The organism is Streptomyces sp. D2-8 (assembly GCF_023184515.1).
Classification (GTDB): domain Bacteria; phylum Actinomycetota; class Actinomycetes; order Streptomycetales; family Streptomycetaceae; genus Streptomyces.
This window is the reverse complement of record NZ_JAAHBP010000017.1, coordinates 55,884-171,226: the sequence shown is the minus strand read 5'-3', so window position 1 is coordinate 171,226 and position 115,343 is coordinate 55,884. Positions and strand designations below refer to the sequence as shown.

General features: G+C 70.6%; 98 protein-coding genes, 1 tRNA gene and 1 riboswitch (1 of these 100 only partly in view). Of the genes, 66 read left to right on the top strand and 33 right to left on the bottom strand.

Annotated features, from left to right (window positions below):
- Both yicI and G3I77_RS27020 read right to left on the bottom strand, forming a co-directional pair.
- On the bottom strand, nt 1–339 hold the 5' portion of the coding sequence (yicI, locus tag G3I77_RS27025) for an alpha-xylosidase (RefSeq protein WP_248507914.1). Its footprint begins 1,911 nt before the window's first position; 339 of the gene's 2,250 nt are visible here — the first part of the coding sequence; the start codon lies at nt 337–339; its stop codon lies off the left edge, out of view.
- Nucleotides 340–415: 76 nt separating this feature from the next.
- A complete protein-coding gene (locus G3I77_RS27020) occupies nt 416–1,624 on the bottom strand; it encodes an MFS transporter (RefSeq protein ID WP_248507913.1) in 1,209 nt (402 codons plus the stop codon).
- Nucleotides 1,625–1,870: 246 nt separating this feature from the next.
- Here G3I77_RS27020 and G3I77_RS27015 point away from each other — a divergent pair, with 246 nt between their 5' ends.
- The 15 genes from G3I77_RS27015 to G3I77_RS26945 all read left to right on the top strand — a co-directional run bounded on the left by G3I77_RS27015 (nt 1,871) and on the right by G3I77_RS26945 (nt 20,627).
- Nucleotides 1,871–2,116 (top strand): hypothetical protein, encoded by a 246-nt coding sequence (locus G3I77_RS27015; RefSeq protein ID WP_248507912.1) that lies wholly within the window; start codon nt 1,871–1,873, stop codon nt 2,114–2,116.
- Nucleotides 2,117–2,128: 12 nt separating this feature from the next.
- On the top strand, nt 2,129–2,944 hold the full coding sequence (locus G3I77_RS27010) for a hypothetical protein (protein ID WP_248507911.1): 816 nt from the start codon (nt 2,129–2,131) through the stop codon (nt 2,942–2,944).
- Between the two features lie 353 nt (nt 2,945–3,297).
- Nucleotides 3,298–4,263, top strand: a complete 966-nt coding sequence (locus G3I77_RS27005; RefSeq protein ID WP_248507910.1) for a LysR family transcriptional regulator — start codon at nt 3,298–3,300, stop codon at nt 4,261–4,263.
- A 160-nt stretch (nt 4,264–4,423) separates the two neighbouring features.
- Entirely contained in the window at nt 4,424–5,440 is a 1,017-nt protein-coding gene (locus tag G3I77_RS27000) for a hypothetical protein (protein ID WP_248507962.1), read from the top strand.
- A gap of 303 nt (nt 5,441–5,743) precedes the next feature.
- Entirely contained in the window at nt 5,744–7,936 is a 2,193-nt protein-coding gene (locus G3I77_RS26995) for a bifunctional polysaccharide deacetylase/glycosyltransferase family 2 protein (protein ID WP_248507909.1), read from the top strand.
- Nucleotides 7,933–9,132, top strand: a complete 1,200-nt coding sequence (locus G3I77_RS26990; RefSeq protein WP_248507908.1) for an acyltransferase — start codon at nt 7,933–7,935, stop codon at nt 9,130–9,132. Before G3I77_RS26995 ends, G3I77_RS26990 begins: the two co-directional genes overlap by 4 nt.
- Nucleotides 9,133–9,217: 85 nt before the next feature.
- Complete coding sequence (locus tag G3I77_RS26985) at nt 9,218–10,375, top strand: hypothetical protein (protein ID WP_248507907.1); 1,158 nt, start codon at nt 9,218–9,220, stop codon at nt 10,373–10,375.
- A 158-nt stretch (nt 10,376–10,533) separates the two neighbouring features.
- Nucleotides 10,534–11,919, top strand: coding sequence for a NarK/NasA family nitrate transporter (locus G3I77_RS26980; RefSeq protein ID WP_248507906.1), 1,386 nt, complete (start codon nt 10,534–10,536; stop codon nt 11,917–11,919).
- Between the two features lie 117 nt (nt 11,920–12,036).
- On the top strand, nt 12,037–13,188 hold the full coding sequence (locus G3I77_RS26975; RefSeq protein WP_248507905.1) for a uroporphyrinogen-III synthase: 1,152 nt from the start codon (nt 12,037–12,039) through the stop codon (nt 13,186–13,188).
- Nucleotides 13,189–13,516: 328 nt separating this feature from the next.
- The gene (locus G3I77_RS26970) at nt 13,517–14,110 is read left to right on the top strand and encodes an ABATE domain-containing protein (RefSeq protein WP_248507904.1); all 594 of its coding nucleotides are present in this window, start codon (nt 13,517–13,519) and stop codon (nt 14,108–14,110) included.
- A 352-nt stretch (nt 14,111–14,462) separates the two neighbouring features.
- On the top strand, nt 14,463–14,984 hold the full coding sequence (locus G3I77_RS26965; protein ID WP_010039908.1) for a sigma-70 family RNA polymerase sigma factor: 522 nt from the start codon (nt 14,463–14,465) through the stop codon (nt 14,982–14,984).
- The gene (locus G3I77_RS26960; protein WP_282573987.1) at nt 14,984–15,814 is read left to right on the top strand and encodes an anti-sigma factor; all 831 of its coding nucleotides are present in this window, start codon (nt 14,984–14,986) and stop codon (nt 15,812–15,814) included. Before G3I77_RS26965 ends, G3I77_RS26960 begins: the two co-directional genes overlap by 1 nt.
- Nucleotides 15,815–15,940: 126 nt before the next feature.
- Nucleotides 15,941–18,238: a UvrD-helicase domain-containing protein gene (locus G3I77_RS26955; RefSeq protein ID WP_248507903.1), complete on the top strand. Its 2,298-nt coding sequence runs from the start codon at nt 15,941–15,943 to the stop codon at nt 18,236–18,238.
- 333 nt (nt 18,239–18,571) lie between these two features.
- Nucleotides 18,572–20,005 (top strand): NAD-dependent malic enzyme, encoded by a 1,434-nt coding sequence (locus tag G3I77_RS26950; protein ID WP_248507902.1) that lies wholly within the window; start codon nt 18,572–18,574, stop codon nt 20,003–20,005.
- Nucleotides 20,006–20,345: 340 nt separating this feature from the next.
- Complete coding sequence (locus tag G3I77_RS26945; protein WP_003990598.1) at nt 20,346–20,627, top strand: HU family DNA-binding protein; 282 nt, start codon at nt 20,346–20,348, stop codon at nt 20,625–20,627.
- A 300-nt stretch (nt 20,628–20,927) separates the two neighbouring features.
- Here G3I77_RS26945 and murA read toward each other — a convergent pair whose 3' ends face one another.
- Complete coding sequence (murA, locus tag G3I77_RS26940) at nt 20,928–22,268, bottom strand: UDP-N-acetylglucosamine 1-carboxyvinyltransferase (RefSeq protein ID WP_248507901.1); 1,341 nt, start codon at nt 22,266–22,268, stop codon at nt 20,928–20,930.
- A gap of 252 nt (nt 22,269–22,520) precedes the next feature.
- On the opposite strand from murA, the gene G3I77_RS26935 reads away from it, so the two are divergent.
- From G3I77_RS26935 to G3I77_RS26890, 10 genes are all read left to right on the top strand, one after another.
- Nucleotides 22,521–23,093 (top strand): YqgE/AlgH family protein, encoded by a 573-nt coding sequence (locus tag G3I77_RS26935; protein WP_248507958.1) that lies wholly within the window; start codon nt 22,521–22,523, stop codon nt 23,091–23,093.
- A gap of 29 nt (nt 23,094–23,122) precedes the next feature.
- Nucleotides 23,123–23,404, top strand: a complete 282-nt coding sequence (locus tag G3I77_RS26930) for a DUF3039 domain-containing protein (protein WP_104788937.1) — start codon at nt 23,123–23,125, stop codon at nt 23,402–23,404.
- 211 nt (nt 23,405–23,615) lie between these two features.
- Nucleotides 23,616–24,914 carry an extracellular solute-binding protein gene (locus G3I77_RS26925; RefSeq protein WP_248507900.1) on the top strand — a complete coding sequence of 433 codons (1,299 nt, stop codon included), beginning with the start codon at nt 23,616–23,618 and terminating at the stop codon, nt 24,912–24,914.
- A gap of 416 nt (nt 24,915–25,330) precedes the next feature.
- Nucleotides 25,331–26,182 (top strand): carbohydrate ABC transporter permease, encoded by an 852-nt coding sequence (locus G3I77_RS26920; RefSeq protein WP_248507957.1) that lies wholly within the window; start codon nt 25,331–25,333, stop codon nt 26,180–26,182.
- On the top strand, nt 26,179–27,024 hold the full coding sequence (locus G3I77_RS26915; protein ID WP_248507899.1) for a carbohydrate ABC transporter permease: 846 nt from the start codon (nt 26,179–26,181) through the stop codon (nt 27,022–27,024). The genes G3I77_RS26920 and G3I77_RS26915 overlap by 4 nt, the downstream gene beginning before the upstream one ends.
- 1 nt (nt 27,025) lies before the next feature.
- A complete protein-coding gene (locus G3I77_RS26910; protein ID WP_248507898.1) occupies nt 27,026–28,648 on the top strand; it encodes a beta-N-acetylhexosaminidase in 1,623 nt (540 codons plus the stop codon).
- A gap of 259 nt (nt 28,649–28,907) precedes the next feature.
- Nucleotides 28,908–29,801: a xanthine dehydrogenase family protein subunit M gene (locus G3I77_RS26905; protein ID WP_248507897.1), complete on the top strand. Its 894-nt coding sequence runs from the start codon at nt 28,908–28,910 to the stop codon at nt 29,799–29,801.
- Nucleotides 29,798–32,089 (top strand): 2Fe-2S iron-sulfur cluster-binding protein, encoded by a 2,292-nt coding sequence (locus G3I77_RS26900; RefSeq protein ID WP_248507895.1) that lies wholly within the window; start codon nt 29,798–29,800, stop codon nt 32,087–32,089. Before G3I77_RS26905 ends, G3I77_RS26900 begins: the two co-directional genes overlap by 4 nt.
- Complete coding sequence (locus G3I77_RS26895; protein WP_248507893.1) at nt 32,086–34,395, top strand: molybdopterin cofactor-binding domain-containing protein; 2,310 nt, start codon at nt 32,086–32,088, stop codon at nt 34,393–34,395. The genes G3I77_RS26900 and G3I77_RS26895 overlap by 4 nt, the downstream gene beginning before the upstream one ends.
- 297 nt (nt 34,396–34,692) lie before the next feature.
- Nucleotides 34,693–35,859, top strand: coding sequence for an SUKH-4 family immunity protein (locus G3I77_RS26890; RefSeq protein WP_248507891.1), 1,167 nt, complete (start codon nt 34,693–34,695; stop codon nt 35,857–35,859).
- Nucleotides 35,860–35,870: 11 nt separating this feature from the next.
- Here G3I77_RS26890 and G3I77_RS26885 read toward each other — a convergent pair whose 3' ends face one another.
- Entirely contained in the window at nt 35,871–37,091 is a 1,221-nt protein-coding gene (locus tag G3I77_RS26885) for an LAETG motif-containing sortase-dependent surface protein (protein ID WP_248507889.1), read from the bottom strand.
- A gap of 213 nt (nt 37,092–37,304) precedes the next feature.
- On the opposite strand from G3I77_RS26885, the gene G3I77_RS26880 reads away from it, so the two are divergent.
- The 5 genes from G3I77_RS26880 (at nt 37,305) to G3I77_RS26860 (ending at nt 43,596) form a co-directional block, all read left to right on the top strand.
- Nucleotides 37,305–37,793, top strand: a complete 489-nt coding sequence (locus G3I77_RS26880) for a DUF6083 domain-containing protein (RefSeq protein WP_248507888.1) — start codon at nt 37,305–37,307, stop codon at nt 37,791–37,793.
- A gap of 208 nt (nt 37,794–38,001) precedes the next feature.
- Nucleotides 38,002–39,678 carry an MFS transporter gene (locus tag G3I77_RS26875; protein WP_248507886.1) on the top strand — a complete coding sequence of 559 codons (1,677 nt, stop codon included), beginning with the start codon at nt 38,002–38,004 and terminating at the stop codon, nt 39,676–39,678.
- A 256-nt stretch (nt 39,679–39,934) separates the two neighbouring features.
- Nucleotides 39,935–41,734, top strand: a complete 1,800-nt coding sequence (locus tag G3I77_RS26870; RefSeq protein WP_248507884.1) for a DEAD/DEAH box helicase — start codon at nt 39,935–39,937, stop codon at nt 41,732–41,734.
- A gap of 339 nt (nt 41,735–42,073) precedes the next feature.
- A complete protein-coding gene (locus G3I77_RS26865; RefSeq protein ID WP_248507882.1) occupies nt 42,074–42,715 on the top strand; it encodes an IclR family transcriptional regulator in 642 nt (213 codons plus the stop codon).
- A gap of 89 nt (nt 42,716–42,804) precedes the next feature.
- A complete protein-coding gene (locus tag G3I77_RS26860; RefSeq protein ID WP_248507881.1) occupies nt 42,805–43,596 on the top strand; it encodes a S16 family serine protease in 792 nt (263 codons plus the stop codon).
- A gap of 171 nt (nt 43,597–43,767) precedes the next feature.
- Here the strand turns inward: G3I77_RS26860 and G3I77_RS26855 are convergent, their stop codons facing one another.
- The 6 genes from G3I77_RS26855 to G3I77_RS26830 all read right to left on the bottom strand — a co-directional run bounded on the left by G3I77_RS26855 (nt 43,768) and on the right by G3I77_RS26830 (nt 48,562).
- The gene (locus G3I77_RS26855; protein WP_374386908.1) at nt 43,768–44,355 is read right to left on the bottom strand and encodes an ArsR/SmtB family transcription factor; all 588 of its coding nucleotides are present in this window, start codon (nt 44,353–44,355) and stop codon (nt 43,768–43,770) included.
- Between the two features lie 61 nt (nt 44,356–44,416).
- Nucleotides 44,417–45,379: a glycine betaine ABC transporter substrate-binding protein gene (locus G3I77_RS26850; RefSeq protein WP_248507879.1), complete on the bottom strand. Its 963-nt coding sequence runs from the start codon at nt 45,377–45,379 to the stop codon at nt 44,417–44,419.
- Nucleotides 45,376–46,176 (bottom strand): ABC transporter permease, encoded by an 801-nt coding sequence (locus tag G3I77_RS26845; protein ID WP_248507878.1) that lies wholly within the window; start codon nt 46,174–46,176, stop codon nt 45,376–45,378. Before G3I77_RS26845 ends, G3I77_RS26850 begins: the two co-directional genes overlap by 4 nt.
- Nucleotides 46,173–47,432, bottom strand: coding sequence for a betaine/proline/choline family ABC transporter ATP-binding protein (locus tag G3I77_RS26840; RefSeq protein ID WP_248507877.1), 1,260 nt, complete (start codon nt 47,430–47,432; stop codon nt 46,173–46,175). Before G3I77_RS26840 ends, G3I77_RS26845 begins: the two co-directional genes overlap by 4 nt.
- Nucleotides 47,425–48,072: an ABC transporter permease gene (locus G3I77_RS26835; protein ID WP_248507876.1), complete on the bottom strand. Its 648-nt coding sequence runs from the start codon at nt 48,070–48,072 to the stop codon at nt 47,425–47,427. Before G3I77_RS26835 ends, G3I77_RS26840 begins: the two co-directional genes overlap by 8 nt.
- A 19-nt stretch (nt 48,073–48,091) precedes the next feature.
- Nucleotides 48,092–48,562, bottom strand: coding sequence for an Lrp/AsnC family transcriptional regulator (locus G3I77_RS26830; RefSeq protein WP_248507875.1), 471 nt, complete (start codon nt 48,560–48,562; stop codon nt 48,092–48,094).
- Nucleotides 48,563–48,685: 123 nt separating this feature from the next.
- Here G3I77_RS26830 and hppD point away from each other — a divergent pair, with 123 nt between their 5' ends.
- Nucleotides 48,686–49,831, top strand: a complete 1,146-nt coding sequence (gene hppD / locus G3I77_RS26825) for a 4-hydroxyphenylpyruvate dioxygenase (RefSeq protein ID WP_248507873.1) — start codon at nt 48,686–48,688, stop codon at nt 49,829–49,831.
- A 670-nt stretch (nt 49,832–50,501) separates the two neighbouring features.
- On the opposite strand, the gene G3I77_RS26820 is transcribed toward hppD, so the two are convergent.
- Nucleotides 50,502–51,938, bottom strand: a complete 1,437-nt coding sequence (locus G3I77_RS26820; protein WP_248507871.1) for a tetratricopeptide repeat protein — start codon at nt 51,936–51,938, stop codon at nt 50,502–50,504.
- 92 nt (nt 51,939–52,030) lie between these two features.
- Here G3I77_RS26820 and G3I77_RS26815 point away from each other — a divergent pair, with 92 nt between their 5' ends.
- Nucleotides 52,031–53,446, top strand: a complete 1,416-nt coding sequence (locus tag G3I77_RS26815) for an FAD-binding oxidoreductase (protein WP_248507869.1) — start codon at nt 52,031–52,033, stop codon at nt 53,444–53,446.
- A gap of 11 nt (nt 53,447–53,457) precedes the next feature.
- Here the strand turns inward: G3I77_RS26815 and G3I77_RS26810 are convergent, their stop codons facing one another.
- Entirely contained in the window at nt 53,458–53,868 is a 411-nt protein-coding gene (locus tag G3I77_RS26810) for an SsgA family sporulation/cell division regulator (protein WP_248507867.1), read from the bottom strand.
- 245 nt (nt 53,869–54,113) lie between these two features.
- Between G3I77_RS26810 and G3I77_RS26805 the strand changes: the two genes are divergently transcribed.
- Both G3I77_RS26805 and G3I77_RS26800 read left to right on the top strand, forming a co-directional pair.
- Nucleotides 54,114–55,856, top strand: coding sequence for an RDD family protein (locus tag G3I77_RS26805; protein WP_248507865.1), 1,743 nt, complete (start codon nt 54,114–54,116; stop codon nt 55,854–55,856).
- 60 nt (nt 55,857–55,916) lie between these two features.
- Nucleotides 55,917–56,648: an RDD family protein gene (locus G3I77_RS26800; RefSeq protein WP_248507863.1), complete on the top strand. Its 732-nt coding sequence runs from the start codon at nt 55,917–55,919 to the stop codon at nt 56,646–56,648.
- Nucleotides 56,649–56,693: 45 nt separating this feature from the next.
- Here G3I77_RS26800 and G3I77_RS26795 read toward each other — a convergent pair whose 3' ends face one another.
- Nucleotides 56,694–56,972, bottom strand: a complete 279-nt coding sequence (locus G3I77_RS26795; protein ID WP_248507956.1) for a hypothetical protein — start codon at nt 56,970–56,972, stop codon at nt 56,694–56,696.
- A 416-nt stretch (nt 56,973–57,388) separates the two neighbouring features.
- Between G3I77_RS26795 and G3I77_RS26790 the strand changes: the two genes are divergently transcribed.
- Both G3I77_RS26790 and G3I77_RS26785 read left to right on the top strand, forming a co-directional pair.
- Complete coding sequence (locus G3I77_RS26790) at nt 57,389–59,737, top strand: immune inhibitor A domain-containing protein (RefSeq protein WP_248507861.1); 2,349 nt, start codon at nt 57,389–57,391, stop codon at nt 59,735–59,737.
- A gap of 122 nt (nt 59,738–59,859) precedes the next feature.
- A complete protein-coding gene (locus G3I77_RS26785) occupies nt 59,860–60,204 on the top strand; it encodes a hypothetical protein (protein ID WP_248507859.1) in 345 nt (114 codons plus the stop codon).
- Nucleotides 60,205–60,232: 28 nt separating this feature from the next.
- Here G3I77_RS26785 and G3I77_RS26780 read toward each other — a convergent pair whose 3' ends face one another.
- Together G3I77_RS26780 and G3I77_RS26775 are read right to left on the bottom strand one after the other, a co-directional pair.
- Nucleotides 60,233–60,823, bottom strand: coding sequence for an isochorismatase family protein (locus G3I77_RS26780; RefSeq protein ID WP_248507857.1), 591 nt, complete (start codon nt 60,821–60,823; stop codon nt 60,233–60,235).
- Nucleotides 60,824–61,090: 267 nt separating this feature from the next.
- Nucleotides 61,091–62,437 carry a nicotinate phosphoribosyltransferase gene (locus tag G3I77_RS26775; RefSeq protein WP_248507855.1) on the bottom strand — a complete coding sequence of 449 codons (1,347 nt, stop codon included), beginning with the start codon at nt 62,435–62,437 and terminating at the stop codon, nt 61,091–61,093.
- Nucleotides 62,438–62,544: 107 nt separating this feature from the next.
- Between G3I77_RS26775 and clpS the strand changes: the two genes are divergently transcribed.
- The 7 genes from clpS (at nt 62,545) to G3I77_RS26745 (ending at nt 67,394) form a co-directional block, all read left to right on the top strand.
- Nucleotides 62,545–62,862, top strand: coding sequence for an ATP-dependent Clp protease adapter ClpS (clpS, locus tag G3I77_RS26770; protein WP_031102986.1), 318 nt, complete (start codon nt 62,545–62,547; stop codon nt 62,860–62,862).
- Between the two features lie 32 nt (nt 62,863–62,894).
- A complete protein-coding gene (locus tag G3I77_RS26765) occupies nt 62,895–63,503 on the top strand; it encodes a DUF2017 domain-containing protein (protein ID WP_248507853.1) in 609 nt (202 codons plus the stop codon).
- 364 nt (nt 63,504–63,867) lie between these two features.
- Nucleotides 63,868–65,292: an amino acid permease gene (locus G3I77_RS26760; RefSeq protein WP_248507852.1), complete on the top strand. Its 1,425-nt coding sequence runs from the start codon at nt 63,868–63,870 to the stop codon at nt 65,290–65,292.
- Nucleotides 65,293–65,425: 133 nt separating this feature from the next.
- The gene (locus G3I77_RS26755; RefSeq protein ID WP_031140077.1) at nt 65,426–65,848 is read left to right on the top strand and encodes a Mov34/MPN/PAD-1 family protein; all 423 of its coding nucleotides are present in this window, start codon (nt 65,426–65,428) and stop codon (nt 65,846–65,848) included.
- A 98-nt stretch (nt 65,849–65,946) separates the two neighbouring features.
- Entirely contained in the window at nt 65,947–66,042 is a 96-nt protein-coding gene (locus G3I77_RS41270) for a putative leader peptide (RefSeq protein ID WP_317926516.1), read from the top strand.
- Between the two features lie 116 nt (nt 66,043–66,158).
- Nucleotides 66,159–66,437, top strand: coding sequence for a MoaD/ThiS family protein (locus G3I77_RS26750; RefSeq protein ID WP_248507851.1), 279 nt, complete (start codon nt 66,159–66,161; stop codon nt 66,435–66,437).
- A gap of 6 nt (nt 66,438–66,443) precedes the next feature.
- Nucleotides 66,444–67,394, top strand: coding sequence for a PLP-dependent cysteine synthase family protein (locus G3I77_RS26745; protein ID WP_248507850.1), 951 nt, complete (start codon nt 66,444–66,446; stop codon nt 67,392–67,394).
- A gap of 61 nt (nt 67,395–67,455) precedes the next feature.
- On the opposite strand, the gene G3I77_RS26740 is transcribed toward G3I77_RS26745, so the two are convergent.
- A complete protein-coding gene (locus G3I77_RS26740) occupies nt 67,456–67,905 on the bottom strand; it encodes a type II toxin-antitoxin system PemK/MazF family toxin (RefSeq protein ID WP_248507849.1) in 450 nt (149 codons plus the stop codon).
- Between the two features lie 213 nt (nt 67,906–68,118).
- On the opposite strand from G3I77_RS26740, the gene G3I77_RS26735 reads away from it, so the two are divergent.
- Nucleotides 68,119–68,871, top strand: coding sequence for an MBL fold metallo-hydrolase (locus G3I77_RS26735; protein ID WP_248507848.1), 753 nt, complete (start codon nt 68,119–68,121; stop codon nt 68,869–68,871).
- An 85-nt stretch (nt 68,872–68,956) separates the two neighbouring features.
- On the opposite strand, the gene G3I77_RS26730 is transcribed toward G3I77_RS26735, so the two are convergent.
- The gene (locus G3I77_RS26730) at nt 68,957–70,219 is read right to left on the bottom strand and encodes a PTS transporter subunit EIIC (protein ID WP_248507847.1); all 1,263 of its coding nucleotides are present in this window, start codon (nt 70,217–70,219) and stop codon (nt 68,957–68,959) included.
- A 176-nt stretch (nt 70,220–70,395) separates the two neighbouring features.
- Complete coding sequence (locus G3I77_RS26725; protein WP_248507845.1) at nt 70,396–71,709, bottom strand: PTS transporter subunit EIIC; 1,314 nt, start codon at nt 71,707–71,709, stop codon at nt 70,396–70,398.
- A gap of 162 nt (nt 71,710–71,871) precedes the next feature.
- Between G3I77_RS26725 and G3I77_RS26720 the strand changes: the two genes are divergently transcribed.
- The 4 genes from G3I77_RS26720 to rdgB all read left to right on the top strand — a co-directional run bounded on the left by G3I77_RS26720 (nt 71,872) and on the right by rdgB (nt 74,199).
- Nucleotides 71,872–72,105 carry a glucose PTS transporter subunit EIIB gene (locus G3I77_RS26720; RefSeq protein ID WP_248507843.1) on the top strand — a complete coding sequence of 78 codons (234 nt, stop codon included), beginning with the start codon at nt 71,872–71,874 and terminating at the stop codon, nt 72,103–72,105.
- 108 nt (nt 72,106–72,213) lie between these two features.
- On the top strand, nt 72,214–72,951 hold the full coding sequence (rph, locus tag G3I77_RS26715) for a ribonuclease PH (protein ID WP_248507841.1): 738 nt from the start codon (nt 72,214–72,216) through the stop codon (nt 72,949–72,951).
- Nucleotides 72,952–73,095: 144 nt separating this feature from the next.
- The gene (locus tag G3I77_RS26710; protein ID WP_248507839.1) at nt 73,096–73,494 is read left to right on the top strand and encodes a hypothetical protein; all 399 of its coding nucleotides are present in this window, start codon (nt 73,096–73,098) and stop codon (nt 73,492–73,494) included.
- Between the two features lie 102 nt (nt 73,495–73,596).
- Nucleotides 73,597–74,199 carry an RdgB/HAM1 family non-canonical purine NTP pyrophosphatase gene (rdgB, locus tag G3I77_RS26705; protein ID WP_248507837.1) on the top strand — a complete coding sequence of 201 codons (603 nt, stop codon included), beginning with the start codon at nt 73,597–73,599 and terminating at the stop codon, nt 74,197–74,199.
- 54 nt (nt 74,200–74,253) lie between these two features.
- On the opposite strand, the gene G3I77_RS26700 is transcribed toward rdgB, so the two are convergent.
- The 3 genes from G3I77_RS26700 to bcp all read right to left on the bottom strand — a co-directional run bounded on the left by G3I77_RS26700 (nt 74,254) and on the right by bcp (nt 75,549).
- Nucleotides 74,254–74,337: transfer RNA gene (locus G3I77_RS26700), tRNA-Leu, on the bottom strand.
- The gene (locus G3I77_RS26695) at nt 74,337–74,771 is read right to left on the bottom strand and encodes an HNH endonuclease (RefSeq protein ID WP_374386833.1); all 435 of its coding nucleotides are present in this window, start codon (nt 74,769–74,771) and stop codon (nt 74,337–74,339) included. The genes G3I77_RS26700 and G3I77_RS26695 overlap by 1 nt, the downstream gene beginning before the upstream one ends.
- A gap of 310 nt (nt 74,772–75,081) precedes the next feature.
- On the bottom strand, nt 75,082–75,549 hold the full coding sequence (gene bcp, locus G3I77_RS26690; RefSeq protein ID WP_248507834.1) for a thioredoxin-dependent thiol peroxidase: 468 nt from the start codon (nt 75,547–75,549) through the stop codon (nt 75,082–75,084).
- A 94-nt stretch (nt 75,550–75,643) separates the two neighbouring features.
- Between bcp and G3I77_RS26685 the strand changes: the two genes are divergently transcribed.
- From G3I77_RS26685 to G3I77_RS26675, 3 genes are all read left to right on the top strand, one after another.
- A complete protein-coding gene (locus G3I77_RS26685; RefSeq protein WP_248507954.1) occupies nt 75,644–75,973 on the top strand; it encodes a DUF3618 domain-containing protein in 330 nt (109 codons plus the stop codon).
- Nucleotides 75,974–76,017: 44 nt separating this feature from the next.
- Complete coding sequence (locus G3I77_RS26680) at nt 76,018–76,374, top strand: co-chaperone GroES (RefSeq protein WP_031140106.1); 357 nt, start codon at nt 76,018–76,020, stop codon at nt 76,372–76,374.
- A gap of 55 nt (nt 76,375–76,429) precedes the next feature.
- Nucleotides 76,430–76,499, top strand: a riboswitch (guanidine-III (ykkC-III) riboswitch).
- Between the two features lie 33 nt (nt 76,500–76,532).
- Complete coding sequence (locus G3I77_RS26675; RefSeq protein WP_248507832.1) at nt 76,533–76,853, top strand: multidrug efflux SMR transporter; 321 nt, start codon at nt 76,533–76,535, stop codon at nt 76,851–76,853.
- Nucleotide 76,854: 1 nt separating this feature from the next.
- On the opposite strand, the gene G3I77_RS26670 is transcribed toward G3I77_RS26675, so the two are convergent.
- The gene (locus G3I77_RS26670; RefSeq protein ID WP_248507830.1) at nt 76,855–79,266 is read right to left on the bottom strand and encodes a transglycosylase domain-containing protein; all 2,412 of its coding nucleotides are present in this window, start codon (nt 79,264–79,266) and stop codon (nt 76,855–76,857) included.
- A 641-nt stretch (nt 79,267–79,907) separates the two neighbouring features.
- Between G3I77_RS26670 and G3I77_RS26665 the strand changes: the two genes are divergently transcribed.
- Genes G3I77_RS26665 through G3I77_RS26650 form a run of 4 tightly spaced genes read left to right on the top strand, consistent with a single transcriptional unit; the run spans nt 79,908 to nt 83,269 of the window.
- Nucleotides 79,908–80,708: an ABC-2 family transporter protein gene (locus G3I77_RS26665; RefSeq protein ID WP_248507828.1), complete on the top strand. Its 801-nt coding sequence runs from the start codon at nt 79,908–79,910 to the stop codon at nt 80,706–80,708.
- A complete protein-coding gene (locus G3I77_RS26660) occupies nt 80,701–81,522 on the top strand; it encodes an ABC transporter permease (protein ID WP_248507826.1) in 822 nt (273 codons plus the stop codon). Before G3I77_RS26665 ends, G3I77_RS26660 begins: the two co-directional genes overlap by 8 nt.
- Nucleotide 81,523: 1 nt before the next feature.
- The gene (locus G3I77_RS26655; RefSeq protein ID WP_248507824.1) at nt 81,524–82,510 is read left to right on the top strand and encodes an ATP-binding cassette domain-containing protein; all 987 of its coding nucleotides are present in this window, start codon (nt 81,524–81,526) and stop codon (nt 82,508–82,510) included.
- 33 nt (nt 82,511–82,543) lie between these two features.
- The gene (locus G3I77_RS26650) at nt 82,544–83,269 is read left to right on the top strand and encodes a DUF1707 domain-containing protein (RefSeq protein WP_248507822.1); all 726 of its coding nucleotides are present in this window, start codon (nt 82,544–82,546) and stop codon (nt 83,267–83,269) included.
- 70 nt (nt 83,270–83,339) lie between these two features.
- On the opposite strand, the gene G3I77_RS26645 is transcribed toward G3I77_RS26650, so the two are convergent.
- Nucleotides 83,340–84,674: an SGNH/GDSL hydrolase family protein gene (locus G3I77_RS26645; RefSeq protein WP_248507820.1), complete on the bottom strand. Its 1,335-nt coding sequence runs from the start codon at nt 84,672–84,674 to the stop codon at nt 83,340–83,342.
- Between the two features lie 194 nt (nt 84,675–84,868).
- On the opposite strand from G3I77_RS26645, the gene G3I77_RS26640 reads away from it, so the two are divergent.
- Nucleotides 84,869–86,212, top strand: a complete 1,344-nt coding sequence (locus G3I77_RS26640; RefSeq protein ID WP_282574002.1) for a DUF445 domain-containing protein — start codon at nt 84,869–84,871, stop codon at nt 86,210–86,212.
- 73 nt (nt 86,213–86,285) lie between these two features.
- Nucleotides 86,286–87,815: an MFS transporter gene (locus G3I77_RS26635; RefSeq protein WP_248507816.1), complete on the top strand. Its 1,530-nt coding sequence runs from the start codon at nt 86,286–86,288 to the stop codon at nt 87,813–87,815.
- Between the two features lie 490 nt (nt 87,816–88,305).
- Here G3I77_RS26635 and G3I77_RS26630 read toward each other — a convergent pair whose 3' ends face one another.
- Complete coding sequence (locus G3I77_RS26630) at nt 88,306–89,718, bottom strand: alginate lyase family protein (RefSeq protein WP_248507814.1); 1,413 nt, start codon at nt 89,716–89,718, stop codon at nt 88,306–88,308.
- Between the two features lie 343 nt (nt 89,719–90,061).
- A complete protein-coding gene (locus G3I77_RS26625) occupies nt 90,062–90,364 on the bottom strand; it encodes a hypothetical protein (protein WP_248507812.1) in 303 nt (100 codons plus the stop codon).
- Nucleotides 90,365–90,533: 169 nt separating this feature from the next.
- Between G3I77_RS26625 and G3I77_RS26620 the strand changes: the two genes are divergently transcribed.
- From G3I77_RS26620 to G3I77_RS26585, 8 genes are all read left to right on the top strand, one after another.
- Nucleotides 90,534–90,959 (top strand): Hsp20/alpha crystallin family protein, encoded by a 426-nt coding sequence (locus tag G3I77_RS26620; protein ID WP_248507810.1) that lies wholly within the window; start codon nt 90,534–90,536, stop codon nt 90,957–90,959.
- 99 nt (nt 90,960–91,058) lie between these two features.
- Complete coding sequence (locus tag G3I77_RS26615; protein ID WP_374386821.1) at nt 91,059–91,517, top strand: DUF2267 domain-containing protein; 459 nt, start codon at nt 91,059–91,061, stop codon at nt 91,515–91,517.
- An 86-nt stretch (nt 91,518–91,603) separates the two neighbouring features.
- Nucleotides 91,604–92,407, top strand: coding sequence for an alpha/beta fold hydrolase (locus G3I77_RS26610; protein ID WP_248507808.1), 804 nt, complete (start codon nt 91,604–91,606; stop codon nt 92,405–92,407).
- Nucleotides 92,408–92,811: 404 nt separating this feature from the next.
- Nucleotides 92,812–93,978, top strand: coding sequence for a sugar ABC transporter substrate-binding protein (locus tag G3I77_RS26605; protein ID WP_248507806.1), 1,167 nt, complete (start codon nt 92,812–92,814; stop codon nt 93,976–93,978).
- A gap of 6 nt (nt 93,979–93,984) precedes the next feature.
- On the top strand, nt 93,985–94,956 hold the full coding sequence (locus tag G3I77_RS26600; protein ID WP_248507804.1) for a carbohydrate ABC transporter permease: 972 nt from the start codon (nt 93,985–93,987) through the stop codon (nt 94,954–94,956).
- Complete coding sequence (locus G3I77_RS26595; protein WP_248507802.1) at nt 94,956–95,861, top strand: carbohydrate ABC transporter permease; 906 nt, start codon at nt 94,956–94,958, stop codon at nt 95,859–95,861. Before G3I77_RS26600 ends, G3I77_RS26595 begins: the two co-directional genes overlap by 1 nt.
- A complete protein-coding gene (locus G3I77_RS26590; protein ID WP_248507800.1) occupies nt 95,858–98,515 on the top strand; it encodes a beta-galactosidase in 2,658 nt (885 codons plus the stop codon). Before G3I77_RS26595 ends, G3I77_RS26590 begins: the two co-directional genes overlap by 4 nt.
- A gap of 381 nt (nt 98,516–98,896) precedes the next feature.
- A complete protein-coding gene (locus G3I77_RS26585; RefSeq protein WP_248507798.1) occupies nt 98,897–99,268 on the top strand; it encodes a VOC family protein in 372 nt (123 codons plus the stop codon).
- 1,012 nt (nt 99,269–100,280) lie between these two features.
- On the opposite strand, the gene G3I77_RS26580 is transcribed toward G3I77_RS26585, so the two are convergent.
- The 3 genes from G3I77_RS26580 to G3I77_RS26570 form a co-directional block, all read right to left on the bottom strand.
- A complete protein-coding gene (locus G3I77_RS26580; protein WP_248507796.1) occupies nt 100,281–101,138 on the bottom strand; it encodes a hypothetical protein in 858 nt (285 codons plus the stop codon).
- A gap of 62 nt (nt 101,139–101,200) precedes the next feature.
- Nucleotides 101,201–101,416, bottom strand: coding sequence for a DUF397 domain-containing protein (locus G3I77_RS26575; protein ID WP_248507794.1), 216 nt, complete (start codon nt 101,414–101,416; stop codon nt 101,201–101,203).
- Nucleotides 101,413–102,261 (bottom strand): helix-turn-helix transcriptional regulator, encoded by an 849-nt coding sequence (locus tag G3I77_RS26570; RefSeq protein ID WP_248507793.1) that lies wholly within the window; start codon nt 102,259–102,261, stop codon nt 101,413–101,415. The genes G3I77_RS26575 and G3I77_RS26570 overlap by 4 nt, the downstream gene beginning before the upstream one ends.
- A 198-nt stretch (nt 102,262–102,459) precedes the next feature.
- On the opposite strand from G3I77_RS26570, the gene G3I77_RS26565 reads away from it, so the two are divergent.
- Complete coding sequence (locus tag G3I77_RS26565; RefSeq protein ID WP_248507791.1) at nt 102,460–103,125, top strand: ATP-binding protein; 666 nt, start codon at nt 102,460–102,462, stop codon at nt 103,123–103,125.
- Nucleotides 103,126–103,141: 16 nt separating this feature from the next.
- Here G3I77_RS26565 and drmB read toward each other — a convergent pair whose 3' ends face one another.
- From drmB to G3I77_RS26540, 5 genes are all read right to left on the bottom strand, one after another.
- Nucleotides 103,142–105,004: a DUF1998 domain-containing protein gene (drmB, locus tag G3I77_RS26560; RefSeq protein WP_248507789.1), complete on the bottom strand. Its 1,863-nt coding sequence runs from the start codon at nt 105,002–105,004 to the stop codon at nt 103,142–103,144.
- The gene (locus G3I77_RS26555; protein ID WP_248507787.1) at nt 105,001–108,258 is read right to left on the bottom strand and encodes a helicase-related protein; all 3,258 of its coding nucleotides are present in this window, start codon (nt 108,256–108,258) and stop codon (nt 105,001–105,003) included. Before G3I77_RS26555 ends, drmB begins: the two co-directional genes overlap by 4 nt.
- Complete coding sequence (locus tag G3I77_RS26550) at nt 108,255–110,159, bottom strand: UvrD-helicase domain-containing protein (RefSeq protein WP_248507785.1); 1,905 nt, start codon at nt 110,157–110,159, stop codon at nt 108,255–108,257. The genes G3I77_RS26555 and G3I77_RS26550 overlap by 4 nt, the downstream gene beginning before the upstream one ends.
- Nucleotides 110,156–114,919, bottom strand: a complete 4,764-nt coding sequence (locus G3I77_RS26545) for a DEAD/DEAH box helicase (protein ID WP_374386809.1) — start codon at nt 114,917–114,919, stop codon at nt 110,156–110,158. The genes G3I77_RS26550 and G3I77_RS26545 overlap by 4 nt, the downstream gene beginning before the upstream one ends.
- Nucleotides 114,920–115,068: 149 nt before the next feature.
- Nucleotides 115,069–115,257 (bottom strand): hypothetical protein, encoded by a 189-nt coding sequence (locus G3I77_RS26540; protein WP_248507783.1) that lies wholly within the window; start codon nt 115,255–115,257, stop codon nt 115,069–115,071.
- Between the last annotated feature and the right edge of the window lie 86 nt (nt 115,258–115,343).

The window sequence follows — 115,343 nt, the reverse complement described above, 5'->3', positions numbered from 1 at the left end:
GCGGGCCAGCCGGACCGACAGGTCGCCCGAGGTCAGGGTCGCGTGCTCGTCGTCGTACGCGATCCGTGCGGTGGTGTCCGACGCGGTGAGCTCGAACTCGGGGCCGCGGGGCTCCCCGCCGGTGAAGTGCGTCAGGGTCAGGCCGATGACGTCGGGCATGGGGCTGTGCGCCTTGATCGTGAAGACCGGGCCGGTCATCAGGTCGCCGCGGGAACGGACGGGCCGGGTCGGCGCGAGGATCTCCAGCGCGCCGTCCGACTCGGTGACGTCGAGGACCTGGGCCGGGTGGGCCGCGGTGACGCCCTCGCGCAGCAGCCAGTAGCCGTCGGTGAACTTCATGTGGGGGTCCCTACTCTCCCGGCGCATGACGTCGAAGCGCTTCGACGATTGAACGTATGCGGGGTGCGTGAGGGCGTCAATGGGTTGTGAGGCACTCGGTGAAGCGATTCGAAGCGCTGCGCAGGGACAACGCCAGGGCTACGGTCGCCGCCGTCACCGGGACCGCGTAGCCCGCCGTCGGCGAGAGGTGCTCCACCGTCCAGCCGCCGAGCGCGCTGCCGCAGGCGATGCCGCCGAGCAGACCGGTCACCGCGAGCGTCATGCCCTCGTTCAGTCGGCCCTCGGGGGTGCGCTGCTGGACCAGCGTCATGGTGGTGACCATCGTCGGGGCCGTGGCCATCCCGGCGACCAGCAGCGCGGCCGCCAGGGCGAGGAGCGAACCGGTCAGGGCCGCGGCCAGCAGCGGCAGGGCCAACAGCGCGGCCATCGCGGCCACGCACCAGGGCAGCCGGGCCGCGGCCGGTCCGGCGGGATTCACGGCGCCGTAGAGCAGGCCCGCAGCGCAGGAGCCCGCGGCCTGGAGCGCGAGCACGGCCCCGGCCGCCGACTGCCGCCCCTGCGTGTCGGCGAACGCCAGCGTGACGACCTCCGTCGCGCCGAAGATGCCGCCCATCGCCAGGCAGACCGCGAGCAGCGGGGGGATGCCCGGGGCGCGCAGGGGCGCCCTGCCGGGTATGTGCGCGCGGACCGGGGGCTCCGTCGCACGCCGGGTCGTGAACAGGACCATGCCGGTCAGCAGCAGCACCGCGCCCACGAGGGTGCCCGCCTCGGGGAAGAACGTCCCGCACAGGAAGGCCGCGAGCACCGGGCCCAGCATGAAGCACAGTTCGTCCGCCGCCTGCTCGAAGGAGTTGGCGGTGTGCAGCGCCTTCGCGTCGCCGGCCAGCAGATGCGCCCAGCGGGCCCGGGACATGCCGCCGGTGTTGGGGGTCGTTGCGGTGGCGGCGTAGGAGGCGAACAGGGTCCAGTCCGGGGCGTCGTGGCGCACGCACAGCAGCAGGGAGAGGGAGCCGAGGACGGCGATCACCGTGGCGGGCAGGGCCACGCGGGCCTGGCCGTGCCGGTCGACGAGCCGCGCGGTCCACGGCGCGACCAGCGCGGTCGCCGCGAGTCCCGTCGCCGTGACGGCACCGGCGAGGGCGTACGAGCCCCGGGTCCCGGCGATCATCACGACCGCGCTGACACTGAGCATGCCCATCGGCAGCCGGGCGATGAGGTTCCCGGCGGTGAACGCGCGGGCGCCCGGCAGGCGGAACAGGCGGCGGTACGGGGAGAGTTGCGGCATGCCTCCACCGTCGCCCGGCGGTGATCAAGCGGTCCAACACCTGTTCCGTGCGCAGTCACGCACGTGGGTTGTGAATCCGAGCGAGAAGGCCGAAATGCCTGGCGGAAAACATTCACTCCCTGTTCTTCATACAAGGGTATAGAGATTCCTAATGCTCCTCATGTCGCATGGAAGAGATGCTCATTCGGGAAATCCTTCACTCGTTTGCCGCGCATCCGCTGAAGTGAGTCGACGGTTAGTCGGTACATGACCGAGGCGACCAGGAAAGACGGCTGGGCGGTAACGCTCGGCCCGTACACCTACATTCCCGCTCCAGCGCACTCGTCGGCGACAGTCAACGGGACGCTCACCAGAGGGGGTTGCCCGGTGGCGCTGCAGGTGACCGAGCCGGTTCTGCGCGATTTCATCAACGCCATGAGTACGCTGGAAAAGGATCTTGCCCGGCGGTGGATCAGTGCGACGGGTTGGCCCGCTTTCGCGCTTGCGGAATAGTCGGGTCACGATATGTACGACAAAGTAGAGGGCACCGGCCGGCATCGGGCTCCGGCCCGGGATTTCATCACTCCCCTGACTCCGCCGGACCCGACCTGGGACCCCGCCGAGGAACTGGCGTTCATCCTCGAGGAGGCCCTGGGGGAGCAGGCGGCGAGGATTCCCGCCCCCCGTGACGAGGACCTGGTTCCGGACCCGGACCCGGACCCGGCCTCCGCCCCGGGCACCCATATGCGGCGGCTCCAGGACATCACCGAGGAACTGCCGCCCGTGCGGGACGTCCCCCGGCGGCACCGCAAGGTCCGGGCCCGCAAAGCCCCGGGCGTGCTCCGCACCACCAGCTTCCTCGTCGCCGCCCTGGCGGCCGTCATCGCCACCGCGGTGAGCCTCCTGAGCGGCATGGTCGCCTACGATCCCCTGCGCCTGGTCGCCGCGTCCCCCGCGGGCCTGCGCGTCTGGTGGCCCCTGCTGGTCTACGGGCCCTGGCTGGTGGGCTGCCTGTCCGTACTGCGGGCCGCGCTGCACCAGCGCCGTGCCGTGCACTCCTGGTGCGTGGTCCTGGTCTTCTCCTGTATCGCCGTGCTGCTGTGCGTCGTCCAGGCGCCCCGGACGATCCTCGGCACCGCGGCCGCCGCCCTGCCCGGCCTCGCCGCCCTGGCGTGCTTCCAGCAGGTCGTCCGCCAGATCACCCTGACCAGGCCACCGATGCGGTCGGTGCCTCGGCACCGGGTGGGTCAGGCTTCGCCGACGCCGGGTGCGGAAGGCCCGAAGGGTGCGGGCGTCGGGACGGACGAGAGCGAGACGTCCCGGAAGGGCACCGGCTTCTGAGAGCCGGGCGCCATCGGCCCTTGGTCCTTGGGCCATCGGCCCTTGGCCGCTCGCGCCACCGGGCCTTGGCCGCTCGCGCCACCGGGCCTTGGCTCTCGCGCCACCGGGCCTTGGCTCTCGCGCCACCGGGCCTTGGCTCTCGCGCCACCGGGCCTTGGCTCTCGCGCCACCGGGCCTTGGCCGCTCGCGCCACCGGCCCTGGCTCTCGCAGCCATCGGCCCCTGGCCCCGCGCCCTCGGGCCCTGGCTCTCGCGCCACCGGCCCCTGGCCCCGCGCCCTCGGCCCCCGGCTTTCGCACCACCGGCCCCTCGCCCCCGCCCCACCAGTGCCCCCGCCCGCTGTAAGTTCACCGCATGTCCGCCCACCTCGACCCCCGGCTGCTGCGTGGCTTCGTCACCGTTGCCGAGGAGTTGCACTTCACGCGGGCCGCGGTGCGGCTGCATGTGGCTCAGCAGGCGCTCAGCCGGGACGTGCGGCGGCTGGAGCGGGAGCTGGGGGCCGAGTTGTTCGTGCGGACCACCCGGCAGGTGACGCTCACCCCCGACGGGGAGCGGCTGCTGCCGTATGCCCGCCGGGTGCTGCGGGCACAGGACGAGCTGCTCGCCGCCTTCGACCAGGCCCGGCCGCTGCTGGTCGACCTCAACTCCCCGGGCCTGGTCACACCGCGCCGCGTGCTGCACGAGGCGCGTGAGCTCGCCCCTCGCCATGAGCTGATGGCCCGCTACGAGAGCGGCCTGACCTGGGCTGCCGGTGAACTGCTCGCCGGCCGGCTGGACGCGTCGTTCGGACGATTCGCCGGGCTCGACCCGGCGCTGCGGGCCGGGCTCGACCACCAGCCCGTGCGGTTCGAACCGATGGCGGTCATCCTGCCCGAGGACCACCGGCTGGCCGCGTGGGAAACCGTGCCGCTCGCGGAGCTGGCCGGCGAGAGCGTCTACGCGGGCGCCGGCAATCCGCGTACGCCGGAGTGGACCGGGCTTGCCCGCCTCCTGTTCGAGGGGCGGGGCATCGAAATCGCGCCACCCGCGCCGCTGGCCGTCGGAGACGAGGAGTTCCAGCGGATCATGGCCAGAACGCGCAACCCGGTCCTGGCCGTCGTGGGGTTCCCGGCCCTGCCGTCGATGGTGGTGCGGCCCCTGGTCGACCCGGTCCCGCTGTCCCCCGTCTCCCTGGTGTGGCGCAAGAGTTTGACCCACCCCGGATTCGACGCGCTGCGCCGGGCGGCAGGCCGACTGGCGGCGGCGGAAGGGTGGCTGACCAGGCCCGCAGGTGCCTGGGTTCCGGCCGGCGACGATGTCCTCATGGCGTCTCACGACTGACACGATTCGACACGGCGTGCGCACAGAACCTGCGCGTGCGCTACATTCGACGCCTGAGCACGGTGTGGTAAGAGGGGGCGCTCGGACGGGTGGGGGCCCGGTCCGACGGCGAGTGCTCAGGTCGTCAAGCGCACCTGAACCATCCCGTGGGGGGAAGTGCGTGCGCGTGAAAGAGTGGCGAGAAGACGCCCAACCCGAGTGGCCCGAGGCCGCGACGGCTACCGGGGAACTCCCGTCGGGCGGCAGAGTCCGGGACAGGAGAGCCACGCAGGTCTTCCCCGGCAGAGATGCCCAGGCGACCGGCCACCGGCTGCCCGCCGGGACGGAGATACTGCGCGGCATTCCCCGCCAGAGCGACGGCGAGGCCGACGCGCTCGCCCCGGAATCGGGGACCCGGACCTCGGTCCGCGACCCCTGGCAGGAGCAGGAGGAAGCCGACCCGTCGGGGCACGCCCCCGATGAGGCGCAGACTCACGATCCGCACGAAGTCACCGTCCAGCTCGACGCCGTGCAACTCGGGGACGGGTTCCTGCGACAGATCAAGGAAGGCCCGGGCGCCGAGGCCGCCGACCGGCCCGTCTTCGTCGACGAGTCCGGCCGCCGCAGCCGCCGCTACCGCCGGATCGGCATGGCCATCGCCCTGGCCTGCGGGGTCTACGCCGTCGTCATCGTCGCCACGCTGCTGTCGGGCAACTCCAACGCCCCCTGGCTGCCCGTGCCGACCAAGGAGGACAACCCGCCTGCCGGGCAGGTCGACACCCCGCGGCTGCCCGCCGAGTCGGCACCGACCGGAGACACCGGCGCCACCGCGCCGGGCAGTACACCGTCGACCGGCGAGGCCACGGCACCCGCGCCCGGCCCGAGCGCCGCCGCACCCGATGCCACCGTCGAGCCCGGTCTCCCCGGCACGTCCGCCAAGCCCACGCCGACCGCGACCCGGACCACCCCGGCACCGGGCCCCAAAGCCACCGACCCGGCCCCGACCAAACCGGCGGACCCGCCGAGCACGCCGGTCACCGACCCGACACCGACGGGCGAGCCCACGGCCGCGCCCACCGAGACGACGGGCACCGGCGGCGACGGCGGCACGGTCGCGGAAGGCCCGGCCGAGCCGCAGCCCGTCGCGGCAGGCCCGGCCGAGCCGCAGCCCGTCGCCGAGACGCCTGCCACCGTCTAGACCGCGCCGCGAAAAGCGGTGCCCGGCCGCTCCGGGCACCGCATCACCACCCTTCCGGCCGGGCGCCCTTTTCCCAACGGGGCCCGGCCGGCCGGAGGAACCCGAGCTCTCCAGCCCGGGCCACCTCGCGTTCACCCGCTCCGACCCACCCGTCCCGCCGCTCGCGCAGCGGGACCCTCAGGACGTCGCGGAGTCCGTCCCCGCCGCTACGCCCCCGACCGGCCGGGCCCGTCTCCATCACACCGTCCGCCCGCACCCGTCCCCGTATCACCCCATCCCGCACCACCCGGAGTACCACCACCCATGGCATCCCGTACCCGCCGTTCCGGGCCCGCGTCCCGAGCCCGTGGCGGCTCCAGGCGCCGGCGTCTGCCCATGCGTCTGTTGCTGCCCCTGCTCGTTCTCGTCGCGCTGGGGGCGATGCTCATGCTGCGCGGCTACGTGCACAGCGAGGTCCTCGCCGACCACCGCGTCGGCCCGCCCGCGGCGAACGACCGCGTCCCGGAGGACATCCTCAAGGGCGGCCCCGTCATCGACACCCGGAGCGGGAAGCCGGCCAGCCTGGACCTCCCGGACGGCGAGCTGGTGCTGACCTTCGACGACGGTCCCGACCCGATGTGGACGCCCAAGGTCCTCGACGTGCTGAAGAAGCACGACGCCCGCGCCGTGTTCTTCATCACCGGCACCATGGCCTCCCGCTACCCGGACCTCGTCCAGCGCATGGTCGACGAGGGCCACGAGATCGGGCTGCACACCTTCAACCACCCGGACCTGTCGCTGCAGAGCAAGAGCCGGGTCGACTGGGAGCTGTCGCAGAACCAGCTCGCGCTGGCCGGTGCGGCCGGTATCCGCACCTCGCTGTTCCGCCCGCCGTACTCGTCGTTCGCCCAGAACATGGACAACAGGACCTGGCCGGTCACCGAGTACATCGGCAGCAAGGGCTACATCACCATCGTCAACGACACCGACAGCGAGGACTGGCGCAGGCCCGGGGCCGAGCAGATCATCCGCAACGCCACGCCGAAGAACGGCAACGGCGCCATCGTGCTGATGCACGACTCCGGTGGTGACCGCTCCCAGACCGTCGCCGCCCTCGACCGGTACGTCTCCGGGCTGACCGACAAGGGCTACCGCTTCAACACCCTCACCGCCGCCCTCGACGCCCCCAGCGCGCACACCCCGGTCGCCGGGCTGGAGTCGCTGAAGGGCGAGGCGTGGGTCTTCCTCGTGCAGGCGTCCGAGAAGGTGACCGGGGTCCTCGTCGCCGGCCTCGCCGTCGTCGGTGTGCTGGTCTTCGGGCGGCTCGGGCTGATGCTGATCCTCTCCGTGGCACACGCCCGCCGGGTCCGGCGCAGCGGCTTCCGCTGGGGTGAACCCATCACGGAACCGGTGTCCGTCCTCGTGCCCGCCTACAACGAGGCCAAGTGCATCGAACAGACGGTCCGGTCGCTGGTCGCCAGCGACCACCCCATCGAGGTGCTGGTCATCGACGACGGCTCCAGCGACGGCACCGCCCGCATCGTCGAGAACCTCGACCTGCCCGGCGTACGCGTCGTCCGCCAGCTCAACGCGGGCAAGCCCGCCGCCCTCAACCGGGGCATCGCCAACGCCCGGTACGACCTGATCGTGATGATGGACGGCGACACGGTCTTCGAGCCGACCACCGTCCGCGAACTCGTGCAGCCCTTCGGCGACCCGCGCGTCGGCGCCGTCGCGGGCAACGCCAAGGTCGGCAACCGGGACTCGCTCATCGGCGCGTGGCAGCACATCGAGTACGTCATGGGCTTCAACCTCGACCGCCGCATGTACGACGTGCTGCGCTGCATGCCCACCATCCCCGGCGCGGTCGGCGCGTTCCGGCGCAGCGCACTGGAACGCGTCGGCGGCATGAGCGACGACACGCTCGCCGAGGACACCGACATCACCATGGCCATGCACCGTGACGGCTGGCACGTGGTGTACGCCGAGAAGGCCGTCGCCTGGACCGAGGCCCCGGAGTCCGTCCAGCAGCTGTGGTCCCAGCGCTACCGCTGGTCGTACGGCACCATGCAGGCCATCTGGAAGCACCGCCGGTCCGTCTTCGAACGGGGGCCCTCGGGCCGTTTCGGCCGGGTGGGCATGCCGCTGGTGTCGATGTTCATGGTCGTGGCGCCGCTGCTGGCCCCGCTCATCGACGTGTTCCTGCTGTACGGGCTGGTGTTCGGCCCCACCGAGAAGACCATCGGCGCCTGGCTGGGCGTCCTCGCGGTACAAGGGGTGTGCGCGGCCTACGCGTTCCATCTGGACAAGGAACGCATGACCCACCTGATCTCACTCCCGCTCCAGCAACTCCTCTACCGCCAGCTCATGTACGTCGTCCTGCTCCAGTCCTGGATCACCGCCCTCACCGGCGGCCGGCTGCGCTGGCAGAAGCTGCGGCGCACGGGAGCGGTGGGCCTGCCCGGGGGCGGTCCGGCCGAGGCCCGGCCGCAGATGGACGGGAGGCCGACCGGATGACCACGCACGCGACTCCCGTCACCGAGACCGCGCCGAGCGAGCCGGCCCCCGTCAAGAAGCCCGGCCGCGACCGGTACTTCGACCTGCTGCGCGCCCTCGCCCTGTTCCGTGTCGTGCTGTACCACCTGACGGGCTGGGCCTGGCTGCCGCTGGTGTTCCCGTCCATGGGCGTGATGTTCGCGCTCGCCGGAAACCTCATGGCCCGCTCGCTGAAGCGCCCGGCCGTGCAGGTGATCCGCGGCCGGATGCGCCGGCTGCTGCCCCCGCTGTGGCTGCTCGGCGTCGTCGGTGTCACCGGCATGGTCCTCCAGGGCTGGGGCCCGGACGCGGACGGGCACCCCGGCTGGTGGTGGCTGCACCTCACCTTCTGGATCGTCCCGCTCAGCGACCCGCCGTACGCGGAGGGGCTGCCCGGCGTCCACGGTTTCATCGGCGAGAACTGGGCCGCGGACCTCGCCGGCCCGCTGTGGTACATCCGCGCCTACCTCTGGTACGTCCTGCTGTCCCCGGTGCTGCTGAAGGCCCTGCGCGCCCTGCCGGTCGTCACGATCCTCGCGCCGATCGCCCTGGCCGTCGCCTTCGAGCAGGGCTACCTCGCGCTGCCCGGCGAGCGGATCCCCTCGGCGCTCACGGACTTCTCCACCTTCGGCGCCTGCTGGATCCTCGGCATGGCCCACCAGGAGGGCATCCTGCGGCGGCTGCCGCGCTACATCGTGCCGTCCGTCGCACCCGTCATCGCCCTGGCCGGTCTCTGGTACGCCCTGCACCACGACTTCGGCACCGGCAACGACCTGGACAGCATGCCGCTCGCCCAGGCCCTGTGGTCCTTCGGCACGGTGTTCATGCTGCTGCACCTCAGCCCGTCCTGGTCCGAGTGGCCGCGCAGGCTGCGCCCCTTCGCGGGGACGATCTCGCTGCTCAACTCCCGGGCCGTGACCATCTACCTGTGGCACAACACCTGCATCCTGATCGCCGCGACCCTCTGGGACCGGCTGTGGGGCTTCCCCGTGCTGGAGCAGAACGTGCCCGGGCTGCTGGAGAGCGTCTGGCCGGTCCTGTTCCTGGTCTGGGTCCTGATCGGCTGCTGCGTCCTGGCCTTCGGCTGGGCGGAGGACCTGGCGGCGAAGCAGAGGCCCCGGTTGTGGCCGACGGGGGAGCCCCGGGTGAGGACTCGCGGGAGCCGGAGGCGCGCTTGACGGGACCTCGTTCCCCCGGGCCCTTCCGGTATGGAAAACTGCCCGAGTTGCGCATGTGAACGGAATGACCGGGGGAGCGGTGGGGATGAGTAAGCGGCAGACACAGAAGATGCTGCGGCTGATGGCGAGCGGGGAACCGGTCGAACTCACCAGCCCGATGGCGTCCGTGAAGAAGCTCGCCCGGCTGGCCTTCGTAGCCCAGCAGTTCGGCTACGAGTACGCCGACGTCCGCCAGAGCAGCGGCCGCAACGGCGCGCTCACCATGCTGATCCTGCCCGACCCCAGCCCGCAGGCCCGGGCCCGGGCCGGGCAGAACTGGGCGCAGTACCCGAACGCGGCCGACGGTGTCTCCCTGCCGCCGCTCGTGCCGGACGCGTTCGAACTCCTCAAGGCCCGTATCAATTTCGACCTCACCGGCAAGAGCGCCGAGAAGCGCATGGGGTACGGGGCCCTGGGCGTCACCGTCGGCTGTGTGATCCTCGCCTTCCGTTTCGGGGGCGAGTCCACCGACTTCGTCGCGGCCGGTGTGCTGTGGCTGCTGTTCATGGCGATCCTCGGCATCGGCCTCGTGGTGACGCGCAAGCGCAACACCAAGTTCGCGGCCCGGTTGCCGGCGGCGGGCTTCATGCCGGTGAACGACGAGAACGGGCGGCTTCGGTATCTGCCGCCGGGGGCTCAGCCGCCCGGGCAGGGCAATCCGTTCGCGGGCGGGGCGTACGCGCAGCAGGCCCCTGGGCCGTACCCGCAGCAGGCGCCTGGGCCGTATGCCCAGCCGGCACCGGGACCGTACGCCGGTCAGCAGGCACCGGGACCGCACCCTGGCCAGCCCGCGCCGGGGCCGTACCCGGGTCAGCCCGCGCCGGGGCCGTACCCGGGTCAGCCCGCGCCTGGGGCGTATGGCGGTCAGTACGCCCCGGGGCCCTACCCCGGTCAGCCCGCGCCTGGGCCGTATGGCGGTCAGTCCGCCCCGGGTCCACACCCCGGTCAGCCCGCGCCGGGGCCGTATGGCGGTCAGCCTGCCCCGGGTCCCTACCCCGGTCAGCCTGTCGCAGGTCCCTACCCCGGTCAGCCCGCGTCCGGCCCCTACGGCGGTCAGCCCGCCCAGGGCCCGTACCAAGGCGGCCCCTCCCCGGCGCCGTACCAGGGTCGGCCCGCCCCCGGCCCCTACGGCGCCCAGCCCCCCGGCCCTCACGGACAGCCCCACCCCCAGCAGGACTCCCACGGGCAGCCCCCGCAGCACTGACGCGGAATCCTCCCGGAACCTCTCATCCCGCCCTGGCCCGGGGTGAGAGCAAAGTTCCCTCGCGGTCACCCGGTGCCACAGGCAGGAAACGCGCCATCCCTACCTTCGGGATCAGTCAGTCGAAGTACGACCGAGCCCCGGAGCACAGTGGAGGCGTCATGACAGGCCCTGGCACGGCACCCGCACCCTCGAGCAGGGGCGGACGCTGGATCCGGCACTGGGATCCGGAGAACGAGACGTTCTGGAAGGAGACAGGGGAGAAGGTCGCGCGCCGAAACCTCTTCTTCTCGGTGCTGTCCGAGCACATCGGCTTCTCGATCTGGACCCTGTGGTCCGTCCTGGTGCTGTTCATGGGCCCGGAGTACGGGCTGACCCCGGCCGACAAGTTCATGCTGACCTCGATGGTCACGCTGGTCGGCGCCGTCGTCCGCGTCCCCTACACCTTCGCCGTGGCGATCTTCGGCGGACGGAACTGGACGATCATCTCCGCGGGCCTCCTGCTGATCCCGACCGTCGCCGCGTTCGCCGTGATGGAGCCGGGCACCTCCTTCTCCACCTTCCTGCTCGTCGGCCTGCTCGCCGGTATCGGTGGCGGCAACTTCGCCTCCTCCATGACCAACATCAACGCCTTCTTCCCGCTGCGGAAGAAGGGGTGGGCCCTCGGCCTCAACGCCGGCGGCGGCAACATCGGCGTGCCGGTCATCCAGCTCATCGCGCTCGCGATCATCGGCGCCAGCGGCGGCCCTCGCGTGCTGCTCGGGATCTACATCCCGCTGATCGTCGTGGCCGCCGTTCTCGCCGCGCTCTTCATGGACAACCTCGAGCACGTCAAGAACGACACCGGTGCCGCCAAGGACGCCGCGAAGGACGCGCACACCTGGATCATGTCCTTCCTCTACATCGGCACCTTCGGATCGTTCATCGGATACAGCTTCGCCTTCGGGCAGGTGCTGACGAACCAGTTCGGACGCACCCCGCTGGAGGCGGCGTACGTCACCTTCATCGGTCCGCTCCTCGGCTCGCTGATCCGGCCCCTGGGCGGCTGGATGGCCGACAAGTACGGCGGCGCGAAGATCACGCTGTGGAACTACGTCGGTATGGGCGCGGCGACCGCCGTCCTCATCTCCGCCAGCATGGAGAAGTCCCTGGCGCTGTTCACCGTCGCGTTCGTGGTGCTGTTCGTCCTCACCGGCATCGGCAACGGGTCGACGTACAAGATGATCCCCGGCATCTTCCAGGCGAAGGCCGTCGCCAAGGGGATGAAGGGTGAAGCGGCCGCTTCCTACGGGCGTCGCCTCTCCGGCGCCTCCATGGGCCTGATCGGCGCGGTGGGCGCGCTCGGCGGTGTCGGCATCAACCTCGCCTTCCGCCAGTCCTTCCTCTCCTACGGCTCGGGCACCGGGGCCTTCGTCGCCTTCCTCGCCTTCTACGCGGTCTGCTTCGCGGTCACATGGGCCGTATACCTTCGCCGTACGGCTCCCCGGGTACCCGTCACCACGGCGACCTCGGAGGCGAAGCCGCAGCTCAGCTACGCCGAGGTGTGACGTAACACCAGCGACATCACGCCGATCCGGGCCTGTCACGAGCCGTTGACAGGCTCGATCGGCATGTAGGTACGCCGTACCCACGAAGTACGACGACTCGAGTGCGGGACGAGAGCCATGTACGAGGAAGAACAGCGACCGGACCACGGACCCCTGGCGGGTTTCACCGTGGGTGTGACGGCCGCGCGCCGGGCCGATGAGCTCGGGGTGCTGCTGCAGCGACGCGGTGCCGCCGTCCTGCACGCCCCTGCCCTGCGGATCGTGCCGCTCGCCGACGACAGCGAGTTGCTGGCCGCGACGAAGGAGATCATCGAGCAGGTACCGGACATCGTCGTGGCCACGACCGCGATCGGCTTCCGGGGCTGGGTCGAGGCCGCCGACGGCTGGGGGCTGGGGGAGGAGCTGCTGTCGCGGCTGGGCAGCGTACGGATCATGGCGCGCGGGCCGAAGGTCAAGGGCGCGGTCCGGGCCGCCGGGCTGACGGAGGAGTGGTCGCCGTCGTCGGAGTCCATGGCGGAGGTGCTGGACCGGCTGCTGGAGGAGGGCGTCGACGGTCTGCGGATCGCGATCCAGCTGCACGGTGAGCCGCTGCCCGGGTTCGTGGAGGCGCTGCGGGCGGGCGGGGCCGAGGTGCTCGGGGTGCCCGTCTACCGCTGGATGCCGCCGGAGGACATCACGCCGGTCGACCGTCTGCTGGACGCGACGGTCTCCCGGGCCCTGGACGCGGTCACCTTCACCAGTGCCCCGGCCGCGGCCTCCCTCCTCTCCCGGGCGAAGGACCGCGGCCTGCTCGACGAGGTCCTGGCGGCTCTGAGCCATGACGTCCTGCCGGCCTGCGTGGGCCCGGTCACCGCCCTGCCCCTGCAGTCCCGCGGCATCGACACGATCCAGCCCGAACGCTTCCGGCTCGGCCCCCTGGTCCAGCTGCTCTGCCAGGAACTCCCCGCGCGGGCCCGTACCCTGCCCGTCGCCGGGCACCGCGTGGAGATCCGCGGCCACGCCGTCCTGGTCGACGGCGACCTCAAACCGGTCCCGCCCGCCGGCATGTCCCTCCTGCGCGCCCTGTCCCGACGCCCCGGCTGGGTCGTCGCCCGCGCGGACCTCCTGCGCGCCCTCCCCGGCTCCGGCCGCGACGAACACGCGGTGGAGACCGCCATGGCCCGCCTCCGCACGGCCCTCGGCACGCCGAAGCTGATCCAGACGGTGGTCAAGCGGGGCTACCGCCTGGCCCTGGACCCGACGGCGGAAACGAAGTACGCAGACGCGTGAGCCCGCCCGGAGGTTGAGCCAAAACCCGCCACCCGCCCGCCGCCCCACAACCAGAACGGGATGCTCCTTGGGGTCCGGCCGGAGTGTGATGGTTGCTGGGCGTGACGGCCGGCTCGGCCGCTGGGTCGGGTCACCACGACCACGCGGCCGCGCTTGCGTGGCCTGAAGGCGTGTTCCCTCCGGCCGTCCGTCGCGTCGAGGCGTGTGTGAGGGGTTTCCGGCGCCGTAGCGGGCAGGCACTGTAGGAGGGAACGGTTTACCGGCCCTCTCACTGGCGTCTCACCGAAGGCCTCGCGACCGGGGTGAACCCCTAGGCGGTGACAGGCACATGGCACTGGGTACGGCCACGGCCCCGTACGAGCTGCGGTTCGATGCCGGGCGGATCTGCCTGGATCTGCTCTCCACCACGCACCCGGAGGAGCGGCTCGACTCCGTCGACGTGCTGCGCGCATGGATCACCGGCTCCGGACTCGTCCCGGCGGACACCGCCCTGACCCACGCCGACACCGGCTGGCTGCTCTCCTTCCGCGAACTGCGCGCCCAGGTCGACCGGTTGGTGCGCAGCCGGCCGAGACCCGGAGTCGCGACGTACGACCTCGCCCTCGCCCGCGTCAACGACCTGGCCCGCACCGCGCCCCCGGCCCCGCGCGCGGTCCGCGGCGAAGACGGCCAGCTTCTGCGGCGGTTGGACGGCCCACCCGGCTGCGCAGCCCTGCTCGCGGCCGTCGCCCGGGACGCCGTGGACCTGCTGACCGACCCCGTCGCCCGCGCGGCCCTGCGCCAGTGCGAAGGCGACAACTGCCCCATCGTGTACCTCGACACGTCCCGGGGACGCAGGAGGCGCTGGTGCTCCAGTGAGGTCTGCGGGAACCGCGAACGCGTCGCCCGGCATCGTCGCCGCGCGGCACTCGCCCGTGCCTGAAACGGATTTGAGTGGTCGCTGCATTCAATTCCCCTGTCCTAAATGCGACTTCTGCGACCGCACTGTCGAAGTGATTTCGATTACACGCCGTTTACCTACGCCACCGTAGGAAAGGCCTGGCTTGATCATGCCGATGTGGCGGAAATGTAAAGAACGCGGGGTGGGAATGTGACCCCATGTCCAGCTCGTCACGTCATCTCGAGGAAATCTGTCGGGTCTGTTTGAACGCCCAACCGCTCGCGTCCGTACGGCATGTGGAGCGACCGACTGGGGGAACCCCCGGACACCGGAGGTGGGCGTGCGCAAGGATTCCGTCGTGGCCAATGAACGTGCACCGAGGGCCCGACATCGCATGTCCCAGCCCTCGGAACCCGATGAGGAGCTGATGCGTGCGCTCTATCGCGAACACGCCGGACCCCTGCTTGCGTATGTCCTGCGCCTGGTCGCCGGAGACCGGCAGCGCGCCGAGGACGTCGTGCAGGAGACGCTCATCCGTGCCTGGAAGAACGCCGGTCAGCTCAACAGAGCGACCGGATCGGTACGCCCCTGGCTGGTGACGGTCGCCCGGCGCATCGTCATCGACGGCCACCGCAGTCGGCAGGCCCGGCCGCAGGAGGTCGACCCGTCGCCGCTGGAGGTCATCCCCGCGGAGGACGAGATCGACAAGGCGCTGTGGCTGATGACTCTCTCGGACGCACTCGACGACCTGACCCCCGCCCACCGGGAGGTGCTCGTCGAGACGTACTTCAAGGGGCGTACCGTCAATGAGGCGGCCGAGACCCTGGGCATACCCAGCGGAACCGTCCGCTCCAGGGTCTTCTACGCCCTGCGTTCGATGAAGCTGGCACTGGAGGAGCGGGGGGTGACGGCGTGATGAGTGTTTACGGGGGAAACCAGGGGTTCGGTACGGGAGGCATGGGTATGTCTGGACCCATGCAGGGATCTCCGGTGCCGAACGAGCACGAGACCGTCGGCGCCTACGCCCTCGGCATCCTCGACGACGCCGAAGCGACCGCTTTCGAGGCCCACCTCGCGACCTGCGAATGGTGCGCCCAGCAGCTCGACGAACTGGCCGGCATGGAGCCGATGCTCGCCGCCCTCGCCGATCTGCCCGGCTCCGGCAGCACACCCGCGATCGGCGAGTCGCTGTCCGCGAAGCCCCGGCCGCGCGTGGTGGAGAAGCTGGTCGACGAGGTCGCCGACCGCCGCGCCCAGAAGCGCCGCCGCAGCTTCTACATGGTGGCCGCGGCCGGCGCGCTGATCATCGGCGGCCCCTTCGTCGCGGTCGCGACGAACGGCGGCGACGGCGGCGGCGGTGCGGAGAACCGACCCCTCGCGGCGAGCCCCGCCAAGGCGGCCTTCGAGGGCATCTCCGACAAGATCTCCGCCACCGACCCGAGCACCAAGGTCACCGCGACGGTCGCCCTCCAGAAGAAGGACTGGGGGACGGGCGTGGTCACCGAGCTCAAGAACGTCAAGGGCCCGCTCAAGTGCGCCCTCGTCGCGGTCGGCAAGAACGGCGAGCGCGAGACCCTGTCCTCCTGGTCCGTCCCGGAGTGGGGCTACGGCCTCCCGGACGCCAAGTCCGACAAGGCCAAGGAACCCCTCTACGTCCAGGGCGGCGCCGCCTTCGAGCCGAACGAGATCGACCACTTCGAGGTCGTGACCTTCGAGGGCAAGCGGCTGGTCGAGGTCGACGCGTAGGACTGTTCGGCCGTCCGGCAGGCGCCATTGGGGCAACAGGTCCCGCGCCTGCCCGCCAGCCCGTAGCTTCCGGGGGTCCCCTTCGCGTACGGTTGACGGCTGCCCAGCACGTCAGAAGGGGGCCCGGTGGCCGTTCAGGCTCAGAGACATGGCGCGGTCGATTCGGTGCACGACTCGGTTCGTGACCGGGAGATCCGCGTCGAACAGGAACACCTGGACCGGGTGTACCGGCGCCTCGAGGAGAAGATCCACGAGGCGGAGTTCCTCATGCAGGACGCGGCCCGGCGCGGCCAGGTCGGCACCCCGGGCGCACTCGCCGAGCGGGACGCGCAGGTCTTCCGCGCGGGCATCCACCTCAGCCGGCTGAACAACGAGTTCGAGGACTTCCTCTTCGGCCGCATCGACCTGCTGACCGGCAAGGACGGCAAGAAGGGCCCCGACGGGGCGTACACCGCGATCGAGCCGGCGGAGGGGGCCGTACGCCCCGACAACACCGCCGACATCGCCGAGACCCTGCACATCGGCCGCATCGGCGTCCTCGACCAGGACTACGCACCGCTGGTCATCGACTGGCGGGCCCCGGCGGCCGCCCCCTTCTACCGCTCCACCCCGGTCGACCCCGGCCGCGTCGTCCGCCGCCGCGTCATCCGCTCCAAGGGCCGCCGGGTGCTGGGCGTCGAGGACGACCTGATGCGCCCCGAGCTGACGGCGTACCTCGACGGCGACGAACTGCCCGTCATCGGCGACGGCGCCCTGATGGCCGCGCTCGGCCAGGCCCGCAGCCACACCATGCGCGACATCGTCGCCTCCATCCAGGCCGAGCAGGACCTGGTCATCCGCGCCCCCGCCGCCTCCGTGACCTACGTCGAGGGCGGCCCCGGTACCGGCAAGACCGCCGTCGCCCTGCACCGCGCCGCCTACCTCCTCTACCAGGACCGGCGCCGCTACGCCGGCGGCATCCTGATCGTCTCGCCGACCCCGCTGCTCGTCGCCTACACCGAGGGCGTGCTGCCCTCCCTCGGCGAGGAGGGCCAGGTCGCCATCCGCGCCATCGGCTCCCTGGTCGAGGGCAGTGAGGCCACGCTCTACGACTCCCCGGCCGTGGCCCGCGCCAAGGGCTCCTCCCGCATGCTGAAGGTGCTGCGGAAGGCCGCGCGCGGCGCCCTGGAGCTGAACGATCCACCGGCCCGGCTGCGCGTGGTCGCCTTCGGCCGCCGCCTGGAGCTGGAGGCCCGGGAACTCGACGGCATCCGCCGCGCCGCCCTCGGCGGCACCGCCCCCGTGAACCTGCTGCGCCCCCGCGCCCGCAAGCTCCTCCTGGACGCCCTGTGGGAGCAGTCCGGCGCGGCCGGCCGGCACTCCGACCCCGAGCTCGCGGCCGAGCTGCGCTCCTCCTTCGACGAGGACATCACCTCCGAGGACGCCTTCATCGCGTTCCTCGACGCCTGGTGGCCGGAGCTGCCCCCGGGGGCCGTCCTGGACGCCATGGCCGACGAACGGCGCCTCGGCCGCTGGGCCCGGCGGATCCTCAATCCCGGCGAGGTCCGCAAGGTCGCCCGCTCCCTGAAGCGCGAGGGCCGCTCGGTGCACGACATCGCCCTGCTCGACGAGCTCCAGGCCGTCCTCGGCGCCCCGGCCCGCCCCCGCAAGAGGCGCGAACTCGACCCGCTCGACCAGCTCACCGGCCTGGAGGAGCTGATGCCGGTGCGCGAGGAGTCGCAGCGCGAGCGCGCCGAGCGCCTCGCGCAGGAGCGTGTCGAGTACGCCCACGTCATCGTCGACGAGGCCCAGGACCTCACCCCGATGCAGTGGCGCATGGTCGGCCGCCGCGGCCGGCACGCCACCTGGACGGTCGTCGGCGACCCGGCCCAGTCCTCCTGGTCCGACCCGGACGAGGCCGCCCAGGCCCGTGACGAGGCGCTCGGCACCCGCCCCCGCCGCCGCTTCGAACTCACGGTGAACTACCGCAACCCGGCCGAGATCGCCGAGCTCGCCTCGAAGGTCCTCGCCCTCGCCATGCCCGGCTCCGTGTCGCCGAAGGCGGTCCGCTCCACCGGCGTCGAACCCCGCTTCACCGTCGTGGCGGACACGCTGGGCGCGACCGTCCGCGACGAGGCGGCCCGGCTGCTGGAGCGCGTCGACGGCACGGTCGGCGTGGTCGTCGCCATGCAGCGCCGCGAGGAGGCCCGCCGCTGGCTCGCCGGACTCGGCGACCGGGTCGTGGCCCTCGGCAGCCTGGAGGCGAAGGGCCTGGAGTACGACGCGACGGTCGTGGTCTCCCCGGCGGAGATCGCCGACGAGTCCCCGGCCGGTCTGCGCGTCCTCTATGTCGCACTGACCCGGGCCACCCAGCAGCTCACGGTCGTCTCGGCCGACCGGGACGAGCCCGACGCGGCGGGAGTTCCGGACCTGCTCAGGGACTGAGGCCCGATACCCACTTGTCGGCGAAATGAACTACCGGTACGGGAATGGCCTTACGGGATCTGTTTGTTAGCCTGGACGTGGCACCGGCCCGATCCAAGCCCCCGGGCCCAACCTTCGTCGCTACGAGCGACCACTTGCCGCGAGGCGAGCATGGCGGGCCGGTGCCACTCAACTTGAGGAAGAGACCCACGTCCACGTGACGTGGGTCTCTTTTTGCTGGCCCATTCCGCGAACAAAACGTTCGCAATCGAGGGTGGCTACCTGCTACTCAGCGGTAGGTGCGACGATCGGACGGCACAAATCAGCGTCAGGTGAAAGCAGAGGAAGTCGGCCATGGCAACGGCGCCCAGCGTCTCCTACTCGATGACGGTCCGGCTGGAGGTGCCCGCGAGCGGAACCGCCGTCTCGCAGCTCACCACCGCCGTGGAGTCCTCCGGAGGCTCGGTGACCGGCCTCGACGTCACCGCATCCGGCCACGAGAAGCTCCGTATCGACGTCACCATCGCGGCGTCGTCGACCGCGCACGCGGACGAGATCGTGGAGGAACTCCGCGGCATCGAGGGCGTCACGCTGGGCAAGGTCTCGGACCGGACCTTCCTCATGCACCTCGGCGGCAAGATCGAGATGGCGTCCAAGCACCCCATCCGCAACCGTGACGACCTGTCCATGGTCTACACGCCGGGTGTGGCCCGCGTCTGCATGGCGATCGCCGAGAACCCCGAGGACGCCCGCCGCCTCACCATCAAGCGCAACTCCGTTGCGGTCGTGACGGACGGCTCCGCCGTGCTGGGCCTGGGCAACATCGGCCCCAAGGCCGCGCTGCCCGTCATGGAGGGCAAGGCGGCCCTCTTCAAGCGGTTCGCCGGTATCGACGCCTGGCCGATCTGCCTCGACACCCAGGACACCGACGCGATCGTCGAGATCGTCAAGGCGATCGCCCCGGGCTTCGCGGGCATCAACCTCGAGGACATCTCCGCCCCGCGCTGCTTCGAGATCGAGGCCCGGCTGCGCGAGGCCCTCGACATCCCCGTCTTCCACGACGACCAGCACGGCACCGCGATCGTCGTCCTCGCCGCCCTGACGAACGCACTGCGCGTGACCGGCAAGGCGATCGAGAACATCCGCGTCGTCATGTCCGGCGCCGGCGCGGCCGGTACGGCCATCCTGAAGCTGCTGCTCGCCGCGGGCGTCAAGAACGCCGTCGTCGCCGACATCCACGGCGTCGTGCACGCGGGCCGCGAGGACCTGGTGGACGCCGCGCCGGACTCGGCGCTGCGCTGGATCGCCGACAACACCAACCCCGAGGGCCTCACGGGCACCCTCAAGGAGGCCGTGCGGGGCGCCGAGGTCTTCATCGGCGTCTCGGCCCCGAACGTCCTCGACGGTGACGACGTGGCCGCCATGGCCGACGGCGCGATCGTGTTCGCGCTTGCGAACCCGGACCCCGAGGTCGACCCGGCAATCGCCCGCCAGACCGCGGCCGTTGTCGCCACCGGCCGCTCGGACTTCCCGAACCAGATCAACAACGTGCTGGTCTTCCCGGGTGTCTTCCGCGGTCTGCTGGACGCGCAGTCCCGGACGGTCAACACCGAGATGATGCTGGCCGCCGCGAAGGCCCTGGCGGACGTGGTGACCGAGGACGAGCTGAACCCGAACTACATCATTCCGAGCGTCTTCAACGACAAGGTCGCGGGCGCGGTCGCCGGCGCCGTGCGGGAGGCCGCCAAGGCGGTCGGCGCGGCGGCGGGCAGCCCGTCCGGCGTCTGAGGCCGAGGCCGTCCGGGCCCCCGCGGGGGCCCGGGGGTGCCGTCCCTCGGGACTGTGAGTAACCCCACGGCAGCCTGGAACCCGGCGCGTCGCAAGAACCCTGTCAGCAGCGGAGCTATCGTGGCGCCAGGCTCAGGCCCTCTTTTCGTGTGACTCCCCAAGGGTGTTCTCACGACTCCAGCGGGTGCCGGATTGGCTTTCCCGCCGCAGGTAGGGGCAGGATGCGTCCCTGGGCGCGAGGGTCTGACGACGGACCCGGGTCCGGGGACTCATCGAGGACCCTGGCAGCATCGGCTTCGATCTGACGCCTCAACGGCAAGATGAACACGGGAGTAACAACATGAACCGCAGTGAGCTGGTGGCCGCGCTGGCCGACCGCGCCGAGGTGACTCGCAAGGACGCCGACGCCGTGCTGGCCGCGTTCGCCGACGTCGTCGGCGACATCGTCTCCAAGGGCGACGAGAAGGTCACCATCCCCGGCTTCCTGACCTTCGAGCGCACCCACCGTGCCGCTCGCACCGCCCGCAACCCGCAGACCGGCGAGCCCATCCAGATCCCCGCCGGTTACAGCGTGAAGGTCTCCGCGGGCTCGAAGCTCAAGGAAGCGGCCAAGGGCAAGTAACCCTGCCGTTCGTACGCCGACGGTGTACGAACCACAGTGAGTGACATCAAAGGGGCGGCCACCCGAACCGGGTGGCCGCCCCTTTGGCGTCACTGCACGCGCCGCTACCCGAGAGCCTTGCCCGGGGGATGACCCCCGGGCCCCCAGCCGGACGGGCGTGGCCGCTGAGGCCGGATCAGCCGAGCGCCTTGCCCGGCAGCTCGACCTTCGCGCCGAGCTCCATGAGCTTCTCCATGCTGTGCTTGCCCGGGGGATGACCCCCGGACCCCCAGCCGGACGGGCGTGGCCGCTGAAGCCGGATCAGCCGAGCGCCTTGCCCGGCAGCTCGACCTTTGCGCCGAGTTCCATGAGCTTCTCCATGAAGTTCTCGTAGCCGCGGTTGATGAGGCCGATGCCGTGGACGCGGGACGTCCCCTGCGCCGCCAGGGCCGCGATCAGGTACGAGAAGCCGCCGCGGAGGTCGGGGATGACCAGGTCCGCGCCCTGGAGCCTGGTCGGGCCCGAGACGACGGCCGAGTGGAGGAAGTTGCGCTGGCCGAAGCGGCAGTCGGAGCCGCCCAGGCACTCGCGGTAGAGCTGGATGTGCGCGCCCATCTGGTTCAGGGCGGACGTGAAGCCGAGGCGGGACTCGTAGACCGTCTCGTGGACGATGGACAGGCCCGTGGCCTGGGTCAGGGCCACCACCAGCGGCTGCTGCCAGTCGGTCTGGAAGCCGGGGTGCACGTCCGTCTCCAGCGCGATGGACTTCAGCTGGCCGCCGGGGTGCCAGAAGCGGATGCCCTCGTCGTCGATCTCGAAGGCACCCCCCACCTTCCGGTAGGTGTTCAGGAACGTCATCATCGAGCGCTGCTGTGCGCCGCGGACGTAGACGTTGCCCTCGGTCGCCAGCGCCGCCGACGCCCAGGACGCGGCCTCCAGCCGGTCCGACAGGGCGTGGTGGTTGTAGCCGCCGAGTTTGTCGACACCGGTGATGCGGATCGTCCGGTCGGTGTCCATGGCGATGATCGCGCCCATCTTCTGCAGCACGCAGATGAGGTCCTCGATCTCCGGCTCGACGGCCGCGTTGGACAGCTCCGTGACGCCCTCCGCGAGGACCGCCGTCAGCAGCACCTGCTCGGTCGCGCCGACGGACGGGTACGGCAGCCGGATCTTCGTGCCGCGCAGCCGCTGCGGTGCCTCCAGGTACTGCCCGTCGTCCCGCTTCTCGATGCGCGCGCCGAACTGACGCAGCACGTCGAAGTGGAAGTCGATCGGCCGGCCGCCGATGTCGCAGCCGCCGAGACCGGGGATGAACGCGTGGCCGAGGCGGTGCAGCAGCGGTCCGCAGAACAGGATCGGGATACGGCTCGAACCCGCGTGGGCATCGATGTCAGCGACGTTCGCGCTCTCCACGCGCGTCGGATCCATCACCAGTTCGCCGGGCTCGTCACCCGGACGGACCGTCACACCGTGCAGCTGCAGCAGACCCCGTACGACCCGGACATCGCGGATGTCCGGAACATTGCGCAGCCGGCTCGGAGCGCTGCCCAGCAGCGCTGCGACCATGGCCTTCGGTACGAGGTTCTTCGCACCGCGGACACGGATCTCGCCCTCCAGCGGGGTTCCGCCGTGGACAAGCAGGACATCGTCGTTGACGGTCATGAATCTCGCGTTCCATGGAGTCGGGCAGGGGCCAGGAGGGAAAGGGTAATCGCCCACCACCCCCCTTCTGTATGCCTGAGTCGGACCCAGCCACGTCATAGCTCTGTCACAACACGAACCGTTCCGTTCCGGGCACATGGGGTCACGGTCGCTTTCGTGCGCGTGGGACGCTTCACTGCGCCCTGAGCTGCGTGCCCTCCCGGTCCCGCATTGCCTCCCCACGCGAAGGGAGAATGCGGGATCATGTCTGCCATGACCGAGGTGTCCTCGCTCACAGGGCGGTTGCTCGTGGCCACCCCCGCCCTGGCGGACCCGAACTTCGACCGCGCGGTGGTGCTGCTCCTCGACCACGACGAGGAGGGCTCCCTCGGTGTCGTCCTCAATCGCCCCACCCCGGTGGGCGTGGCCGACATCCTGGAGGGCTGGGGGGATCTCGCCGTGGAACCGGGTGTGGTGTTCCAGGGCGGTCCGGTGTCGCTGGACTCGGCCCTCGGTGTCGCGGTCGTCCCCGGCGGCGCGTCCGGCGAGGCCGCCCCGCTGGGGTGGCGCCGGGTGCACGGCGCGATCGGCCTGGTCGATCTGGAGGCCCCGCCGGAGCTGCTGGCCTCCGCCCTCGGCTCCCTGCGCATCTTCGCCGGGTACGCCGGCTGGGGCCCTGGCCAGCTGGAGGACGAGCTGGTGGACGGCGCGTGGTACGTCGTCGAATCGGAGCCCGGTGACGTGTCGTCCCCGTCTCCCGAGCGGCTCTGGCGCGAGGTGCTGCGCCGCCAGCGCAGCGAGCTGGCGATGGTGGCGACGTACCCGGACGACCCTTCGCTCAACTGATGCGTGTGAGCTTCAGTACCCTTGGCTCTATGAGCACTCTCGAGCCCGAGCGCGGGACTGGTACGGGGACCCTCGTAGAGCCGACGCCGCAGACCTCGCATGGTGACGGTGACCACGAGCGCTTCGCCCATTACGTCCAGAAGGACAAGATCATGGCGAGCGCCCTCGACGGCACACCCGTCGTGGCGCTGTGCGGCAAGGTGTGGGTGCCGGGCCGTGACCCGAAGAAGTACCCCGTGTGTCCCATGTGCAAGGAGATCTACGAGTCCATGAGCTCCGGCGACGACGACAACGGCAAGGGCGACAAGTAGGCCCGGCCCGCGGGGCGTGAGGCCCCCAGGGTGCGTTTTGCGCGCCCTGGGGGCTTTTGTGCTGTCCGGGCGTTGCACGGGGTGCGTCTGCCGGTCACAGAGTGGTTGAGACCTCTTGTGGGCGTGTTCATGCAGTCCCTAGCCTCCGAAGTGTTGTGCACAGCGAAACCGTCATTGCGCATGTTGCAACACTCCCTCGGAGGAGCACTCCATGAAGCTGTCCGTCCGTATTGCCGGACTCACCGCGCTCGCCGCTCTCCTGGCCACCGCCTGCGCGCCCCAGACCTCCTCGAACTCCTCCTCCGACAAGGACGAGAAGACCGGCACGCTGCGCGTGTGGCTCTTCCGGGAGGTCGGCAACGACCCCAAGGAGAAGGTCGTCGACTCCGTCGTCGCCGGATTCGAGAAGGCCCACAAGGGCACCGAGGTCGACGTCGAGTACATCCCCGTCGAGACCCGCGCCCAGCGCGTCAAAGCCGCCTTCAACGACCCCGCCTCCGCGCCCGACGTGATGGAGTACGGCAACACCGACACGGCCGGCTATGTGAAGGACGGCGGACTCCTCGACGTCACGGAGGAGTTCGGCGACTGGAGCGAGGCGAAGGACACCGACCCGACGGCGAAACAGTCGGTGACGGTGGACGGCAAGATGTACGGCGCCCCGTTCTATGTCGGCGTCCGCGCCCTGTACTACCGCACGGACGTCTTCGAGGAGCTGGGTCTGAAGGCCCCGAAGACGATGGACGAACTGGCCTCCACCGCCCGCGCGATCCGCGCCGCGAAGCCCGACCTCTACGGGCTGGTGGTCGGCGGCGCCTACACCTACGGCGCGATGCCGTTCGTATGGGCCAACGGCGGTGAACTCGCGAGCGGCAAGGGCGGCTCGTACGCCTCCGGCATCGACAGCCCCGAGGCCCGCAAGGGAATCGAGGCGTACGCCTCCCTCTTCGGCGACGACAACTGTCCGGCCGCCAAGTGCGCGGGCATGGGCGGCAACGACACGATCTCCGCCTTCGCCGCCGGGAAGGCCGGGATGGCGATCGGCGGCGACTTCAGCCACACCGCCGTCGAGGCCGGGAAGGTCAAGGGCAAGTACGCCGTCGTCCCGCTGCCGGGTGTGAAGCCCGGCTCGATCGCGCCCGCCTTCGCCGGTGGCAACAACATCGGCGTCCTGAAGAGCACCTCGCACCGCACGCTCGCCGTCGAGCTGATGGAACAGCTCGCCTCGAAGAAGACACAGACCGAACTCTTCGGCGCGATGGGCTTCCTGCCGACCTACACGGACGTACGGCAGCGGGTCGCGACCGAGGAGCCGTTCGTGAAGCCCTTCGTGCAGACGCTCTCGGCCGGCACCAAGTTCGTCCCCGCCTCACCCGCCTGGGCCCAGATCGACTCCTCGCTCGTCCTGCCGACGATGTTCCAGGAGGTCATCAGCGGCAAGAAGGACGTCGCGAAGGCCTCCGAGGACGCCGCGAAGAAGATGAACACCGCGTTCGGCTCCGCGGGGTGAGCGCGGTGAACGACCGCACGGATGCGGCGGGTGTCGACCCGATCGGGGCCGCGGGGGCTTCGGCGGGGGGCGGACCGGCCGGGAGCGACGCGGGTGAGACCGGTGCGGACCCGCCTGAGAGGTGCGTGGGGGGAGCCGCCCCCGCGGGGACGGCCCCGGCACAAGCCGCACGCCGACCGCACGGCAGCCGTCCCGCAAACGCCCCGGCATCCGCCTCGGGGAGCGCCACCGCGTCCCGGGCGGCCCCGGCCGGGGCCTCGCGGACGGGCGGCGCCGGGGCCCGCGCGGGGCAGGGCGGACGTTCGCCGGGCCACCCCCCGGTCAAGGACCCCTACGCGACGCGGAGCGGCCGTCCGGGTCCGCGCCGGGCCGGGCCCGGCAGGGCCCCGCGCGCGGCGGGCGGCTGGACGCCCTGGCTGTATCTCGCGCCCGCGCTCGTCGTGCTCGGCGGGCTGCTCGTCTACCCGATCTATCAACTCGGCCTGATCTCGTTCTTCCAGTACACGCAGGCGCAGGTGAGCGGTGGGGAGCCGGCCACCTTCGAGGGGTTCGGGAACTACGCCGGGCTGTTCGGGGACCCGCAGTTCTGGCACGTGCTGCTCGCCACCGTGCTGTTCGCGGCGGCCTGTGTCGTCTCCACGCTCGCGGTCGGCTGCGCCCTCGCCGTGCTCCTCACGCGCGTCAGGGCCGTACCGCGGCTCGCGCTGATGCTGGCCGCGCTCGGCGCGTGGGCGACCCCGGCGGTGACCGGCTCCACGGTGTGGCTGTTCCTCTTCGACCCGGACTTCGGCCCGGTCAACCGGATGCTGGGACTCGGCGACCACTCATGGACGTACGGGCGTCTCAGCGCCTTCTTCCTCGTCCTGCTCGAAGTGGTCTGGTGCTCCTTCCCGTTCGTGATGGTGACCGTGTACGCCGGTATCCGCGCCGTTCCCGGCGAAGTACTGGAGGCCGCCTCCCTCGACGGCGCCTCGCAGTGGCGCATCTGGCGCTCCGTACTCGCCCCGATGCTCCGGCCGATCCTGGTCGTCGTCACCATCCAGTCGGTCATCTGGGACTTCAAGGTCTTCACGCAGATCTACGTCATGACGAACGGCGGCGGCATCGCCGGCCAGAACCTCGTCCTGAACGTCTACGCCTACCAGCAGGCCTTCGCGTCCTCGCAGTACGGCCTCGGCTCCGCGATCGGCGTCGTGATGCTGCTGATCCTGCTCGCCGTCACGCTGGTGTACCTGCGGCTGCTGCGCAGGCAGGGGGAGGAACGGTGAACCCCGTACGCGCCCGTGTGCGCCGCCCGGGCCGGCTGGCCGCCGAGGCCTCCGCCCTGCTGATCGCGGTCGTCGTCGCCTTCCCCCTCTACTGGATGGTGCTCGGCGCCTTCAAGCCGGCCGGGGAGATCGAGTCGAGCGAGCCCAGGCCGTGGACGCTCGCGCCCTCCCTGGATTCCTTCCGGCGCGTCTTCGGGCAGCAGGAATTCGGCCGCTACTTCCTCAACAGCCTTCTCGTCGCGGGCTGTGTCGTGATCGCCTCCGGGCTGATCGCGTTTCTCGCCGCAACTGCGGTCACGCGATTCCGCTTCCGCCTCCGGACCACCCTTCTGATCATGTTTCTGGTGGCCCAGACGGTGCCCGTGGAAGCCCTCACGATCCCCCTGTTCTTCCTCATGCGGGACGCCGGTCAGCTGAACACGCTGGGCTCGCTGATCCTGCCCCACATCGCCTTCTCACTGCCCTTCGCGATCTGGATGCTGCGGGGGTTCGTGAAAGCCGTTCCGGAGGCGCTGGAGGAGGCCGCGTACATCGACGGGGCGACCCGGGCGCGATTCCTCTGGCAGATCCTTTTCCCGCTCGTCCTGCCGGGTCTCGTGGCCACCAGCGTGTTCTCGTTCATCTCCGCCTGGAACGACTTCCTGTTCGCCAAGTCGTTCATCATCAGTGACACGTCGCAGTCGACGCTGCCGATGGCCCTGCTCGTCTTCTACAAGCCCGACGACCCGGACTGGGGCGGCGTCATGGCCGCCTCCACGGTCATGACGATCCCGGTCCTGGTCTTCTTCGTACTCGTACAGCGGCGCCTGGTCTCCGGACTGGGCGGCGCGGTGAAGGACTGACGTGACCGAACTGATTCCGGCGCCCCGCAGGGCCGTCGCCGGTTCCGGCGAGGTGCGGCTGACGCGCCACTCCGAGCTCTACGCCGACACCGGAACGGAAGGCGTCGGCCACTGGCTGAGCGCCGCCCTGCGGCAGGCCACCGGCCTGCCGCTGAGCGAGGGGCGGGAGCTCGACGACGCCGAGGGCGGCATCGGGCTGCAACTCGACCCCGGCCTCGGCCCCGAGGAGTACCGCCTCGTCAGCGACGGCTTCGGCGTCCTCATCGAGAGCGGCAGCGCGGCCGGTGTCTTCTGGGGCGCCCAGACCCTGCGGCAGCTTCTCGGCCCCGACGCGTACCGCAGGGCCCCGCTCGGCGGCGACCGTGTCTGGGCCGTGCCCTACCTCACGATCGAGGACGCCCCTCGATTCCGCTGGCGCGGCCTGATGCTCGACGTCGCCCGGCACTTCATGCCCAAGGAAGGCGTGCTGCGTTACCTCGATCTGATGGCGGCGCACAAACTCAACGTCTTCCACTTCCATCTGACGGACGACCAGGGCTGGCGCATCGAGATCAAGCGGCATCCGCGGCTGACCGGGATCGGCTCCTGGCGCGCCCGTACGAAAACCGGCCACCGGGCCTCGCCGCTGTGGGAGGACAAGCCGCACGGCGGCCACTACACCCAGGACGACATCCGGGAGATCGTCGCCTACGCCGCCGAGCGGCATATCACCGTCGTCCCCGAAATCGACGTACCGGGCCACTCGCAGGCCGCCATCGCCGCGTACCCGGAACTCGGCAACACCGATGTCATCGACACGACCGCCCTCTCCGTCTGGGACACCTGGGGAATCAACCCGAACGTACTCGCCCCCACTGACAACACCCTGCGCTTCTACGAGGGCGTCTTCGAGGAAGTACTCGAGCTGTTCCCCTCGGAGTTCGTGCACATCGGCGGCGACGAATGCCCCAAGGACCAGTGGCGGCGGTCGGCGACGGCGCAGGCGCGCATCAGGGAACTCGGGCTCGCGGACGAGGACGAGCTCCAGTCCTGGTTCATCGGGCACTTCGACACCTGGCTCGCCGAGCGCGGCCGCCGGCTGATCGGCTGGGACGAGATCCTGGAGGGCGGCCTGGCCGAGGGCGCCGCCGTCTCCTCGTGGCGCGGTTACGCGGGAGGCATCGCCGCCGCCCGGGCCGGCCACGACGTGGTCATGTGCCCCGAACAGCAGGTGTACCTGGACCACCGTCAGGACCCGGGCCCCGAGGAGCCGGTACCGATCGGGTGGGTGCGCACCCTGGAGGACGTCTACCGGTTCGAACCCGTGCCGCCGGAGTTGACGCCCGAGGAGGCCCGGCACGTGCTGGGCACGCAGGCCAACCTGTGGACCGAGGTGATGGAGGACCAGGCGCGCGTGGACTACCAGGCCTTCCCCCGCCTCGCGGCCTTCTCGGAGGTCGCCTGGAGCGCCCTGCCCGCCCCGGCGGAACGGGACTTCGCCGGCTTCGAGCGCAGGATGACGGCCCACTACCGGCGGCTCGACGCGCTGGGCGTCGCCTACCGGCCACCCGCGGGCCCGCTGCCCTGGCAGCGGCGCCCCGGGGTGCTGGGCCGCCCTGAGGAGGGTCCGCCGCCCCGCCGGTAGCGCCGGCCGTCGCCACCGAACAGCTCGAACAGGCCACGGAAAAAGCGCACAAGGGTCACCGAAAGTGCCAATCGGCATGCATTTCTGAAGCTGTGCGAAAACGGACTATCTCGCCGGTGAGGTGGGCGAATGCCTCCTAGCGGACCCGTGTCTTCGGCTCTCGCCAAGATGTGCCAGAGTTGCCACGTCCGCCCTGTCAGCACGTACCGTACGGCAGCACAGGTGGGACCAGGTGGGGCAGCGGGAAGGGGCAGCCGGTTTGACCACGCACGCACCGCAGGCGGCGCAGGCCGTCACGCTGCCCACGACGCTGGACGAGGCCGTCACGGCGCTCACCGCCGTGCCCGCCGCCGTGCCCGTCGCGGGCGGCACCGACCTGATGGCCGCCGTCAACTCCGGGCAGCTCAGGCCCGCCGCGCTGGTGGGACTCGGCCGGATCAGCGAGATCCGCGGCTGGCAGTACCTGGACGGTCACGCGCTGCTCGGCGCGGGCCTCACGCACGCGCGCATGGGCCGCCCCGACTTCGCGGCCCTGATCCCGGCGCTCGCCGCCGCAGCGCGCGCCGCGGGCCCGCCGCACATCCGCAACGCGGGCACCCTGGGCGGCAACATCGCCTCGGCCGCCCCCACCGGGGACGCGCTGCCGGTGCTGGCCGCCCTGGAGGCGACACTGATCATCGCGGGCCCGGGCGGAGCCCGCCGGGAGCTCCCCGTGTCGCACCTGCTGGCCGGGATGGACATGCTGCGCGCCGGCGAACTGATCGGCTACGTGCGCGTGCCGCTGCTGCACGCCCCGCAGGTCTTCCTGAAGGCGACCGGCCGGACCGGCCCGGGGCGCGCGGTGGCGTCCGTGGCCCTGGTCCTGGACCCCGCGCGCCGGGGTGTGCGCTGCGCGGTGGGCGCCATAGCGCCGATGCCGCTGCGGCCTCTGGAGGCCGAGCAGTGGGTCGGCAGCCTCATCGACTGGGACAACAACCGCGCGCTCGTCCCGGAGGCCCTGAACGCCTTCGGGGAGTACGTCGCCGCGGCCTGCATCCCCGACGCGGCGCCGGCCGAGGACGGCTCGGTCGCGCAGCTTCCGCCCGCCGTACTGCACCTGCGGCGCACCGTCGCCGCGCTGGCCCGACGAGCACTGGGGAGGGCGCTGTCGTGACCGACGACCAGCACGGAGAGGGCACGCCCCGGGGCGGCAGCCGCTGGGACCCGCTGCCCCACGGCGAGTACGACGACGGCGCCACGGCCTTCGTCGAACTCCCCGAGGGAGGCGTCGACGCCCTGCTGGCCGCCGACAGCCCCCTGGCCGCGCCCGGCCACGGCTACGTACCGCCGCAGATAACGGTCAACCCCGCGACGACGGCCGGAACCGACCCGGCGGCCACCGGCGCGTGGCCGGTGCCGGGTGCGCCGGTCGACGGGGCGCAGTGGCACGACCCGAACGCCGGGCACCAGTCGCACGGTCACGAGCACGGCGTGCACCAGCAGCAGGGCCACGACGTGCCCGAACAGCCGTACGGCGGCACCGACACGCCGTACGACCCCGGGACGCCCTACGGCTCCGACGCGACGGCGCCGCAGCACGGCGGGGACGACCGGTTCACGTACAACCCGGGGGCGACCGGGCAGTGGAACTTCGAGGAGACCGCGGCAGCGGCCGAGGGCGCGCCCGGCCATGACGTGACCGGGCAGTGGTCCATCCCCGTCGCCGGCGGTGACCTTCCGGACGAATCGGGCGAGTTCACCACGTCCTCGCTGGTCGAGCAGTGGGGCGGCACCCCGCCGGCCACGCTGCCGGGCGGCGCGCCCGCGCCCTGGGCGACGCAGGCCGCGGGCCGGCCGTGGGGGCAGGACCCGCAGGACCCGGCGGCGCAGGAGGAGGCCCGGCCGGGCTACCCCCACGAGCACGGGCAGGGGCAGGGCGACGCGGGACCGGCCGCCGGATACGCGCCGGAGCAGCAGGCCGCCGGGCCGCTGCCGCAGGAGACGGACCCGGAGGGCGGACCCGGACACCCGCAGGACGCGCACGCGCGGGGGGCCCACGAGGACACCGGCCACGCGCACCCCCCCGGGGAGTTCGGCCATGCGCCGGAGCCGCCGGGCAGCGCCGGCCACGGCCCGGAGGCGCCGGGCGACGCTCACGCGCCCGAGCCGCCGGGGAGCGCCGCGTACGCGCCGGGGGAGCCCGGGGCGGCCGGTCACGGGGCGGAGTCGTCCCGTTTCACCGACCACGGGCCGGAGCAGTCCGGCTTCGCCGACCACGGGCCGGAACACTCCGACTTCGCCGGGCACGAGCCGGAACACTCCGACTACGCCGGGCACGGGCCGGAGCAGTCCGACTTCCCCGAGCACGAGCCGGAACACTCCGACTACGCCGGGCACGGGCCGGAGGCGTCCGGCACCGCCGGTCACCCGATGCCCGCTCACGCGTCCGGGCAGCCGTACCCCGAGGCCCCCGGCGAGTACCCCGGGGAGCCCGTGCCCGAGGCGCACCCGGAGGCCGCCGCGCTCCCGCAGGACGCCCAGGACGCCTCACAGGACGCTCCCGGACCCGGTGAGCCCTCCGAGGACTTTCCAGGGGCCCCAGAGGCCGCTGACAGCCCCACCGAGGCCGCTTCCGGGCTCCTCGCGGACGCCGACGCCGACACCGGCCCGGAGACCGCCGACGGCGAGACCGAGGACGACCCGTCCCCGGGCGAGGACCCGGACACCGCCGCGACCGACCCGGTCGGCAGCCCGGACGCCCTGGCCGTCGCCGCCCCCCACGACGTACCCCCCGCCGCCCCCCATGAGGAACACCCCCTCGCCTCCTACGTCCTGCGCGTCAACAGCACCGACCGCCCCGTCACCGACGCGTGGATCGGCGAGTCCCTGCTGTACGTGCTGCGTGAGCGGCTCGGACTCGCCGGCGCCAAGGACGGCTGCTCGCAGGGCGAGTGCGGCGCGTGCAACGTCCAGGTCGACGGGCGGCTCGTGGCGTCCTGCCTGGTCCCGGCCGTGACCGCCGCCGGCAGCGAGGTCCGTACCGTCGAGGGCCTGGCCGGGGACGGGCAGCCGTCGGACGTGCAGCGGGCGCTCGCGCGCTGCGGCGCCGTCCAGTGCGGCTTCTGCGTCCCGGGCATGGCGATGACCGTGCACGACCTCCTGGAGGGCAACCCGGCGCCCACGGAGCTGGAGACCCGCCAGGCGCTGTGCGGCAACCTGTGCCGCTGCTCCGGCTACCGGGGCGTGGTGGACGCCGTCAAGGAGGTCGTCGCCGAACGCGAGGCCCACTCCGGGCCCGCCGACGGCGACACCGACGAGGCCCGCATCCCGCACCAGGCGGGCCCCGGCGCCGGTGGCGTGAACGCGTCGGCCTTCGGAGCGCCCCCGGAACCGCACACCCCGGAACCGCACTCCCCAGAACCGCATGAGCAGCCCTACGGCCGGGACGGAGGCCCCGCGTGAGCAACGAAGCAGCCACCGCTCAGGCCGCGGAGGCCGCCCCCGCCCCCGAACCGCTTCCGCACGGCATCGGCGCCTCGCTCCCGCCCGCCGACGCCCGCGCCAAGACGGAGGGCACCTTCCCGTACGCCGCCGACCTGTGGGCCGAGGGCCTGCTGTGGGCGGCCGTGCTGCGCTCACCGCACCCGCACGCGCGCATCGTGTCCATCGACACCTCCCACGCGCGTGAGATGCCCGGCGTCCGCGCCGTCGTCACCCACGAGGACATCCCCGGCAGGCCGTTGCACGGCCGCGCCACGGCCGACCGCCCGGTCTTCGCCTCCGAGGTCGTGCGCCACCACGGCGAGCCCATCGCGGCCGTCGCCGCCGACCACCCGGACACCGCGCGCATGGCGGCGGCCGCCGTCATCGTCGAGTACGAGGTGCTCGACCCGGTGACCGACCCGGAGCAGGCCTTCGAGGCCGAGCCGCTGCACCCCGACGGCAACCTGATCCGGCACATCCCGCTGCGCCACGGCGACCCCGAGGCGGCCGGCGAGATCGTCGTCGAGGGCCTGTACCGCATCGGCCGCCAGGACCCCGCGCCCATCGGCGCCGAGGCGGGCCTGGCCGTGCCGCGCCCGGACGGCGGGGTGGAGCTGTACCTCGCCTCCACCGACCCGCACGCCGACCGCGACGCGGCCGCCGCCGCCTTCGACCTGGAACCCGAGCGCGTCAAGATCGTCGTGACCGGCGTCCCCGGGGCCACCGCCGACCGCGAGGACCAGAGCTTCCAGCTCCCGCTCGGCCTGCTGGCGCTGCGCACCGGCTGCCCGGTGAAGCTCACCGCCACGCGCGAGGAGTCCTTCCTCGGCCACGTCCACCGGCACCCCACCCTGCTGCGCTACCGCCACCACGCCGACGCCGAGGGCAGACTCGTCAAGGTCGAGGCGCAGATCCTGCTCGACGCGGGCGCCTACGCCGACACCTCCGCCGAGGCCCTGGCCGCCGCCGTCGCCTTCGCCTGCGGCCCGTACGTCGTCCCGAACGCCTTCATCGAGGGCTGGGCCGTACGCACCAACAACCCCCCGTCCGGCCACGTACGCGGCGAGGGCGCCATGCAGGTCTGCGCCGCCTACGAGGCGCAGATGGACAAGATCGCGAAGAAGCTCGGCATCGACCCGGCGGAAGTGCGCCTGCGCAACGCCCTGGCGACCGGTGACGTGCTGCCGACCGGCCAGACCGTGACCTGCCCGGCCCCCGTCGCCGAACTCCTCCAGGCCGTACGGGACTTCCCGCTGCCGCCGCTGCCCAAGGACACGCCCGAGGACGAGTGGCTGCTGCCCGGCGGGCCCGAGGGCGCGGGCGAACCGGGCGCGGTGCGCCGGGGCGTGGGCTACGGCGTGGGCATGGTGCACATGCTCGGCGCCGAGGGCGCGGACGAGGTCTCCACGGCGACCGTGAAGGTCCACGACGGCGTCGCGACGGTCCTGTGCGCGGCCGTCGAGACCGGTCAGGGCTTCACGACCCTGGCCCGGCAGATCGTTCAGGAGACGCTCGGCGTCGACGAGGTGCACGTCGCGCCGGTCGACACCGACCAGCCCCCGGCGGGCGCGGGCTGCCGCGGCCGCCACACCTGGGTGTCGGGCGGGGCGGTGGAGCGCGCGGCGAAGATGGTCCGCACGCAGCTCCTCCAGCCGCTCGCCCACAAGTTCGGCATGTCGACGGAGCTGCTCCAGATCACCGACGGAAAGATCACGTCGTACGACGGAGTCCTCTCCACGACCGTCACCGAGGCGCTGGACGGCAAGGAACTGTGGGCCACCGCCCAGTGCCGCCCGCACCCGACCGAGCCGCTGAACGAGACCGGCCAGGGCGACGCCTTCGTGGGCATGGCCTTCTGCGCGATCCGCGCGGTGGTGGACGTGGACATCGAGCTCGGTTCCGTACGGGTCGTGGAACTGGCCGTCGCCCAGGACGTGGGCCGCGTCCTGAACCCGGCCCAGCTCACCGCCCGGATCGAGGCGGGTGTGACCCAGGGCCTGGGCATCGCCCTCACGGAGAACCTCCGCACGCCGCGCGGCATCGTCCGCCACCCCGACCTGACCGGTTACGCCCTCCCGACCGCCCTCGACGCGCCCGACATCCGCATCGTCCGGCTGGTCGAGGAACGGGACGTGGTCGCCCCCTTCGGGGCCAAGGCCGTCAGCGCGGTGCCGGTGGTGACGTCCCCGGCGGCCATCGCGTCCGCCGTCCGGGCCGCGACGGGCCGCCCCGTGAACCGGCTCCCGATCCGCCCGCAGGCCGCGGTGGTCACGGAACGGGCCTGAGGCCGGTGCCTCCCGCGGGGCCCGCCCGGGCCCCGCGCATCGGACTCCACTCCATCCTCGTGAAACTGACACCGCGCCAGAGAGTGAAAGCGATTTCTGCGAAAAGGGAACGCGCGAGGGTGCTCTGAGCGTCTTGTGAGGTGACGCGGCGTGGTCGCCGGGCGCGCGTCGCAGTTCCGGGGCGCTGTCAGTGGTGGGGCGTACTGTTCTGGGCAGTGGGGAACGGCTGCCGGGCTGGGCCGGGCGGTCTGCCGTGCTCCGCCAGGGGACGGTGAGCAAGCACATGCGGGGGAGCCCATGAGTACGACCGACGCCGTTTCCGCGGTGATCACCCTGACCGAGTCCGAGCTGGACCCGTGGGTGACGCACACGTCCACGCGGCACTGGCTGACCGGCCCCGGGCTGCCCTGCGACAGCGGTGTGCTGAGCTTCGCGGAGCTGCGCCGCGAGGGCCTGCGCACGGTCGCCGACTCGACGGGCGACCCGGACGACCGCCTCTCGGCGGAGCTGCGCGAGCAGCTGGTGATAGGCGGACTGCTGGGCCCCGGAGGCCTGGAGGCGGAGTCGGTCCTGCTGGACGGCGCGACGGGCGAGATCTCGACGACGTACGTCCTGTACGACCGCCCCGACCTGATGGACCGCCGCCCCCTGGCCCCCTCCCTGCGGACGCTGGTCCGCTTCGCGGAGGCCACGGACGAACTGGCGGGCCTGCGCGGCCAGTTCGCCTCCTACGCCGGCCGCTACGGCCCCAAGGCGGTGGCGGAGGCGTCCCAGCACCTGCTGGCGGTGTTCCGCGACGGCGCGGACGGCGAACCGGCCCCGTTCTGGAAGATGGCGGCACTGATCCGCCCCCTGTCCCTGGTGGCGGGCCGGGGCGGCGCGTCCGGCCTCTCCCTGGACCTCCCGCACCGCCTCCTGGACCAGGAGTTCGGCCCCGGCAAGGTGGCGCGCTTCGAGGACGTCGACTTCCCCGCGACCCTCACGCACGAACCGACCCGCCGCTTCCTGCGCGAGGTGGGTCTGCCGGAGGACGCTAACGTCTTCTCCCTGGACACGGACGTCCCCTTGGCGACGCTCGCCGAGTACTACGCCGACACCGGCGCCCCGGCGGACCTTCCCGCCGGGGCCCACCGACTGCTCCGCCTCGGCCACCTGGTCGAGGACAACAGCCTGGTCGTCGACGGCGCTACGGGCGCGGTCCTGAACTGGAGCGAACCCGAGGCGACGCTGTACCCGCTCAACACGGACGTGTCGACCCTCGCCTTCACCCTCTGGCTCCTGCACCGCGAGCGCGCGATAGACGCCCAGTCGTCCCACGAGCTGACGACCGACACCTACGACCAGCTGGCCATGACGATGCTCCAGGTCCTGTCGACGGTGGACCCGACGGGCGTGACCGCGGGCGGAACGGTCCGTCACTACTGGACGGACGCGTTCCAGGACGAGGCGGGCGGGGTGCTCTGACGGGGCTGCCGTCAGGCGGACTTGGCGGCGCTGCGGCGGCGTACGGCGAACACCAGGCCGCCACCGATCACCGCCGCGGCAGCCGCTGCACCGGCGAGGAGCGGGGTGCCGTCGGAGCCGGTGGAGGCGAGGTTGCCGCCGGTGGTGCTGCCGGTCGTGGAGCCGGTGGAGCCACCGGTCGAGGTGCCGGTCGAGGCCGTGGCCGAGGGGGAGGCGGTGGAGCCCGTGCCGCCGGCGGCCTGGCCCTCCGGGGCGTTGCCGTTCCCGCCGTTGCCGGAGCCACCGTCCGCGCCGTCCGAGGGGCTCGGCTCCGGCTCGTAGTCGCTCGGCAGGTCGATGCTGATCACGGCGGTGTTGTTGGCGCGGTTCGTGTCGTACTTCGGGGCGATGTCGTAGACGGACGACGCCTTGACCTCGCCCTCGGTGTCCTGCGCGGACTTCTTGATCTTCAGCGTGAACGTGTAGGCCAGGGACTGGCCGGCGTCGAGGGTCCCGTCCTGCGGCCAGCACACGTACTTGGGCTTGCCCGTGGTCCCCTGCGGCCCGCTCGGCCCGTCGATCCCGAACGGCGCGCAGTCCTTGGGCACACCGACGGCGACGGTGCCCGGCGGGATCTGCACCAGCAGCCCGGGGAGGTCGTCGCTCTCCTGGTTCTGCACCCAGCCGGGGCCGTCGTTGCGCAGAGTCGCCGTCACCGACTGCTCGCCGCCCGCCAGCGCCTCGGTGTCCTCACCGACCGCGACGAGGTCGGCGGTGTTGTCGGCGGTCAGGGTGAGCCGCCGGTAACTGTCGTCGAACCCCTCGCCTGGCGCCTCACCGCTCGCGCTCGTGCCGTACTCGACGGCCTCCATCAGGGCGTGGTCCAGCGCCTTGAACCGGACGGGCGTGGTGACGGAGGCGCCGGGCTCGATGACCGTGTCGAGCTCGCAGAGGGCCTGCCTGACCTGGTCCTTGACGGTCGAGTAGGTGCAGCCCTTCACCTGCTCGGGGAAGTCCAGCCCGCGCGTCAGACGCACCCGGAAGGTGACCCCGTCCACGGCGGCCGTGCCCTGGTTGGTGAGGGTGACGGACTTGTCGTACACCTCACCCGGCTTGGGAGCCGCGGACGGCAGGGCCGACACGACCAGCTCGGGCCCGCCCTCCTCGGCCTGAGCCAGGGGCGCGGCGGCAGCGGGACCGGCGACGGCGATCACGGCAGCGGCCAGGACGGCTGCCGAGGGGCGGAGGTGCACGGTTCTTCTCCTCGTCGGAATTCCTCGTCGGCCCGGGGCACGACGACCGGAGCGTCGGCTACCGGTCATGTCCTGGACACCTGAGTGCCGCTCGGGGTTGTGCGCGACTTACCCCAGCGGGGAACCGGCCAGCCCGGACACCCCTGGCGGATTGCCCCGTTGCGCCCTGAACGCGCCCTTCCCCCCTCCCGGACCCGCGCACATGCTCGGGCCATGGGGGACACAGACGAGTCGAGCATCATCCCGTTACCCGACCCCGACGGACACCGGCAGCGGCCACCGGACGCGCCACAGCCGTGGGAGAGGACCGACCGGGCCCAGGCCGTGATGGAAGGCGCCACCGGGCCCGAGCCGCCCGCTCCGCCGCTCTGCCCCCACTGCGGGCTGGCCGGTGATCGGCGTGTCACCTATTACGGCCTGCACGTCCTCCTCGAACCGGGCATGCCGGTACCCGCACACAGAGTGCCCGTCTGGCACCGCTGGTACGTCGACTCCAACGGGACGGCGTGGAACAGCCGCGAGGACGAGCCCGCGCCCGGCGCCGTGTGCCGCGTCCCGCACCGCATCACCTGCCCCGGCCTGAGCCTGGAGGAGGCCGGCCTCTGGCGATGGCTGGACGCCGCCCGCGCGGTGAACGCGCGCAGGGCGCGACGAAAGGCCGACGAGGACACGGACCCGGCAGCACTTCCGGATGCCGGCTGACAGTGGAGCGGGGCTGAACTCGGTGCATCGACCGTAGGCCGGGGTGGTGTGGGGGTGGGGCTCAAGGGCATCGCGGGGGCTGCAACGCGACTGCCGTACGCCGTTCATGAAGGGGTGGCCGAAAACGGGAGGCGTACGACCAAGGTCTCAGGCGGGGACCGTCTCGGGACAGGGGTCAAAGGGGGGCGTGGACCTTACGCTGGCGGGCATGACCGTCCCGAAGCCGCGTGATGCCGATGTCGTGGAGGCTCCTGACCTGCCCTCGCTCGCCGAGAGCGAGACGGGTGTGCTGGGGGCGGCATACAGGGCGTTGAGTGTCGGGATCGTCTCCGTCGTGCTGCTCATCGCCTTCGAGGCGACCGCCGTGGGGACGGCGATGCCCGTCGCGGCCCGGGAGCTGGACGGGGTGTCGCTGTACGCGTTCGCGTTCTCCGGGTACTTCACGACCAGCCTGTTCGGGATGGTGCTCTCCGGGCAGTGGTCGGACCGGCACGGCCCTCTCGGGCCGTTGACGACGGGCATCGCCTCCTTCGGCGCCGGGCTGCTGCTGTCCGGGACCGCCGGGACGATGTGGGTGTTCATCCTGGGCCGGGCCGTGCAGGGGTTCGGCGGCGGGCTGGTGATCGTCGCGCTGTACGTCGTCGTCGGGCGGGCCTATCCGGAGCGGCTGCGGCCGGCCATCATGGCCGCGTTCGCCGCGAGTTGGGTGCTGCCGTCGATCGTCGGCCCGCTCGCCGCCGGCACGGTGACCGAACAGCTGGGGTGGCGATGGGTGTTCGTCGGGATACCCCTGCTCGTCGTCTTCCCGCTCGCGCTCGCCCTGCCGCAGATACGGCGTCGGGCGTCCGGACCGGCGGGGCAGACCGCCGCGAAGTCCGCCGCGGCGGAGAGCCCCGCCCAGGCGGACCTGCCCGTCCCCGCGGAACGGACCGCCCTCGCGGACCGACCTGTCACCTCGGACCCGGCGCGGGCAACGGCCCCGGCACAGACAACCGACCGGCCCGTCACGTCGGACGCCGCGCGGACCAACGACCGGTCCGTCACGGCAGCCCGCGTGCGGACAACCGACCAGCCCGCCCCGCCCGACAACCCGCCCGCCTCCTTCGACCGCCGGCGCATTCGGCTCGCCCTGGCCATCTCCCTGGGCGCCGGGCTGCTCCAGTACGCCGCCCAAGACCTGCGCCCGCTCTCGCTCCTGCCCGGTGCCGTGGGCGTGGCCCTGCTCGTGCCGGCCGTGCTCGGGCTGCTCCCGCGCGGCACGTACCGGGCCGCCCGCGGGCTGCCGTCCGTCGTGTTGCTGCGCGGCGTCGCCGCCGGATCCTTCATCGCCGCCGAGTCGTTCGTGCCGCTGATGCTGGTCACGCAGCGCGGGCTCAGTCCGACGCTGGCCGGGTTATCGCTCGCCGCGGGCGGGGGGACGTGGGCGCTGGGCTCGTGGGTGCAGTCGCGGTCGCGGGTGGAGCCGTACCGGGAGCGGCTGACCACGGTCGGGATGATGCTGGTGGCGGCGGCCATCGCCACGGCACCGAGCGTGCTGGTCGACTCCGTGCCCGTCTGGACCGTGGCCGTCGCCTGGGCCTTCGGCTGCTTCGGAATGGGGCTCGTGATCTCCTCCACGAGCGTCCTCCTCCTCAAGCTCTCCGCCCCCGAGGAGGCCGGCACCAACTCCGCCGCCCTCCAGATCTCCGACGGCCTCTCCAACGTCGTCCTGCTGTCCGCGGGCGGCGCCGCCTTCGCCGCGCTGGGCGGCGGCACCGTGACCCACTCGGCCACCCACACCTCCGGCTCCCACCCGGCCGCCTTCACCGCGGTGTTCCTGCCGATGGCGGCGGTGGCGCTGGCCGGGGCCTGGGTGTCGACACGGCTGCGGGAGCGACGGCCGTAGAGGCGGCCGTCGACCTGGCCGGGGCGGACCAGGACACGGCCTATGTGCTGGTCGTCGACGTCGCCTCCGGGGCCGAGGGGGAGGTCGGGAGGATCGCCATGCGGCTGAGGGGGCTGTGACGTCGGTCCCACCCGCAGGTGACCCGGCCCGGTCCGCGCGTTGGCGGGGTTCGGGCGCCGGTAGGGTGGCCCGGTTGTCATACGTAGCCGAGCCGTCAGGCTCCTTCGCACGAGCCGCCCGACCCCCAACGGAGACCGTGACTACCACCGCCGGCACCAGCTCTGCCTCGCACCACCTGTCCCCGGCGTTCCCCGGCCGCGCCCCCTGGGGTACCGCCAGCAAGCTGCGCGCCTGGCAGCAGGGCGCGATGGACAAGTACATCCAGGAGCAGCCGCGGGACTTCCTGGCGGTCGCCACCCCCGGCGCCGGCAAGACGACCTTCGCGCTGACGCTGGCCTCCTGGCTGCTGCACCACCATGTCGTGCAGCAGGTGACCGTGGTGGCCCCGACCGAGCACCTGAAGAAGCAGTGGGCCGAGGCCGCGGCCCGGATAGGCATCAAGCTCGACCCGGAGTACAGCGCCGGGCCGCTCGGCCGGGAGTACCACGGGGTCGCCGTGACGTACGCCGGTGTGGGCGTCCGGCCCATGCTGCACCGCAACCGGGTGGAGCAGCGCAAGACGCTCGTCATCCTCGACGAGATCCACCACGCCGGTGACAGCAAGTCCTGGGGCGAGGCCTGCCTGGAGGCCTTCGAGCCCGCGACCCGGCGGCTCGCCCTGACCGGTACGCCCTTCCGGTCGGACACCAACCCCATCCCCTTCGTGACGTACGAGGAGGGCAACGACGGGATCCGGCGGTCCGCCGCCGACTACACCTACGGCTACGGCAACGCCCTCGCCGACAACGTCGTCCGGCCCGTCATCTTCCTCTCCTACAGCGGCAACATGCGCTGGCGCACCAAAGCCGGTGACGAGATCGCCGCCCGGCTCGGCGAGCCCATGACCAAGGACGCCATCAGCCAGGCCTGGCGGACCGCCCTCGACCCGCGCGGCGAGTGGATGCCCGCCGTGCTGCGTGCCGCCGACCAGCGGCTGACCGAGGTGCGGAAGGCCATTCCGGACGCGGGTGCGCTCGTCATCGCCGCGGACCAGGACTCCGCGCGTGCGTACGCCAAGCTGATCCGCGAGATCACCGGCAGCAAGGCCACGGTCGTGCTCTCCGACGACACCGGCGCCTCGAAGAACATCGACGACTTCAGTGCGAGCACCGACCGGTGGATGGTCGCGGTGCGGATGGTGTCCGAGGGCGTCGACGTGCCGCGGCTCGCGGTCGGGGTGTACGCCACCACCATCTCCACCCCGCTCTTCTTCGCCCAGGCCGTCGGGCGTTTCGTGCGGTCCCGGCGGCGCGGCGAGACCGCGTCGGTGTTCCTGCCGACCGTGCCCGACCTGCTCTCCTTCGCCAACGAGATGGAGCGCGAGCGCGACCACGTCCTCGACAAGCCCAAGAAGGAGGGCGAGGAGGACCCGTACGCCGAGTCCGAGAAGGAGATGGACGAGGCGAACCGGGAGCAGGACGAGGACACCGGTGAGCAGGAGCAGTTCTCCTTCGAGGCGCTGGAGTCCGAGGCCGTCTTCGACCGGGTCATGTACAACGGCGCCGAGTTCGGCATGCAGGCCCACCCGGGGAGTGAGGAGGAGCAGGACTACCTCGGCATCCCCGGGCTGCTGGAGCCCGACCAGGTGCAACTGCTGCTGCAGAAGCGGCAGGCCCGGCAGATCGCGCACAGCCGCAAGAAGCCGGACGAGGAAGCCGACCTGCTCGAAGTGCCCGCAGAGCGGCGGCCGGTGGTCTCCCACAAGGAGATGATGGAGCTGCGGCGGCAGCTCAACACGATGGTCGGCGCGTACGTCCACCAGAGCGGCAAGCCGCACGGGGTGATCCACACGGAGCTGCGGCGCGTGTGCGGGGGGCCTCCGGCGGCGGAGGCGACGGCCGGGCAGCTGCGGCAGCGGATCGCCAAGGTGCAGGAGTGGGCGACCCGGATGAAGTGACACCCTTCGTCGGCCCTGCCCGGACGGGTTCCGGATGTGTGGGTGTCGTGTGTGCTCTTGGTGCGGAGCGAGTCCCGTGTTGCACGTACCCGGGCAAACGGAGCCACCTGTGCCCGGATTCTGGACGGAGCCTTCCGCTCAGCGAACCTGCTTCGCTAGTGTCCCGCTACGCACACGCCCCGTGGCAGCGCCGCCGCGGAGCGCAGCCGTGAAGCGACGCGGTCCGGACAGGCCGGGCCGCCGGCCGATCGGCGGCCTCTGAAGCGCGTTGCCGACGGGACTCGGTGACGCATCCGCCGACCGAGGGGCCGCCGACCTCACCACTAAGGAGTGGGCGTCGTGACCGCGGAGACCTCTCAGACGCTCGACCGAGGACTGCGTGTCCTCAAGCTGCTCGCCGACACGGACCACGGGCTGACCGTGACCGAACTCTCCCTCCGGCTGGGAGTGAACCGGACCGTCGTGTACCGGTTGCTCGCCACGCTGGAGCAGCACGCCCTCATACGCCGTGACCTCGGCGGACGTGCCCGGGTCGGGCTCGGAGTGCTGCGCCTGGGACGGCAGGTCCATCCGCTGGTACGGGAGGCGGCGATGCCGGCGCTGCGGTCACTGGCCGAGGACATCGGCGCGACGGCGCATCTGACCCTGGTCGACGGGGCGGACGCGCTCGCCGTGGCCGTGGTGGAGCCGACCTGGACGGACTATCACGTCGCCTACCGCGCCGGATTCCGGCACCCGCTGGACCGGGGCGCCGCCGGCAAGGCGATCCTCGCGGCCCGGCAGCACCCGATGGCCGACCCCGGCTACATGCTCACGCACGGGGAGCTGGAGGCGGGCGCCTGCGGGGCGGCTGCGCCGCTGCTGGGCGTCACGGGCGTCGAGGGCAGCGTGGGTGTGGTGATGCTGGCGGAGGCGGTGCCGGAACGGGTGGGGCCGCGGGTCGTCGAAGCGGCCCGGGAGGTCGCGGAGGCGCTGCGCTGACAGCCGGCGCCGGCGCACGCCGAGTGCCCGGGCAGGGCCCCGGACGCCCTGGTCCCGGCCGTATCCCCCTCCCGCGTTAGATTGATCCCGTGTTCTCTCGCCTCACGCGCCCCCAGGCCATCGCCGTCTGCGCCCTGCCCGTCGTGGCCCTGCTCGCGACGGCGGTGTTCGCGCCGCTGCCGTTCTCGGTGGCGCAGCCGGGGCTGACGGCGAACGTGCTGGGCGAGAACAAGGGCACGCAGGTGATCACCATCTCCGGTGCGCCGGTCCGGGACACCCGGGGGCAGCTGCGGATGACCACGATCGAGGCGACCTCCCCGGACACCCGCGTCTCGCTCCCCGACGTCATCGACAGCTGGTTCCGCACGGACCAGGCGGTCATGCCGCGCGACTCCGTCTACCCGAGCGGGGACAGCGTCAAGGAGATCGAGCGGCACAACGAGAAGCAGATGAAGCAGTCCCAGGACGCGGCGACGCAGGCCGCGCTGGGGTACCTCGGCCTCGACGACAAGGACGTCGAGGTCAGCCTGAAGCTCGCGGACGTGGGCGGGCCCAGTGCGGGGCTGCTCTTCTCCCTCGGGATCATCGACAAGCTCGACGGCGACGGCACCGGCGGGGACCTCACGGGCGGCCGGGTCATCGCCGGTACGGGCACGATCGACGCGGCCGGCAGGGTCGGTGCGGTCGGGGGCGTCTCCCTCAAGACGCAGGCCGCGAAGCGGGACGGTGCGACGGTGTTCCTGGTGCCGAAGGCGGAGTGCGGGGACGCGCGGGCCGAGCTGCCGAAGGGGCTGCGGCTGATTCCGGTGACCACGCTGAAGAGCACGGTGAGTTCCCTGGTGGCCCTGGAGACGGGCAAGGGGTCGGTGCCCAGTTGTTAGTGGGCGGGGGCTGCCGTCCCCGGCCGGGTGGCGAGCCTTAAACCGACCTCTACGAGGGTCCAGCCGAGGCGCGCACGGAGGTCGTTCCGGGGTGCCGGACGGGGTTCGGTCTCGGCCCGGAGTTCGGTGGCGCGGGCGTGGTGCAGGGTGAGGTGGATGTCGGGGTGCATCTCAGTCCGTCCTGATCGGGAAGGCGTGGGTGTGGAGGCGGACCTGCTCGGCGCCGGGGGCGTCCTCGGCGGCCGCACGGTCGCGGTAGGTGTCGATCAGCGCGTGCATCTTCTCGACGAGCTCCTGCGTCAGTTCGGGCGTCAGCCGCAGGGTCGCGCTGCTCATGTCTCCGACGTGGCGCCACTCCTCGGGCCATGAGCCGCGGTTGCCCAGCCACGTCGACAGATCCCGGGTCTGCGTGGTGGCGACCTCGTGGAGGTACATGTCCGCAGCGCCGCGTACCGCCGGGTCCGAGTCGTCGAGCAGGTCGGTGTCGAAACGCAGGCCGCGGTAGGCCGCCTTCCACCACCGCTCGCGTCCCTTGCCGTGCTCGGGGGCGTCCTCGACGAAGCCGTACTCCGCGAGTTGGCGCAGGTGGTAGCTGGTGGCCCCGCTGGACTCGCCCAGCTTCGCGGCCAATTGCGAGGCGGTTGCCGGGCCGCCGAAACGCAGGGCGTCCAGCAACTGCATCCGCAGGGGGTGCGCGAGTCCGCGCAGGGATCGGGCGTCGAGTTGCCGTACGGGTGTCTTCTCGTTCTCGCTCACGATGCAAAGGTAGCGTTGCAAAGCCTCCGTTGCAACAGATTCTTTGCAACGGGTCCTTTGTAACTCACTCCTTGACGAACCCCTCCTCCACCAGCCAGTCCAGCGCCACCTGGTGCGGATCCTCCCCGTCCACATCCACCTTCGCGTTCAGCGTCTGTGCCACGGAGTTGTTCAGCTTCGCCGTCACCGGGTTCAGGACCTCCGCGATCGCCGGCCACTCCTTCAGGGACTTCGCGTTGATCATCGGCGCGGCGTTGTAGTTGGGGAAGAACTTCTTGTCGTCGTCCATCACCACCAGGTTCATGGACTTGATGCGCCCGTCGGTGGTGAACACCTCCCCGTACGTGCAGTTGCCCTTCGCGGTCTGCGTGTAGATGATCCCGGTGTCCATCTGCGTGATGTTCCGCGCCGGCACGTTCATGCCGTAGGCCTTCTGCATGCCCGGCAACCCGTCCGCCCGGTTCGCGAACTCGACCTCCACGCACAGCTTCACGGCCCCCGGGTCGGACTTCGCCAGCTTCGCCACGTCCGACATGGTCTTCGTGCCGTACTTCTTCGCGTTCTCCTGGTTCATCGCCAGCGCGTACGTGTTGTCGAGTGTCGACGGCGGCAGCCAGACCAGCCCGTTCTTCGCGTCCTCCTTCTTCACCGCCTCCCACTGCTGCTGTGGATCGGTGATCGGTTCGCTGTGCCCGAGGTACGTGATCCAGGCCGTGCCCGTGTACTCGTACCCGGCGTCCGCGTCGCCCTTGCGGACCGCCTCGCGGCTGCCGATGGAACCCTGGATGCCGGTGCGGTCGATCACGTCCGCGCCGGCCGCCTCGAACGCGATGCCCATGATCGCGCCGAGGATCAGCTGCTCGGTGAACGACTTCGACGTCACCGTCAGATGCGCGCCCTTCAGCGGCTCACCCCGCCCGATCGAGCCCGGTTCCACGTCATCGGTCAGGGGGGAGCCGCTGGTCAGGCCGCAGCCGGCCGCCGCCAACAGCAGGCCCGCCGCCGACAGGCACCCACGCCGCCTCATGGCTGCAACCCCCGCGGCCGCAGCATCAGTTCGGCGATCGACGCCAGCCAGTCCACCAGCAGCGCCAGCACCACCGTGAGGATCGACCCCAGCACCAGCACCGGCATCCGCTGGTTGGTGATGCCGGTCGTGATCAGCACGCCGAGACCGCCGCCCCCGCCGAAGACCGCCAGGGTCGCCGTACCGACGTTCAGGACGAGGGCCGTGCGCACGCCCGCCAGGATCAGCGGGACCGCGAGGGGGAGTTCCACCCGGGTCAGGACGCCCATCGGGGACATGCCGATGCCGCGGGCCGCCTCCAGCAGGGTCGGGTCGTTCGCCTTCAGGCCCGCGATCGTGTTGGCGAGCACGGGCAGGATGGCGTAGATGATGATGCCGATCAGGGCGGCCCTGCGGCCGATGCCCAGCCAGATCACCAGAAGGGCCAGCAGACCGATCGCCGGGGTCGCCTGGCCCATGTTGGCGAACGCCATCGCCACCGGGGTGGCCCTGCTCATCGCCCCGCGGGTCAGCACGATGCCCAGCGGGATCGCGATGATCAGCACGAAGAACGTGGAGATCACCGTCAGCTGGATGTGCTGCCACAGCGCCTTGGTGACCTGGCCGCCCGACAGGGCGTTACGGGTGAGCGCGTCCAGGTCGGCCTGCTCGAACCAGAGCCAGGTGCCGAGCAGCACCGCGATCAGGGCGACCGGCAGGAACGTCAGCTTCTGCCAGGTGAGGCGGGCGGGCCGGCGCTCCGGCTGCGGCGCCTCGTCGAGAGGCTCGGAGGTCTCCTCGACCTCCGTGGCCGTCACCGTTCCCCTCCCGGGCCGCTCACGCCCGCCGGGCCTGAGGCCCCCTCCTGCTCCGCGTGTGTCTGCGAGGCCCGCAGCGACTCCAGTTCGTGCTGGTGCTCCATCGCGTCGAGCCGGTCGGCCTCCAGCATCTCGTGCACGGAGTTCATGAGGGTCTCCATGTCGACGACGCCCGTGTACTCGCCGCGCCGCCCGGTCACCGCCACCCGCCCGGCGTTGTCGGTGAGCACCGCCTCCAGCGCGTCCCGCAGGGTCGCGTCCCGGGTGACCGTGTCGTGCACCAGGGTCCCGGCACGGGCCAGCGAGCCCCTCGCCCGCATCAGGTCGCCGCGCCGCAGCCACTTGTAGGGGCGGCCGCGCCGGTCGAGCAGCAGCACCTCGTTGCTGCCGCCGGCCCGCAGCCGGTTGAAGATCTGCTGCAACGGGTCGTCGACCGTGACCGTCGGATAGTCGGTGATCTCCACGTCCCGTACGCGGGTCAGGTTCAGCCGCTTCAGGGCCGCGCCGGCGCCGACGAACCCGGACACGAAGTCGTCGGCCGGGTTGGTCAGGATCGCCTCGGGGGAGTCGAACTGCGCGATGTGCGACCGCTCGCGCAGCACGGCGATCCGGTCGCCGATCTTGATCGCCTCGTCGAAGTCGTGGGTGACGAAGACGATCGTCTTGTGCAGCTCGTGCTGGAGCCGGATCAGCTCGTCCTGGAGGTGGTCCCGGGTGATCGGGTCCACCGCCCCGAACGGCTCGTCCATCAGCAGCACCGGGGGATCGGCGGCCAGCGCCCGGGCCACGCCCACGCGCTGCTGCTGCCCGCCGGAGAGCTGGCGCGGGTAGCGGCCGCGGAACTCCGCGGGGTCGAGACCGACGAGGTCGAGGAGTTCCTCGGTCCGTTCGGTGATCCGTGCCTTCGGCCAGCCGATCATCTTCGGGACGATCCCGATGTTCTGCGCGACCGTCATGTGCGGGAAGAGCCCGGCGGACTGGATGGCGTAGCCGACCTTGCGGCGCAGCTTGACCGGGTCCATGTCGGTGACGTCCTCGCCGCCGATGCGGATGCGGCCGCCGGTCGGCTCGATCAGCCGGTTGATCATCTTGAGGGTGGTCGACTTCCCGCAGCCCGACGGGCCGACGAAGACGACGACCTCGCCCGGCTTGATCTCCATGCTCACGTTGTCCACGGCCGGCTGCGCACTGCCGGGGTAGCGCTTGGTCAGGCTCTCCAACTCGATGGAGGCGCCGTGGTCGCCGGTCTCAGGCACGGATCCCCCTGGGAATGGTCAGCCGTCCGATCAGGACGTACGCGGCGTCGAACAGCAGCGCCAGGACGATGATGCCGAGCGTGCCCGCGAGGACCTGGTTGAGCGCGTTGGAGCTGCCCAGGGAGGCGAGGCCGCGGAAGATGACGTTGCCGAGACCGGGGCCGGAGGCGTAGGCGGCGATGGCCGCGATGCCCATCAGCATCTGGGTGGAGACCCGGATCCCGGTGAGGATCGGCGGCCAGGCCAGCGGCAGCTCGACCCGCAGCAGCCGGGCCGGCCGGGACATCCCGATGCCCGTGGCCGCGTCCACCAACGTGGGGTCGACCCCGCGCAGCCCGACGATCGCGTTGCGCACGACCGGCAGCAGCCCGTACAGCGTCAGCGCGATCACCGTGGGCGGCACACCGAGGCCCACGAGGGGGATGAGCAGACCGATCAGGGCGAGCGCCGGCACGGTCAGGATGGTGGCGGTGGTCGTGGTCGCGAGGTTCCCGGCCCACTCACTGCGGTAGGTGGCGACGCCGATCAGCACCCCGAGCACGGTCGCCACGACCATGCACTGGAAGACGGCGCTCGCGTGCTGGTAGGCGTCCGTGAGCAGCTGCTGGTGCCGGTTGACCAGGTACTCCCAGAAGTTCACACGCGCTCACCCCTACACGTCAGGTCTCCTCCGCGGCCTGCTCCACGAGCGGGATGATCCGCAGCGGAACGGGGTTCTCCATGACGATCGCCGTGGAGGCCCGGACGATGCCATCAAAACCGACGACCCGGTCGATCACACGCTGGAGATCGGCGTTGGAGCGGGCCACGAGCCGGCACAGCATGTCCCCGGTGCCGGTGGTCGTGTGCAGCTCCAGCACCTCCGGCACGGTCGCCAAGTGCGCCCGTACGTCAGCCCCTTGCCCCTGCCGGATCTGCAGCGTGGCGAACGCCGTGACGGGGTAGCCGAGCGCGGCCGGATCCACCTCGGGACCGAATCCGCGGATGACTCCGTTCGACTGAAGCCGGTCCAGCCGCGCCTGCGCGGTGCCCCGGGCCACCCCCAGCCGCCGGGACATCTCCAGCACCCCGATCCGCGGCTCCCGGGCGAGCAGCAGAATGATCCGGCCGTCCAGATGATCGATCGCCACAGCAGCCTCCCGGCATGGTCATCCTGTACAGAAGGGCCGTCGCTTCGGCCATATCGCTGAACAGATTGCCCAGTCAGAACGCAAACTATTGCGCACCTTGCCGAGCGGGGAGACCCTGCGGCTATGACGCAGACCACACACCACACTCCCGACACCGCCCGGCAGGCCGACCCCTTCCCGGTCAAGGGAATGGACGCGGTCGTCTTCGCCGTGGGCAACGCCAAGCAGGCGGCGCACTATTACTCCACCGCCTTCGGCATGAAGCTGGTCGCCTACTCCGGACCGGAGAACGGCAACCGCGAGACCGCTGCGTACGTCCTGGAGAACGGCTCGGCCCGCTTCGTCCTCACCTCGGTCATCAAGCCCACCACCGACTGGGGCCACTTCCTCGCGCGGCACGTGGCCGAGCACGGCGACGGCGTCGTCGACCTCGCCATCGAGGTCCCGGACGCGCGGGCCGCCTATGCCTACGCCCTGGAGCACGGCGCCCGCTCGGTCGCCGAGCCGTACGAGGTCAAGGACGAGCACGGCACGGTCGTCCTGGCCGCCATCGCCACCTACGGCGAGACCCGCCACACCCTGGTCGAGCGCTCCGGCTACGACGGCCCGTACCTGCCCGGCTTCGTCGCGGCCAAGCCGATGGTCGAGCCGCCCGCCCAGCGCACCTTCCAGGCGATCGACCACTGCGTCGGCAACGTCGAGCTCGGCCGCATGAACGAGTGGGTCGCCTTCTACAACAAGGTGATGGGCTTCACGAACATGAAGGAGTTCGTGGGCGACGACATCGCCACCGAGTACAGCGCGCTGATGTCGAAGGTCGTCGCCGACGGCACGCTCAAGGTCAAGTTCCCGATCAACGAGCCGGCCATCGCCAAGAAGAAGTCCCAGATCGACGAGTACCTGGAGTTCTACGGCGGCGCGGGCGTGCAGCACATCGCGCTCAACACGGGCGACATCGTCCAGACGGTCCGCACCATGCGGGCGGCCGGCGTCGAATTCCTCAACACCCCCGACTCGTATTACGACACGCTGGGGGAGTGGGTCGGCGAGACCCGCGTCCCGATCGACACCCTGCGCGAACTGAAGATCCTCGCGGACCGCGACGAGGACGGCTACCTGCTGCAGATCTTCACCAAGCCGGTCCAGGACCGTCCGACCGTCTTCTTCGAGATCATCGAGCGCCACGGCTCGATGGGCTTCGGCAAGGGCAACTTCAAGGCCCTGTTCGAGGCGATCGAGCGCGAGCAGGCCCGCCGCGGCAACCTGTAGCCGCCGGCGCCCCGGGTCGTGCGGGTGTGCGGGTGTCACGGGGCACCCGCCCGCCCCGCACCCGTCGGGCGCGCCCGCCGCCGAGTCCGGCATCGCCGCACACCGGCCCGCACCGGCCGGGCGTGCCGCTCGCGAAGGTGCGACCGGCTCGGTGCTGCGACCGGCTCGGTGACTCTCCTGCCGGTTCGGCTCCGCCGCGCCGCTGCGGAGGCCGGCGCGGCCCGCGTGCCTGCCGGGGCTCGTGGGGCGTGCCGCTTGCCGAGCCGCTCGACCGGCCCGGTGCCACCCCTGCCGGGTTCGCCACGGTCGCGCCCCATGCGGGGCGCGCCGACGGCCCGCTGCCTGCCGGTGCTCGTGGGGCGTGCCGCATGCCGCGCCGCTCGACCGGCCCGGCGGCGTCCCTCCTTCGGCACCGCCGAGCCCGCTCGACCGTCCTGGCGGCGTCCCTCCTTCGGCACCGCCGAGCCCGCTCGACCGTCCTGGCGGCGTCCCTCCTTCGGCACCGCCGAGCCCGCTCGACCGTCCTGGCGGCGTCCCTTCCTTCGGCACCGCCCGGCCGTGGACGTTCGGGGCGTCGTCGCCCTGGCCGTCGGCGCGTCCAGGACCAGCAGGGGCCCTACGTCGCCGCAACCGCGTGCGGCCACCGGCGGCACACGCCGGCGGGGCCCGGCTACCCCGCCCCGTCGTCCATCTCCGGCACCCCTTCGTCCGGCGGCTTTCCCAGCGCCTCGACCGCCGCCCGCGCCGCGCGCGCGTGCAGGGGAGAGAAGTGCGGGTTGATCCGCAGCGCCTCCGCGAGGTGCCGACGGGCCGCGCCGTAGCGCTCCAGCTCCCGCTCGATCATGCCCCGGTGGTACATGTACCCCGCGTCGCGCACCCCGCCCCCGCGCTCGGAGTCCGTCGCCGCCAGCGCGAACCGCAAGGCCTCCGCGGGCTCCCCGGCCCGGTACAGCGCCCACCCCAGCGCGTCGGCGACCTCCGTGCCGGGCTGGCGCCTCCACTCCGCCCGCAACCGCCGTACCGCCGCCTCCGGATGGCCGTGGTCCGCCTCGAACCGCCCCAGCACCACCTCCTCGTCGGCCCCGCCCGCGGCAGCGCCCCGCACCCGCTCCCGCAGCAGGTCGTACTGCACCCGGGCCGCCTCCGGCATACCGAGCGACTCGTACAACTCGCCCAGCTCCAGGGCGTACTGCGGGCACGGCTGCTTGGCGAGCGCCACCCGGTAGGCGTTCAGGGCCTCCGTCGTCCGGCCCAGGGACGCCAGGGCCCGGCCCTGCCCGGCCTGCGCGGCCCGCTGGTCGGGGTCGAGACGGACCGCCTCCCGGAAGTGCCGCAGCGCGACCTCGGGTTCCCCGCGCTCCCAGGCCAGTTGCCCGGCCCGCTCCAGGTAGGCGGCTCGCTCGGCCGGCGCCCGCGCGCCCGCCGCCGCGTCCGCCAGCGCTGCCGCCGCGTCCTCCCGCCAGCCCCGGTCCCGGTACACGGCCGCGGCCCGCGCCAGCACGGCCGGGCCGGAGCGCAGCTCGGTCAGCCGGTCCAGTGTCCGCTTGGCCGCCTTGTGCTCGCCGAGGCCGGTGTAGGCGTCGATGAGCGGCGGATACGTCGTCCACCGCCGCGGCTCCAGCTTCAGCGCCGCCTCGCCCCACCGGCGCGCGGCGGGGAAGTCCCGGCGGGTGTTCGCCAGCGCGGCCAGCCCCGCGAGGGCCCGGGTGTTGCGCTGCGGCCGCACCTTCAGCGACGTCCGCAGCGCACGCTCCGCCCTCGGGTAGTTCGCCGGGTCGGCGAGGCGCCGCCCCCGCTCGGCATAGGCCGTTCCGAGCACCGCCCAGGACGTTGCGTCCCCGGGCCGCTTCCGCACGGCCTTCTCCCGCTCGTCGATCAGCTCCGCCAGGCCGGGCAGCTCGGCCGGCACCCCCCTGCCGACCGCCGCCATGGCCAGCGCCCCCGGCGACGGCGGAGCGGGCTCGGCGGGCCGTTCCCGAGGCAGCAGCACCAGCACCCCGCCCAGCACGGCACACCCCGCGACCAAGGCGATCAGCACCGGCCGGGCGCGCCCGCGGCGCTTCGAGCTGCTCTCCTGCCGCACCGGACCCTCCTGCTGGTTCTCCATGGCGCTCACTGTGCGTCAGTACGACGACCACACCCGGGCAGGTGAAGGCTGCCGCCGACGGGGTTCACACCGATGGCCCCGGGTGCGAACCTGTGATCATGAGCCGTATCGAAGCGCCCCGCTCCGAGGACACCGCAGCGACCGGCAACCTCGTGGACCTGCTGCTCGGCGGACTCCCCGCCGAGGCGGTCCTCACCGACCCCGACGTCACGGCGTCCTACGCCAACGACATGGCGAGCTTCTGCCCGGCCGGCACCCCGGCCGTGGTCGTGCTGCCCCGCACGACCGAGCAGGTCCAGCACGTGATGCGCACCGCCACCGCCCTGCGCGTCCCCGTCGTCCCGCAGGGCGCCCGCACCGGACTGTCCGGCGCCGCCAACGCCTCCGAGGGCTGCATCGTGCTGTCCCTGACGAAGATGGACCGGATCCTGGAGATCAACCCGGTCGACCGCATCGCCGTCGTCGAGCCGGGCGTCGTCAACGCCGCCCTGTCCCGGGCCGTCGGCGAACACGGCCTGTACTACCCGCCGGACCCCTCCAGCTGGGAGATGTGCACCATCGGCGGCAACATCGGCACGGCCTCCGGCGGCCTGTGCTGCGTGAAGTACGGGGTCACCGCCGAGTACGTCCTCGGACTGGACGTGGTGCTGGCCGACGGGCGGCTCATGTCCACCGGCCGCCGCACCGCCAAGGGCGTCGCCGGCTACGACCTGACCCGTCTGTTCGTCGGCTCCGAGGGCTCGCTCGGCATCGTCGTACGCGCCGTCCTCGGGCTGCGTCCCAAGCCGCCCGAGCAGCTGGTGCTGGCCGCCGAGTTCGCCTCGGCCGCCGCGGCCTGCGACGCCGTGTGCCGGATCATGGAGGGCGGCCACGTCCCGTCACTCCTCGAACTCATGGACCGTACGACGGTCAAGGCCGTCAACGACATGGCGCAGATGGGGCTCCCCGAGAGCACCGAGGCCCTGCTCCTGGCCGCGTTCGACACCACCGCCCCGGCCGCCGACCTCGCCGCCGTCGGCGCCCTGTGCGAGGCGGCCGGCGCCACCCAGGTCGTCCCCGCCGACGACGCGGCCGAGTCCGAACTGCTCCTCCAGGCACGGCGGTTGTCGCTCACCGCACTGGAGGCGGTCAAGGGCGTGACGATGATCGACGACGTGTGCGTGCCGCGCTCCCGGCTCGCCGAGATGCTCGAGGGTGTCGACCGGATCGCCGGGAAGTACCAGCTCACCATCGGGGTCGTCGCCCACGCGGGCGACGGCAACACCCACCCGACGGTCTGCTTCGACCCGGCGGACCCCGACGAGTCCCGGCGCGCCCGCGAGTCCTTCGACGAGATCATGGCCCTCGGCCTGGAACTCGGCGGCACCATCACCGGCGAGCACGGCGTCGGCGTCCTGAAGAAGGAGTGGCTGGCGCGCGAGATCGGCCCCGTGGGCATGGAGATGCAGCGGGCCGTCAAACAGGCCTTCGACCCGCTGAACATCCTGAACCCGGGCAAGCTCTTCTGAGGCCTGTGCTCTCACTGGGCGAGCAACTGGGCCAGCTCGTCGTCCAGTCCGAGCTGCTCACCCTCCGTCCCCGGCGGGACCACCCGCAGCGTGCGCTCCAGCCAGGCCGACACCGCCGCCGCCGGGGCCTCCAGCAGGGCGTCCCCGTCGGGTGAACTCAGCGCCATCAGCACGACGCCGCGCCCCTCGTGCTTCGTCGGCCACACCCGCACGTCCCCCTGCCCGCACGGCCGGAACACGCCCTCCACCAGCAGCTCCCGGGCGAACGTCCAGTACACCGGGTGCTCGGTGTTGATGTGAAAGGTGACGTGGACGGCGTAGGGGTCGTCGGTCAGATACCCGAGCCGGGCCGGCACCGGGATCCTGCGCTCCGGCGACAGGACGAGTTTCAGCTCCAGTTCCCGTTCCACCACGGTGTGCATGGCGGTGTTCCCTTCTCCTGACGGCTGCCCGCGAGGGCCGGTCAGGAGGAGAGAGCGGGGTGCGGCCGCGGCATTACGCGCCTTGCCGGAAGTTCTTTCGCAGGGGGAGCCGCCGGAGCGGCGCGGTGCGTAGCACATCAGTGCTCGAAAGGGGTGGGTCCGGTGGGAGCGGCGGTGGGGCTTGCGCTCGTCTGATAGATGTGGAGGCCCCCATTTGGCCCCCGAGCAGATACGGGACGACGGACATGAGCGCCCCAACCCCGGCCCCCGGTGACGACAGGCCCCGCGAAGGGTATTACCCGGACCCGTCCATTCCTGGATATGTCCGGTACTGGAACGGCGCCTCCTGGGTGCCGGGCACCAGCCGTCCGGCACCCAAGGACGGTGAGTCGCTCGCGCCGCCGCCCGGAGCGGGGGCGTCGCAGCCCGCCTCGGTCGAGGAGACCGGCCCGCACTTCTTCGACGAGGACCCGGTCGAGGAGCCGTCCGCCGCCGACGCCCAGCACGGCAGCCGTCCCGAACCGGCCTCGGCCTGGGGCGCCGACCGCTCCCGCCAGTCCGGCTTCGGCGGCGACCAGGACCGCCGCGTCTCGTGGGGCGCGCCGCAGGGGGCGCAGGGCGTGGCCCAACAGGGTGCGCACAGTGGCGACCCGAGGGTGCCGCACGCCGACCAGCGGCCCGATGGCGAGTCCGCCCGTGTCGACGGCACGCCGAACGTCGCGTCGGCCGACCAGGAGGCGAACGCCGCGGCGGGGGGCGGCACGTTCGTGTTCCGCCGCCCCACGGGGAAGCCCGGCGGAGGCGCCCCCGCCGATGCCCCCGACGACGGCACGATGACGTTCCGCGCGGTGCCCCCGCGCACGGGCCCGGCCGGCGGCGGCTCGAAACCGGCCGGGGGACCGGGTGGTTCGGACCGTGGTCCGGCGGGGGCCGGATTCGGTGCGCAGGGCGGGGCGGGGGGCTCCGGCTTCGGACCGGCGGGGTCGGGCGGCGACTCGGCGGCCTCCGGTTTCGGCGGGCAGGCCGCGGCGGGCTCCGGCTTCGGACCGCCCGGCTCGGGCAGTGCTGCGGCCTCCGCCTACGGCGGGAGCCCGTCGGGACCCGCGTTCGGCGCGCAGTCCGGGCCGACCGATTCCGGGAGCGGCTCCGCAGGGCCCGGCTTCGGGGCCGGCAAGGCGGCCGCCGCCCGGGCCTCCGGCGCGCAGGCAGCGGCCGGGAGCGCCGGTGCACCGGTCTCCGGGGCCGCCCCGAGCGCGCTGTCCGGTCCCCAGGCGGCGCCCACCGTCCCTCCGCAGTCCGGCGGCCCCGGCAGCGCCCAGCCCGGCGCCGCCGCCTCCTCCCCCTCCTCCGGCACTCCCCTCAGCGCGGGCCCCGGCGGGGGTCAGTCGTCCTGGGCGCAGCAGGTGCACCGGCTCGCCGGTGCCGACGGCGCTGACGAGCAGCCCGTCGCCCCCTGGAAACCGCCGGTCGAGGACATCTTCCAGGCGGCCGCCCGGCGCCAGGCGGAGGCCCGACCCGCCGGTCTGGGCAAGCGGCTGACCGCCCGGCTGCTGGACACCGTCGTCCTCGCCGCCCTCACCTCCGCGGCCGCCGTACCGCTCGGCACCAAGGCGATCGACCACGTCAACGAGAAGATCGACGCGGCCAAGCTCTCCGGCGAGACCGTCACGGTCTGGCTGCTCGACGGCACCACCTCGATCTACCTCGGCATCATCCTGGCCGTCCTGCTGCTCGCCGGTGTCCTGTGCGAGGTGCTGCCCACCGCCAAGTGGGGCCGCACCCTCGGCAAGAAGCTGATGGGCCTCGAAGTCCGGGACATCGAGGGCCATGACTCCCCGGGGTTCGGCGCGGCCCTGCGCCGCTGGCTGGTCTACAGCGTGCCCGGGCTCCTCGTCGTCGGGATCGTCGGCGTCGCCTGGTGCCTCTTCGACCGGCCCTGGCGCCAGTGCTGGCACGACAAGGCCGCACACACGTTCGTGGCGGGCTGACCTCCCTCGGACGGCCGTCTGCCGGATGCGGAGCCCGCCGGTTCGCGGTCGACTCGGGCCATGAGCAGTGAACCGCCGCCCGGCTCCGGTCAGCAGCCCCCGGAAGACGACCCGTTCAGGAAGCGTCCCCCGAACGAGCCGCCCGGCGAGGGCGCGGGCTCGCCCTACGGCAGCGAACCCCCGCCGTACGGGGACGGCGGCCCGGGCGGCACGGGCGGTCCCGGCAGTGGCCCCGGCGGCGGCTTCGGAGGCGGCCCGCCCGGCGCCGACGGCCCTCCCGGCGGCGGCCCCTACGGCGGTGATCCGTACGGCGGCGGTTCCCACCCCACCGACCCCCTCGCCGGCATGCCCCCGCTCGCCGACAGCGGCAAGCGCACGCTCGCGCGCATCATCGACATGATCCTGGTGGGTGTCGTCGTCTGGCTGCTCACCTGGGGCTTCGACGTCAACGAGTACGACGTGGACAGCGACCGCATCGAGGTCGGCAAGTCGTTCTGGCAGTCGGCGGTCGCCGCCGTCCTCTACATCGCCTACGACACCGTCATGACCGTGCGGACCGGCCAGACCCTCGGCAAGAAGCTGCTGCACATGCGCGTGGCCAACCTGGACAACGGCGCGACGCCCTCCGTGCAGAACGCGCTGATGCGCGCCGCGGTGCTGTGGATCCCGTTCGCCTTCTGCTGCGCCTGCGTCTGGACCGCGATCTCGGGTGGCTGGAGCTTCTTCGACCGGCCCTACAAGCAGGGCCTGCACGACAAGGCAGCCAAAACGGTCGTGGTCAGCACCAATTGAGGCAGGGGGCGACGGGCAGGCGGTAAGGAAAGGGGCAACGGGCGGTCAGGAGGCCGCCCGTTCGCGGACCGGCTTCGGGGCCGGCGCCGGGACCGAGGCCCGCAGCGGTTCCTGGGGCGCGGGCTGCTCCACCGCGGCCGGGCGCTTCCCGGGCAGTGGCACCGTCATGGCGACCAGCAGTCCGAGGACGAGCGCCGCGACGGCGATGATCGCGATCCCCGCACCCGAACTCGTCTGAGACAGCAGCAGCATGGCGAGGGTCGAGAAGATCACGGTGCACGAACCGTAGGCGAGCTGTGCGGCAGTCGGACGGGGCATGGCCATCATGTCCTCGAAAGTGGGGGTCCACGGGGGTGTCGGCCTGGCATGACGCCGGCTTCCGGGCGTTTTGCCATCCGACATTCTCACCGGCAGGGTGCCCGACCGGAACCAGTGGTAAGCGTGACCTAATCAACAAGGGCGGTGCACAGGGGGCGCACGGAGTCATGACGTCCACGTAGTGGACATATGCACGCGCCCGCACGGCCGGTGGGGAGGGCCTCGGGACAACCGTTTGGTTGTCCGTAAAACGAACGCCGCCTCCGCATAGTGCACTTGACCTGTCCAAGTCAAGGTCTGTCTTTTCTTCTAAACCTCTAGTCAAATGTCGTCACTTGACTACACGCGTTGATCACGCGCGCGCGGATTTCCATGACCGGGACCCTGCCTGCCGCGCGCCCGAACGCGGGGGAGGATCTCAAGTGACCAGTAGACCCTGGACGTTCAGAGCGGCCGCCATAAGCGTGGCGCTCGCGGCGGCCACCGCCACCGCCTCGACGTACGCCGTGGCCGACGACGCCTCGGCTCCCCGGTCCACCACCGTGGACCGGCACGACCCGGCGGATCGTCACCACGACGAGCACGACCTCGAAGGCCCGCTGAGCAAGACCCAGGACGCTCAGCGCCAGGAGGCCCTGAATCAGGTCCTCTCGGGCAAGAGCAAGGTCAAGAACCGCGAGGGCTCGAAGGTCGTCCAGCTCAAGAGCAAGAAGGGCGACGCCAAGTACGTCGAGCTCGGCCGCGAGAAGACCGACAAGATCTTCACGATCCTGGTCGAGTTCGGGGACAAGGTCGACAGCCGCTACGGCGGCACCCCGGGCCCGCTGCACAACACGATAGCCAAGCCCGACCGCAAGAAGGACAACTCCACGGCGTGGAGGGCCGACTACGACCAGGACTACTTCCAGGACCTGTACTTCGGTTCCGGCAAGGGCGTCGACTCGGTCAAGACCTACTACGAGAAGCAGTCCTCCGGCCGCTACTCGGTCGACGGCGAGGTCTCCGACTGGGTCAAGGTCCCCTACAACGAGGCCCGTTACGGCAACAACGCCTGCGGTGACACCAACTGCTCCAGCGTGTGGAACGTCGTCAGCGACGGTCTGAACGCCTGGGTCTCCCAGCAGAAGGCAGCGGGGAGGACCGACGCGCAGATCAAGGCGGACGTCGCACGCTTCGACGAGTGGGACCGCTACGACTTCGACGGCGACGGCGACTTCAACGAGCCCGACGGCTACATCGACCACTTCCAGATCGTGCACGCAGGCGAGGACGAGTCCGCGGGCGGCGGCGCCCAGGGCACCGACGCGATCTGGGCCCACCGCTGGTACGCCTTCGGCACCGACGCCGGCGCCACCGGCCCGGAGAACAACAAGCTGGGCGGCGCGAAGATCGGCGACACCGGCATCTGGGTCGGCGACTACACCGTCCAGCCGGAGAACGGCGGACTCGGCGTCTACGCCCACGAGTACGGCCACGACCTCGGCCTGCCGGACCACTACGACACCGCGGGCGGCGAGAACTCCACCGGCTTCTGGACGCTGATGTCCTCCGGTTCCTGGCTCGGCACCGGCAAGAACGAGATCGGCGACCTGCCCGGCGACATGACCGCCTGGGACAAGCTGCAGCTGGGCTGGCTGAATTACGACAAGGCCAAGGCCGGCGTCAACTCCTGGCACAAGCTGGGCGTGGCGGAGTACAACACCAAGCACAAGCAGGCCCTGGTCGTCGACCTCCCCAAGAAGGCGGTCACCACCGAGATCGTCACCCCCGCCGAGGGCAAGACCCAGTGGTGGAGCGGCAGCGGTGACAACCTCAAGAACACCCTGACGCGTGTCGTCGACCTGACCGGCAAGTCGAAGGCGCAGCTGACCCTCGACGGCTGGTACGACATCGAGGCCAACTACGACTTCCTCTACACCGAGGTCTCGACCGACGGCGGCGCCAACTGGACCGCTGTCGACGGCACGGTGGACGGCCAGCCGATCCAGCGTGACGCCAGCGACAAGCCGGTCCTCACCGGCACGGTCGACGGCTACAAGAAGCTCGCCTTCTCGCTCGACGCCTACGCCGGAAAGAAGATCGACCTCCGCTTCCGCTACCAGACCGACGGCGGCGTGGCCCAGAAGGGCTTCGCGGCCGACGCGATCACGGTGACGGCCGACGGTGCGCCCGTCTTCACCGACAACGCCGAGAGCGCGGACGAGGCGTGGAAGGCCACCGGCTTCTCCCGCATCGGCGCGTCCTTCACCAAGGACTACGCGCAGTACTACATCGCCGAGAACCGGCAGTACGTGTCGTACGACAAGACGCTGAAGACCGGCCCGTACAACTTCGGCTTCACGGCGCGCCCGGACTGGGTGGAGCACTATGCGTACCAGAACGGCCTGTTGATCTGGAAGTGGGACACCTCCCAGGTGGACAACAACACCAGCCAGCACCAGGGCACCGGCCTGGTCCTGCCGATCGACTCGCACCCGGAGGCGCTCAAGTGGGCCGACGGCACGCTGATGCGCAACCGCATCCAGGCCTACGACTCACCGTTCAGCCGCTACCGCACCGACGGCATGACGCTGCACAAGGCGGACGTGGCGAAGTACATCCCGGGGTCGAAGGGCGTCTCGGTCTTCAACGACCGGAAGAACGACTACTACGACGAGTCGAACCCCACCGCGGGTGTCAAGATCACTGACACCAACACGAAGATCAAGATCCTCAAGGAAGCCAAGGACGGCTCGACGATCGAGCTGGAGGTCGGCTCCGCGGGTAGGTAATCCGCATCCTTGCAGGTCAGAACATGATCGGCGGTGACCCACTGGCGGGTCACCGCCGATCCGTGTTTAGGTGCGTCCTGTGACTCTCTTATTGACACCGACCGACACGGGGGGATGAGCGCATGGCCGCAGGAGGCTTCTGCAAGCTGCCGAACGGCACGGTGGTGGTGGCACTGAACCTGCCCAGCCCCGCCGCCGACGGCCCCGGCGCCGTCCGCGTCCTCGTCCACTCCGTGAACCGCGCCCGGGCCCTGACCAGGCTCCGCAACCTCGGTCTGCGGTCGGTCTACCTGCGCGGCAACGCCGCCCCGCCGACCCCCGACGAGATCACCGCGGTCCTCCACCACCCCGACGGCCTCATATGGCGCACGGCTCCCGACAACGGTGTCGCGACGAGCCCGGACCTGGTCCAGGAGCTGTGGCGCCCGATCCGGGCGCTCCTGCGGCGCCCGACGGCCCAGACCTGACCCGCGGGATCCCGCCGGGGCCTCGGGGCTACTGCACGACCGGCTTGCCCGACAGCTCCACGCCCGCCTCGCGCAGCTCCTCAAGGGCCCGCTCGGTGCTCTCCGGGGCCACTCCGGCCGTCAGGTCCAGCAGGACCTGCGTACGGAAGCCCTCCCGGGCGGCGTCCAGGGCCGTGGCGCGCACGCAGTGGTCCGTGGCGATGCCGACCACGTCGACCTCGGTGACGTCGCGGGAGCGCAGCCAGTCCGCCAGGGGCGTGCCGTTCTCGTCGGCGCCCTCGAATCCGCTGTACGCCGCCGAGTACGCCCCCTTGTCGAACACCGCGTCGATCGAGCCGGAGGCGACGGCCGGGGCGAAGTTCGGATGGAAGCCGACGCCCTCGGTGCCGGCGACGCAGTGCGCGGGCCAGGAGCGGGCGTAGTCCGGGTTCGCGGAGAAGTGGCCGCCGGGAGCGATGTGGTGGTCGCGGGTGGCCACGACGTGCTGGTAGCCGGACCCGGCGGCCTGCCCGATCAGCTCCGTGACGGCGGCGGCCACATCGGCACCGCCGGCCACCGCGAGGCTGCCCCCCTCGCAGAAGTCGTTCTGCACATCGACGACGATCAAGGCGCGGCGCATGGTCGGTGTCCTTCGGCTATGAGGTCGGCAAGCCCGGCCGGTGAACCACCGAGCCTATTGACAGAGGAGAGCGGACGGGAGGGGTCGCGGGTCGTCGGCGCGTCACGGCACACCGGGGGTGTTCTGAATTGTCCCGCACAGCACCCACGGCGCCCGGCACGCACCCTCGCCGCACCGGCCAAAGACCCAAGTAGCTCCGCTACGAGGGTCTTCGTCCGGCACGCCGCGAACACCGCGGGCACCGCACTGGACAATTCAGAACACCCCCTAGCTACCCGAGGCCTCGTGCAGGTACTCCGTGGGAAGGACGGGCTCCCCGCGCGAGAGCTGCGTGGCCGACATCGGCAGACCCGCGCGGGCCCTCGTGTGCCGCTCCCGTGCCGCGTCCAGCGGCTCACGCGCCACCACCTCGCCCCCCTTGACCAGCTCCACCGGCAGCTGCCGGTCCGCGAGCCCGGCGGGCACCGGCCCGGTGCCGATCACCTCGGCCTCGGCGACCCCGTGGGAGTCCAGCCGCCGCGCGGCCCACTTGCGTCCGCCGACCGACGTCTTGCCGCCGCTGGACTTCTTCGCCACCGGCACCAGCGGCGCGTCCGGGTCGGCGGACTCGGCCCGCGCGACCAGCTTGTAGACCATCGAGGAGGTCGGGTGGCCGGAGCCGGTCACCAGCTGCGTACCGACGCCGTAGGCGTCCACCGGCGCCGCGGCCAGCGAGGCGATCGCGTACTCGTCCAGGTCCGAGGTCACGACGATCTTCGTGTCCCTCGCGCCCAGCTCGTCCAGCTGCTGCCGCACCCGGTGCGCCACCAGCAGCAGATCGCCGGAGTCGATCCGCACCGCGCCCAGCTCGGTCCCGGCGACCTCGACGGCCGTGCGGACCGCCTCGGCGACGTCGTAGGTGTCGACCAGCAGCGTGGTGCCCCGGCCCAGCGTGTTCACCTGGGCCTGGAAGGCGTCCCGCTCGCTGTCGTGCAGCAGGGTGAAGGCGTGCGCGGAGGTGCCGACGGTGGGAATGCCGTAGCGGAAGCCGGCCGCCAGGTCGGAGGTGGTCGCGAAGCCGCCGACGTAGGCGGCCCGGGAGGCCGCCACCGCCGCCAGCTCGTGGGTGCGCCGGGCGCCCATCTCGATCAGCGGCCGGTCACCGGCGGCCGCCGACATGCGCGAGGCGGCCGCGGCGATCGCCGAGTCGTGGTTGAGGATCGACAGGATCACGGTCTCCAGCAGCACGCACTCGGCGAAGGTGCCCTCGACCCGCATGATCGGCGAGCCCGGGAAGTACACCTCGCCCTCGGGGTAGCCCCAGATGTCCCCGCTGAACCGGTAGCCGTCCAGCCACTCCAGGGTCTCCTCGCCGACGATCTCCCGCTCGCGCAGGAAGTCCAGCACGGCCGTGTCGAAGCGGAAGTTCTCCACCGCGTCCAGCACCCGGCCGGTGCCGCCCACGACGCCGTAACGGCGCCCGTCCGGCAGCCGCCGGGTGAAGACCTCGAACACGCTCCGTCGCTCGGCCGTGCCCGACGCGAGGGCGGCCCGCAGCATCGTCAGCTCGTACTGGTCCGTGAAGAGAGCCGTCGACGGAACATCCACCGGCAGCCCGAGGTCCGCTGTGTTCATGAAGAGGAGCGTACCCCCATTTCGTCAATCTGACGATTGTGGTCTCCGGGGATGCGATCGCCTTACGGCCAGGCTCGTTTGTGCGACTCCCCCCCTCGGGTGGCAGCATGGGCAGTGTGACGTCACCCGCGCCCCTGGAGATCGAACGCACCGAGTCGGCGGAGGAGGTCTTCGCCGTACCCGAGCCGGACGTCCCGTGGGTCACCATCGTCCACAACGACCCGGTCAACCTCATGAGCTACGTGACGTACGTCTTCCAGTCGTACTTCGGCTACTCCAAGGACAAGGCCACCAAGCTCATGCTCGATGTCCACCACAAGGGCCGGGCGGTCGTCTCCAGCGGCAGCCGCGAGGAGATGGAACGCGACGTGCAGGCCATGCACGGCTACGGCCTGTGGGCGACCCTCCAGCAGGACCGCAAGTAGCCAGCTCCCCGCCCAGCAGCGAAAAGGCGTTCATGCCCGGAACCTTCGAACCGCTCCCCGGCGGCGGCGCGGCCGTCGCCCTCGACGACGTCGAGATCTCCATCATCCGGTCGCTGGCCGTCCAGCTCCTGGAGCTCATCGGCCCCGGCCCCGCCGAGGACGCCTCCGGCGACCCCCTCGCCGAGCTGTTCGCGGAGGGCCCGAGCGAGCCGCCCGCCGACCCGGTGCTGAGGCGGCTCTTCCCGGACGCCTACAGCGACCCCGAGCAGCCCGCCTCGGCCCGGGACGCCGAGGAGCAGCGGGCGTACTCCGCGGAGTTCCGCCGCTACACCGAGAACGACCTGCGGGCCGGCAAGCGGGACAGCGCCCTCGCGGTGATCCGCTCCCTCGACGCGCTCTCCTCGGCCTCGGCCGGCGAGGGCGGTGCGGTGCTGAAGCTGTCGCCGGCGGAGTCCCAGCAGTGGCTGGGCGCCCTGAACGACCTGCGGCTCGCGATCGGCTCGCGGCTGGAGATCACGGACGACGACGACACCGACCTCCTCTACCGCCTCCCGGACGAGGACCCGCGCAAGCCGATGGTGATGGCCTACCTGTGGCTCGGCGGACTCCAGGAGACGCTGGTCGGAACCCTTATGTCCTGATCCGTGCAGGTTCTGTGACCCCTGGGTGGCCGATCGGTGTTCGCTCAGAGGACACTCAAATCCGGATAACGATCACGTCACCGCTCCCGCCTCCTATGGCCTCTTCGGGTGCCCTTTGTCCGCTTTTCCCTGTGCGGTGCGCCACATTCCACCCCTGAATTCAGTGTTGCGATCGTGATAAATCTTCACGACCGCCCGGCAGAACACCACCCGAATGTTCGGCCGGGTGCGCCACCGAGCCGGTAATCGCCGGCCAGGCACGAGCGGGCTTCCGGCCCGCTCAGCTCCATCATTCCGGGGGGATCGAAACCCGATCCGAGGCCGACGAAGGGCCCGGGTCGGCATGGAGAAAGGCGCACCACACATGACCTCTGTGCAGGTCGACACGGAGAAGGCACCTGAAGAGGGCTACGAGCGCGGACTCGGCAGCCGTCAGGTCCAGATGATCGCGATCGGCGGCGCCATCGGCGTCGGCCTGTTCATGGGTGCCGGAGCGAACATCGCCAAGGCCGGCCCCAGCATCATCCTCATGTACGCCCTCGCGGGCGTCGTCATCTTCTTCATCATGAGAGCGCTGGGCGAACTGCTCCTGTACCGGCCCGTCTCCGGCTCGTTCGCCGAGTACGCCCGCGAATTCCTCGGCCCGTTCTTCGGGTTCGTCACGGGCTGGACGTACTGGCTCATGTGGGTGGTCACCGGCATGGCCGAACTCACGGCCGCCGCGATCTACATCCACTTCTGGTTCCCCGAGATCCCGCAGTGGCTCAGCGCCCTGGTGTTCCTGGTGGTGCTCTTCGGCGTCAACCTGATCTCCGTCAAGATCTTCGGCGAGGTCGAGTTCTGGTTCTCGATGATCAAGGTCACGGCCATCATCGGCATGATCGTCATCGGCCTCGGCGTGCTCACCCTCGGCTTCTCCGACGCCGGTGACACCGCCGCCGTCTCCAACCTCTGGTCGCACGACGGCTTCTTCCCGAACGGCATCGGCTCCAGCCTGATGACGCTCCAGGGCGTCATGTTCGCCTACCTCGCCGTCGAGCTCGTCGGCGTCACCGCGGGCGAGTCCGAGAACCCCGAGAAGACCCTGCCCAAGGCCATCAACACCCTGCCCTGGCGCATCATCGTCTTCTACGTCGGCGCGCTGCTGGTGATCCTCTCCGTCGTCAAGTGGACCGAGTTCTCCGCCGGCGAGAGCCCGTTCGTCCACGCCTTCGGCAAGATCGGCATCCCGCTCGCGGCGGGCATCGTCAACTTCGTGGTGCTCACCGCGGCCCTGTCCTCCTGCAACTCGGGCATGTACTCGACCGGCCGGATGCTGCGCGACCTGGCCGCCAACAGCGAGGCGCCGCAGGCCTTCGGCAAGCTCAACGCCCGCAAGACGCCCGCCGTCGGCATCACCGTCTCCGTGGCGCTCATGGGCATCGGCGTCGTCCTGAACTACGTCGTCCCGGAGAAGGCGTTCCTCTACGTCACCTCCGTCGCCACCGCGGCCGGCATCTGGACCTGGATGATGATCCTCGTCAGCCACATCCGCTACCGCGCCGCGGTCGACGCGGGCCGGCTGCGCGCCTCGTCCTTCCCCGCCCCCGGCGGGGCGCTCTTCAGCTGGGTCGCGCTCCTCTTCCTCGTCTGCGTGACCTGCATGATCGCCTACGACAAGGACGCCCGGATCTGCCTGTACGTCGCGGCCGTCTGGGCCGTCGCCCTCGGCATCGGCTGGGCGGTCCTCAAGAGCCGCAACCCGCAGATCGCCGAGCGCCGCGACGCGGATTTCGAGAAGGTCGGCTGACCAACCCGAAGGACGCCCAGCCGCAGGGAGTACTCGTGGCACTCCCTGCGGCTGCCGCTCAGGGCGTCCGGCATGTGGGCCGTTCCGTACCAACCCTCGGTACGGAACGGCCCCTCTGCTTATCCTTGCCGGCATGCTGACCATCACCCAGGCCCTCGTCGACCAGATCGTCGCCCACGCGCGCAAGGACCACCCCGACGAGGCGTGCGGCGTCGTCGCCGGCCCGGCCGGCTCGGACCGCCCCGAGCGGTTCATCCCCATGCTGAACGCGGCCATGTCGCCCACGTTCTACGAGTTCGACTCGGGAGACCTGCTCAAGCTCTACCGCGAGATGGACGACCGCGACGAGGAGCCGGTGGTCATCTACCACTCCCACACCGCGACCGAGGCCTACCCCTCGCGCACCGACATCTCCTACGCCAACGAGCCCGGCGCCCACTACGTCCTCGTCTCCACCGCCGACACCGACGGGGCCGGCGAGTTCCAGTTCCGCTCCTTCCGGATCGTCGAGGGCGAGGTCACAGAGGAGGAGGTCCAGGTCGTCGAGGCGTACTGAGGACCCCTGAACAGCGCGGTCTCACTCCCCGGCCCTGAAACGTCCGCGATGTGGGATCACATTCCAGAACCCGGACCGGGAATCGATACGATGAGCCCATGGTTTTCCACGACGTGAGCGACAAGACGCCGGGCACGCTGCTCGTGGCGCGGCTGCACGTCGACCTGTGCAGGCTCGCCAGCGCCATCTGTTGACGCCGGTCCCTGCCGCCGTACGGCCGTGAGCCGCGGCGCTGCACACACGCACCACCCCGCTGTTCCTGCGCTGCCGCGCGCCCCGACTGACTACTCCCGACAGGAGCCCTGAAGCCATGGCCATCGAGGTCCGTATCCCGACCATCCTCCGCACCTACACCGACGGTCAGAAGGCGGTGGAGGGCAAGGGAGACACCCTCGCCGAGCTCTTCGACGACCTCGAGACCCGGCACCCGGGCATCCAGGCCCGCATCGTCGACGGCGACCAGCTGCGCCGCTTCGTCAACGTGTACCTGAACGACGAGGACGTCCGCTTCCTCGACGGCATCACCACCAAGCTGTCGGACGGCGACAACGTCACGATCCTGCCGGCCGTGGCCGGCGGCATGGTCTGATCAACGATGCGCTACGACTCCCCCCTGGCCGCGGTCGGCAACACCCCCCTGGTGCGCCTGCCGCGGCTGTCGCCGTCCGCCGACGTCCGTATCTGGGCGAAGCTGGAGGACCGCAACCCGACGGGGTCGGTAAAGGACCGTCCGGCCCTGCACATGATCGAGCAGGCGGAGAAGGACGGCCGCCTCACCCCGGGCTGCACCATCCTCGAGCCGACGTCGGGCAACACCGGCATCTCGCTGGCGATGGCGGCGAAGCTCAAGGGCTACCGCATCGTGTGCGTGATGCCGGAGAACACCTCGCAGGAACGCCGGGACCTGCTGGGCATGTGGGGCGCGGAGATCATCTCCTCCCCGGCGGCGGGCGGCTCCAACACCGCCGTGCGCGTCGCCAAGGAGCTCTCGGCCGAGCACCCGGACTGGGTGATGCTCTACCAGTACGGCAACCCCGACAACGCGGGCGCCCACTACGCCACGACCGGCCCCGAGATCCTCGCCGACCTGCCGTCCGTCACGCACTTCGTGGCCGGCCTCGGCACGACCGGCACCCTCATGGGCGTGGGCCGCTACCTGCGCGAGCACAAGCCGGACGTCCAGATCGTCGCGGCCGAACCGCGCTACGACGACCTGGTCTACGGCCTGCGCAACCTCGACGAGGGCTTCGTCCCCGAGCTGTACGACGCCTCCGTCCTCACCAGCCGCTTCTCGGTCGGCTCGGCGGACGCGGTCACCCGCACCCGCGAGCTGCTCCAGCAGGAGGGCATCTTCGCCGGCGTCTCCACGGGCGCCGCGCTGCACGCCGCGATCGGCGTCGGCAAGAAGGCCGTCAAGGCCGGAGAGCCGGCCGACATCGCCTTCGTCGTCGCCGACGGCGGCTGGAAGTACCTCTCGACGGGCGTCTACACGGCGGCCACGACGGAGGAGGCCATCGACACGCTCCAGGGCCAGCTCTGGGCGTAGCCGACGCCGGGCACCGACATGAACGAAGGGCTGGAGTCACGACTCCAGCCCTTCGTGCCGCTCAGCCCGCCAGATACCGGACCTGGTCCCACAGCGCCGGATCCACCACGCCGACCCGCCGCCGGAAGCCCCACACCGGGACCTCCCGCAGCTCTTCCGTCTCCAGGAAACTCGCACGCCCCTGGGTGTCGCCGACCGAACCCGGCGGCAGCGGGATCACGCCGGTGCGCTCGTCGCGGAACCGGGTGGTGATCTTCGCGACCGTCGCCCGCTCCCCGCGCACCGCCAGCACCAGACAGGGCCGGTCCTTGGTGCGGGCCTCGTCCTCGTAGGGCACGTCCGCCCACCAGATCTCCGCCGGCTGCGGCCGACCCTCCTTCGTGATGGTCGGTACAGCCGTCCGGACCCGCCGGGCAGACGGCCGCCGCCCCCGGCCCCAGCCGTCGACGAGCGTGGCGATGAGCGCGAGCAGCACCACCGCGGCGAGCGCCAGCCACCAGGACGTGTCCATACTGAGACGTTACCGGCGCCGCCGCTGCCGCGCGCCCCCCTCACGAGGATCACCCCCCGGCCCTGCCAGCCGAACCGGTGACACCACAGGTGAGTTCGCCCACAACAGGCCTTGGTGGAGGAGCTACCGGAGGTTTTGCGCCTTACGCTCGACGGACCGCACGACCCCCGACGCCCCTCTCAGACTTATCCCGCCAGCGGAGGTTTCTGCTTCATGAAGCTCACCGTCGTCGGCTGCTCGGGGTCGTTCCCGTCCGCGGAATCGGCCTGCTCGAGCTACCTCGTCGAGGCCGACGGCTTCCGGCTGCTTCTCGACATGGGCAACGGTGCCCTGGGCGAGTTGCAGCGCCACTGCGGTCTCTACGACCTCGACGCGATCTTCCTCAGCCATCTGCACGCCGACCACTGCATCGACATGTGCGCGTACTTCGTCGCGCGCTACTACCGCCACGACGGCGGCCGCTGCGCTCCACTCCCCGTCTTCGGCCCCGAAGGCACGGAACACCGGCTGACCACCGCCTACGCGGACACCCCCTCCGCCTCCTCCATGAGCGAGGTCTTCGACTTCCACACGGTCAAGCCGTCCACCTTCGAGCTCGGCCCGTTCACGGTGCACACCGAGCGGGTGGCCCACCCCGTGGAGGCGTACGGCATCCGGATCGAGCACGGCGGCCGGACGCTGGCGTACTCCGGCGACACCGGCGTGAGCCCCGCGCTGGACGAACTCGCCCGGGACGCCGACCTGTTCCTGTGCGAGGCCGCGTTCACGCACGGCAAGGAGAACATCCCCGACCTGCACCTCAACGGCCGCGAGGCGGGGGAGACGGCGGCCCGGGCCGGTGCCCGCCGCCTGGTCCTCACCCACATCCCGCCGTGGACGGACCCCCAGGTCAACCTCGCCGACGCCCGCGAGGTCTACGACGGCCCGGTGGACCTGGCCGCGCCGCGGCAGACGTACGAGATCTGAGGGCCTGATCCAAACGACAGGTCCTGGCGCCCGACGCACGAAGGCCCGGAACCAGAGCGGTTCCGGGCCTTCAGCGTGTACGGGGCTACTTCGCCTCCGCCTTCTGCAACTCGGCGAGTTCCTCGTCGGACTCGCGGCCCGGCGTCGGCAGGTTGAACTTGGTGATCGCGAAGCGGAAGACCACGTAGTAGACCGCCGCGAAGCACAAGCCGACCAGGGCCAGGCCCCACGGGTTGCTCGCGATGCCCAGGTTGAGGAAGAAGTCCACCGCGCCGGCCGAGAAGCCGAAGCCGTCCTTCATCCCCAGGGCCCAGGTCAGCGCCATCGAGACACCGGTGAGCACGGCGTGGATCGCGTACAGCACCGGGGCGATGAACATGAAGGTGAACTCGATCGGCTCGGTGACGCCCGTGACGAACGAGGTCAGCGCGAGGGAGAACATCATGCCGCCGACGACCTTGCGGCGCTCGGGCCGGGCGCAGTGCACGATCGCCAGGCAGGCGGCCGGCAGGGCGAACATCATGATCGGGAAGAAGCCGGTCATGAACTGCCCGGCGGTCGGGTCGCCCGCCAGGAACCGGGCGATGTCGCCGCTCTTGCCCTCGTAGGTGCCGGCCTGGAACCAGGGGAAGGAGTTCAGCAGGTGGTGCATGCCGATCGGGATCAGCGCACGGTTGGCGACACCGAAGATGCCCGCGCCGACCGCCCCGGAACCGACCAGCCACTCACCGAAGTTGTGCAGGGCCGTGCCGAGGACCGGCCAGATGTAACCGAAGACGATGCCGAGGAGCAGACCGGCGAAGGCCGACAGGATCGGCACCAGTCGGCGCCCGCCGAAGAAGCCCGCCCAGTCCGGCAGCTTGGTGCGGTAGAACCGCTGGTAGAGCAGGGCGACGACGAGGCCCATCACCACACCGCCGAGCACCTTGGCGTCCACCGGCGCGTCCGTCATGACTATCTTGCCGTCGACGACCTTCGCCACCTGGGGCAGGTTCTTGTCGGTGAACGTGGCCAGCACGTTCTTGAAGACCAGGTAACCCACCACGGCCGCCAGGGCGGTGGAGCCGTCCGACTTCTTGGCGAAGCCGATCGCGATACCCACGGCGAACAGCAGCGCCATGTTGTCGAGGATCGCGTTACCGCCGGCCGCCATGAAGCTCGCGATCTTGGTGATGAACGCGGGGAACGACTCGCGCCCGAGCATGTCGGTGTTGCCGAGTCGGACCAGCAGGGCGGCGGCGGGCAGGACGGCGACGGGCAGCATCAGGCTCCGGCCGATGCGCTGCATGACGGCCATCACCGCCGACCCCTTCTTCGGGCTCGCGGGCGCGGCTGTGGCTGTGGACATGAACTTCCTCCAGGGGGCACGGCGCCGCGCAGGGAGAATTCAGCGGGGGACGGCGGCGTCTCAAAGAAAGGGGAACGCGGTCATCGCCGCGCCACCTCCACCAGTGAGTGGTGTAGACCAGTTGTAGCACGGTAGGCCGAACGAGTGGAACCCGCCAATTTCCGCCCCTGCGACGATCACGCCTCGGCGCTGTCCTCCACGTCCTCCGCAGGCTCCCGACCCGGAGTCCTCAGGTCGAACTTCGTGATCGCGAACCGGAAGATCACGTAATAGACGAGCGCGAAGCCCAGCCCGACCGGGACGATCAGCCACGGCCTCGTCGCCAGATTCCAGTTGATGACGTAGTCGATCAGCCCCGCCGAGAAGCTGAACCCGTCATGCACCCCCAGCCCCCACGTCACCGCCATCGACACCCCCGTCAGCAGCGCGTGCACCACGTACAGCACCGGCGCCACGAACAGGAACGAATACTCGATCGGCTCGGTGATGCCCGTGACGAACGACGTCAGCGCCACCGACACCATCAGACCGCCGACCTCCTTGCGCCGGTCCGGCCGCGCACAGTGCGTGATCGCCAGCGCCGCCGCCGGCAACGCGAACATCATGATCGGGAAGAACCCCGAGGTGAACTGACCGGCGTCCGGATCCCCCGCCAGGAACATGTTGATGTCACCGTGCACCACCGTCCCGTCCGGCTTCGTGAACGAGCCGAACTGGAACCAGACGGGCACGTTCAGGAACTGATGCAGCCCCACCACCAGCAACGCCCGGTTCGCCACCCCGAACACACCCGCACCCCACGCGTCCAGACCGTCCAGCCAGTCGCTGAAACTCTCCAGCGCGTCACCGATCGGCGGCCACACCCACAGACACAGCGCCGCGAACACGATCGCCACGAACGCCATGATGATCGGCACCAGCCGCCGCCCGTTGAAGAACCCCAGCCAGTCCACCAGCCGCGTGCGATGGAAACGCGCCCAGAAGAACGCCGCCAGCAGCCCCATCACGATCCCGCCGAACACCCCCGGATTCTGGAACGTGAACGACGTCACCGTCCGGTCCCCGTCGGTCACCTGGCACCCCACGTTCGGCACCACCACCGACCCCTCCGGGCAACCCTCCGGAAACTGCCGCAGCACCGTGAAATAAACGAGGAACCCGGCCACCGCCGCCAGCGCCGTCGAACCGTCCGCCTTCTTCGCCATCCCGATCGCAACGCCCACACAGAACAGCAGCGGCAACCCCAGCGAACTGTCCAGCAGCGCACCGCCCGCCCCCACCATCACCTTCGAGACGTTCGTCCAGCCCAGCCCGTCGTCCCCGAACACATCAGGCTGCCCCAGCCGGTTGAGGATCCCCGCCGCCGGCAGCACCGCGATCGGCAACTGCAGACTGCGGCCCATCTTCTGCAACCCTTGGAACAGCCGGTTCCAGCGGGCATGTCCAGGACGGGCGGCGGCCTCGGCGCCGGCGGGGCTGTCCGCACTCATTCCGGTCCCCTTTGTCGGGAGGCGGGCTTGTGGTGTAGACCAGTCGTTCGGACGGTCGCGCGAACGTGACGCCATCATTCGGCACACGCGACATGACCGCTCGCAAAGATGGACCAACTGTGGGTTACTGCGACAAAGCGGTTCGGATCAGGGAGAACGAAGATGGCCAGCAAGGCTGAGAAGATCGTTGCCGGGCTCGGCGGCATCGACAACATCGAAGAGGTCGAAGGCTGCATCACCCGGCTGCGGACCGAGGTCGTGGACCCCTCCAAGGTCGACGAGACCGCCCTGAAGGCCGCCGGCGCCCACGGCGTCGTCAAGATGGGCACCGCGATCCAGGTCGTCATCGGCACCGACGCCGACCCCATCGCAGCGGACATCGAAGACATGATGTGAAGGACGGGGATCGTCCCGGGCCTCACCCCCTGACACCCCCAGCTCACCACCGGGGCCCCTCCCACCGCGGGAAGGGCCCCTTCCGCACGTACGGATAGGCTCAGCCGCATGTCTCGAATCGACGGCCGCACCCCCCAGCAGCTCCGCCCCATCACCATCGAGCGCGGCTGGAGCAAGCACGCCGAAGGCTCCGTCCTCGTCTCCTTCGGCGACACCAAGGTCTTCTGCACCGCCTCCGTCACCGAAGGCGTCCCCCGCTGGCGCAAAGGCAGCGGCGAAGGCTGGGTCACCGCCGAATACTCCATGCTGCCCCGCTCCACCAACACCCGCGGCGACCGCGAGTCCGTCAGGGGCCGCATCGGCGGCCGCACCCACGAGATCAGCCGCCTCATCGGCCGCTCCCTGCGCGCCGTCATCGACTACAAGGCCCTCGGCGAGAACACCATCGTCCTCGACTGCGACGTCCTCCAGGCCGACGGCGGCACCCGCACGGCAGCCATCACCGGCGCCTACGTCGCACTGGCCGACGCCGTCGCCTGGGCCCAGCGCAAGAAGCTGATCAAGGCGGGCCGCCAGCCCCTGACCGGCACCGTCTCCGCCGTCTCCGTCGGCATCGTCGGCGGCGTCCCCCTCCTCGACCTCTGCTACGAGGAAGACGTCAAGGCCGACACCGACATGAACGTCGTCTGCACCGGCGACGGCCGCTTCGTCGAGGTCCAGGGCACCGCCGAAGCCGAGCCTTTCGCCCGCGACGAACTGGGCGCCCTCCTCGACCTCGCCGTCGCCGGCTGCGACGAACTCACCGCCCACCAGCGCACCGCGCTTGCCACCGTCCTCGAAAAGTAAAAGGCACACCAAGACGAGTGCTCGGCACGGGCAACCGCGCCGAGCACACTCGCGTCTGAAGGAGTACGGGCGCACGGCTCATCCCTGTGCGCCCGGCCAACCGCGCGGGCCCGACCGGCCCGACCGAACGAGAGGGACCGCTCCATGGCCGCGAGCCGCCGACGCCGCACCGCAGCCGTCGCCGCCACCCTGGCGGCCGTCGCGCTGACCGCCGGACTCACCACCGGCTGCGCCGCCGTCGACAAGGCGCTGGACTGCGTCCAGGCCGCCGACGCCATCGCCGACAGCGTCACGGACCTCCAGCAGGCGGTCGACAGCGCGGCGAACGACCCGACGCAGATCGACGAGTCCCTCGACTCCATCGACAAGAACCTCGGCGACATCGGCGACAAGACCGACAACGCGGATGTCGGCAAGGCCGTCGACGACCTGAACAAGGCCGTCGACAACGTCCGCACGTCGATCAAGAACGGCGACGAGACACCCGACATCAGCCCGGTCACGGACGCGGCGGGCGAACTGACGAAGGTGTGCACTCCGTAACGCCGGCTGCCGGTGGCCAACCGCGGGTCCGTCGTGGTCGCTCGCGCAGTTCCCCGCGCCCCTGAGGGGGCGCGGCTCCCGGCCCCCGCGATACTGGGGGCCATGAGTCGCCTGATCCTCGCCACCCGTAACACCGGGAAGATCACCGAACTTCGCGCGATCCTCGCCGAAGCCGGGCTGTCCCACGACCTCGTCGGCGCCGACGCCTACCCGGACATCCCCGACGTCAAGGAAACCGGCGTCACCTTCGCGGAGAACGCCCTCCTGAAGGCCCACGCCCTCGCCCAGGCCACCGGCCTCCCCGCCGTCGCCGACGACTCCGGCCTCTGCGTCGACGTCCTCAACGGCGCCCCCGGCATCTTCTCCGCCCGCTGGTCCGGCCGCCACGGCGACGACAAGGCCAACCTGGACCTCCTCCTCGCCCAGCTCTCGGACATCGCCGAGGAACACCGGGGCGCCCACTTCGCCTGCGCGGCGGCACTGGCCCTGCCGGACGGCACGGAAAGGGTGGTGGAGGGCCAACTCCCCGGCACTCTCCGCCACAAGCCGACGGGCACGGGCGGCTTCGGCTACGACCCGATCCTCCAGCCGGAGGGCGATACGCGGACCTGCGCGGAGTTGACTCCCCAGGAGAAGAACGCGATCAGCCACCGGGGGAAGGCGTTTCGGGCGTTGGTGCCGGTGGTTCGGGAGCTGTTGCGCTGAAGCCAAGAGAAACGGCCTGCACCATCGAACCTTCGATGTGCAGGCCGTATCTCGTGCGGCGGAAGGGATTCGAACCCTCAAGCCCGGTCAGGGGCCACAGGACCTAAACCTGCTGCGTCGCCATTGCGCCACCGCCGCTAGCCGCCTGTCATGGTACCGGGAGCAGCTCGTCGACTTTTGCCTCCTCGGCACCAGGTGCTGGTGACCGCGTGGCAGTTGGGACACAACAGCCGCAGGTTCTCGCGCCGGTCGTCGCTCCAGTCCCCGTTGATGTGATCCACCTCCAGCGTCATCGGTTTGCCGCGCCACTCGGGGCCGGTGCCACACCGAGCGCACTGCTCAGGTACGCCGACGCTGCCGAGCGCGCGGCGCAACAGCCTTGTCGCGGTCCTGTGCTTGCCGTCGTGCCGGACCAAGATCTCCTCGGGGTGCTTGGCCGGGATGGTGCCGGGCTTACCCCGGTTGTGCGCCTGCCCCAGGAAGTGAGCCGTATCGAGGTGCTCCTGCGCGATCTGTCGGCGCAACGCCGCCCGCTGCCCGCCGTTGTCCGGCCGTCCCAGGCGGCGCAGCACTTCCGCGATGGAGAAGGACTCGGCGACCGCGACGCGCAGTTCTTCGGGGGGTAGTCCCGCGTCGAACTCCGCGGATCCACCCCCAGTCTCTCCAGCGCCTCCGACAACGACCGCGCCCCCCGAGCCGCCTCCTCCAGCCGCTCCCAGGTATACGCACTGGCGCCCATGAACCACCCCTCCGTACTCGACCACCCTTTCGTGATCTCGCACGGAGTAACGAACCGTTTATCGGACAGTCACGCCCGGAATGCGAAACGGCTCGTGCCGGGGTCCACCGGTACGAGCCGCTCGGAGAAGGATCCGCGGAGTCTCAGACCCCCAGGTCCTTGATGATCTTGGCTACGTGGCCCGTCGCCTTGACGTTGTACAGGGCGCGTTCGACCTTGCCCTCCTCGTCCACGACGATCGTGGAGCGGATGACGCCGACGACCGTCTTGCCGTAGAGCTTCTTCTCGCCGAAGGCGCCGTAGGACTCCAGGACCTGCTTGTCCGGGTCGGCCAGGAGCGTGACCTTCAGGGACTCCTTGTCGCGGAACTTGGCCAGCTTCTCCGGCTTGTCGGGGGAGATGCCGATGACGTCGTAGCCCGCGCCCGTCAGCAGCTCCAGGTTGTCCGTGAAGTCGCAGGCCTGCTTGGTGCAGCCGGGGGTGAGGGCGGCCGGGTAGAAGTACACGATGACCTTGCGGCCCTTGTGGTCCGACAGGGACACCTCGGTGCCGTCGGCGTCGGGCAGGGTGAAGGCGGGGGCCACGTCCCCGGGCTGAAGTCGCTCGCTCATCAGGCCAGCGTAACCGGGGGTCGAGGCGGTGCGATGAGCCGTGGAGCTGACAGACTGTCCGGCACAGGCTCACACCGACTTCGGAGGCGACACGGTGGCGGACACGGCGGACACCAGGACCCCGGCGCAGATCGAGGCGGACATCAGGCGCCGCCGCGCGACCCTGGCCGAGACTCTCGACGAGATCGGGGTGCGGGTGCACCCGAAGACGATCGTCGGGGATGCCAAGGCCAAGGTCGTTTCCAACATTGATCACACCCTCGGGCAGGCCTACGTGGGGGTCAACCGGGCCGTCACGGACGTGCGGGCCCGGTTCGTGGACGAGGACGGCGCGCCGCGGCTGGAGCGGGTCGTGCCCGTCGCGCTCGTCGTGGTGGGAGTGGTCGGGCTGCTCGCGGTCGGCACGTGGCGGCGCAAGGGCTGACCCGACTGCGTACGTTCGCGGGGAAGACAGGTAGGTTTCAGGGCGTGAGCGCCAAGAGAAACGAGCACAGTACCCATCCGGACAAGCTGCCCATCCGGATGCTGCACGACCGCGTACTCGTGCGGCAGGACACCAGTGAGGGCGAGCGGCGTTCCGGCGGCGGCATCCTGATCCCCGCCACGGCGGCGGTCGGCCGGCGGCTGGCGTGGGCCGAGGTCGTCGCGGTGGGGCAGAACGTGCGGACCGTGGAGGCGGGCGACCGGGTGCTGTTCGACCCGGAGGACCGCGCCGAGGTGGAGGTGCGGGGGATCGCGTACGTGCTCATGCGCGAGCGTGATCTGCACGCCGTGGCCGCGGACCGGTTCGAAGGGGCAGAGGACTCGACGGGCCTGTACCTGTAGGGCCGACAGCGCGGTGCGCGGGGGCCGGTGACGGTTGTCACCGGCCCCTCGTCATGGGTTTTGCTACGTTGGCGGGACCCCCGACGAGACGCGCCGTACCGGGATCAAGGCAAAGACGACGCACCGAACCGTCAGCCCGTTTCCCGGAGGTGCTCGTCATGGCCTGGGTTCTGCTCGTCGTCGCCGGTCTGCTCGAGGTGGGGTGGTCCGTCGGCATGAAGTACACCGACGGGTTCACGCGGCCGCTGCCCAGTGTGCTCACGGGCGCCGGCATCGTCGTCAGCATGCTGCTGCTGTCGCAGGCCGCCAGGACCCTGCCCATCGGTACCGCCTACGGCGTGTGGGTGGGGATCGGTGCGGCCGGGGCGGCGGTGTTCGGCATGGCGGTGCTGGGTGAGCCTGCGACCGCCGTCCGGATCTTCTTCGTGTGCCTGCTGCTGGTCGCCGTGGTGGGGCTGAAGGCGACCAGCGGGCACTGAGCTATTCGCGGCGGGCGCCCTGCGGGACCACGCCCCAGCCGGGGCCGGTCGGGCCGCCCGTGGCGCCGCCGTCGCTCGTGTCGCCGCCACCGCCCTCCGTCGTACCGCCGTCGGTCGTGCCGCCGTCGGTGGAGGTGCCGCCGTCGGTCGTGCCGCCGTCCGCGGTGCCGCCGCCGGTGGGGGACTCGCCGCCGGTGCCGCCGTCGGTGGTGCCGCCGTCGGTCTGGCCCTCGGTCTGCCCCTCGGGAGCGCTGGGGGACTGGCCGGGTGTCGCGGTGCCGGGGTCCTCGCCGCCGGTGGTGCCGCCGTCGGTGGTCGCCCCGGTGGTCGGGTCGGCCGGGGCGTCGCTGCTGGGGGCCTCGGAGACGTCGGAGCCCGGCTGGAGCCTGAGGTCGAACTCCTTGGCGGGCTTGGCCTTGAGGGCGTCCTGGGTGAACTGCGTCCAGATCTCGGCGGGTGCGCCGCCGCCGTTGACGCGCTGCAGGCCCATGGCGCCGTACAGCGACTTGTGGGCGGCGGTGACCGGGTCCTGGCCCATGACGGAGACGACGGTGGCGAGGTCGGGGGTGTAGCCCGCGAACCAGGCCGCCGTGTCCTCCTCGGCGGTGCCGGTCTTGCCGGCGACGGGGCGGCCGGCGGCCTGTGCGGCGGAGGCCGTGCCGTTCTGGACGACGCTCTGCAGCATCGAGGTGGTGGTGTCGGCGGCCTCGCGGCTCACGGCCTGCCGGGTGCGCCGCTCGGGCAGTTCGATGGGCGTGCCCCCCTTGGTGACCTTCTCGACCATCGTGTACGTGCCGTGCCGGCCGTGGTTGGCGAGGGTGGCGTAGGCCTCCGCCATGTCGAGGACGCTGGCGGTGGCGGTGCCGAGCGCGATGGCGGGGCCGTCGGCGAGGTCGGGGGTGGTCTCGGGGACGCCGAGGTCGATCGCGGTCTGCTTGACCTTCGCGGGGCCGACGTCGGCGGCCATCTGCGCGTACACCGAGTTCACGGAGCTGTCGGTGGCCTCGGTGACGGTGATGTCGCCGTAGGAGCGCTGGTCCTCGTTCTCGGGGGCGTACGGGTCGCCGGTCCAGCCCTGCACGGAGCGCTTGTTGGTGCCGTCGTAGATGGTGTTCGGGGTGATGACGCGGCCGTCCTGGGTCTCCGAGTGGTTCTCGACGGCCGAGGTGAACACGAAGGGCTTGAAGGTGGAGCCGACCTGGAAGTCCCTGCGGGTGGCGTTGGGGGTGTACTGCTTGACGTAGTCGATGCCGTTGTACATCGCCACGACCTTGCCGGTCTTGGGGTCGACGGAGGCGCCGCCCGCGCGGACGTAGGTGTCGACCTTGTTGTTCTTCTTGTCGAGCTTGGACATCAGCTTGTCGTTGACGGCCTTCACGAACGCGTCCTGCTTGCCCTTCTGCAGGGTCGTCGTGATGCGGTAGCCGCCGGCGTCGAGCTTGCTCTCCTCGATGATCTTGTTCTGGGTGAGGTAGTCCTTGACGATCCGGACGATGTAGCCGCGCTGCCCGGACATGCCGGTGGAGAGGGTGGACTCCTTCGGCACGGGGAACTTCATGCCGGCGCGCTCGGACTCGCTGAGCCAGCCCTTCTTGACCATGCCGTCCAGGACGTAGTTCCAGCGGGACTCGGCGGCCTTGCGGTTCTCGGGGTGGGCGACGACGTCGAACTGGCTGGGCGCGTTGACGAGCGCGGCGAGGTAGGCGGCGCGGGCCGGGTCGAGGTCCTTGGCGTCCATGCCGTAGTAGGCCTGGGCGGCGGCCTGGATGCCGTAGGCGTTGCGGCCGAAGTAGCTGGTGTTGAGGTAGCCCTCGAGGATGTGGTCCTTGCTGACCTCGCGGTCCAGCTTGATCGCGATGAAGAACTCCTTGGCCTTGCGCGTGACGGTCTGTTCCTGGCGCAGGTAGTAGTTCTTCACGTACTGCTGGGTGATCGTGGAGCCGGACTGCTTGCCCTTGCCGAGGGCGGTGTTCCAGGCGGCGCGGACCATGGCCTTGGGGTCGACGGCGGATTCGGTGTAGAAGTCGCGGTCCTCGGCGGCCAGGATCGCGTGCTGGGCGTCCTTGGAGACCTGCGGGAGCGTGACGTTCTCGCGGTTGACCTCGCCGTCGCGGGCGATCACGGAGCCGTCCGCGTAGAGGTAGACGTTGGCCTGCTTGGTGGCGAGCGCGTTGGCCGGCGGGATCTGCACCAGCGAGTAGCCCAGGAAGAACCCGCCGACCAGCAGGAGGACGACGACGATGAAGCCGCCGAGCGTCATGCGCCAGGTCGGGATGATCCGGCGCCAGCCGGTCCGCTTCGGTTTCCCGGCGGCCTTGGCCTCGGGCGCGCCCGGGTCGCCGCCGGCATCCGCCTGCGGCTCTCTCGGTGCCCAGCCCGGATTCGGTTGCTGCGGCTGAGGCTCGTCACTCATTCGTGCACGGACTCCTGTTTCGCGTCGTACGTCGTTCCCGTACGTCTCTGCTCGCTCTTGCGCCCCTGTGATGAAGACTGTCCCATCCGGTGATCAGTTCCCTGACCGAGGGCCGTGTCGTGAGCCGTGTGGTGGGGCGGGTCGCGTGCGGACGAGTGCGCGGGCGGGCACCGGCCAATCGCGCTGTGCCGCACGCTTGCCCGAATCGTGATCTCGCCCGCGCGACATTCGCCCGAAGGGGGACACGGCCGTGGAGCGCGACGGCTCGTACGCTCCGCCCGGCCGGCACCGCCGCCACGCTGCTAGTGCCCCGGCAGGCAACGTTCGCCCCGTCGCGACGCCCGGCACGCCCTCTCGCCGCACCGGCCGAAAGCCCAAGTACATCCAGTACGAGGACTTCCGGCCGGCACGCCGAGAGCACGCACCGGACGCCGCTCCTTGACGGGCCAACGTTGCCCGCCGGGGCACTAGCCCTGGCCACGGGCGCCTCGGCCCACGCGGACGCAACGGATCGTACCGTCTGGCCGGTGCGCACTCGCCCCGCGGCGCCCCTGTCGCTCCCCGAAAATGCGTGGCACGCCCGCTCGCCGGGCCACTAGGCTCCTGCGCTTCGGTGCCGGGCGGCGGGAAGGGCTGTGGAAGTGGGCTCGGGACGCTTGTACGCGGCTGTCGCGGCGGGGGGTTTCAGGCGCTACGCGACGTATCGGGCGGCGACCGTGGCCGGGGTGTTCACCAACACGGTCTTCGGCGTCATCCTCGTCTACACGTATCTGGCGCTGTGGGACGAGAAGCCGCATCTCGGGGGGTACGACCAAACGCAGGCCGTGACCTATGTGTGGCTGGGGCAGTGTCTCTACGCGACGCTCGCCATCCAGGGCGGGGGTGCCGAGAAGGACCTGATGGAGCGCATCCGTACCGGTGAGATCGCCGTCGATCTGTACCGGCCGGCCGATCTGCAGTTGTGGTGGCTGGCGGGCGATGTGGGGCGGGCGTTGTTCCAGATGCTGGGGCGGGGGGTGATCCCGTTCGTGTTCGGCGCGGTCTTCTTCCCCATGGCGCTGCCGACGGACGTCGTCCCGTGGGCGGCCTTCGCGGTCACGCTGCTGCTGGCGACGGTGGTGAGCTTCGCGATCCGCTACCTGGCGGCCCTGAGCGTGTTCTGGCTGATGGACGGCATGGGCGTCAGCCAGGTCATGATGGTCACGGGGGTCTTCTTCTCGGGCATGGTGCTGCCGCTGAACGCCTTCCCGGGGGTGCTCGGCGAGGTGGTGCGGGTGCTGCCCTGGGCGGCGCAGATCCAGATGCCGGCGGACGTGCTGATGGGGGAGACCGATCCGCTCGGGGGGTTCGCCTTCCAGGCGGCGTGGGCGGTGGTGCTGCTGGCGGCGGGGCGGCTGATGCAGTCGGCCGCGACGCGCAGGGTGGTGGTGCAGGGTGGGTGAGCGCAGTGCCGTGGCCGAGGGGCTGCGGGCCTACCGGCTGATCGCCGGGATGTGGATCCGGTCGAGCATGACCTACCGCGCCTCCTTCGTCGTCACGGTGTTCGGGAACCTGACGGTGACCTGCCTGGACTTCGTCGGGATCCTGCTGATGTTCTCGCAGGTCGACTCGCTGGGCGGCTGGTCGCTGCCCGAGGTCGCCTTCCTGTACGGGCTGTCCGTGACGTCGTTCGGGATCACCGATCTGGTGCTCGGGTCGATGGAGGGCCTGGGCGCCCGGATGCGCGACGGCTCGTTCGACACGCTGCTGGTGCGTCCGGCGCCGGTGCTCGCCCAGGTCGGGGCCGACCGGTTCGCGCTGCGCCGGCTGGGCCGGGTCACCCAGGGCGCGGTGGTGCTGGGCTGGGCGCTGGTGTCGGTGGACGTCGACTGGAGCGCGCCGAAGGTGCTGCTGGTGCCGGTGATGGTGATCAGCGGGGCGGCGATCTTCTCGGCGGTGTTCGTGGCGGGCGCGGCCTTCCAGATCTTCGCGCAGGACGCCGCCGAGGTGCAGAACGCCTTCACCTACGGCGGGACGACGCTGTTGCAGTATCCGCCGACGGTGTTCGGCAAGGACCTGGTGCGGGGCGTGACCTTCATGCTGCCGCTGGCCTTCGTCAACTGGGTGCCCGCCGCCCATGTGCTGGGGCGGCCGTACCCGATCGGGCTGCCCGGGTGGGCGGCGTTCGCGTCGCCGCTGGTGGCGGTTGCCTGCTGCGCGCTGGCGGGAATGGCGTGGCGGACGGGGCTTCGTTCGTACCGGAGTACAGGGAGTTGAGTTGACCGGTTCGGAAAGCGGGTTCATCGAACTCGACGGTGTCGAGAAGGTCTTCGAGGTGCGCAGGAAGACCGGCTTCATGAAGCGGGAGCGGCGGCAGGTGCGGGCCGTCGACTCGATCTCCTTCCGGGTGGAACGCGGCGAGATGGTCGGCTACATCGGGCCGAACGGCGCCGGCAAGTCCACCACGATCAAGATGCTGACCGGCATCCTCACCCCCAGCGCGGGCCGGCTGCGGGTGGCCGGCATCGACCCCTCCCGGGAGCGGACGCGGCTCGCGCACCGCATCGGCGTGGTGTTCGGGCAGCGTACGACGCTGTGGTGGGACCTGCCGCTGCTGGACTCCTACCGGCTGATGCACCGCATGTACCGCATCCCGGACGCCCGTTACCGGGAGAACCTCGACCGGCTGGTCGAACTCCTCGACCTCGGCGACCTGCTGGACGTGCCCGTACGGCAGCTCTCCCTCGGCCAGCGGATGCGCGGCGACATCGTGGCGGCGCTGCTGCACGACCCGGAGGTGCTGTACCTCGACGAGCCGACCATCGGGCTGGACGTCGTCTCCAAGTCCAAGGTGCGGGAGTTCCTGCGGGAGTTGAACGCCGAGCGCGGCACGACGGTGCTGCTGACCACGCACGACCTGCAGGACATCGAGCAGTTGTGCAGGCGGGTGATGGTCATCGACCACGGGCGCCTGATGTACGACGGCCCGCTCGCCGGGCTGCACGAGGTGGGGGAGAGCGAGCGGACCCTGGTCGTGGACCTGGAGCGGGAGCTGCCGCCGATCGAGGCACCGGCGCCCGCGCGGGTCGTCCGTGTGGAGGGCCCGCGCCAGTGGCTGGCGTTCCCGGCGGGGGAGTCGGCGGCGCCGCTCGTGGCGCGGATCGCGGCCGAGTACCCGCTGGTGGACCTGTCGGTGCGGGAGCCGGACATCGAGGCGGTGATCGCGAAGATGTACGCGGATCAGGCCGAGCGGGCGATCTCGTAGCCCCGGGCGGGGTGAGCTCGTAATCTGCTGTGTATGACCGACGACGCCGTCCCGGACCTCCGCGCCTCCGACGCCGACCGTGAACAGGTCGCGGGCATCCTGCGGGACGCCCTCGCGGAGGGGCGCCTCGACATGGAGGAGTTCGAGGAGCGGCTCGACGCGACGTACAAGGCGCGGACGTACGGGGAACTGGCGCCGATCACCCGGGACCTGCCGGTTCCGGGTGTCACCGGGCCGCCGGTGTCCCTGACGAAGGATCCCGCCGCCGGAACGGACTGGTCCGGGCGGATCGTCGGCGGTGAGGGGTCCTCCACGTGGGCCGTCGCGGTGATGTCCGGCTTCCAGCGCAAGGGGCGCTGGACGATGCCCCGGCGGTTCACCTGCTTCGCCTTCTGGGGCGGCGGGGAGATCGACCTGCGCGAGGCGGACTTCGCGGACCGCGAGGTCGAGATCAACGCCATCGCGATCATGGGCGGGGTGGATGTGATCGTGCCGCCCGGGGTCGAGGTCGTCGTCCGCGGCATCGGCATCATGGGCGGCTTCGACCACCGCGAGGAGGGCGTGCCCGGGGAGCCGGGCGCCCCGAGGGTGATCGTGACCGGGTTCGCGCTGTGGGGCGGCGTCGGGGTCCAGCGGAAGCTGACCCGGGCGGAGAAGCTGCGGATCCGGGAGGAGCGGCGCCAGGAGAAGCTGGAGGGGCGGGCGGGCCGTCGGGAGTTGGACGAGCCGCGGCGGCCACATGGGCACGGGGAGCTCTGAGCCCCGGCAGCCGTGTGCCCGCCGCCTGCGGACAGGCGACGGGCACGGGACGGGAGGGGACGGGGCGGGACTACAGCTCCGCCGGTGCCGACCCCTTCAGCGTCTCCAGGTCGAAGGACTCCGCCATCCGCGCGTACCCCAGGTCGCTGGGGTGCAGGTGGTCTCCGGAGTCGTAGTCGGACCGAAGCCGCCGCGGGTCGTACGGATCACGCAGCGCCTGGTCGAAGTCGGCCACGGCGTCGTACACCCGTCCGGCGCGGATCTCCGCGTTGATCGTCTGGCGTACCGCTTCCCGGGCCTCCGTGTACCCGCGGTGCCCGTAGAACGGCATCAGGGTCGCCCCGACCACCTTCACGCCTCGCGCGTGGGCCTGCCCGACGAGCGTGCGCAGCCCGGCGAGGATCGCGTTCGGGTCGGCGAGCCGCGGGTTGCGCAGGATGTCGTTGACGCCGAGGTCGATGACGACGACCTTGACGTTCGTCCGCTCCAGCACGTCCCGCCCGAAGCGGTTCAGGCCGCTGGGGTTGTCCGCGGGGCGGCCCAGCCCGTCGGCGAGGACCTGGTTGCCGCTGATGCCCTGGTTGACGACGCTGTAGCGGGGCAGCTCCCGCCCGGCCGCGATCTCGGAGCGCAGCCGGTCGGACAGCACGTCGGTCCACCGGCTGTTGGTGCCCGGCGTGGAGGTGATGCCGTCCGTCAGCGAGTCGCCGAGGACGACGACCGTGCCCTCGGACTCGTTACTCAGCACGTCCAGCGCGGTCAGGTACCGCCAGGACCCGGTCCGCTCGGCGTAGGGCGTGCCCGTCGTGTCCTGCGCGTGGTCGCCCTGGGCGACGTAGGAGACCTGCCGGGCGTGCCGGTGGTAGGTGACCGGGCCGGAGCTGGTCGGTGAGTACGTGGTGATCAGGACGTCGGAGTCGTGCGGAATGAGGACCCGGACCGCGTCGCTCATCACCTGACGGCCGGGCGGGATGACGACCGTGGGGCCGCCGCTGAAGGTCAGCTGCCGCATGGTGTCCGCGAGTGCCGCCGCCGTACCGCTGCCCGCGGAGACGGCGATCGTCGCCCGCGTGATGCTCAGCGGCGACTGGCCGTAGAGATTGGACAGCGTCACGCGGGCACTCGTACCGCCGACGCTGGTGTGGACGATGTTGCGTACCGAACGGTCCGCCATGCCCGTGGTCTCGGTGCCGGGTTCGGCGGCGGAGGGAGATGTGGACCAGGTGCCGACCCAGGTGCCGGTGGAGGCGGGAGCGGCGGAGTTGTGAGGGGCGCGGCCGTCGCCGAGGGCGTTCCGGTTGCGCATGCCGTCGTCGGACCCCACGCCGACGTATATGGCGGTGGAAAGGGCCACGATCGCTGCGACGACCAGGGCCAGGAGGGCGTAGCCACGTCCTCGGGTCATGCTGTTCAGTTCTCCTCGGGCGATGGGAGCCCAAAGCTCCGATCTGATGTGCCCATGATGCGGCATGGGCCGGGGGGAGCTCACAGGACCCCATGGCATTACCCCCTCCCGACAGACGCCGGGAACTCCTGTTCCGTTCCAGGAGTCGGTCAGGAAGGGACAATGTGTGCGGGATCACCAAGCGGGTGGAGCGGATGGAACGGACGAAAGCAGCACAAAAGGGCACCGATGTCGGAGGGCAGCATGCCCGCCCCGGCGTCGCCGTGAACCGTGCGATGACGACCTTCAGCCCGGCGGACGAGGAGAAACAGCGCGGCGTGCGGCAGATGAAGCTCACCGCCACCGGTCTGCTGTTGTTCGTCGCCCTGGTCTACGTCCTCGCCAAGTGGGCGCAGAACTCCGGCGCCGGCCCCTGGGCGGGTTATGTCGCCGCGGCCGCCGAGGCGGGCATGGTCGGCGCGCTCGCCGACTGGTTCGCCGTCACCGCCCTCTTCCGGCATCCGCTCGGCATCCCCATCCCGCACACCGCGATCATCCCCACCAAGAAGGACCAGCTCGGCGTCTCCCTGGGCGAGTTCGTCGGCGAGAACTTCCTCTCCGAGGACGTCGTACGGCAGCGGCTGCGCGCCGTCGGCATCGGCAGCCGCCTCGGCGCCTGGCTCGCGGTCCCCGAACACGCCGACCGGGTCACCGCCGAGCTGTCCACCGCCCTGCGCGGCGCCCTGACGGTCCTGCGCGACTCCGACGTACAGGCCGTGGTCGGCGAGGCCATCACCCGCCGCGCCAATGCCCAGGAGATCGGGCCCGGCATCGGCAAGATGCTGGAGAAGGTCGTCGCCGACGGCGGCCACAAGCGCGTGGTCGACCTCGTCGTCACCCGCGCCCACGACTGGCTCGTGCTGCACAGCGACTCCGTGATGGACGCCGTGCAGGGCGGCGCCCCCGGCTGGACCCCGAAGTTCGTCGACAAGAAGGTCGGCGAGCGCGTCTACAAGGAACTGCTGCGCTTCGTCACCGAGATGCGCGACATGCCCGGCCATCCCGCGCGCGGCGCCCTCGACCGCTTCCTCACCGACTTCGCCTCCGACCTCCAGTCCGACACCGACACCCGCGCCCGGATCGAGCGGCTCAAGGGCGAGGTGCTGGGCCGCGGCGAGGTCCAGGACCTCATCGCCAGCGCGTGGACGGCCGTACGATCCATGATCGTCGCGGCGGCCGAGGACGAGCGCAGCGAACTGCGGCTGCGCGTGCGGGCGTCGCTGCTGTCGCTGGGCTCCCGGATGGCGGCCGAGCGCAAGGTGCAGGACAAGGTCGACGGGTGGGTGGAGGGCGCGGCCGTCTACGTCGTCACCACCTACCGCACGGAGATCACCTCCCTGATCACCGACACGGTGGCGAGCTGGGACGCCGAGCACACCACGCGGAAGATCGAGGCCAACATCGGCCGCGACCTTCAGTTCATCCGTATCAACGGCACGGTGGTCGGCTCCCTGGCCGGCCTGCTGATCTACACGGTGTCGCACGCGCTGGGGGCGTGAGGAAGGCAGCACAGGGCGTAGGAGAAACCGCTCAGGGCACTAGGTCCGGGTTCGCTCGATGCGGAGGGAGCCCATGACCATCGCCCAAGCCGGTAACGGCCGCACCATCACCACCGACATCCCCGCCCGCCTCGACCGCCTCCCGTGGTCGCGCTGGCACTGGACGATCGTCATCGGCCTCGGCACCGTGTGGATCCTCGACGGTCTCGAAGTCACCGTCGTCGGCAACATCGCGAGCCGCCTGTCGGAACCCGGCAGCGGCCTGCCCATCACCTCCGGCGAGGTCACCGGCATGGCGGCAGCCCTGTACGTGGCGGGCGCCTGCCTGGGCGCCCTCTTCTGGGGCCGCCTGACCGACAAGTCGGGGCGCAAGAAGCTCTTCATGATCACCCTCGCGGTGTATCTGGGGGCCACGGCCCTCACCGCGATCTCCTTCGACACCTGGTGGTTCTTCCTCTTCCGCTTCCTCACCGGCTTCGGCATCGGCGGCGAGTACGCGGCCATCAACTCCGCGATCGACGAGCTGATCCCCAAGGAGTACCGCGGCCGCACCGACCTGATGATCAACGGCAGTTTCTGGCTGGGCGCGGTCTTCGGCTCGCTGCTGTCGATCGTCGCGCTGGACACCGACCTCTTCGCGGCGAACGTCGGCTGGCGCCTCACCTTCGCGCTCGGCGCGGTCCTCGCCCTGGTGATCCTCCTCGTCCGCCGGCACGTCCCCGAAAGCCCGCGCTGGCTCCTGATGCACGGCCGCGACGACGAAGCCGAACGCATCGTCTCCACCATCGAACGCAAGGTCGAGGAGGAGCGGGACGATCCGCTGCCGCGCCCCGAGGGCGAGATCACCATCCACCAGCGCCGCAGCGTCTCCTTCCTGGAGATCGGCCGCACGGTCTTCTCCGACTACCGCAGGCGCGCCGTCCTCGGCTTCTCCCTCTTCATCGGCCAGGCGTTCCTCTACAACGCGATCACCTTCGGCTTCGGCGCGATCCTGACGACGTTCTTCGACGTCCCGAGCGGCAACACCGGCTACTACTTCGCCGTCATCGCCATCGGCAACTTCTTCGGCCCGCTGCTCCTCGGCAAGCTCTTCGACACGGTCGGCCGCCGCATCATGATCTCCGGCACCTACCTCGTCTCGGGCCTGCTCCTCTTCGGCACGGCCTGGCTCTTCGACCAGGGCTCCCTCAGCGCGAACACGATGACGGCCTGCTGGTGCGCGGTCCTGTTCTTCGCCTCGGCCGGCGCCTCCAGCGCCTACCTGACGGTCTCCGAGGTCTTCCCGATGGAGACCCGCGCCATGTCGATCGCGTTCTTCTACGCCATCGGCACGGCCGCCGGCGGCATCAGCGGCCCGCTCCTGTTCGCCAAGCTCACGGAATCCGGTGTCGTCGGCGACACGGTCCTCGCCTTCTCGATCGGCGCGACGCTGATGTGCCTGGCGGGCCTGGTGGCGGCCCTCCTGGCGGTGAAGGCGGAACGCCGCTCCCTGGAGGACATCGCCAGGCCGCTGACGGCGGCGGGCGGCGGGACGGCCGACGATTCCAAGGGTGGTCCCGAGGGCGGGCCCGATGCGGAGGGGACTCGGGCGGCGACGGCGTAGGGCGGACCGCCGGGTCCGACGCCCGGGTCCGACGCCCGGAGTGCGGCCACGGTCCACCCGGCGGCTGACGGCACGTGCGAGCGCGGAGCAGTTGCCGCGCTCGCACGGTGCTGTCCGCCTGCGGCTGCTTGGCCGCGGGCGGCCGCTTCTGCCGGTGCGGGGTGCGCACTGGATGGCCCGGGCGGGTCGCCGGGTGGCGTACCGGCCCTGGCCGTGGCCAGTCGGGCCGCAGGGGGTGCAACCCGCCCCAAGGAGCAGCGCCTCGCCGCCGGGGGCGGGCGACCGACTGCCGTAGCCTCGCGGCCGCGGGTGGATGGCCCGACTGTCACAGCCTCGCGGCCGCGGGCGATCACGCGAGCCGACGGTCGACGCCCCACGGCCACGGGTGAGGGACCGCGGGCGCGCGAGCAAGGTGCCGGCACGCTGCGGCTACGGGTGAGCCACCCCACCGCCGCCGCCCCGCCCCGCGGCCCCCGCAACGCCCCAGCCGCTACTCGCCCGGACCCCGCCGCACCTGGTCACGCCTCCGCAGCAACAGCAACCCGCCGGCCACCGCGCCGATCCCCGCCGCCGCGGCCCAGCCCGCCACATCCCCGGAACCGGTCGCGGCAAGGTCGTCCCCGGCGACCGGAGACGCCGACGCCTGCGGCCGGACGCCCCCGGCACCCCGTGACCCACCGGACGGACTCGGACTCGGCGAGAGGTCCCCGACCCCCTCCTCCATCCGGTCCCGGGTGAACGCCAGCGTCCCGAACCCCAGCTGATCGAACCCCCCACTGTTGGGCCCGTAGTCCCCGCCCCCGCCCTCAGGTGCGGCCTTGGCCGCCGCCCGCGTGAGATACGACGCCGCCAACCCCCGCCGCTTGGTGTAGTGGTTGGCGATCATCGCCCAGATGGGGCGTGTCATCCCCGGATCCACCCCGGCCACATCGGACGCGGTCTCACTCCCGGACCACCCCCCGATAGCCCCCTTCCTCCGCGTGTTGGCCGTGTACGGCACGTCCCCGCCCAGGCTCCACTTGGCCACGTACTGCGCCCCCTTGAGGAACCGGCTGTCGTCGTACCCGTACAGGTCGATCCCCTGGTTCCACGCCATCTCGCACACCGTGCCCATCAGCCCGACCCCGAGCAGCGCATGCCCCTGGTCCCGCCCGGCCTCGACCCACTCGCCGAGCCCGTCCTCGTGCACGACCGGAATCGCGTGCTTCACCGACCCCATGCCGTCCCCGTGCTTGAAGTACTCCACGGCCCGCTCGACGATGCCCCGGTCATCACAGAAGATCCCGGTCGCGAGCACACAGGCGATGGCCGTCAGATCCCAGTTGGGCCAGTAGTTGGTGACGACGGCGCCGTTGTGCCGGGTCAGGAAGTCGTCGCTGAGCGGATGGAAGACGTTCAGCACCAGCTCCCGCGCACGCGCGAGGTCGAAGTCCCCGTGCTCCCGCACGAGTTCGGCGGCATTGGCGAACTGGTAGCCGTACAGCCCCGCCGCCAGGAACCGATCGGCACTGCCCTCCAGCCTGGTCAGTTTCCCCGCCCACGCGTTGAGGATCGCCACAGCGGTGTCGGCGTGCGCCTCCTCGCCGCTGACGTGATAGCGCAGGGCGTTCTGGTAGGCGCCGTGGATGTCGTTGTAGAGGGTCGCGTAGTTCTCGGGCGTACCCGACCCCCGGTACACGACGGCCTGCGGATTCGCCCGCCACCCGCTCTGCGCATGCCGGTTGGCGGTGAGCTTGGCGAACCCGGCCGTGTACGGTCTGGCACCCGCCTTCACCTTGGCCGCCATACGGTCCAGATCGGCACGGGTGTGCAGCAGCCCGGGGTGAACGAGAGGGGCGCCGGCAGCGCCGGCCGGGGTGGCGAGCGCGGTCGCACCGATACCGATGCCCGCTGCCTTCAACATGCTCCGGCGGCTGATCTGTCGTGTCACGTCGTCGTACCTCAGCGTCGTGTGTCGCGTACCTGCGGGGGACGGTGAGGAGACGCCAGGCGGCGAAGGGGATAACAGAAACTGCGCTATAGTTGATCTGCGTCCAGTCGCCGGAACTCCGGTGAGGGGACAGTGCGTTGGTGGTCCAAGGAAAGACGCCCCACTTCCTGTGGGGAAATGCAGGTGCAAGGCCTGCCCGGCGCTCCAACGAGAACCCGGCCCTGGGATTCAGGGCCGGGTTCTTTGCTGTGTCCGCCGAGATGAGCCGGTCGCGAGATGAGCCGGTCGGCCACGCCGGCTCACCGAGATCAGCCGGTCAGCCGCGCCGGTCCGCGACCGCCCACGACACCAGCCCCACGGCCCCCGCCACCCCGAACACGGCAGGCCAGGCACCCACCTTCTTCGCCAGCGGATGAGACCCGGCGAAGGCGGCGACGTACGCGGCCGACAACGCCCCCGCGGCCACCCCACCGGCCTGCTGCCGCCACTGCCGCGCGGCCGCCACCCCGGCCACGGCGAGCACGACCCCGCCGAGCGGCCGCTGCCTGGTCCAGCGGGCCACGCCGTACCCGCCCACGAGTCCGCTCGCGGCAACCACCGCACTGGGAACCTTCGCCATGTCTGCCTCCTGCGTCCTACGCCGTGCTCGGGATCTTGAGGCTAGCCCTCGGGCTTCGGAAACCCGAACCTGAGCCCAGGCTTGTCAAGTTTCCTCCTCCGAGCTATATAAGAAGAAGCAGACCGTAGGGCATCGCACCCACTGCACCTGAAGAGAGGAGTGACCAGTGATGCTCATGCGCACGGACCCCTTCCGTGAGCTCGACCGACTCACCCAGCAGGTCTTCGGCCCTGCCACCACCCGCCCGTCGGCGATGGCGATGGACGCCTACCGCTCCGGTGACGACTTCTTCGTCCACTTCGACCTCCCCGGCATCGACCCCGAGACGATCGAGCTGGACGTCGAGCGCAACGTCCTGAACGTACGAGCCGAGCGCAGGTCCCCCGCCCCCGAGGGCGCGGAACCCCTCGTCGCCGAGCGCCCCACCGGCACCTTCACGCGCCAGCTCTTCCTCGGCGACACCCTGGACACGGAGCGCATCGACGCCTCGTACGAGTCCGGCGTCCTGACCCTGCGCATCCCGGTGGCCGAGCAGGCCAAGCCCCGCCGCATCCAGATCACGGGCGGCGACACGCGCAGGCAGATCGGCAGCTGACCCCACCGCACGCCCACCGATCGGTCGCGCCGCCGGCGATCCCCGGCGGCGCGACACCCCACCCACGCCCCCGCACACACCCGGAGGAAAACCCCACACATGAGCACGACGACAGTGCCCCGTGTGACGACGAGACGTGCCCCTCACGCCACCGACGACGACGGCTGGCCCCGGATGGTCGACGCGATCCGCGAGTCGGGCCTGTACCCCACCCGGGCGAAGGCGGAACAGGTCACCCGTACCGTCCTGGCCGCCCTCGGCACCCACGTCACCGGTGACGAACGGGTCGACCTGGCCCGCGCCCTGCCCGCGGAGGCCGCCCGGCTGATCGCCTCCCAGATCCCGGCCACGCACCGCCTCACGGCAGCACGATTCGTGGACGAGGTCGCGTCACGCACCCCCGGAGCGACGCCCGCCACGGCCCGCTGGGACGTCGGCTCGGTCCTGAGCGCACTGCCGCCCCTCATCGGCGACGGCCTGGTCACCCGCATCCTGGCCCAACTCCCCACGGGCTACGCCCTCCTGTTCGGCAGAGCGGACCTGACGCCGGCCCCGTAGGCTCCACAAGCGCGTACGACGGCCACCCCTCGGCGGACCGGGGTGGCCCGACGCGCAACGGTCAAGTCCACGACAACGGGGGCCCCTTGACTCACACGACGTCCGGAACCCTCACCACGCCCGACGGCACGCACCTCGCCTACGCAGACCACCGCCCCGCCGGGGACCCCGAGGTCACGTTCCTCCTCCTGCACGGCCTGGCGGGCCACCAGGGCGAGTGGGACACCCTCGCCGCGCAACTGTCGGCCGACGGCCACCGCGTGGTGACGTACGACGCCCGAGGCCACGGCGCCGGCACCCGCACACCGGCGGCCACGACCCGCGGGGCCCACGTCCAGGACGCCGTAACCCTGATCGAGGAACTGGAGCTGGCCCCCATAGCCCTCCTGGGCCAGTCCCTCGGCGGCCACACGGCGATGCTGCTGGCCGCGTCCCACCCCCACCTGGTGAAGTCCCTGATCCTGATCGAAGCAGGCCCGGCGGGCCCGGCCCCCGACCTCCCCGCACAGATCGCGACCTGGCTGGACAGCTGGCCGACCCCGTTCACGTCGCTGGAGGAGGCGGAAGCCTTCCTGGGCCACGAGGCATGGACGAGGACCTTGGAGAAGCGGTCGGACGGCTGGCACCCGGGCTGGGACCGCACCACGATCATCGACACGGTCGCCGAGCTGGCCACCACCGCCTACTGGGAGGAGTGGTCCCGCATCACCTGCCCGACGCTCCTCGTCCAGGGCGAACACGGCACGATGCGCCCCGACGAACCGTCCGAGATGCTCCGCCTCCGCCCGGCCGCCACGCACCTCACCCGCATCCCCGACGCGGCCCACGACGTCCACCTGGACCAGCCGGACCGCCTCTACGAGGCGATCGCCTCCTTCCTGTCCGGCTGAAGGGCGCCGTCCACCGGGCCGGCCTCGCAGCAACAGGTCACGTACGGGGTGGAGTCGGCTCCACGCGAGCGGAAGCGGCCGCGGCACCCGCGCCGGTCCACCTGCAACAACCCCGTCGATGCCCGCTTTTGTGCTGCCTCGAGCCCTGGGTAACAACTGAACCCACACGAAACAAGGTCTTGTCGCTGGCTTAAAACGACGGTTATTTTAACCGCCATTCGAAGTCCGGCCTGATCATCCGGGCGACCTCAAGGCGTGTGCATGTCTCAAGGAAGGGCAGTGCCATGACGCTTGACAGCGCGCGGTTTTCTCGTCGGGGTTTTCTGGGGCTGGGAGTCGCGGCGGGGGTCGTCACACTGACGGCGTGCGGGTCCGGCAGCGGCTCGAGTGACGCTCCGTTGCTGATGACGGTCTGGGGCGGCGACCCCGACCGCAAGACGTATCAGGCCCGCATCGACCTGCTGGTCAAGAAGCACCCGGACCTGAAGGTCAAGCTGCAGCTGATCCCGGGCGACGCTTACCCGCAGAAGGTGCAGACGATGATCGCCGGCGGCACCGGGCCCGACATCATGCAGGTCGCCGAGAGCGTCAACACGTACTCCAGCAAGAACCAGTTGCTGCCCCTCGACGACCTCGCCAAGAAGGCGAACCTCGACCCCGAGCAGCGCTTCGGTCCGGTCGGCTCGCTCTACACGTATCAGGACAAGCTCTACGCGATCCCGGACCGCTCCGGCGCGGTCACCGTGTTCTACAACAAGGACCTGTTCGACAAGAAGGGCATCAAGGCCCCCACCGCGGACTGGACCTGGGACGACACCCTCGACGCGTTCAAGGAGCTGACGGTCCCCGGCAAGGTGTGGGGATACAGCGGTGCCGAATGGTTTCCGCAGTGGTGGAGTCTCGCCTACCAGAACGGCGGCACCATCATCGACGCCCAGGGCCGGCCCGCGGTCGACAGCGACGAGGTCGTCGAGGCACTCCAGTGGGCGGGCGACCTGGTCTTCAAGCACAAGGTGGTGCCGAGCAAGGCGGACTACGCCGACATGGGCCCCGACATCGGCGGCGACCAGGCGTTCCCCAACCAGAAGGTCGCCACCCACGCCAACGGCTTCTGGGTCATGTCGGGCCTGACGAAGGTGAAGTTCGGCTGGGACATCGCGCCGATGTGGCGCGGCAAGAAGCAGGCCGTGTCGGCGTTCGGCAGCGGCCTGGCGATCTCCCGCACCTCCAAGCAGCGCGACAACGCCTTCAAGGCGATCGACTTCCTCACCTCCCCCGAGGCGCAGACGGAGATCATCGCCTCCGGCCAGGACGTGCCGGCCAACCTGGAGGTACAGAAGAGCCAGGCCTTCCTCAAGCCGTCGTGGATGAAGACGGACGTCGACATGGGCGTCTTCGCCGAGTCGAGCGAGTTCGTCTTCCGGGCGCCGTTCATCCCCGAGTGGAACGAGATGCAGGACGTGATCTCGAACGGCCTCGCCGACTTCTGGCTCGGCAAGGAGCGCAGCGCCAAGAAGGCACTGACCGCCGTGCAGAAGGACCTCGAGTCCCTCATCAAGTCCGGGGCATGACCGGCTGTGGCAACCTCGACCGCCCCGAAGGCCGCCCCCACGGCCGCGGAGAAGTCCCCCTCACCCGGAAAACCCAAGCTCTCCCAGCGCAGGCGCCGTGAGGCGCTCTCCTTCTACCTGTTCATCTCGCCGTGGGTGATCGGCTTCCTGGTCTTCCTGCTCGGGCCGATGATCGCGTCGATCTACTACTCCCTGACCGACTGGGACTCCTTCACCTCGCCGCAGTGGGTCGGCTTCCAGAACTACGCCAGGATCCTCACCGACGACCCGGCGTTCTGGAAGGCGCTGTGGAACACCTTCTACTACGCGGCGATCTCGGTCCCGCTGGGCCTGGTGCTCGGGCTCTGGCTGGCGAACCTGCTCAACAAGCAGGTCAGGGCCCGCAAGTTGTTCCGCACCCTGATCTATCTGCCGACGCTGATCCCGCTGGTCGCCACGGCGATGATCTTCCGGATGGTGCTCGCGCCGAACGGCCCGATCAACGACTTCCTCGGCCTGTTCGGACTGTCGGGCCCCAACTGGCTGCTCGACGGCCCCTGGGTCAAGCCCGCCTTGATCCTGATGTCGGCGTGGGGGGCGGGCGCCGCGACCGTGCTGCTGCTCGCCGCGATGAAGGGCATCCCGCGTGAGCTGTACGAGGCGGCCGAGGTCGACGGCGCGAGCGCGACGCGGCAATTCTGGAGCATCACGCTGCCCCATCTGACGCCCATCATCTTCTTCAACCTGATCATGGGCCTGATCAACGCGTTCCAGATCTTCTCGCAGCTCTACATCCTCATCCCGAAGGGCAAGAACCCCGCGGGCTACGACGCGGCCCAGACCATGGTGCCGCTCCTGTTCGACCAGGCCTTCAGCTATTACCGCATGGGCTACGCCTCGGCGATCTCCTGGCTGCTGTTCCTGGTGATCCTGGTGTTCACGGTGATCGCCTTCCGCACCACCCGGCGCTGGGTGTTCTACGAGACCGAGGTGAAGTGATGGCGACCCTGGCGACCCCGGTGCGCAAGCGCGGGCACGAGGACCGGAACGCCCCCGCCGTACGGGCGTTCCGCGCGACCCCCTTCACCTACGGCACCCTGCTGATCGTCGCGGCGATCCTGACCACCCCGCTGGTCTTCGTCGGTTCGATCGCCCTGGCCGGCGACGCCACCGTGAACAACGGCGCGTTCACGATCATCCCGCGCGAGTTCCACTGGGACAATTTCTCCCGGGTGTTCGGCACCGAGCTGCCGGTGGGCACCTTCCTGCTCAACTCGGTGCTCATCTCGCTGTTCTCGGTGGTGGGGCAGGTCCTCTCCAGCGGCCTGGTCGGCTACGCCTTCGCCCGGCTGCGGGCGCCGGGCAAGAACACGATGTTCCTCATCGTCATCGCCACCATGATGATCCCGACGCAGATCACGATGATCCCTCAGTTCATCCTGTTCCGGGACCTGGGCTGGGTGAACACCTTCCTGCCGCTGATCGTGCCGAACTTCTTCTCCAACGCCTTCAACGTCTTCCTGGTACGGCAGTTCGTCTCCCGGCTGCCCAGCGAGCTCGACGAGGCGGCCATGATGGACGGCCTGGGCTTCTTCGGCATCTACCGGCGGATCATGTTCCCGATGCTCAGGCCCGTCCTGATCGCCATCGGCATCTTCACGCTGACGCATACCTGGGGCGACTTCATGGGCCCCCTGATCTACCTCAACGACGAGTCGAAGATGCCACTCGCCCTGGGCGTGCAGTACATCACCGCCACCTCGCAGGCGGGCCAGGCACCGCCCTGGAACCTGGTGATGGTCGGCTCGATCCTGCTCGCCCTGCCGATGATCCTCGTCTACTACCTCGGCCAGAAGTACCTGTACGAAATGGACATCAGCGGCGGAAGCGCGGGAGTCAAGTGAGCCACCCCACCTCAACCGACCAGGGCATCGCGCTCGATGCCCGCGGCATCCGTTTCGAGGGCGGTCCGCAGCTCGTGCTGTGCGCGTCCCTGTTCTACTTCCGTCTGCCCCGGGAACAATGGCGCGCCCGGCTCGCCCAGGTCCGGGCCTCCGGCTACACCTGCGTGGACGTCTACCTGCCGTGGAACTTCCACGAGAAGGCCCCCGGCCGCTGGTCCTTCGAGGGCCGGCGGGACGTCGCCGCCTTCCTCGACCTCGCGCGGGAGGAGGGGCTGTACGTCATCGCGCGGCCCGGCCCCTACATCTGCTCCGAGTGGGACGGCGGTGCGCTGCCGGCCTGGCTGGGCCTGGACCCCCAGCTGCGGGTCCGTCAGCACGAGCCGCGCTTCCTCGACCGGGTCACCGCCTGGTTCGACCAGGCGCTGCCGCTCCTCGCCGAGCGCCAGTACCCGGCGAACGGACCCGTGATCATGGTGCAGTTGGAGAACGAGCTGGACTTCTTCGACTGCGAGGACCGGACCGGCTATCTCACCGCCCTGCGCGACCAGGCCGTCCGTCACGGCATCACCGTGCCGCTGATCGCATGCTCCGGACAGGGCGACCTCGAAGGCGCCACCGGCGACGTCCCCGGTGTCGTCCCGGCGTGCAACTTCTACCCGGACGACGACTCCCCGCACATCGAACCCGAAGTTCGCCGCTACGCCGAGCTGCTGGCGGAGCGCGACCTGCCCCTGCTGATCACCGAGACCAACCGCCGCCACCGCACCCTGCGCCGGCTCCTGGCCAGCGGCGCCTCCCTGATCGCCCCCTATCTCCAGTCCTCCGGCTGGAACTTCGGGTACACCCCGTCCGCGGGAAACTGGGGCAGGCCCGGCAACCTCATGAGCCACGGCTACGACTTCGGCGGCTACGTCTCCTCCACCGGCACCGAACGCCCCGAGTACGCCGAGGCCCAGATCCTCGCCCGCGTCATCGACACCCTGGGACCGCGCTTGGCGCTCGCCACCCCGACCGCCCCGCACACGCCGGTCACCACCGACTTCCCGACCAGCTCGTCACCGTCTGCCCTGCGACTCGACGGAGGCGGCCGGCTCCTCGCCGTACCGCATCTCGGGACGCGGACGGGAACCGGAACAGGGACGGGAACGGCGGTCGTGAACGGGGTGCCGGTCGCCGTGGCGGCGGACTCGTGTCCGCTGATGCTGGTGGACGTGCCCTTGAGGCCCTGGGGCCACGACGGGACGCTCACTCTGGCGTCCGCGGATCTGGTGGCGGCGGGGGAGGGCTTGCTGGTGTTCTCCTCCGAGGTGCCGGTCACCGTCGTCATCGGGGACCTCCGGGTCGAGATACCGGCGCCGACGGCCGGAGCGTCCCGGCGGGTGACGGCCGCAGGGCTGACCCTCGTCGCGCTGGCCCCGGCAGACGCCGTACGCCTGCGCTCCACGGACCGGAACGGCACCGTGCGTCTCGACGCACCGGCACCCGCGCGGCACGCACCGGCACCCGTCGCGGTGCGGCGCGCGCGGCGACGGGCGGACACCGCTCCCGAGCGGGCGGCGGGTCGGCACGAGCTGCCGCCGACGCTGGAGTCGCTCGGCGTGTACCGAGGGCGCGGGACCTACCGGACCACGACGGATCTCACGGGCGTCGACGAGCTGCTGCTCGTCGGGGCGGCGGACATCGTCGATCTGTCGGTCGCCGGCCGGGCCCGCCCGACGATCGCCGACTTCGGGGCCACCCGGCGGATCGACGTCCGCGAAGCGACCGGTTCCGTCGACGTCGAGGCCGTCGTGGAGATCTGGGGGCACGCGAACTTCGACGACGCGCGCCTGCCGGCCCTCCGCCTCGGCGCGCTGCGTGGACTCGGCACACTCTGGACGGTCCGGGAGACGGCGGACGTGTCGGCGCTGTGGTCGGTCCACGGCCACTGGGCAGGCAGGCCGGCGCCCCTGCGCGAGCTCGGCGGCTGGAGCAGCACCCGCGTCGGACTCCCCGTCACCTACACCCGCGATATCCAGTCGGCCACCGCCGCGGCCCTGCACCTCGAGGGGGTCGTAGAGCCGGTGCGGGTCACCGTGGCCAGCGGCGAGCCGAACACCGCCGACGCGGTCCACGAGCCGCACACCACCGACACCGCCCGCGAGCCGCACACCGTCCATACCGTCCCCGCCGAGGATCCGTGGATCCCGCTGCCCGCCGGCACCCACCGGATCTCGGTCACGCTGCCCCACCACCCCAGCGGCGGCGGCCTCCGTGCCGAACTGCTCGCCCTGGACCCGGTGACGGACTGGACATGCTCCGCGCAGGACGACGACCTGCTGACCGCCTTCGCCACCGAAGCCGCGGAGGGACATGAGGTCCTGCTGCCGCTGACCCTCGCACCGGGTGAGGAGGCATGGCTCGACATCGAACTGCCGACATCCCACGGCGGACTCCTCCTGCGGCCGGACGGCACACAGATCCGGGTGACCGGATGGGCCGGCGGGGAGTGCGTGGGACGGGTCTGGGCCGGCGACCGGCCGGACTTCTCCGGCGGGAACGCCGACGTCCTCTGGATCCCGCCGGGCTGGTCCGGGCTGACCCTGCTGGTGCGGGGCGCGGCCGGACCGGAGGTCCCGGAGCTTCGCACGCTGTGGCTGGAGTCCTCCGACTGAAGGGGGATGCTGACGTGGCTGACGGCCGTGATCTCCGCAAGTTGACGACGACCAGGCCACCGACTTCGACGAGGCCTACGACGACCTGACCACCCGAGGGCTGGCTCACGGAGGACGCGACAGGCGCCATGACCCTCACGGAGGAGGGCGAAGCAGCCCTCCTCCGTGCCCGCGAACGCAACCTCCAGGTCCACCACGCCACCCACGAGGGCATCTCCACGGCCGACTTCGTCACCACGATCAACGTCCTGCGCCGCATCGTCGCCAACCTCGGCGGCGACGGAAACTCCCCGACAACGGTAAATAGGTCGACAGCCCCCGCCGCCCCAGCCATCCTGCGGTGCACGATCACACGGCGAACACACCCACGGGGGAGAACCGTTGCACCCGACCATCCGCCACATCACCTTCGACTGCGCGGGAGAGCCGTACGAACTCGCCCGCTTCTGGAGCGAGCTGCTCGGCCATCCGATCTCCGCCATCGACGAACCCGGCGACTCGGAGGTACTCATCGAGGACCCGAACGGACCGGGCCTGCTCTTCATACGCGTGGAGGAGGGCAAGGCGACCAAGAACCGTGTCCACTTCGACCTCAAGCCCACGGGCCGCACCCGCGCCGCCGAGGTCGAACGGGCCCTCACCCTGGGCGCCCGCCAGATGGAGGACCACACCCGCCCCGACGGCAAGGGCTGGGTCGTCATGGCGGACCCGGAGGGCAATGAGTTCTGCATCGAACGGGGCGAACTGGGCTAGCGGCAGCGAGGGCGGGCCGGTCGCCAACGCTGACCGCGTACTTCTACGAGGGCGGCCCCACCGCGCCCGGCACCCGCCCCGCTGCCCGGCCCGCCCGCCCCGTACCGCGAGAGCCTGATGTACCGAGGCTGGCCGGTGGAGCTGTTCGTGCAAACCGACACGGCCTGGCACACCTTCGCAGACCGCGAAACGGCGAAACGCCGCTCCCCGCTCCTATCCATGTGCGCGGAGGGCGTGCTCCTGGCCGACTCCGACGGTCTCGGCGCAAGACTCCAGACCGAGTCCAGACAACGCCTGGCCGCCGGACCGCCTCCCCTCTCCACGGAGGAGCTGGACTACCACCGCTACGCACTCACCGACCTGCTCGACGACCTACGAGGCTGCCCGGACCCTCTGGAACGGGTGTACCTGGTGACCCACCTCCTGCAACGCGCCGCTGAACTGGCCCTGCTGACGGACGGCCACTGGCTCGGCGGCGGCATGGCTCTCCCGCCGACTGGCAGCCGCGGACCCCGACCTGCACACCCGCCTGACCGAGGCCGCGTCGGCCGCGCTCTCCACCCCGGCGACCGAACCGGCCCTTTTCACTGCTGCGGTCGAGGAGGTTTTGGACCGGGCTGGTGGCCCACTCTGGGCGGGCTACAGCCGCCGCGGACCATGACCCACGACGGCCTGTCCCTCCACCACGGACCCGCAACCCGGCCACGGTCCGGCACCACTCCCCACCGTTCCCCGCCGCCCCACCCCTGGGCCGCCCGGCCGGGCAAATCCCCGCGGTGGAGGGGCGAGAGTCAAGAGTGAAGCGAAGCGCAATCGGCGGCAGCCGACGCCCGAAGGGCGCTCTTGACACTCGCCCCGGAGGCGCCAACCTCGGGAGAACCGGGCGGCCGTGAGTACGTCCTGGCCAACCAGCAGCCCGAGGCGCTACGAAGAGACAAGGACTAATTCTCCGCGAGCAACGCCCTGCGTGCTGCCGCCTGAAACCAAGAGACAGGCTCAGCTGTCAGCGGGCTCAGCCTGCCTGGAGCCCATCGATGGCCTCCTCGGCCATGCGAACCGCGGGCTCCAGCCGAGGGTCCTTCGGGTGCGCGTACGGCCCGAGAATCTTCGAGCAGACGAACAACGTCATCAGCTTGCCGTCCCGGCTCTCGAAGTCGGACCGGCGCTCGTGTCGTACGCGTTCGGCCAGAGCCGGGACAGCAAGGGAACTCGCCCACAAAGAGGCTGAGTCCAGCCCCAGCGGTGCCTTGCCCCAGTCCTCCCAGTCGAAGAGGCTGAACGGCGGCGCGGTCATGTTCGCCCAGTTCAGATCCGCGTGGGCCGGTACCCACCGATCGACGGTCGTATCGAAGTCGGTGGAGAAGACACAGCGGATGGTCTCGGTGACGAGGGCCTGGGTGATGGTGACGGTGTCCGGTGTCGCGATCCGCCCGGTGTCCTGAGCCGCCAGTGCGTCCAACGAGGCGTTCAGCGCCTCCCACCACTCGTCCGGTAGTCCCGGGGCCGAACTCAACACAGCGGCACCGACGGGGGCTCCCGGCAGGAGTGCGGTCTCGTCGGCCCGCCACATCACCGGCCCGTCCGAGTCCCGCCAGACCACACATCCGTGCCAGTCGGGTTGGGCAATGCCTTCCAGATGCGCGGCACACTCCGTGCCGTTCCACCCTTGATCGGAGATCTTGGCGAGCTGGCGCCGCTCGATCCGCACCCAGGTGTCGCGGTTCGTCCTGGCCCCCACCGATCGACGTTTGCGTACCGCTGTGTCCGGGAGCAAGCGCACCTGCAGGGACCGCTCGACACGGTCAAGAACCTCGTCAACCGGCTGCACCCGCAGATCAACAGCCTGGCCTGTGGAGACCGAGATCGTCATACGCGTGAACGTAGCAGTGACACTGCGGGCGGTCTCCGTCAGCGAGGGCTGCCGCGTTTGTGTCAGCCTGCCGTCCTACCGTGCTTCACCGTCTGGACGAAGGAGCGCCAAGCATCGCTTCCCACTGTGATCACATGCGACTTCGCGATCTTCGAGTCGCGGACGAGTGCGTCCTCGCCGGTGAGCGCGCACTCGACGCACTCGCCTCCGGCACCGTTGCTGTAGGACGATGTGAACCACACCAGACGGCTGCTGCCGCTGGAAGCTTCTATTGTCACGTTGCGTAATCCTTCAAGATCGACTCGATCAACAGGGTCGAGCGCTGAGGACTCAAGGCCGCGGCCCGGAGGCCGTCGAACGCCCTCGTGTACTCACGGACATGATGCTCGCCCTCCAAGTACATGGCATCGGTGATGCCGTCTCGATACACGATGTCCGGGTCTTCCGGGGCCGGAAAACCCAGCATGGTGAAGGAGCCGGTGGCCGGGTAAGTCCCCGAGTCGAACGGTAGGACCTGCAGGGTCACGGTCGGCAGGCCTGCGGTCTCCAGGACACATTCCATCTGCTCCCGCATCAGGGTGCGGTCCCCGATCACGTGTTGCAGGGCGCCCTCGTTCACGATGAACCAGGCGTCGGGAGCATCCGGTCGCCTCAGCATGGCTTGGCGTTCCATGCGCACCTGCACTGCCTTCGTGATGTCCTGCGGCGACATGTGCGCCCCGGCCTTGTGGAGCTCGGAAGCGTACTCCTCGGTCTGCATAAGACCGGGTACGAGCTCGCACTGGTACTGGCGGAAGGTGGAGGCGTCCTGCTCAAGGCCGATGTAGATGTTGAACCACTCGGGCACGCCCGCGCCGTGGACCTGCCACCAACCGCGCACCTTGGCCTGCCGGGCCAGTGACTTGAGGAACTCGCGCAGTTCGTCGCTCGTGTCGTAGAAGCGACACAGGGCTTCGATGTCCGACGGCTGGACGCGTCCGCTGCCCGTCTCCATCCGGTTGACCTTTGAGCCGCTCCAGTCCAGGGCCTCGCCGACCTGGGCGCAGGTGAGGGCACTCTTCTCGCGGAGCTTCTTCAGCTCGATCGAGAGGCGCCGACGGCGTGCCGTGGGTGATCCGGCCATCTCAACCCTCTTTCGAATAGCGAGCGTTCAGTCTCGCGCCAAGGGGGGTGCTTGCCAATCACTCAGAAGTGGGAATCCCTTCCTGCACATTGCAGAACGGGATGCGTTCCCCTCACTCTGGTCATCAGCGCAACTCACCGTGAGCATTCGTGACGTTGTGCTGCCAATGCGGTGTCAACTGCGACGAGAGGGGTCCACGTGAGTCAGGAAGCCTGCCTGCCGCGCAAACCATGGGACATCGCCTTCACGGCCGAGCCCGCGGAGGTGGCCGGCCTGCGCCGGATCATGCGGCTGCACCTGGGGGTCTGGGGATTGCATGAGCTCGTCGACGACGCCCAACTGTGTGTCAGCGAGCTGGTGTCCAACGTCATCACGCACGTCGGACCCGGCACCCCTGCGACGCTGGCCGTCCTCATGAAGGGCACACACCTGCGCATTGAGGTGCACGACCCCGACACGCGCGCCCTTCCCATCCTCCGAGATGCGGGCGCGGACTCCGAGGAAGGGAGGGGGATGGCGCTCGTGGAAGCCCTTGCCGATCGCTGGGGTGTGCTGCTGCACCCGGATCGCAAGGTCACGTGGTGCGAGCTCACCACAAAGCTCATCGCGCCTGACGGTCACGTGGAAGCCCCCGCTGTGATTCGGGCCGAGGCCCTTCTCCGTCACTACGCTGCTGCCGCACAACCCCGGCGTAGCGCCGGTGTCGGCAGGTTGACCTCGGCTGTGGCGGAGGAGACGGTGATCGCGGCGATCACCGACTTTCTCCACTGGTTTCGAGCTCATGGTCGCGACGCGGACGACATGCTTGACCGGGCGCAGATGCGGTTCGAGGTCGACTGCGCCGACCTACGTCCAGAGGGGTGAAGCTTCACCCGCCAGGTCAGTGGTGCAGTATGCCCGCGAAGAAGCCCAGTTCGGGATCCTCCGGGGTGCCGACCAGCAGCGCGCGGTCGAGCAGGATGTTGTTGTGCTCGCAGCTCGTCTCCGGGAGCATCACGCAGGCGTGGCAGGCCGCCATGTTCGTGCCGCCGGTACCGGATGCCTCGGACTCGATGCACAGGGGATCGGCGGAGCACCAGGAGGCCCGGCGGATCGCGGACCGGATCGTGCCCGCCAGCCGCTCGGGCTCGCCCTGGGCGACCAAGCCGCCGAGACTCCCTGCGCTGTCGCTCGTGGCGGTGTAGACGAGCAAGCCCGCCATTTCCTCGTCGGCGTAGAGGCGTTCGCGGAGGGCGGCGGCCGGGTAGCCGGCGTCCAAGCTCCACTCGTTGATCAGAACGTGGGCCAGGGTGTGCAGCAGCACCATGCGGGGGGTTGCGGGAGAGGGCTGGACCTGGGTGGGGTCGGAGGCCCTCTGCTCCATCATCCGTCGGTGTGCGGTGCTGATGCGCTCAGCGCGCGCGGCCACGGCGGGGGCCTTCTCCCACGCGGCGAGACGGTCCTCGGCCAGCCGGAGGAACACGCCTTCGCCCCGTACCTCCATGGCGGGCAGCCAGCTCAGGGGCGCTGCGGAGAGCTTGGCCTCATTGTCGTCGGAGAGCGAGTCGGGATCGGCAAGCCTGGTGAACGCCTTGAGCGCGCGGACCTCGCGGAGCTTCTTCACCAACATGGGGCCGGTGACGCCGATGCCGTCGAGTGCGGTCGGATCGCCGAGCGGGGTCTCGCAGATGAACTGTTCCTCGCGGGAACGCTCGCGCTCGTCGTTGCCGGCACGCAGATGCTCGTACTCCTTGTTGCGGAGAGCACGATAGTGGTGGTCGAAGGTGCGTTCCTCCTCCCCGGTGGTGTCCTCCTCCTGTTCGGCGGCGAGAAGTTCCATCACCTCGTCAAGAGGGACGGGGCACTTGTCCCCGAACAGGACCTTGAGGCACATCTCGACATCGGACCGGTCGTTCAGATCGCGCAGCCGGCCCCAGTACGGAGCGAGCGGGTCCGCGCGACCGTCGCTCCAGGGCGGGATGGACAGTGCTGACTTCAGTACGGGCTGCCAGACGGCGGAGGAACCACGCTGGAGGGTTCGTGGGGTGCGGACGCAGGGTTCGGCCGGTTCGGAAGTGCCGAGCCACGGGCGGGTGCCCCGACAGCGCAGACCCAGGTCCTTGAGCGCGTTCTTGCGGAATGAACCTTCCATAGACACCTCGGGCACCCCGCAAGTGCAGGACACGAGGATCGAACGCAGGGAGGAACTGCGGCCTGAGGTGCGCAGCCTGAGCGTGCCACCGCACTTACCAGCGGTCGTCGCGCCCCGCCCTGCGGCCCGGTGGACCCAGGACCAGTACGGGAACTCGTCGAGATGGCCGGCCTCGCAGGCGATAACGAAGCGGGAGGGGACCAGGTCCGCCTCACAGGTGCCGCAGACGCTCTTGCCGGACGGCGGGTTGAAGTCGCGATGGCGGCGCAACTCATCGCACTCGGGACAGAAATGCATGAGCGGGAAGCGGCGGACCCGGATGCCGTCCTTGCTGAACTCGTCGGATGCGGGCGGCAGCCGGAAGTGTTCGACCCCCAGGATGCGAGCGAGCCGACGCTCGTGAATGCGCGGAGCCTCGTCCGTGCTCCAGTGCTCGTCGGCCCCGTCCAGGCCGGAGACGACGAAGGACTCGTGGTTGACCGCGATCAGCGAACCGACGCCATACGTGGTGATCGCCTGGGCGCGACGGACCGCGCCGCGACGCGGGAGGTTGTGGGCGGTCGCCGAGCCTACCGCGCCGGAACGGCGACGGCGCGCGGGGGGCGGGGTCATCGGGTGGCCTCCATGAACAGGGCAGACTCGGCATCGACATCGCGCAGGCTCCACAGAGTGGGCCAGGCCTCGGCCTTCTCGGCCTCATCGTCGTATGGCTGCAGAAGCGAGGGTGTGCGCTTGCCCTTCTGGGGTTCGAAGAGCAGGCCGCTGTGGATGTCGGCCTCGTCGCACCACCAGTCGACGAATTCGTCGAAGGCGCGGGAGACGGCGTCGGCCTCCTCGGGTGTGACGGCGCGGACGCGGTCGAGAAGGACGGGCTTGATCTCGTCACGGATGCGCTGCTCGTACGACTCCACCAAGCCTGCCGCCTCGTTGGGACGTGCCTCCGGGAGCATGATCCGGGTCAGCGCGACGATCACCGCGTGCATTCCGCGCTCGCGGGCGCGGGCGGAGAAGGGGGTGACGGAAGTCGACTCGACCTCGCGGTACAGCGCGGAGTGGAAGTGCAGGAAATTCTCGTAGTGAGAACGGTCGCGTGAGCGGGTTGCGTTGAGCATCACGGCGACCAGACCGGGGTGGGAGCGGCCGACGCGACTGGTGGCCTGGATGTACTCGGCGGTGGTCTGCGGCTGGCCCATCACGGCCATCAAGCCGAGCCGGTCGACGTCCACGCCGACCGCGATCATGTTCGTCGCCAGAAGGACGTCTACGACATCCGCGTCGGGCAATCGGCGCTCGATGCCCTTGAGGCGGGCAGGAATCTCGCTCGCGTCGATGCGACTCGTCAGCTCCGAATAGTGGGTGATGGAACGCACGGTGGTCTCCTCGCGTGCGGCCAGCAGTTCCAGGTACGCCATCACGTCGTCGTGGACCTGGAGTTCGGCTGCGGAGAGCAGCCGGAGGCTGTTGAAGTAGCCGACCAGGCTCCAGTAGGCGTCCCGTACCTCGTCCGAGGTCTTCGCCTGCTGCGCTCGGTGCAGCAGGGTCGCGTACGTGCGGATGAGCAGCGTTGACTGGCTGGTGCCGGGGGCGAGGAGGCCCACGTAGCGGCGGCTCGCCTTGTCCGCGCGTGGGGTCTCCACGGCGAACCAGGAGTCCCGGGAATCCAAGCCCGCGGGCGGGAACTGGCGGACCTCGCGGTCGAAGAGCCTACGGCCCTGATCGGCGGCGCGTCGGATGGTCGCCGTCGAGGCGATCACCTTGGGGCGTCCGGCGAGCTCGTCGACGGCGGTTTCGTAAAGACCGGTCAACGTGCCCAACGGACCGGCGATGAGGTGGAGTTCGTCTTGGACGATCAGCTCGGGCGGCGGCGTGGGATCCTTCGGGTCGTCCCGGTTGAAAAGGGCGGCCGTGTCTGGACGCCACGGCATGGACGCGAACTTGTCGACGGTGGCGATGACCAGCGTCGGTCGGGCGTCGTACACCGCCTCGTCGATCAGGTGGACGGGCAGACCATCCGCGAAGTCGCAGCCTGCGCCAGGGCAGCGGACGTACATGCGCTTCGCGTCCTCGTCGACCTCGTACGCGCGGGCGTCCAAGCGGGTACCGCACCAGGGGCAGGCGTGCAGCTGGACAGGGTTCTTGGTCGCCAGGCGCTTGTCGAGATCCTTGCGGAGTTCCGCCAGTTGGGCGCTCGCGACCGTCAGCTTGTTGGGCGTGGCCGATTCACCGACCCACATGCCGAGCGAGAACGGCTCGGAGCCCAGCTCCGATCGGTTGGCGTCACGCAGCCGCTCCATGGCGCAGAGCAGGATCGTGGCGCGCTCGAACTGCTGCAGGGTCAACAGACGGAGGGTGTACCGCATCAGCACGGTGACGCCGCCGCCTTTCGCACCGAGCCTGATCCGGCGTAGGAAAGAGGTGAGCGCGATCAGGCCGAGGTACGCCTCCGTCTTGCCACCACCGGTGGGGAACCACAGGAGGTCGGAGACCTCGCGGTCGTGGTGCTCGGGGTCGTCGATACCGGCCAGGCAGAGCAGGACGAAGGCGATCTGGAACGGGCGCCAGCGGCCCATGGCAGGCTCGGGGGAGCCGCTGCGGCCCCGCTTCACCCAGGCGCTACGGGCCCGCTGGTCTGCCATGGCGCGGTTGGCGAGCCGGAAGGCCCGCATCAGGTCGGGCTTGGTGCGCAGAAGATCGATGCCCTCACGAATCCGGCCCAGCGCCTCGCGGCACGCTTCGACCTGGCCGCAGGCGGCTTTCTCGTACGAACTGCCGCGCAGGGCATCGGCCTCGACCTGCTTGCGGTCGATCCACCGTTCGTAGCCCGCGACGAGCGTCTCCAGCGCGGCGAGGACCTCCGTATCGGGCTGCTCCGCCAGACCCAGCATGGAGAGGGCGGAGCTGTCGATCTCCGGATTGGAGTCGGTGAGCAGCACCTCCACGGTCGGTACGAACTCGCTCCGCACCTCCGACACACCGGCCCGCACCGAGTCGCTCACACCGATCGGCGGCGGCGCCCAGTCCCATTCGGCGGCGCACCCGTGCCCGACGGCGAAGGTCGGGGCATGACGGTGCAGCAGGCGGCTGGTGGCGACCTCGGGATCGTGCGCGACATCGGGAGCGGGACGCTCGACGAAGGCGCTGGATCCGTTGGCCGCGCGAACGACGAGCCCGCATTGGAAGAGGGAGAACGCGTCCTGCAACTCCCGCTCGCCGACCTTGTGCGTGTTGACCAGGGTCACCGTGACGGTCACCGTGCCCACCGTCGCATCGGGGCACCGGACGTTGACGCGCAGCCCGACTCCGTCGGCCAACTCGAACCGCAGGTCGGGGGCAGGCGTGGTCACGTCCACCGTGGTGTCGGGCAACGTGAGTTCCTCACGCCGCCAGTGCTCCTGCTGGTCGGAGGTGGTGCGGGCCTCGGCGCGACGGGCGGGTACAGGGTTGCCGTCCGCGTCCGTGGGCCGGTAGGCGGCAGCCCGCGCGCAGACCAGGACGGAATCGCTTATGGCGGGGTCGATCGCGAAGGTGAGTCCCATGGAGGAGGGCCGGCGGGACCCGGCGGCGCCGACCTCCTGCGCTGTCCCGGACTCCTCCACGCTGTCGTGGGTAGGCAGGGGGGTTGTGTCCAGGCCATCATGCTCCGCCTGGTCCTCAAGCATCCGCTGCTCGGCCTCGGCGTCCGCCGACCTTGGGTAGAGGACACCAGCCAGATAGCGGTCGATCGGGGCGTCCTGCGCGAGGACTTCCTCTCGGTCTTCCGGAGCGGCGTCCGGTGCAGGGCCCAGAAGCTCGCGTCGGAGGCCCACCAGCAGTTCCTCGTCCCGGACCCGGTAGTGCTCGGCGTGCAGGTTCTCCGCGTCGCTCATGCGCGCTGCTCCTCGTCGTCGTCCGCCCGTCGGTACCTTCCGATACCGGTGATCCGCGGCGCGATCCACACACCCCGGTCACCGAGGCCGGCATTGGCGCTGGCGGCAGTGCTGCCCGCGACGGACTCCAAGGTGTCCACCCGCAGCCCGTGGATCTCGTCGGGCCACCAGGGATCCCACGTGCGGTTCACCTTCTGCACCTGGAACAGCTCCTGCCGGAACCGCTCCGAGGTTTCGCCGATCTCCCGCCCGTCGTGCATCAGGGCGTACGGCGGGCTCTGCCACTCGCCGAGCGGCATGTCGTGGCGCCTGCGCAGCACCACTTCATGGCCGGGGGCGACGCGTTCCAGAAGGTAGGCCTGGGTCGCCACGGCGTCGGCGTCGTGGCCAGGAGGATTGTCCGCGCACACGTCACCGGATTCGCCGACGATCCCGTACCGGTCGTACGACCTCCAACCGCCCAAAAATCTACGGCCGTTCCTCCTGCCACCGGCCCGTTTGAAGACCGGCAGCTCGGGCCGGTCCATGTGATATAGGTCCTGACGGGCACGGGTCATGGCCACGTACAGAGCACGGGCCTCGGAAGGGAGGTCCAGCTCTTCCTTGAACTGCTGCCGCAATTCCGCGACGGTCGGCGGGGCGAGGACGATCACCCGGTCGAACTCCAGCCCCTTGGCCCGATGCACTGTGGAGATCACGATCCGCGCCGTCTCAGGATCGGCCAGCTCGTCCGGGAAACGGCCGTCGGCAACCAAGCGGCGCATCCGCTTCAGGTCGAGGACGCCTCGCCCCGGGCCTCTTGCGGCCCGGCGCAGCACGGCCCACACGGCTTCCGGGTTCGGCTCGTACGGCAGGGGTATCTCCACGAACAGCGACCGGAACCGGTCCTCGGAGAGCGTTGCGGATTCGGTGCGGCGCAACAGCTCGGCCACCCAGTACGGGACCGGGCGGTCCTCCAGCGGGCGCCGCAGCCGATGCTCGACGCTGTGTTCGTGGAGCAGCTCCGAGACGACGAGGGCCTGCCGGTTGTCACGGGTGAGAATCGCGCAGGTGTCGGGGAAGTCGCGCAGTCCGTCCAGGTTGAACGGGTCGGCGAGGGCTCCCAGCCCGTTCGCCGGATCGAGGAGCAGCTCGCGCATCTCCCCGTAGTGGGCCGCGGCCTCGTCGGCATCCGTGAGGTTCTGGAGGCGTTGCCCGTGTGCCAGCGCGATCCGGGCCTCCGGGGTGGCCGCCCGGAAGTTCTTGGTGAGGCGCAGTTCGACGAGGTCGTCCGGGTACGAGGCGCGCAGCCAGTCGAAGAATCGGCCGGTCTCGGCGGCTCGTTCGGTGAGGTCCGGAATCTGGAAGCCGTAGACCGATTGCGCGGCGTCACCGACCATGGTGAAGCCGCAGCTCTCCTGAAAGCGATCGAGCAGCGTCTCCACGAGGTCCCGGCGGTCACCCAGGAGGTCCTGCACCTCGTCGATGACCACGTGTGCGGGGGGTACGGCGTCGCCTGCCTCCAGCGCCCCCTTCTCGACCGCACGGGCAGCGGCCTCGATCCGCTCCAGAAAGGAGACCCCGCTCCAGTCCGTGTCCGGATACGCCTGCCGCAGCAACCCGTACGCCCAGGCGTCGAAGGTCTGCGCCCGCACCCGGTGAGCGCGCTCCCCGTGACGGGCGATCCGCTCCCGCAGCTCTCGAGCTGCCGCTCGGGAGAAGGTGAGCACCAGAATCTCTGAGGCCTCCAAAGCCTCCTCGGGGTCCTCGTTCCCGCACAACGCGTCCAGGCGCCGCACCAGTGTGTGGGTCTTGCCGGTCCCCGCGCCGGCGGTCACCAGCACGCGGGCGCTCCATGGCCGCTCCACCACGGCCTGCTGTTCCTTGGTGAGCGAAGGACTGTCGAGGTAGGCGTCGGTCACGAACGGCTCCAAAGGTGCTCGAACTGGGTGAAGGCGAGCCGGGTGTCGAAGTTGGCGATGTTGTCGCTGACGTTGAGGATCAAGCAGGTGTCCTTGCCGCCGTTCTTGGGGCCACGCAGGCCACGGCCGATCATCTGCTGGTAGACGTTGGTGCTGTAGACCGGTCTGGCCACGACCACGGCACGGGTGGCCGGCGCGTCGAAACCCTGGGTCAATACACCGTAGTTGGTGAGCACACGAATGCGTCCGTTTCGGAAACTCTCGATACGACTGCGACGATCTTGGGCGCTGGTTGTCGAGTCGACGGCTGCGGATCGGATGCCGCGGTCGTTGAGCATGGCGGCCAGGTACTTGGCGTGGTCCACGGAGGTGGCGAAGAGCAGGGTGGGCCAGCCCTCCGGCAGAGCGGCCACCTCGTCGACGATGCGTCGGCTTCGGTCGTGGTCGTCGGCGAGCCGCTGCTCGGCGGAGCGAGACAGCATCGCCATGCGGTCGGCGTGGGTCTTCTCGTCGCGGGTCAGCTCGATCTTGCCGCCCTTCAGGGTGCGGTGTTCGACCTGGGCGAGCATGCCCCACTCCTGCAGGTCCCGATACGGGTCTCCGGACGGGAAGACGCCCTCGTCGAGACGGCGGTTGCCGAAGCGGTTGACCAGACGGCGGGTCTCCTCCTCGTTGGTGTTGCGGAACGGGGTCGCCGTCAGGCCGAGCAGATGGCGCTGGGTCTCGTACTGGGTGAGTCCCAACTGGCTCAGGATCTCGGTGTACCGCTTGGAGATGGCGGTGTGCGCCTCGTCCACGATCACCAGCGCGGCCTGTCGTAGCCAGGCGTACTGGTCGGTGCCCAGGCATCGATCCAGCTTGGCGTCGGTGGCCACCACCAGGTGGGGGTGGTCGACGACATTCCCGACCTCGTTGCTGCTCCACAGTCGGCTGATGGTGAGGGGTCGCTCCGCGCCGACCTTGTTCCAGACGAACTTCCAGCTCTGGACAGCCTGTTCGCACAGCTCCTCTGTCTGCGCGATCCACAGCAGTGGACCCTTGAGGTCGTGGACCCGCTTGACCCAGCGGATCACGGCCTCGGCGGTGACCCGGGTCTTGCCCGCTCCAGTGGGCAGGGACAGCATGCCGCGCTGAGGGGCCAGCCGGTCGAGCATGGTGGAGATGTTCCGGACCAGGTCCTCCTGGTAGCCGTGGAGACTTGGGAAGTCCCGAGGACCCTCGACCGTTTCGAACGGAGGCGGGGACGGAGTCCTCGAGCCGGCGAACGCGACAGGCAGCTTCAGCTCTGAGACGAAGGCGATGGCGGCCGACGAACCCGTGTAGCCAACCGGTGCGTTGGGGAAGCGCGCCTGGATGTCCCGAGCGTGCTGCTGGAGTACCCCGTCGCCGTGTGAGTTGAACGCCATCTGCGCGATACGGCGCCCGGACGGCTCCACGCCGTCGGCCGCCTGCAGCTCGGCTTCCATCAATCCTTCAGGGAGCCCGACACGCAGCGCCTCCGCTCCGATCAGCAGCTCGATCTTGGCGACCACGTCCTTGGCTTCGCGTACGGCCTTCCGCGCGGCCTGCATCGCGCTGTCCCGCGCCATGCGGTCCTGGTGTTGGAGGACGGCTCGGCACCCGGCCGCTCCGAGACCGAGCCCGAGTTCGTGGTCGATCAGGATCAGCATCGGCTCGGGGGCCAGCGGGACGCGGACCTTCACGATGCCGTTCTGACTTACTGCCTTGAGCGGGGTGGCGTGGGCGCCATTGGGCGTGCGAGTGATCTCTTCCAGCTCGGTGCAGCACTGCACCAGGCTGTTACGGTTCCCGCTGTTCAGACGCTGGCGCAGGGCCGGATAGAGCTCGACGAGCGGCACTGGTTCCCCCTCGGCCACCTCGCGCGTCTCCCGGCTGATCACGGCCGAGTAGCGGAGCATGCCCCACTTCTCGACCATCAGCTCGGCGTCCTCGGGGGTCGGCACGAGCAGCGCAGGCAGCTGCTCGGCACGGAGCGCCCGGTACTCGGCGGCATTGACAGCGAGGGTGATCTCGTCGTCGGGTCGGGTGTCCCAGGTGTCGCCGATCCGGCAACGGGTCAAAGAGTCCTCGGGAAAGTCCGCGCCGAAGCGAGTCAGCATCACGTAGGTGGCGCCGACGAAGGAGTCGTCCTCGCTACGGGACACCTCGTCAAGGAGCGCGTCCCAGCGGTCGGCGGGCACCTCGTCGACGGTGGTCGGGAGCCTTAGCTTGCGGGCCTTCTCGGGGGAGATATCAGCGACCGGCAGCACGTCACGGTAGGCGGCGAGCTGAGGGCCGACGGCGTCCTTCAGCGGTTTGATCCCCTGGGAGGTGGCGACCCTGCCGTACTTCCTCAGCATCCACCGGATCGGCGAGACCACCGCCTGTCGGGTGCTGGTCTGCGCGCCGATCTGACGCGTCCAGTTGTCCACCACGGCATCGTCCGGCAGCACCTTCAGGAAGGCGGCGCGTGACTCCTCGGAGAGGGCAGGGAGAAGGTGTAGCGTGCCACCGATCGCGGCGCCCTCGACCTTCATCCGGTTCAGCGAAGGGCGGGGGGCGCGGGTGTCCAGGCTGCGCAGGTAGGCGGCGTGAACGGCTTCGCGGTACTCCACGAACCATGCTTCGTCCGCCTTGGGTTGCGCTCCACCGGACGGTCGTTCCCGCAGGTCGATCTGGGAGAAGAAGGGCGTGTCGTCGGAGTGGAACGCTATGTCGACGGCGACGCTCGGGTCGCGTTTCGCATCCACCACCACACCCGGCAGCATGCAGTCCTCGACCGGTCGGAACCGTCCGTCGACAGTCCGCACGCGGAGCGTCGAGCGCGGCGTGGGCACCCGCTCCAGAAGTTTGTGGGCCACTCGACGGGTCCCGGCCTGGCGGAACAGCTCCCAGAATCGCTTCCAGTCTGATTCGTTGTAGTGGTCAAAGCCCTGGTCGAGAACGCTGAAGAACCGGCCCTCGACATCGGCCTCCCGAATGCCGAGGACGTTGAGCACGTGCGCGAGCGACGGGTCGTGGGCGACCTTGTCCACCACGTACACCAGGGACTCGCGCAGTCCACCCTGCTCAGCGCGACGGAACACCTTGCCCTGCACTGGGGCGACGAGACCGTGCTCCTCGGTGAGCACAATGCGGGCCTTGCGTGCCTCCTCGGCGTACGGGGAGGCCGCCTCGATCATGTCCGCGACGATGCGCATAGCCACGGCTGACGCCTCGACGGTGCCGCTGCCGACCAGGGCCTCCAGCCACGGGCGGACATCGGCCCGCCCATGACCGGCCGCGCCGATGATGTGCTCCACTTTTCCGGAGCGCAGGCCGTCCGCCTCAACGCTCGGGTGCAGCCAGTCCGAGGGGCGTCCGGGGCACTCGTGCCACATCCGCAGCCACTTGGAGAGCTTCTTCGGGTCCCTGTCGAGCCGCGGGTGGATGCGCAGTTCGGTCGGGACGCGCAGGACGCCGTCCTGGTCGGGCAGCGACGGACCGCGCGAGGCGCGGTCCCAGATCTCTCGGGTGAGGAACTCATCGGCCCAACTGATCGCCTCCTTGATGCGGCCGGGCAGCAGCGGGAGGTAGGCGGCAGGATCGTCGGCGGGGGCCAGGGCCGGGAGGGAGTCGACGACCAACTGCGCCGACTCCCTGATCATTTCCTGGTTGAACGGGGAGGAGTCGAGCAGATTCTGCCGATCCTCGTTTGTCTTCCAGGCGCCGTTGAGGATGCCGCTCAGCGACATCTCGTACTTGGTCGGGAAGAAGGACCAGAATTTTCCGCGGCCGCGCGACCGTGGGCTGACGTGCAGACCGGTCTCCGCATCCCGCTCCAGGGCGGGCACGGCCCAGGCGAGTTCGAGCGATAGCCGATCGTGCAGCTCTCCGGCATCCGCGCGAGCTTCCCGGCTGGGCTCGTGGTTGGTGGTGAACACGCGCCATCGCTCAGTGGCGAGGGCCTGCCCGGTCCGCTCCTCGACCACGGTGTGCAGGTTGCCGGCGTGCTGGGCGGTCAGTGTCCGACGGGCCATGGGGCGGGGCCGACGGTCCTCCAGTACGACCCTTGCGACGTGCGGCGAGAAGAGCTGGAAGCCGACCGGGAACTCCTCACGGGGTTCGCCGTGGTCCTTGGCCTGGCCGCCGTGCATGTCCCGGCCCAGCCGGTCGTCGGCCTTCGGGAGCAGGGGCAGGCGCACGACGGTGGTCGCCCAGGTCAGCAGCTCGTCCAGGACGGGGTCGGAAGCCCGCTCGGCCCGCATGTCGAGCGGGCGGGCCATCCGGAGGACCGGGGCGTCGAACTCGAGGCCGTAGCGCGTCGCTACACCAGGAACTGCCTTGATCTGCTCGAACGACCACACGCGGTCGAATCCGAAACTTCCGGTGGCACTGAAGAATTCCGGTGCGTTAGTGACCACGAGGACTGACTTAACGCCGACTCCGAATCGCCCGATCTGACCTCCGCGCTTCTTCGACATGCTCATTCGGAGAATAGTTTCCGCGCCTTCTGCGGTTACCGCATTCCCCTCGTTCGCGCAGTACAGATGGGTTTCTGTCAGGACAACATGGACTCGCCCGCCCGGTTCTGCGGCGATTTCGTCGGCCGCGTTCTGAACGAGTTCGAAAAGCTGGCGATCACCGTATCCGCCCTGAGTGATACGGCGCTCGCCGTTGGCGTGCTCGGCAACGAGGCCGGGGTCCACGGCGTAAGTCTGCAGGACACGGGAGGACTGCTCGAGAACGGTTTGGATCACCGTAGAGGACGAAGACGGCACTGCTCTGCGCTCCTGGGGTAGCGAGGTCCGGTGTAAGCATGAGTGACGGGCCGGCCCCTGGCTGCGCGTAGCCGGCCCGTGTTCATTGTGGCGTTGTGTGAAAGCGCGTGCGCTGGCAGGTTGCAGGCCAGCAGTCCGCTCAGTCAGGCCTAGTCCGGCAGCAGTTGTACCTTCTTGGCCAAATCGGGGAACCCACGAGTGAAATCCTCTTCGGGCAGGTTGTACCAGTTAAGGATCTCTGCCACTTCGGCCTTGCTGTGCGCTATCTGAATCCTCAACTCAAATGAGCTCAATTCCCGGAACGAGCTCAGGAAATCGCCGCAGTCCTGTTCACCCATGGAGTGCCCCCTGTCGCAGTGTGTCCTGCCGGTCGCGCAGGGGTGCATTCGGACACTTGTCCCCCTGAAACGGATGGTCTTCTTGG

Excerpts from the sequence above, each read along its gene's own strand:
- G3I77_RS27020 (WP_248507913.1), bottom strand. The coding sequence starts at position 1,624 with ATGCCGCAACTCTCCCCGTACCGCCGCCTGTTCCGCCTGCCGGGCGCC.
- G3I77_RS27015 (WP_248507912.1), top strand. The coding sequence starts at position 1,871 with ATGACCGAGGCGACCAGGAAAGACGGCTGGGCGGTAACGCTCGGCCCG.
- G3I77_RS27010 (WP_248507911.1), top strand. The coding sequence starts at position 2,129 with ATGTACGACAAAGTAGAGGGCACCGGCCGGCATCGGGCTCCGGCCCGG.
- G3I77_RS27005 (WP_248507910.1), top strand. The coding sequence starts at position 3,298 with ATGTCCGCCCACCTCGACCCCCGGCTGCTGCGTGGCTTCGTCACCGTT.
- G3I77_RS26995 (WP_248507909.1), top strand. The coding sequence starts at position 5,744 with ATGGCATCCCGTACCCGCCGTTCCGGGCCCGCGTCCCGAGCCCGTGGC.
- G3I77_RS26990 (WP_248507908.1), top strand. The coding sequence starts at position 7,933 with ATGACCACGCACGCGACTCCCGTCACCGAGACCGCGCCGAGCGAGCCG.
- G3I77_RS26985 (WP_248507907.1), top strand. The coding sequence starts at position 9,218 with ATGAGTAAGCGGCAGACACAGAAGATGCTGCGGCTGATGGCGAGCGGG.
- G3I77_RS26980 (WP_248507906.1), top strand. The coding sequence starts at position 10,534 with ATGACAGGCCCTGGCACGGCACCCGCACCCTCGAGCAGGGGCGGACGC.
- G3I77_RS26975 (WP_248507905.1), top strand. The coding sequence starts at position 12,037 with ATGTACGAGGAAGAACAGCGACCGGACCACGGACCCCTGGCGGGTTTC.
- G3I77_RS26970 (WP_248507904.1), top strand. The coding sequence starts at position 13,517 with ATGGCACTGGGTACGGCCACGGCCCCGTACGAGCTGCGGTTCGATGCC.
- G3I77_RS26965 (WP_010039908.1), top strand. The coding sequence starts at position 14,463 with ATGTCCCAGCCCTCGGAACCCGATGAGGAGCTGATGCGTGCGCTCTAT.
- G3I77_RS26960 (WP_282573987.1), top strand. The coding sequence starts at position 14,984 with ATGAGTGTTTACGGGGGAAACCAGGGGTTCGGTACGGGAGGCATGGGT.
- G3I77_RS26950 (WP_248507902.1), top strand. The coding sequence starts at position 18,572 with ATGGCAACGGCGCCCAGCGTCTCCTACTCGATGACGGTCCGGCTGGAG.
- G3I77_RS26945 (WP_003990598.1), top strand. The coding sequence starts at position 20,346 with ATGAACCGCAGTGAGCTGGTGGCCGCGCTGGCCGACCGCGCCGAGGTG.
- murA (WP_248507901.1), bottom strand. The coding sequence starts at position 22,268 with ATGACCGTCAACGACGATGTCCTGCTTGTCCACGGCGGAACCCCGCTG.
- G3I77_RS26935 (WP_248507958.1), top strand. The coding sequence starts at position 22,521 with ATGACCGAGGTGTCCTCGCTCACAGGGCGGTTGCTCGTGGCCACCCCC.
- G3I77_RS26930 (WP_104788937.1), top strand. The coding sequence starts at position 23,123 with ATGAGCACTCTCGAGCCCGAGCGCGGGACTGGTACGGGGACCCTCGTA.
- G3I77_RS26925 (WP_248507900.1), top strand. The coding sequence starts at position 23,616 with ATGAAGCTGTCCGTCCGTATTGCCGGACTCACCGCGCTCGCCGCTCTC.
- G3I77_RS26890 (WP_248507891.1), top strand. The coding sequence starts at position 34,693 with ATGAGTACGACCGACGCCGTTTCCGCGGTGATCACCCTGACCGAGTCC.
- G3I77_RS26880 (WP_248507888.1), top strand. The coding sequence starts at position 37,305 with ATGGGGGACACAGACGAGTCGAGCATCATCCCGTTACCCGACCCCGAC.
- G3I77_RS26875 (WP_248507886.1), top strand. The coding sequence starts at position 38,002 with ATGACCGTCCCGAAGCCGCGTGATGCCGATGTCGTGGAGGCTCCTGAC.
- G3I77_RS26850 (WP_248507879.1), bottom strand. The coding sequence starts at position 45,379 with ATGAGGCGGCGTGGGTGCCTGTCGGCGGCGGGCCTGCTGTTGGCGGCG.
- hppD (WP_248507873.1), top strand. The coding sequence starts at position 48,686 with ATGACGCAGACCACACACCACACTCCCGACACCGCCCGGCAGGCCGAC.
- G3I77_RS26820 (WP_248507871.1), bottom strand. The coding sequence starts at position 51,938 with ATGGAGAACCAGCAGGAGGGTCCGGTGCGGCAGGAGAGCAGCTCGAAG.
- G3I77_RS26810 (WP_248507867.1), bottom strand. The coding sequence starts at position 53,868 with ATGCACACCGTGGTGGAACGGGAACTGGAGCTGAAACTCGTCCTGTCG.
- G3I77_RS26805 (WP_248507865.1), top strand. The coding sequence starts at position 54,114 with ATGAGCGCCCCAACCCCGGCCCCCGGTGACGACAGGCCCCGCGAAGGG.
- G3I77_RS26800 (WP_248507863.1), top strand. The coding sequence starts at position 55,917 with ATGAGCAGTGAACCGCCGCCCGGCTCCGGTCAGCAGCCCCCGGAAGAC.
- G3I77_RS26795 (WP_248507956.1), bottom strand. The coding sequence starts at position 56,972 with ATGGCCATGCCCCGTCCGACTGCCGCACAGCTCGCCTACGGTTCGTGC.
- G3I77_RS26785 (WP_248507859.1), top strand. The coding sequence starts at position 59,860 with ATGGCCGCAGGAGGCTTCTGCAAGCTGCCGAACGGCACGGTGGTGGTG.
- G3I77_RS26780 (WP_248507857.1), bottom strand. The coding sequence starts at position 60,823 with ATGCGCCGCGCCTTGATCGTCGTCGATGTGCAGAACGACTTCTGCGAG.
- G3I77_RS26775 (WP_248507855.1), bottom strand. The coding sequence starts at position 62,437 with ATGAACACAGCGGACCTCGGGCTGCCGGTGGATGTTCCGTCGACGGCT.
- clpS (WP_031102986.1), top strand. The coding sequence starts at position 62,545 with ATGGGCAGTGTGACGTCACCCGCGCCCCTGGAGATCGAACGCACCGAG.
- G3I77_RS26765 (WP_248507853.1), top strand. The coding sequence starts at position 62,895 with ATGCCCGGAACCTTCGAACCGCTCCCCGGCGGCGGCGCGGCCGTCGCC.
- G3I77_RS26760 (WP_248507852.1), top strand. The coding sequence starts at position 63,868 with ATGACCTCTGTGCAGGTCGACACGGAGAAGGCACCTGAAGAGGGCTAC.
- G3I77_RS26755 (WP_031140077.1), top strand. The coding sequence starts at position 65,426 with ATGCTGACCATCACCCAGGCCCTCGTCGACCAGATCGTCGCCCACGCG.
- G3I77_RS41270 (WP_317926516.1), top strand. The coding sequence starts at position 65,947 with ATGGTTTTCCACGACGTGAGCGACAAGACGCCGGGCACGCTGCTCGTG.
- G3I77_RS26750 (WP_248507851.1), top strand. The coding sequence starts at position 66,159 with ATGGCCATCGAGGTCCGTATCCCGACCATCCTCCGCACCTACACCGAC.
- G3I77_RS26745 (WP_248507850.1), top strand. The coding sequence starts at position 66,444 with ATGCGCTACGACTCCCCCCTGGCCGCGGTCGGCAACACCCCCCTGGTG.
- G3I77_RS26740 (WP_248507849.1), bottom strand. The coding sequence starts at position 67,905 with ATGGACACGTCCTGGTGGCTGGCGCTCGCCGCGGTGGTGCTGCTCGCG.
- G3I77_RS26735 (WP_248507848.1), top strand. The coding sequence starts at position 68,119 with ATGAAGCTCACCGTCGTCGGCTGCTCGGGGTCGTTCCCGTCCGCGGAA.
- G3I77_RS26730 (WP_248507847.1), bottom strand. The coding sequence starts at position 70,219 with ATGTCCACAGCCACAGCCGCGCCCGCGAGCCCGAAGAAGGGGTCGGCG.
- G3I77_RS26725 (WP_248507845.1), bottom strand. The coding sequence starts at position 71,709 with ATGAGTGCGGACAGCCCCGCCGGCGCCGAGGCCGCCGCCCGTCCTGGA.
- G3I77_RS26720 (WP_248507843.1), top strand. The coding sequence starts at position 71,872 with ATGGCCAGCAAGGCTGAGAAGATCGTTGCCGGGCTCGGCGGCATCGAC.
- rph (WP_248507841.1), top strand. The coding sequence starts at position 72,214 with ATGTCTCGAATCGACGGCCGCACCCCCCAGCAGCTCCGCCCCATCACC.
- G3I77_RS26710 (WP_248507839.1), top strand. The coding sequence starts at position 73,096 with ATGGCCGCGAGCCGCCGACGCCGCACCGCAGCCGTCGCCGCCACCCTG.
- rdgB (WP_248507837.1), top strand. The coding sequence starts at position 73,597 with ATGAGTCGCCTGATCCTCGCCACCCGTAACACCGGGAAGATCACCGAA.
- bcp (WP_248507834.1), bottom strand. The coding sequence starts at position 75,549 with ATGAGCGAGCGACTTCAGCCCGGGGACGTGGCCCCCGCCTTCACCCTG.
- G3I77_RS26675 (WP_248507832.1), top strand. The coding sequence starts at position 76,533 with ATGGCCTGGGTTCTGCTCGTCGTCGCCGGTCTGCTCGAGGTGGGGTGG.
- G3I77_RS26670 (WP_248507830.1), bottom strand. The coding sequence starts at position 79,266 with ATGAGTGACGAGCCTCAGCCGCAGCAACCGAATCCGGGCTGGGCACCG.
- G3I77_RS26650 (WP_248507822.1), top strand. The coding sequence starts at position 82,544 with ATGACCGACGACGCCGTCCCGGACCTCCGCGCCTCCGACGCCGACCGT.
- G3I77_RS26645 (WP_248507820.1), bottom strand. The coding sequence starts at position 84,674 with ATGACCCGAGGACGTGGCTACGCCCTCCTGGCCCTGGTCGTCGCAGCG.
- G3I77_RS26640 (WP_282574002.1), top strand. The coding sequence starts at position 84,869 with ATGGAACGGACGAAAGCAGCACAAAAGGGCACCGATGTCGGAGGGCAG.
- G3I77_RS26635 (WP_248507816.1), top strand. The coding sequence starts at position 86,286 with ATGACCATCGCCCAAGCCGGTAACGGCCGCACCATCACCACCGACATC.
- G3I77_RS26630 (WP_248507814.1), bottom strand. The coding sequence starts at position 89,718 with ATGTTGAAGGCAGCGGGCATCGGTATCGGTGCGACCGCGCTCGCCACC.
- G3I77_RS26625 (WP_248507812.1), bottom strand. The coding sequence starts at position 90,364 with ATGGCGAAGGTTCCCAGTGCGGTGGTTGCCGCGAGCGGACTCGTGGGC.
- G3I77_RS26620 (WP_248507810.1), top strand. The coding sequence starts at position 90,534 with ATGCTCATGCGCACGGACCCCTTCCGTGAGCTCGACCGACTCACCCAG.
- G3I77_RS26615 (WP_374386821.1), top strand. The coding sequence starts at position 91,059 with ATGAGCACGACGACAGTGCCCCGTGTGACGACGAGACGTGCCCCTCAC.
- G3I77_RS26605 (WP_248507806.1), top strand. The coding sequence starts at position 92,812 with ATGACGGTCTGGGGCGGCGACCCCGACCGCAAGACGTATCAGGCCCGC.
- G3I77_RS26595 (WP_248507802.1), top strand. The coding sequence starts at position 94,956 with ATGGCGACCCTGGCGACCCCGGTGCGCAAGCGCGGGCACGAGGACCGG.
- G3I77_RS26580 (WP_248507796.1), bottom strand. The coding sequence starts at position 101,138 with ATGACGATCTCGGTCTCCACAGGCCAGGCTGTTGATCTGCGGGTGCAG.
- G3I77_RS26570 (WP_248507793.1), bottom strand. The coding sequence starts at position 102,261 with ATGGCCGGATCACCCACGGCACGCCGTCGGCGCCTCTCGATCGAGCTG.
- drmB (WP_248507789.1), bottom strand. The coding sequence starts at position 105,004 with ATGACCCCGCCCCCCGCGCGCCGTCGCCGTTCCGGCGCGGTAGGCTCG.
- G3I77_RS26555 (WP_248507787.1), bottom strand. The coding sequence starts at position 108,258 with ATGAGCGACGCGGAGAACCTGCACGCCGAGCACTACCGGGTCCGGGAC.
- G3I77_RS26540 (WP_248507783.1), bottom strand. The coding sequence starts at position 115,257 with ATGGGTGAACAGGACTGCGGCGATTTCCTGAGCTCGTTCCGGGAATTG.